Below are 113,857 nucleotides of genomic sequence, written 5' to 3'. Positions count from 1 at the left end.
GCGCCATTCGCCGCCGGGCGAATCCATACGTGTAAGCGCGCGCCAGCAGGGCCCGGAGGTAGTGCTGGAGGTGCGCGACCACGGCTCCGGCATTCCCCGCGACGAGCTGCCGCACGTCTTCGAGCGCTTCTGGCGCGGCACTGCGGGAGCGCGCGAGGGTACCGGTTTCGGCATCGGTCTCGCACTTGCGAAATGGATCGTGGACCGGCATGGCGGCACCATCGCCATCGAGAGCGCGACCGAAGACGGCCCGAGGCGGGGTACCTGCGTGACCATTCGACTTGCGGCACCGATGCCGGACATCACCCTGGAGGCGGCGCAATGACCATCCTGATCGTCGAGGACGACGTCGATATCGGCTCGCTGCTGCGGCGCGGCTTTGCCTCCGAGAGCTACCAGGTCGAGCTGGTGGGTGATGGCGACCAGGCGTTGCGCGCCGCCAATGGCAAGTCGCTGGAGGCGATCATCCTCGATGTGATGCTGCCCGGCCGCTCCGGCATCGAGGTGTGCAAGGCGCTGCGCGCCGCCGGCCAGACCGCGCCGATCATCATGCTGTCCGCCCGCTCCAGCGTGAACGAGCGCACCGAGGGGCTGCTGGCGGGCGCCGACGACTACATCGTGAAGCCGTTCGCCTTCGAGGAATTGCTGGCGCGGGTGAAGGTGCAGGCGCTGCGCCGCTCCAACAGCGAGGAGGAATCCCGCATCCTCACCGCCGGCCCGCTGAGCCTCGACCTCGACACGCGGCAGGCGCAGGTCGGCGAGACCCGGGTGCGCCTTACCGAGCGCGAGGTGGAATTGCTGGCGCTCTTGATGCGCCACGCCGGCGAGCCGCTGGCGCGCGCCGACATCTTCGCCGCGCTGTGGGCCGGCCATGGCGGCGCCTCGCTGAACGTGGTGGACGTCTATGTCGGCTATCTCCGGCACAAGCTGGCGGAAGCGCTGCCGGGCGGCGGGCACCTGATCGTTACGGTGCGCGGCCGCGGCTTCATGTTCGAGCCGGAGGCGGGGTAGCCGCTCGCCGTGAGCATCCTTCGAGGCCCGGCTGTGCCGGGCACCTCAGGATGAGGTTCATTTAAAGAGGGACCTCATCCTGAGGTGCCGGCCATGGGCCGGCCTCGAAGGATGCTCAAGCAGAGCGCCCTCCCACACCGCCCAGGGGTAACCGAATATTGCACCGCAACCATCCACAGCTGCCTCTGGCATATTGTCGACGCGCAAGGAGTTTAGAACATTTCCTTGACGCTTGGGCCGCGAATGACCAAGTTACTCTTGCGGTTTAGATCGCCGCGTTAGCAAAGCTGCTTCTTATAATCTTCTTATGAAGTTTATACTGAGCAACTACACTGGAGGAAGCAGAAATGGCCTGGAACACTCCGCGTATCGTCGAAGTCTGCGTCGGCATGGAAGTCAACGCCTATTTCCCGGCGGACTTCTGACACCCGTGAGGCGGGACAACGCTGATCCGGCATCGCGACTGAAGTGAACCATCGTGATGTCTGAGAGCGCGTCCCGCCTGCGTCTCGTGGTGCTCGGCTCGGCGGCCGGCGGGGGCTTCCCCCAATGGAACTGCCGATGTCCGGTGTGCACGCTCGCCTGGGAGGGTGATCCGCGCGTTCGCCGACGGACACAGACGTCCGTCGCGGTCAGTGCGGACGGCGAGCGCTGGGCACTGGTGAACTGCGCCCCCGAGATACTGTCGCAAATACAAGCCGTGCCGGCTTTGCATCCCAAGGGAGGCCGCCGGCACACACCGGTGGCCTCCGTGCTGCTGACAAATGCCGATATCGACCATGTCGCCGGGCTGCTGAGCCTGCGCGAGGCGCAGCCTTTTCGCCTGATGGCGACCCCCGCCATACAGGCGGTGCTGCGCGCCAACCCTGCCTTCGACGTGCTGGCCGAGGGCGTGGTGACGCGCGAAGCGGTGACGCTCGGCTCCTCGTTCGAACTGGTGGATGGCGTGAGCGCCGAGATCTTCCCCGTACCCGGCAAGATCGCGCTCTATCTTGAAAAAGGTGACGTCGAGACCAAGGTCGAGGGCGAGCAGACCATCGGCGTCGAATTGCGCGCGGGCGGTGCCCGCTTCGTGTTCGTGCCCGGCTGCGCCGCCATGACCGACGCGTTGCGCGATCGCCTGCACGGCGCCGACGCCGTGCTGTTCGACGGCACGGTGTGGCAGGACGACGAGATGATCACGTCCGGCGTCGGCACCAAGACCGGCGCCCGCATGGGTCACATGGCGATGTCGGGGGAGGGCGGCTCGATTGCTGCCTTTGACGGCATTGAAGTGGGCCGCAAGGTCTTTGTGCACATCAACAACACCAATCCGGTGCTCATCGAGGGCTCACCCGAGCGGATCGCCGCCGGGGCGGCCGGATGGGACATCGCCGAGGACGGGATGGAGATACGCCCATGACGCAGTTGCTGTCGCCCGAGGAGCTGGAGGCGCGGCTGCGCGATGTCGGCGCCCGGCGCTATCACAATCTCCACCCGTTCCATAGACTGCTGCACGGCGGCGAGCTCGACCTCGGCCAGGTGCAGGCGTGGGCGCTGAACCGCTATTACTACCAGGCGATGATCCCGGTGAAGGATTCCTCCGTGCTGGCCCGCATGGAGGAGGCGGAACTGCGGCGCATCTGGCGCCAGCGCATCATCGACCACGACGGCGACCATGAGGGCGAGGGCGGCATCGCCCGCTGGCTGGCGCTCACCGACGGGCTCGGCCTCGATCGCGATTATGTCACCTCGCTGCGCGGCCTGTTGCCGGCCACCCGTTTCGCGGTTGACGCCTATGTGCACTTCGTGCGCGACCGCTCGCTGCTCGAGGCGATTGCGTCGTCGCTCACGGAAATGTTCTCCCCCGGCATCATCGGCGAGCGTGTCGCCGGCATGCTGAAGAATTACGACTTCGTCTCGAAGGAGACGCTCGCCTATTTCGACAAGCGGCTGACGCAGGCTCCCCGCGACGCCGATTTCGCGCTCGAATACGTCAAGCAGCACGCCCGCACCCCGGAACAGCAGGAAGCGGTGATCCGCGCCCTGGAGTTCAAGTGCAACGTGCTGTGGGTGCAGCTCGACGCGCTCTATTTCGCCTATGTCGACCCGAAGATGCCCTATCCCGGCGCCTTCGTGGCGAAGTGACGACCTCATCCTGAGGTGCTCGCGCGAGCGAGCCTCGAAGGATGGTGAAGCAGATGGCGCTCGGAGGAGCATCCTTCGAGGCCCGGCTGCGCCGGGCACCTCAGGATGAGGTCGCTGGAGGAGTTGGAGACCCGCGTGACCGAAGCCTTCGCCGCCACCGCAATCCCCAGGCTCGCCCGCGGCGTGCGGCTGCGCCATGACGAGGCGCGCGGGCAATGGGTGCTGCTGGCGCCGGAGCGCGTGCTGCACCCCGACCCGGTGGCGGTGGAGATTCTCAAGCGGGTCGATGGCGAGCGTTCGATCGAGGCCATCGTCGACGACCTCATCACCACCTTTGCGGTGGAACGCGAGCGGGTCGATACCGATGTGCGCGACTTTCTCGGCGGGCTCGCCGAGAAGGGCATGGTGGAGGTGACGTCATGAACGTGATCACCAGCCTGGTTTCCGAGGCCAAGGCGCTGGTGCGCCCGCCGGTGCCGGCGCCCTATGGCATGCTGGCCGAGCTGACGCACCGCTGCCCGCTGCAATGCCCCTATTGCTCCAACCCGGTCGATCTCGACCGCCGCAATGCCGAGCTCGATCTGGAGACCTGGCTGCGGGTGTTCTCCGAGGCCGCCAAGCTCGGCGTGCTGCAGGTGCACCTGTCCGGCGGCGAGCCGACCGCGCGGCGCGATCTTGAGGACATGATCCGCCACTGCGTGAAGGTGGGCATCTACACCAACCTCATCACCGCCGGCGTCGGCGTCACCCCGGAGCGCCTGCAGGCGATCTCGGATGCCGGCATCGACCATGTGCAGCTCTCCTTCCAGGGCGCCGACAGCGCGGTGACCGAGAAGGTCTCGGGCATGAAGGGCGCGCACGAGAAGAAGCTCGCCTTCGCTGCCGAGGTGCGCAAGCTCGGCCTGCCGCTCACCATCAATTCCGTGGTGCACCGGGCGAACATCCACCAGATCCCGGACTTCATCGAACTGGCGCAGCGACTCGGCGCCAAGCGGGTCGAGATCGCCCATTCGCAATATTATGGCTGGGCGCTGCGCAACCGCGCCGCGCTGATGCCGACCCGCGACCAGGTGTTCTGGGCGCTCGACGTGGTGGAGAAGGCGCGCGAGCGGCTGAAGGGCGTGCTCACCATCGACGCCGTGGTGCCGGACTATTACGCGAAGTACCCCAAGCCCTGCATGAATGGCTGGGGCCGCCAGTCGCTTAACGTCACGCCCTCCGGCAAGGTGCTGCCCTGCCACGCCGCCGAGACCATTCCGAACCTCGATTTCTGGAATGTGCGCGAGCATTCGCTGAGCGAGATCTGGCAGGATTCGCCGGCCTTCAACGCCTTCCGCGGCACCGACTGGATGCCCCCGCTCTGCAAGAGCTGCGAGCGCAAGGAGATCGACTGGGGCGGCTGCCGCTGCCAGGCCATGGCGATCGCCGGCGATGCCGCCGAGACCGACCCGGCCTGCCACAAGTCGCCGCTCCACGGGCATCTGCTGGCGCTTGCGGAAGAGGATGCGGTGAAGGATGCCGACTATGTGTACCGGCGCTTCACGACGCCGGAAACGGCGCAATAGGGATCGGAGTCAGCGTTCAATGAAGCGTATCGCAATTGGCCTCGCGGCCCTCATGCTCGCCGGCACCGCCGCTTTGGCGGCGCCGAGCTCGACCGAGCTGTTCTTCGACAAGCCATATCTGTCGAGCGTCGCGCCCGGCTCGAAGATCATCTATGCCTACAAGCACGTCACTACCAAGCCCGAGCTTGGCGAGAGCTTCGACGAAAAGCTGGAGATGAGCGTCGACGCCGCGCCGGAGAATGCGGCGGGGCGCGTCGCCGATGTCGACATCTTGCGCGGCGACAAGCACTCCGAGGCCGGCCCGTTCCCCACCATGTCCGGCAATCCGATCGCGCTCGTGCTGCTGGAGCGCGACGTCAAGGAGATGGCGACGCTGTCCAAGGGTAGCCCCTTTTATATCCGCAACCGGGTGCGCGACGCGCTCGGCAATGGCGCGGTTGAGGAAGTGCGCTTCGACTATCAGGGCAAGACGGTCGACGGCTGGAAGATCACCCTGACGCCGTTCGCCAGCGATCCCAACAAGGACAAGCTCGCCGAACTCGTCGGCCGCCGCTACGTATTCATGTATTCCGACCAGGTCCCGGGCGGGCTTTACGAGGTCCGCGTGGTGACGCCGAAGCTGGACGGTTCCGCCAACATCATCGAGACCAGCCTGACCCTTTCCGGCGCCACCGTGCCGGCCGGGAAATAGGGAGCAACGCCAATGCGTATTCTCATCGGGGCCGCGCTTGGCCTGTTGATCGCCACCGGCGCCGCGTTCGCGCAGAATGTGACGCAAGGCGCGAACACGGCGGCGCAGCTGAACGATTATCCGACGGTGGCGCGGGCCGATTATGTGTTCGGCTGCATGGCGGCGAACGGCCAGACGCGGCAGTCGCTGGAGAAGTGCTCCTGCTCGATCGACACCATCGCCACCATCCTGCCCTACGACAAGTACGTCGAGGCGGAGACCATCATGAGCATGTTGCAGACCTCCGGGCAGCAAGCCGAAGTGTTCCGCAATACCGGCATGTTCCGCGACATGGTCGCCGACCTGCGGCGCGCGCAGGCCGAGGCCGAGGTGACGTGCTTTTATTGAGGGGTTGCTCGGCGTGAGCATCCTTCGAGGCCGCCTGTGGCGGCACCTCAGGATGACGTCGCTTAAAACAACGTCATCCTGAGGTGCGAGCGTCAGCGAGCCTCGAAGGATGCTGAAGCAAAGCGACTTCACCCTTCCGCCTCCTGCATCCGGGCCGGAATATCGCGCTCGGCGTGGAGCACGCGCCAGACCTCGATGTGATCGTCGCGCTCCATGTAGAAGACGAGGTAGCGATAACGCTTCAGCCCGCGGCTGCGCAGGCCTGGCACCGCGAGTTCATGCCCGTAGCGAGGAGATCCGGCCGCCGGACGGGCGGCGATGCCGCGATAGGTCGCCTCCAGCGCATCGATGAAGCCGAGCGCCACAGGTGCTCCGGCCTCGCGAAGATAATGGTCGATGGCGTTTTGGGCATCCGCGTGCGCCAGCGCGCGCAGGCGAACCGGCTTGCCGCTCACTCCGGCCTGGTGCGGCGGACGCGTTCCCGCAGGCCATCGAAATAGCTGTCATCGGCCGTCGCCACGACCGGCGCGGCGGCGCCGTCGAGCAGCAGCGCGCGCAGCCGCTGGCGATCCTGATCAGCGCGGATCAACTCGCGGACATATTCGCTGCTGGTGCCGTAACCCCGCCCGGCAACCTGCTCGTCGACGAAGGATTTCAGCGAATCCGGAAGTGAGATGTTCATCGTGCCCATGGCGGGGAGGATAGGGGCTTGGCAAAAATTGGCAAGATCGGCCGCTCGCAGGGTGCTCTGCTTGAGCATCCTTCGAGGCCGCCTGCGGCGGCACCTCAGGATGACGTAGGCTTTAATAAACGACGTCATCCTGAGGTGCGAGCGCCAGCGAGCCTCGAAGGATGTTGAAGCAGAGCGACGTTTTTTGCCTACCCCGCCGGCTTCAGTTCGCCCTCGAACTTGCGTCCGTCGGTGTCGCCGGCGTCGACATGGATCTCCTTGCCGGTCGGCTCGTAGGAGAACTGGATGGCCGGGTCCTCGCTGAGCGAGATGCCGCCTTCCATGGCGAACACCAGGTCGTCGCCCTGCTTGACCTCGATCTTGTCGACGAACTTGGCGGGGATGTAGAGCCGCGTGATCTGGTCCATCTGCAGGCCCGAATAGTTCGGGTGGCGGATCATCAGTTGCACGCGGGACAGCCGGTTGGCCTGGGTGGCGTCGCCCTGCTGGCCGTCATTGACGACGCGCAGCTTCATCTGGCCGATATTCTTCAGCGCCGCTTCCTCGTCCTTCATCGCCGGCGCCGAGCAGCCGCCCGACGCCTTGACGAAGCGGGCATTCATCGCGAGCGTGCCGTCGCTCAATTCGGCGATGGCGCGGATATAGCTGTACTGGTTCACCCGGAGCCGCGTGCCGAGCGTGACGTCCTGGCGCGCGCCGCCGAAGGTGAAGGTGGCGGCGACCGGTGCCGGGTTCTCGTCGACGATCAGCGTCAGCTTCTTCACCGTGCGGACGTCGCCCGCCGGCAGCGCCACCTCGACATCGATCGGCACCATGGCGGCGTCCTCGGCGCGCACCGGCGCCTTCAGCATCACCAGCGGGCTCGCCTCGACGATGGGGCGCTCGCCGAATACGTCGGGCTTCAGCGCCTGCCAGGTGGCGTCGGCGCCGGGCTCCTGCGCCGCGGCGGCGGTGACGGCCAGCGCGGCGAAGGCCGCGGCAACGAGGAGGGTCTTGAAGATGTGCATGACTTGGGTGTGCATGACCTGCATGACGGCTACTCCCGGGGTGCCGCCGGGTCTTGCTTGAGCTTCGTTAAGCGCCCGCGGTTCGAGCAGGATCATACGCCGAACGGTCGTGGATTGCAGGTCAAATGATGCAGAGCGATGCCGGCGGTGGTGGCGACGTTCAGCGAGTCGAATCCACCCTGCATCGGGATGCGGACCGTGTGTGCACGAGCCATGATGCGCGCCGACAGTCCCGGCCCCTCGGCGCCGAGTAATAACGCCGCGCGCCTCGGCCGCACGAGGTTTGAAAGCTCGGTCTCGCCCGCTGGGCTGAGCGCGATCAGCTCGAAGCCATGCGCCAGCAGCAGGTCGAGCAGCGCATCGGCTGAACCCTCCCGCGCGAACGGCACGATCAGGCTGCCGCCGACCGAAACCCGGATCGCCTTGCGATAGAGCGGATCGCAGGAGGCGAAATCGAGCAGGACGGCCTCGGTGCCGAACGCCGCGGCATTGCGGAAGATGCCGCCGACATTGTCGTGATTGGTGATGCCGAGCGGCACCACCACCAGCGCCTCGTCCGGCAGGCCGGCGAGCAGCGCCTCGGCAGTCGTCTCCTCGCCGCGCAGCCCGATGCCGAGCAGGCCGCGATGGATGTGGAAGCCGGTGATGCCGTCGAGGATCGGCTGGCTCGCGGTATAGACCGGCAATTCCACCGGCGCCTGCGCCAGCAATGGCGTCAGCGCCGCGACCCGGCTCTCCGCCAAAAGCAGCGATTCCAGCCGGAAGCGGTTGCGCGGCGAGAGCGCGACATCGAGCACGGTGCGCCCCTCGACGATGAAGCGCCGCTCGCGCCCGACGAGATCGCGCTCGCGCACGATGCGGTAGGGCTCGATGCGTGAGTCGTCGGGGGAGGCGAGGGGGATGAGGGGCATGGTGTTCTGCTTCAGCATCCTTCGAGGCCCGGCTGCGCCGGGCACCTCAGGATGACGTGGTTCTTTCAAAAGCAACGTCATCCTGAGGTGCGAGCACTAGCGAGCCTCGAAGGATGCCCGTCCCCTAGCCCCCCTCAGAAAAACGCCTGGTGCCCGGTGATCGCCCGGCCGAGGATCAGCGCGTGGATGTCGTGCGTGCCCTCATAGGTGTTCACGGTCTCCAGATTGATCATGTGCCGCATCACCGGGAACTCGGCGGATATGCCGTTGCCGCCGTGCATGTCGCGGGCCTGGCGGGCGATGTCGAGCGCCTTGCCGCAATTGTTGCGCTTGATCAGCGAGATCAGCTCCGGCGGCAGCCGGCCTTCCTCGAACAGCCGCCCGGCGCGCAGCGCCGCCTGCAGGCCGAGGCCGATCTCGGTCGCCATGTCGGCGAGCTTCTTCTGCACCATCTGGGTGGCGGCCAGCGGCTTGCCGAACTGGTGGCGGTCCAGCGTGTATTGCCGCGCCGAGGCGTAGCAGGCTTCCGCCGCGCCCATGGTGCCCCAGGCAATGCCGTAGCGGGCGCGGTTGAGGCAGCCGAACGGGCCCTTGAGGCCGGAGACGTTCGGCAGCAGCGCGTCTTCCGGCACCTCGACGCTGTCCATCACGATCTCGCCGGTTATGGAGGCGCGCAGGCTCAGCTTGTTCTCGATCTTCGGCGTGGAGAGCCCCTTGGCGCCGCGTTCCAGCACGAAGCCGCGAATGGCGTCGCCATGCGCCGCCGACTTCGCCCACACCACCATGATGTCGGCGATCGGGGCGTTGGTGATCCACATCTTGGAACCGGATAGCCGATAGCCGCCGTCGATCCTGGCCGCGCGGGTGCGCATGCCGGAAGGGTCGGAGCCGGCGTCCGGCTCGGTGAGGCCGAAGCAGCCGACGATCTCGCCCTTGGCGAGGCGCGGCAGGTACTTCTTGCGCTGCGCCTCGTCGCCATAGGCATGGATCGGGTGCATGACGAGGGAGGACTGCACGCTCATCGCCGAGCGATAGCCGGAATCCACCCGCTCAACCTCGCGCGCCACCAGCCCATAGGCGACATAGCCGAGCCCGGCGCCGCCATACTCCTCGGGGATGGTCGGGCCGAGCAGGCCGAGCGCGCCCATCTCGTCCATGATCTCGCGGTCGAAGCGCTCTTCCATATAGGCCGAGGCGACGCGCGGCTTGAGCTTCTCCTGCGCATAGTCGCGCGCCGTGTCGCGGACCATGCGCTCATCCTCGCTGAGCTGGCTTTCGAGCCCGAACGGATCGGCCCAGTCGAACTCGGCTTTCGTGGTGGGGGCGTGGGCGGCGTGCGGCTGCGCGGACATGGCGGATCTCCGATGGCGCGCCGTTACGGGAGGCGCGTCGTTGCTCCGTCATACAGCCGTTTCGGCCGTCGCGTCATCTGGGAGGAAGGGAGGGGTGTCCTGCTTCAACATCCTTCGAGGCTCGGGCTTTGCCCGAGCACCTCAGGATGAGGTTGTTCCTTTTAAAGCGACCTCATCCTGAGGTGCCGCCGCAGGCGGCCTCGAAGGATGCTGAAGCAGAGCAGCGCGCCCCTCAACGCACGTTGAACGCCACCGGCACCGTGAAGCTGAACGTGCCGCCCGCCATCTCCGGCGGCGGTGGCGGCACCGGGGAGGCGCGGCGCACCATCGCCACCGCCTCGGCATCGAGGCTGGCGCTGCCGGATGAACTCACCAGCCGCGCCGAGAGCACCGCCCCCGAGCGATTGATGGTGAAGGCGACGCGCGGCCGGCCCTGCTCGCCGCGGGCGCGGGCGTCCGCCGGGTAGCGCTTGTTGCGGTTGAGGTGCGCCATCAGCCGGCTGCGCCAATTCGCCGGCGACACGCTGCTCGACGAACTGGCGCCGGCCGAGGGCGCGGCCATGCGCGGCGCAGGGGCGGCGTTCAGCGCCGGAGCGGCGGAGGTCCGCGGCGCCGGCGGCTTCTCGTTGCGTTCCTTTTCCTTCGGCTTGGGCTTCGGTTTCGGCCGCTCCTTGGGCGGCTCGATCTTCTTCTCCGGCGGCGTCAGCTCGGCCGAGAGCGGCAGCGGCGGCGGCAGCGGCACCTCGATATTCTCGACCGGGGCGGCTTCCACCTGCGGCAGCGGCTCCGGCACCTCGGGCAGGGGCGGGGGCGGCACGTCCTCGGCCTTGGCCAGCGGATCGGGGGGAATCTCCTGCTCCACCCGCTCCGGCGCCTGCGTCATTTGCGGGCCGGGCGGCATTTCCACCGGCTCGGATGGCGGCGCCACCGGGAGTTCCGCCAGCTCGATCATGATCGCCGGCGGCTCCGGCGGCATGACGGCCGGCTGCGATGCCGGCCAGTTCAGCACGGCGAAATGCACGCCGAGCACCAGCGCCGCGCAGCCGAGCCAGCGCGAGGCCTCGACCGCGCGATGCTGCACGCCGCCATGCAGCAGCAGCACGCTCATGGCGCGGGAGTTCCGGCGGGGACCGGCGTCCCGGGCGCGGGCGCGGCGCCCGGCAGCGCCTCCAGCCCGACCAGGGCGATCTTGAGATAGCCGGCGGTGCGCAAGAGGTTCATCACCTCCATGAGGTCGCCATAGTCGACGCTTCTGTCGGCGCGCAGGAAAATGCGGGCATCCTTGTTGCCCTCGGTGGCCTTGGCCAGCGCGGCGGCGACGGCCTCGCGCGGCACGTCCTCATTGCCGAGCGACAGCGCCAGGTCGCTCTTCACGGTAAAATAGACCGGCTTGTCCGGGCGCGGCTGCGGCGTCGCGGTGGAGGCCGGCAGGTCCACCTTCACGTCCACCGTCGACAGCGGCGCCGCCACCATGAAGATGATGAGCAGCACCAGCATCACGTCGATGAAGGGCGTGACATTGATCTCGTGGTTCTCGACCAGTTCGTCGCTGTCGCCGGAGGGCAGTCGGGCCGCCATGTCCGCCTACTCCGCCGCCGCGCGCACGCGCTTGGTCGGCGGTTGCGCATAGTCGTGCTGGCCGGCGTCGCGGCGGTCGAGGTCGCGCGACAGCAGCCGCAGCATCTCGGCGGAGGCATCGCCCAGCAGCGCGCGATAGCCCAACACCTGCCGGGTGAAGTGGTTGTAGATCACCACGGCGGGAATGGCGGCGACGAGGCCGATGGCGGTGGCGAGCAGCGCCTCGGCGATGCCGGGCGCCACCACGGCGAGATTGGTGGTCTGCGCCTTCGAGATGCCGATGAACGAGTTCATGATGCCCCACACCGTGCCGAACAGGCCGACGAAGGGCGCGGTGGCGCCGATGGTGGCGAGCAGGCCGGTGCCGCGGGTGATGCGCCGCCCGGCCGCCGCCTCGATGCGGCTGAGCGAGATGGCGACGCGCTCCTTGATGCCCTCGGCGGGCAGCGCGCCGGAGCGGCCGAGCTCGAGATCGGTGGTGCGCACCATCGCCCCGGTGGCGCCGGAGACATCGCCGATGCCGGCGCGGGCGGCGTCCAGCGAGGCGCTGCCGAGCAGGATGCGCAGCTGGCGGCGCAGCTTGCCGGTGACTACCAGCAATTCCAGCGATTTCGCCAGCCACACCGTCCAGGTGACGACCGAGGCGAAGGCGAGGCCGATCATCACCCCCTTCACGATCCAGTCCGCCGCCATGAACATCCCCCAGGGGGAGAGGTCATGCGGCAGCGTGGCGTTGACGGCGGCGTCGTCGGTGGGGGTGACGTCGTGCGGCGCCTCGGGCGTCGGCGCGGCCGGCTGGGGAGCGGCTTGCGTCACCGGTGCCGGCGATTGCGCGGCCGGGGCCGGGGCGAACAGTTCCGGCGTCGGGGTCGCGGGCGTCGGCGTGGGCGCCGCGGTTGCGGCCGGCGGCGCCGTTTCCTGCGCGAGCGCGGGGGCCGGCAAGGCAAGGACGAGCGCGGCCAGTAGCGCCGGCAGGCGCGAGCGGAGCGAACGGCGGCGGAGCGTCGGCATGCGGCTACCCGGATTGCGGCGGCCGGCAGAGGGATCATGCGTCCCGCATGGGATCGGAGAGCCGGTCGACTATTTACTGTCGCGCTTCAATAGACCCGGGCTGACAGGCGCGACAACATGAAATTACGGATTCAGCGTAATGTAGAATGGTTCAAAGCAAGAGAATACTGGAGTCTATCTCAGTTTTACATTGTTCTAAGTTGGAGGAAGACTTGCTTCTCGGAGTCGTCATCCCGGCCGTAGCGCAGCGGAGAGCCGGGATCGCGGGAAGGTGCCGATCAACACCTTTCAGCGATCCCGGATCGGCCGTTGGCCGTCCGGGATGACAACGGGTGGGAAAGGGAAGGGGTCGTTCGGCTTCAGCATCCTTCGAGGCCCGGCTCCGCCGGGCACCTCAGGATGAGGTGGTTATAAAAGCGACCTCATCCTGAGGTGCCCACGCATCGCGTGGGCCTCGAAGGATGCCCACGCCGAGCAACCCCTTCGCTACCCTGCAATCACCTTCCCCGGATTCAGCGTGCCCTCAGGATCGAGCGCATGCTTCAGCCGGTGCATCAGCTCCAGCGCCACCGGGTCGGCGTAGTGCGCCAACTCACGGCGCTTGAGATCGCCGATGCCGTGCTCGGCGGCGATCGAGCCGTCCATGTCGGTCACCACATCATGGACGATGCGGTTGAAGCGTTCCCATTCCTTGATGAAATCCGCCTTCGCCATGCCCACCGGCTGGCTGAGATTGAAATGGATGTTGCCGTCGCCGACATGGCCGAACGGGCAGGGCCGCAATCCCGGCATCGCCGCTTCCACCAAGGCGAGCGCGCGCTCCAGGAATTCCGGCACCCGCGAGACTGGCACCGAGACGTCGTGCTTGATCGAGCCGCCTTCGTGCTTCTGCGCCTCCGACATGTCCTCGCGCAGCCGCCACAGCGCCGCCGCCTGCGCCTCGCTGGAGGCAATGGTGGCGTCCAGTACCAGGCCGTCCTCCATGCCGGCGCCGAGTCCGGCCTCCATCAGCGCGCCGAGATCGAAGGCACGGGTCGGCGCGGAGAGCTCGATCAGGACGTACCAGGGATATTTTTCCGCGAGCGGGCGCACCGTGCCGGGCATATGCGCCAGCACCGTCTCGAGGCCGAAGCTCACCATCAGCTCGAAGGTGGTGAGCGCGTCGCCGGCCTCGGCGCGGAACCGGCCGAGCAGAGCGAGCGCCGCCTTCGGGTCGGGCACGCCGGCGAAGGCGGTGACGCGCTGCGCCGGCTGCGGATAGAGCTTCAGCACCGCCGCGGTGATGATGCCGAGCGTGCCCTCGCTGCCGAGGAACAGCTGCCTGAGATCATAGCCCGCATTGTTCTTGCGCAGCCGCTTCAGCCCGTTCCAGACGGTGCCGTCGGCCAGCACCACTTCGAGGCCGAGTACCAGCTCCTTGGCATTGCCATAGCGCAGCACGGCGGTTCCTCCAGCATTGGTGGAGAGATTGCCGCCGATCTGGCAGGAGCCCTGGGAGGCGATGTGCAGCGGGAACAGGCAGCCGACCGCCTCCGCCGCATGGTGGACCACATCGAGGATGCAGCCGGCCTCTACCGTCATGGTCATGTCGACGGGATCGACATTGCGGATGCGGTCGAGCCGGGAGAGCGAAAGCACCAGCTCGCCCGCCGGCATCTGCCCGCCGACCAGCCCGGTATTGCCGCCCTGCGGCACGATGCGCACGCCGGCCTCGTGGCACGCAGCGACGACGAACGCGACCTCTTCCGTCGAGCCGGGGCGCACTACGGCCGGCGCGGTGCCATGATAGAGCCCGCGCTCCTCGACGAGGTACGGCGCCATGTCCTCCGGCGAAGTGAGGACGTAGTGCGCGCCGATGTGCTGGGCGATGCGGTCGATGAGGGCGGAGAGGTCGGGCATGCGGCAGGTCCTGATCTATTGCCCGGCATCGAGCACGGTGACATGGCCGGCGACACCATAATCGAGAATGGCGCGGTCCGCCGTCAGCAAGGCGACACCCTGGAAGCGCGCGGTGGCGATGATGATGCGGTCGGCCGGGTCGGCATGGATGTCGCCCGGCAGGCGGACGCTGTCTATGGCGATGGCCGGCTCCAGCGGCGCGAGCCGGATGCCGGGCACCGCCAGGGCGGCGTCGATCCACGCCGCGGTCTCGCGGCCGAGCACGAGCCGCCCCTTCTGCGCCAGCATGGCGATCTCCCACGGCGTGATCGCCGACACCAGCACACCGGCCTTCGCGACGGATTCCTCGATAGCGGCCCGCGCCTTCCGCCCGAGCCGCGCATCGTCCGCCAGTGCCCAGACCAGGACGTGGGTATCGAGCACGATCACTGCGTGGCGATCCAGTCGGCGGCGTCGGTCGCCGGGGCGAAGGGATCGTCATAGCGCGTGACCGTGCCGCGCAGCGCGCCGATGAGCGGGCGCGCGGACGCTTCGTCGGGCACCGGGGTCAGCACCGCCACCGGCTTGCCACGCCGGGTGATGGTGACCGGTTCATGGTCCCGGTTCATCTGCTCGATCAGCCGCAGGCATTCCGCCTTGAACTGCGCGGCGGCGATGGTCTTTGCGCTCATGGGCGTGGGTCCGAATGATGTGTACAGGTAAAATGTACATTACGGGGTCGGCGTGCAAGGGCTCGCGTTTGTTTTCCCGACAGTTGTCATCCCGGCCGCAGGCGTAGCCGGAGAGCCGGGATCGCGCGAGTCCCGCGCAACACCTTCCTACGATCCCGGATCGGCCTTCGGCCGTCCGGGATGACGGCTGGTGGGGAAAGGGAAGGGAGTGCTCGGCTTCAGCATCCTTCGAGGCCCGGCTCCGCCGGGCACCTCAGGATGAGGTGGTTCTTTAAAAGCGACCTCATCCTGAGGTGCGAGCGTAGCGAGCCTCGAAGGATGCTCACGCCGCGCCCGGCCCGCGTCACCGCCACCCCTTGCCCCGGGCGCCCTTTCCTCCTATCCCCCCGGGCATGGCGCCTCCTCTGCTTCTGCTTCAAGACACGCGGCTCACCTTCGGCGGCACGCCGCTGCTGGAGGGGGCGGAATTGTCCGTATCCACCGGCGAGCGGGTCGGTCTGGTCGGGCGTAACGGCTCGGGCAAGTCGACATTGCTCAAGATCGCCGCCGGCCTGGTGCAGGCCGATGGCGGGGCGCGCTTTGCCCAGCCGGGCGCCACCATCCGCTATCTGCCGCAGGAGCCGGACCTCAACGGCTTCGCCAACACCCTCGCTTATGTCGAGGCCGGCCTCGGGCCGGGCGATCCGGAGTATCGCGCGCAGTATCTGCTGGAACAGCTCGGCCTCAACGGCACCGAGGAGCCCTCCCGGCTTTCCGGCGGCGAGGCGCGGCGCGCGGCGCTGGCGCGCGTGCTGGCGCCGGAGCCGGATATCCTGCTGCTGGACGAGCCGACCAACCATCTCGACCTGCCGGCCATCGAATGGCTGGAGAGCGAGATCGCCTCCTCGCGCTCGGCGCTGGTGCTGATCAGCCATGACCGGCGCTTCCTCGAAGACCTCACCCGCGCCACCGTCTGGCTCGATCGCGGCCGGACCCGGCGCATGGAGCGTGGCTTCAAATTCTTCGAGGAATGGCGCGACCAGGTGCTGGAGGAAGAAGAGCGAGACCAGCACAAGCTCGACCGCCGGATCGCCGCCGAAGAGCACTGGATGCGCTACGGCGTCACCGCCCGGCGCAAGCGCAACATGCGCCGCGTCGGCGAACTCGCCGAGATGCGCAAGAATTTCCGCGAGCACCGCCGCGCCGTCGGCACCGTGACCGTCACCGCCACCGAGGCCGATGTCTCCGGCAAGCTGGTGATGGAGGCGGACAACATCGCCAAGTCGTTCGGCAACCGGGTGATCGTGCGCGACTTCTCGATCCGCATCCAGCGCGGCGACCGCATCGGCATTGTCGGCCCGAACGGCGCCGGCAAGACCACGCTGCTCAAGATGCTGATCGGCGAACTGAAGCCCGACAGCGGCAAGGCCAAGCTCGGCACCAATATCGAGATGGCGACGCTCGACCAGCGCCGCGCCGCGCTCGACCCCAACCGCTCGGTGCGCGAGACGCTGACCGACGGGCGTGGCGACCAAGTGTTCGTCGGCGGCAATCCGCGCCACGTCATCGGCTACATGAAGGACTTCCTGTTCCTGCCGGAACAGGCAGGCACCGCGGTTTCCAGGCTCTCCGGCGGCGAGCGCGGCCGGCTCTTGCTGGCGTGCGCGCTGGCGCAGGCCTCGAACCTGATGGTGCTCGACGAGCCGACCAACGACCTCGACCTAGAGACGCTCGACCTGCTCGAAGAGATGATCGACGACTATGCCGGCACCGTGCTGCTGGTGAGCCATGACCGCGACTTCCTCGACCGCACCGTGAATGCGGTGATCGCCTTCGAGGGTGATGGTCGCTGGACGGTCTATGCCGGCGGCTATTCCGACATGGTGGCGCAGCGCGGCCGCGGTGTGGAAGCCCGCCCCGGCGAGGACCTCGGGCGTCCGGCGCTGGTGGCGGCGATGCCGGCCCCGGCGAAGGCGACCGGCAAGCGCAAGCTGTCCTTCAAGGAGAAGCACGCGCTGGAGCAATTGCCCAAGCGCATCGCCACGCTGGAAGCCGAGATCGCCAAGCTGTCGGTGAAGATGCAGACGCCGAATTTCTACACCAGGGATCCGGCGGGATTCGAGAAGACCTCCGCGGCCTTGGCGAAGGCGCAGGGGGAACTGGCGGCGGCCGAGGAGGAATGGCTGGCGCTGGAGATGCTGCGCGAGGAGTTGGGGGTTTAGGGCGTTCGGGGGCGGGTATCCTTCGAGGCTCGCTGCGCTCGCACCTCAGGATGACGTCGCGCTTAAAAGAACCACGTCATCCTGAGGTGCCGCCGCAGGCGGCCTCGAAGGATACCCGCCCCCGAGCTACCCCTCCGCCCGCAGCCCCGCAATCACCATCTCCGCCGTTGCCGGGTTGAGCGCGATCGGGATGTCGTAGACCAGCGCCACCCGCATCAGCGCCTTCACGTCGACATCGTGCGGCTGGGCGGTGAGGGGATCGACGAAGAAGATCAGCGCCTTGATGCGACCCTCGGCGATCAGTGCGCCGATCTGCTGGTCGCCGCCGAGCGGGCCGCTCTTCAGGCGGGTGATGTTCAGTTCCGGGCAGGCCTCCAGCACCCGCCCGCCGGTGGTGCCCGTCGCCACGATGCCGAAGCGGGCGAGGGTTGAGCGGTGCATCACCGCCCAGTCGACCATCTCGTCCTTCTTCTCGTCATGGGCGACAAGACCGACCAAGCCGTCGCTCACATCAAGCGTGGCGCTCATATGTGGTACATCAGGTCCGGGTGCTTGGAGCGGCTGAACACCATCATCTCCTCCAGCGTCATGCGGTCGAGAATGTCCGACATGGCGTCGCGCACCCGGCTCATGGTGATGCGCACCGCGCAGGTGGCGAGATCCTCGCAATCCTCGCACGGCACATAGGCGCTCTTGCTGGCGCAATTGATCGGCGCCAGCGGGCCGTCGAGGGTGCGGATGATGAGGCCGACGCGAATGTCCTTCGGGGTGCGCGCCAGCGCATAGCCGCCGCCGGGACCCTTCTTCGAGCGCAGCATGCCGGCATTGCGCAGTTCGAGCAGGATGGCGTCGAGGAATTTCTTCGGGATGTTGTTGGCAGCGGCAATTTCCGCCCCCATGGCGGTGCCGCCGGGCTCGAGCGAGGCGAGATGCAGCATCGCCTTGAGCCCGTATTTGCCTTTGTTCGTCAGCATGTCCGTATCTGGGCGAGCAGCCGGCGCGGGAGTCGCGCGGCAATCCTCCCATAGATGATGGATAATGCCGTAAATTTCCAGTGGTGGGTTGTCCGTCCGTCATCCCCGGCCTTGTACCGGGGATCTCGGTCGCTGATGCGCTGTCCGGAATCGAGATCCTCGGGACAAGCCCGAGGATGACGGTATGTTGCTACTGGACGCCTGCCTGCACGTGTTGCGGGGCCTGCATATCCACTGCCTGCGCCGTCTCGAACGGGCGCGCGAACAGCACGGCGGCCGCGATCGCGCCATAGGCGAGGGCGAACATCAGGACGTGCCGGAGGCGGCGGGGCTGGCGGGCGGTGGATTCCACGTGGCGCTCTCGTATGAAAGACACCAATAATCTATCAGCAAACTGGACGATGTAAAGCGTCGGCTGTGGATATCGATTATATCACAACTACAATATGTATATCAGCCGCGCTCGAACTCCAGCACATAGCGCGCCACCCGGCGGTCGATGCGGATGTCGCCGGCGCGCAGCGGACGGGCCAGCGACAGCCCTTCCAGCGAGCGGGCGCGGGACAGCGCGACATAGGCCTGGCCGGCGGCGAAGGCGCCGCTGTCGAAATCGATGCGGGCGTCGTCCAACGTCAGGCCCTGCGCCTTGTGCACCGTCACCGCCCATGCGGGCACCAGGGGAAGCTGCGAATAGGTGCCGACCACCTTGGCGGCGATCTTGGCGCCGGCCTCGTCCCAATCATAGCGGATGCGCTCCCAGCTCACCCGCTCCACCTCGACGGTGTTGCCGGTGTCGAGCCGCACATAAGCACGGTCCGGGGCGAGGCCGATCACAGTGCCGACCGAGCCGTTCACCCATTGCTTCTCTGGATCGTTGCGCACCGCCATGACACGGGCGCCGGTCTTCAGCACCAGCGTCTCCGGCACCGGGAGGCGGTCATTGGCAAGGTCGAACTCGCCCTGGCTGACGCCGCCATAGATGCGCCCGGCCTCGGTGAGCCCTTCCATGCCATGGCGATTATAGGCGTCGACGCGGGCATTGGTCGGGGCCAGCACCACCGGGATGCGGCCCTGCCGGTGCGGGCGGTGGCTGGCGTCGTTGATCCCCGCCACCGCTTCCTCGACATGGCGGCCGGCGCGCAGATTGGCGAGCTGGGTGATGAAATAGTCGTCGGTCTGTCGCCACACCTGGGTGAAGGGCAGGCGGGTGATGTCGACCTCGCGCAGCACCTGCGCATCGAAGGCGAACGGGCCCTCATAGCCCATATGGCCGAGCATCTCGCGCTCGGCATTCGGCACCACCGGCGGCAATTGCAGGAAGTCGCCGACGAGGACGATCTGCACGCCGCCGAACGGCTCGGGATTGCCGCGGGCGAGGCGCAGGCAGCGGTCCACCGCATCGAGCACGTCGGCGCGCACCATGGAGATCTCGTCGATGACAAGCCGCTCCAGTTTCTTCAGGATTGCCTTGCGCTGCGCGCGCGGCTTCACTTCCGTTGGATCGAGCAGGCGCGGCGGCAGGCCGAAGAAAGAGTGGATGGTCTGCCCGCCGAGCTGCAAGGCGGCAACGCCGGTCGGCGCCAGGAATGCCTGCTTGGCCCCGCCGAGGCGGCGCAGCGCATGGAGGAAGGTGGTCTTCCCCGTGCCGGCGCCACCCAGCACCATGATCAGCGGCGCCCCTTCGCGCACGAAGGAGAGCGGGCCCGCGAAGGCGTCGTCCGGGACGGACGGCGGCGAGGGCAGGCGAATCGCGGGGCGGGCGGTCTGGTTCATGAGGGTGAGGGAAGCACAGGAGGAGGGGCGGGGCGAGTTTTGGGAGTGTTGCTCGGGGTGGGTATCCTTCGAGGCCGCCTCCGGCGGCACCTCAGGATGACGTGGTTCTATATAGGAGCGACGTCATCCTGAGGTGCGAGTGAAGCGAGCCTCGAAGGATGTTCAAGCAGAAGGCCCAACTGCTTCCTTGAGCGCCCCCGCCAGATCACCCTCGCCCCCGATCCGCACCTTCTCCAGCCCCAGCCACCCCGCCAGCAGCCGCAACTCGCTCGCCAGCGCCTCGGCCACCGGACCCGGCGCGATGCCGTCTTCCAGATGCGCCGCCGGCACCGACAGCGTGGAGGCGGCGCGTTCGGCCTTCATGTCGAGCCGCGCCACCAGGCGGTCGCCCATCAGGAACGGCATGACGTAATAGCCGTGCGAGCGCTTGTCCGCCGGGGTGTAGAAGGCGAGGCGGTAGTGGAACTCGAACAGCCGCTCGGTGCGCGCGCGCTCGAAGATCAGCGAGTCGAACGGCGAGAGCAGCGCATGCGCCTCGATGCGGCGGGGGATGCGCGCATTGGGGTCGAGATAGGCCGGATTGCGCCAGCCCTCGACGTTGACGGGGACGAGCGCGCCGGCTTCCACCAGCTCGGCGAGCCGGGCCTTGGTGTCGGCAACCTCGAGCCGGAAATAATCGCGCAGGTCGAATTCGGTGCCGACGCCGAGCGCGCGTGCCGAGATCAGCAGCAGCTGGCGCTGCGCTTCTTCCACTGTGGGCACCGGGGCCGCCAGCACCTCATGCGGCAGCACCCGCTCCGGCAGATCATAGACCCGCTCGAAGCCGCGGCGTTCGGCAGTGGTGACCTCGCCGGCCCAGAACAGATATTCCACCGCGCTCTTGCCGTCGCTCCAGCCCCACCAGCCGCCTTCGCCGCGCCCGCCATCCGTGAGCTCGCCGGCGCTGAGCGGGCCGCGTGCGCGGATCTCGGCCAGCACGGCATCGAGGAAGGGGCGCTGCTCGCGGGCAAAGCGCGCCAGCCCGCCATAGATGCCGACGCCCTGCTTGGCCCGCTCCATGCGCCAGCGCAGCAGCGGATAGGTGGCGACCGGGAGCAGCGAGGCCTCGTGGCCCCAATATTCGAACAGGTTGCGCTTGCGCCCGAGCGCGGCGGCGTCGAGCCGGGCAGTGGGGTAGGGGCCGAGCCGCGAATAGAGCGGCAGATAGTGCGAGCGGACCAGGACGTTGACGGAGTCGATCTGCAGGAGGCCGAGCCGCTCCACCATGCGCCGCATCTGCGCGAAGCCGCTGTGCTCCGCCACGCGCTCGCCGCCGAAACCCTGCGCGGCCAGCGCGATGCGGCGGGCGGCTTTCAGCGAGAGCTTGTCTCGTATGGGGCGGGGAGGGGTGGTGTCCGGGGCGTGCATGGGGTGGCTCTGCTTCAGCATCCTTCGAGGCCGGCCTTTGGCCGGCACCTCAGGATGACGTGGTTAGAACGCAACGTCATCCTGAGGTGCTCGCGAAGCGAGCCTCGAAGGATGTTTAAGCAGGGCAACCCCTTGTCCCACCCACCCATCATCGTCATCAAGTCAGTTTGGCTGAGGGATTTGAGCGTCTCGCAGGGTAGCGTTGGCGATGACGACGAGCTTTCGCGCGACAGCGGCGATGGCGAGGCGCTTTGGTTTTCCAGCGGCGGTGAGGCGCTGGTAGACGGCGCTCAAGGCTGGGTGGGCGCGTGCAGCGGAGAGCGCCGCCATGAAGAGCACGGGGCGCAGGGCTGCGCGGCCGCCGGTCATTCTTCGGTATTTTCGGGCGGATCCGGAATCTCTGGGATGGGGAGCGAGGCCGGCGAGGCTGGCGGCCTGTTTGGGGCCGAGCCGGCCGAGTTCGGGCAGCAGGGCGATGAGGGTGCGGGCGGCGACCGGGCCGATGCCCGGGATGGCGCGCAGGATCTGCTCGTGGCGCGCCAGGTCGGGGTCGGCGTCGAGTTGCTCGGCCATGAGGCGGTCGATCTCGGCGATCTGGCTGGTGAGGAAGTGGATCTGCCGATCCAGCAATTGATGGAGCGGCTCGGCGCCTGGAGCGCCGCGCCGGTTCTTGGCCTGGGTGCGCTGGGCCAGCAGATCCTGACGATGGCGCAGCCGTGCGGCGAAGGCTTCGCGTTCGCGGCTGGGCACTTGCCAGGGCGTCAGGGTGGCGGCGCGTTCGCGGCCGTACCGGCTCAACCAGGCGGCGTCGATCCGGTCGGTCTTGGCGCGTCCGCCATGGGAGGCGATGAAGGCCTTCGCCTGGGCGGCGTCCACGCGGGCGGCCGGCAAGCCCACCGCGGCCGCCGTCTCGAGCAGCGCGCGCTCGTAGCCGCCAGTGGTCTCGCAAATCAGCCAGTCATAGCCGGCGTAGGGCGCCAGCGCCGCGCCCAGGCTCTCGGGGGTGTTGGCCGCGCTCCAGCTGCGGCCGGTTTGGTCGTCATGGAAGACGATGCTGCCCTTGGCGACATCGGCGCCCAGGATGCGCAGGCCGGCATTGGCCGGCGGGATGGGTTGAGGCATGATCTCGCTCGGCTTCGGATTGTCTGCGGGCGCGCTCGCGCGGCCCAGTCAAGTCAACAAGCACACGAAGCCGGCCCGCCGCCGGACCTTGATGACGACGGGCGTATCGCCCGATCCCAGAACGGCCGCAGCGGCGGGCGCAGATCCGGGGCTGGCCGGCCCCGGATCTGCTTCCGGCCAACACCACAATGCATCATCTCCAACAGACAATCCCGGACGGCCGAAGGCCGATCCGGGATCGTAGGAAGGTGTTGCGCGGGACTTCGCGCGATCCCGGCTCTACGCCCTGCGGGCTTCGGCCGGGATGACGCCTGTTGGGACGCTCACAGCCCCGCGGTGGTGACGAACTTGGTGTTCACATAGGCTTCCATCGCCTCGGTGCCGCCTTCCGAGCCGTAGCCGGAATCCTTGATGCCGCCGAACGGCGTCTCGGGAAGAGCGAGGCCGTGATGGTTGATCGAGACCATGCCGCTCTCCACCCGGCGGCCGAACTCGGTCGCGTTGGCGGCCGAGCGCGTATAGGCATAGGCGGCGAGGCCGTACGGCAGGCGGTTGGCTTCGGCAATCACCGCGTCGCGGCTGGAGAAGGGCGAGATCGGCACCACCGGGCCGAACGGCTCCTCATTCATGATGCGCGCCGACAGCGGCACGCCGGTCAGCACGGTCGGCTGGAAGAAATAGCCCTTGTTGCCGATCCGCTCGCCGCCGGTGGTGAGCTTGGCGCCGTTCGCAAGCGCGTCGGCGGTCAGCGCTTCCATGGCCTCGACCCGGCGGTGATTGGCCAGCGGGCCCATGCGCACGCCATCCTCCAGGCCGTTGCCGACCTTGATCTGCTTCGTCGCCTCGGTGAAGCCGTCGACGAAACGGTCATAGAGCGTCTCGTGCACCAAGAGGCGGGTGGGGGAGACGCAGACCTGGCCGGCATTGCGGAACTTGGCGCCGGACAAGAGCTTCACCGCGAGATCGACATCGGCATCCTCGAACACCACCGCCGGGGCATGGCCGCCGAGCTCCATGGTGACGCGCTTCATGTGCGCGCCGGCCAGCGCCGCCAGCTTCTTGCCGACCACGGTCGAGCCGGTGAAGGAGATCTTGCGGATGATCGGGTGCGGGATGAGGTACTCGGAGATCTCGCCCGGCACGCCGAACACGAGGTTCAAGACGCCCGGCGGGAGCCCGGCCTCCTCATAGGCCTTCACCAGCGCGGCGCAGCTCGCCGGGGTCTCTTCCGGGCCCTTGAGGATGATCGAGCAGCCGGCGGCCAGCGCGGCCGAGACCTTGCGCACCGCCTGGTTGATCGGGAAATTCCAGGGCGTGAAGGCGGCGACCGGGCCGACCGGCTCGCGCACCACGAGCTGCTCGACATTGTCCGCGCGGGCGGGGATCAGCCGGCCATATTGCCGGCGGGCTTCCTCGGCGAACCAGTCGATGGTGTCGGCGGCGGCCTGGGTCTCCATCAGCGCTTCCGGCAGCGGCTTGCCCTGCTCCATGGTCATGATGCGGGCGACTTCATTGGCGCGTCCGCGCAGGATTTCGGCGGCCTTGCGCATCAGCTTGTAGCGCTCGTGGGCGGAGACCCGGCGCCACACCTGGAAGCCTTTTTCGGCAGCGGCCAGCGCGGCGTCGAGGTCCTCGCGGCTGGCATGGGCAACGGTGCCGATCTTCTCCTCGGTGGCCGGATTGAGGATCGGATCGCCCGCATGGGCACTGCCTCCGCGCCAGGTGCCGTCAATGTAAAGCTGGACGTCGGGGAAGCTGGCGGGGCTGCTCATGGGGCGGACCTTTGCAAGTGGATGGTGCGAACGAAGGTGTCGGCGCATACCTAATCGCCGCAGTGCGGAACGGGAAGGGGCCAGTTCGTTCCATGCCGCTGCGGAACCTGCGCGGTACAGGCCGGTTGAGCCCGGGGCGCCGCCGGTATCGCGCGATGGCAATGAGGACCGGAACATGTTTCTGAGCGACGCCGATATCGAAGCCGTGCTGCGCCTGCTGGCGGCGGCGGTGATCGGCATGGGCATCGGCATCAATCGCGACCTGCATGGCAAGCCGACCGGCATGCGCACGCTGGGGCTGGTGTGCATGGGCGCGACCCTGGTGTCGCTCACCGCGCTGCGCGTCGACGGCATCGCCCAGCATCCGGACGCCACCAGCCGCGTGGTGCAGGGCATTCTTCAGGGTGTACTGACCGGCATCGGCTTTGTCGGCGCCGGCGTGGTGCTGCGCGATCCCGCCGGGCGCAAGGTGCACGGCCTCACCACGGCGGCGACGGTGTGGGTGACGGCGGCGCTCGGCATCGCCTGCGCGCTCGCCGACTGGCATCTGATTTTCCTCGGCGCCTTCATGACGGTGCTGCTGCTCAGCCTGGTGAAGCCGCTGGAGCGGCTGGTGGAGAGCATTGCCGGCGAGCGGCGGGAGGAAGGGAACACCCGCGCGGGGGAAACGTTGCGGAAGAGGGAGAGCGCGCGCGAACCAGCGCCGGGAGGAGAGGACAATGCCGAGCGCTGACCGCCTGCGCCACGACATCGATTCCGGTCGCGGGGGCGACAAGGTTGCCTTCTCCGATCCCGCCGCCGCCCCGCTCGGCACCGACGACGAAGCCGCCGGCACGCCGCCCACGCGCGAGGAGCTGGAACTGGCAAGCCGCACCGAGCTCATTGGCGGCACGCTGGAGGCGCCGGTGGCCGACGAGCGGGGGCGGGATCATTCCGGCGAGCCGGATGCCGCGCGGCGCCGGCGGCACCGCGTGCAGGCGGTGTGGATGTTGGTGGCCGGCGGACTGATGCTGACCTTCGCGATGTGGATGGTGCACATGTGAGGGGACCACCACGACCGTCATCCCGGCCGAAGCGAAGCGCAGAGCCGGGATCGCGTGAAAGTCCCGCACTTCACCTTCTTGCGATCCCGGATCGGCCTGACGGCCGTCCGGGATGACGGCTGGTGGGGAGCGGCGAGGAGCGCGCCCCTCAATACCCGCCGCCGCGGCCGTCCATCAGGATGTCGCGCTTGCCGGCGTGGTTGGCGGGGCCGACGAGCCCCTCGTTTTCCATGCGCTCCATCAGCGAGGCGGCGCGGTTGTAGCCGATCTGCAGGCGGCGCTGGATGTAGGAGGTCGAGGCCTTGCGGTCGCGCATCACCACGGCGACCGCCTGGTCGTAGAGATCGCCGCCTTCCTCACCCATCGCGCTCTTGTCGAACACGGCACTGTCTTCGCCATCCTCGGCCGGCTTCTCTTCCTCGCCGGCGGTAACGGCGTCGACATAGTCCGGGCGCCCTTGAGCCTTCAGATGCTCGACCACGCGCTCGACCTCCTGGTCGGAGACGAACGGACCGTGGACGCGCGAAATGCGCCCGCCGCCGGCCATATGGAGCATGTCGCCCTGGCCGAGCAGCTGTTCCGCACCCTGCTCGCCGAGGATGGTGCGCGAGTCGATCTTGCTCGTGACCTGGAAGGAGATGCGGGTCGGGAAGTTCGCCTTGATGGTGCCGGTGATGACGTCGACCGAGGGGCGCTGCGTCGCCATGATCAAATGGATGCCGGCAGCGCGGGCCATCTGGGCGAGGCGCTGGATGGCGCCTTCAATGTCCTTGCCGGCGACCATCATCAGGTCGGCCATCTCGTCGACGATGACGACGATATAGGGCAGGGCCGAGAGGTCCATCACCTCCTCTTCCTCAGCCATGCGGCCGGTTTCCTTGTCGAAACCGGTCTGCACGACGCGGGTGATGGTCTCGCCGCGGGCGCGGGCCTCCGCGACGCGGGCATTGTAGCCGTCGATGTTGCGCACGCCGAGGCGCGACATCTTCTTGTAGCGCTCCTCCATCTCGCGCACCGCCCACTTCAGGGCGATCACCGCCTTCTTCGGATCGGTGACGACCGGGGTCAGAAGATGCGGGATGCCCTCATAGACCGAGAGTTCCAGCATCTTCGGGTCGATCATGATCAGCCGGCAGTCTTCCGGCCGGTGCCGGTAGAGCAGCGACAGGATCATCGTATTGATGGCGACCGACTTGCCGGAGCCGGTGGTGCCGGCCACCAGCAGATGCGGCATGCGGGCGAGATCGACGATCACCGGCTCGCCGCCGATGGTCTTGCCGAGCGCGATGCCGAGCTTGACCTTGGCGATCTCGAAATCATGGCTGGCGAGCAGTTCGCGCAGCCACACCATTTCGCGCTTCTGATTGGGCAGTTCGATGCCGATGACATTGCGCCCTTCCACCACCGCGACGCGGGCGGAGAGCGCGCTCATCGAGCGGGAAATGTCGGCGGAGAGGCCGATGACGCGGGAGGATTTGGTGCCGGGCGCCGGCTCCAGCTCATAGAGCGTGACCACCGGGCCGGGATTGGCGTCGATGATCTCGCCGCGCACGCCGAAATCGTGCAGCACCTGCTGGAGCTTCACCGAATTGCGGTCGAGCACGTCGGCGGAGAGCTCGTAATTTGGCTCGCTGCTGATCGGTTCGGCCAGCAGTTCGAGCGGCGGCAGTTCGTACTCGCCGGAATGGGCACGCACGATCGGCGCAGGAGCCGGCGGCGGTGGGGGCTCGGCGGCGCGGACCGGGGCGGGGGCGGGCGGCTCGCTTCGCACGGGTTCGGGTTGGCGCGCGGGTTCAGGTTGGCGCGCGGGCTCGGGCTGGCGCGCCGGCTCGGGCTGGCGTGCCAGCAACGGCTTGCGGGCCGGACGGGCGCTGGCGAGCGGAACCACGACCGCAGCCGGCTCGGCGACGACGGGGGCGACCGGAGCGGGTGCGGGCTGGACCGCGACGGGAGCCGGCGCGGGCGGCGTTACCGCCAGCGTCGCGGCGGCGTAGGCCGGCCAGGAAAACGAGGTTTCGAAGCTGGCGGTGAAGATGGGGGCCTCGGGCTCCGGCTCCGCTTCCAGTTCCGGCTCGGTGTCGAGATGGTCCTGCTCGACGGCCGGCGGCTGGTCCCAGTCGAGCCGCAGCATGCCCGCGATGCGGCGCACCGAGTGCGGCTGCGACGGCCCCATATCGGGCGCGGCGCCCTCGAAGCGACCGTCATCAGGCAGATCACCCTCATCCGCGGGCTCGTCCCGGGAATCCAGGTGCATGCTGGTCGGCTGGATCCCCGGATCACGTCCGGGGATGAGGGCCGAACTTGGGTTTTCGGTCTCGCTTTCCGCCACCCATTCCGGCGCGGTTTCCATCGCCACCGGGGGCTTCTCCTCGCGCGGGCGCAGGAGGTAATCCGGCGTGCGGGTGAAGCGGGTGCTGCGGTTGCTCGGCATGGTGAAGGGCTGCAGCCAGCTCGGCACCGGGTTCTGCAGCAGCGAGGGCTCGGGCAGCTCCGGCTGCTTGGCGCGCGGAGCTACCCGCGGCACCACGGTATTGCCCCGCGGCAGCCGCTTGTCGCTTGAATTCTCTGGGGTTTCGCCGCGCCGCGGGTCGGCGGCAGGAGCCGCTTCGCCGGGTGTGACGCTGCCGGTTCCGGGATAAGGACGCGCCGTGAATCGCATGAAGCAAGTACCCTTCGGGCGCGACTGGCGCCCCTACGCTGGAGTGCTCTAGTGGTAGCGACAACAGCGTTAACGAAGGGTGAGAATGCGGCCCGCGGAGCGTCCGATTCCGGGTCGATCAGATGCCGAGCGTGGCCCTGATGTCGGGCTGCAACAGGTCGGCGGTTTCCGGATGCTTCTGCATGTAGCGGGCGAACACGCCGCAGCGCGGAATCACCGAAAGCTTGCGCTGGCGGGCGCTGGCGAGACCGGCTTCGACCAGCTTGGTGGCGATGCCGCGCCCGCCCAGTTCATGCGGCACTTCGGTATGGGTGAAGATGATGCCGCCGGGGGTGAGCACATATTGGGCGACCGCGAGATGGCCTTCGACCTCGGTCTCGAAGCGATTCTCCGCCGGATTGTCGCGCACCAGGATCTCGCCGTTCATGCCCATGCTTTCCTCCTTGTGCTGCCCTGCGCAGCGTTGTGCAAAGAGATAAGCGTATAATGTCGACCCTGACAGTCCCAGCAGGTGATTTTGCGTTAGGCGCGATGATTGACCTCGGCGAGCGAGGCGCGCAGGAAGCGGCAATGTCTTTCCGGGAGTGTCCGATGTCCGATACCGAAGTCCTCAGCGATCGCGAGGCGGTGCTTGCCCTGATGGAGGCGCGGCGCTCGGTCGGCACCACTGCGCTCGCCGCGCCAGGCCCCTCACCGGAGGAACTGAGCCGCCTGCTGCGCCTCGCGCTGCGCGTGCCCGACCATGCCGGGCTGGAGCCGTGGCGGCTGATCCTGCTGGAGGGCGATGCGCGGCTTGAGGCCGGGGCGCGGCTCGGCGCGGTCTATGAGGAGGAGGGCCCGCAGCCCGACCCGGCGCAGCGGCTGAAATGGGCGGGCATCATCTCCCGGGTGTTCAACCACGCCCCGCTGGCGATCATCGTGGTCAGCCGGCCGGACCGCACCACCAAGATCCCGGTGTTCGAGCAGGAGCTCTCCGCCGGGGCGGTGTGCATGAACCTGCTGCATGCCGCGCACGCGCTCGGCTACGGCGCCACCTGGCTCACCGGCTGGGCGACGATGAACGAGCGGGCGCTGCGGGTGCTGGGGATCGAGGACGGCGAGCGCATTGCCGGCATCGTCCATGTCGGCACCGCGAAGGAAGTGCCCGGCGAGCGCAAGCGGCCGGATGTCGAGGCGCTGGTGACGCGCTGGGGGGAATGAGGGGGCGCTCTGCTTCGTCCTCTCCATTTGTCGTCATCCCGGACGGCCGTAAGGCCGATCCGGGATCGTAGGAAGGTGATGCACAACACCTTCACGCGATCCCGGCTCTCCGCTGCGCTACGGCCGGGATGACGGCATCGATGCCCCCAAAAGCGAACCGCCCCGTGCGGGGGCACGGGGCGGCGGTCGGGGGGCTTGTAGTAATCAGGTCACTTCACCTGCACCAGCGGCGCCGGCTGCCAGGTGCCCTTGCCGGGCGGCAGGATCGAGGGCGAATTCGCCTTGGGCCAGTACATGCGCATCATCGCGATGAACTCGCCCTTCGGCGCCGGCAGCCAGTTGGCCTGCTTCGCCTTGCCCGGGGACTCGTTCTGCAGATACAGCGTGAGCGAGCCGTCCGCGTTGAACTTCGGCTTGTCGCGCATGCTCACCGTGAACTTGTTCAGCGGGTTCGGGTAGAACCACCAGCCGCCATCGATGATGTACATGGTGATGGACCAGAAGCCGTCGACCGGCGGCGTCTCGCCCTTGGCGAAGGTCAGCGTGTACTTGTTGGTGCCCACCAGCTTCTGGCCGGCGCCGTCGGCCGCGGCATAGGGATAGACCGCGTCCTCAGGCAGGTTCGCCGGCCAGCCGAAGGCCGCCACCAGCGCGCGGCCGAGATAATCGGTGCCGTAAGTGCCCGCCGCACCCGGAATGCGCCAGCCATTCTGCAGCGTGCCGGAGGTGGACTGGGCAGCGAAGATCTTGGCCGAGGCTTCCTTGCCGACATCCTTGAGCGCCGCCTGGGCGTCCGGCGAGAGCTTGGTGATGTCGAACTTCTGGCCGGGCACGATGCCGATCTTTGCAAGGCGCGCGACGATCGGCGCGTCCTCGGCGGCCGGCGGGGCGATGTCGGAGCCCATCAGCCGCGTCATCATGTTGAAATAGGCCGAGGTGTCCATCGCATTGATGACGTCCTGCGGCTTGTCGGTCATGCTGAAGCCGGGATTGGGATCGACCGGCGGGACGACGTATTTGTAGTCCTTCTTGCCGTAGCCGCTGAGCGGCACCAGCTTGTACTGCGCCTGCAGCGCATTCACCGCCTTGTAATCCTTGGGGCTGCCGTCGGCATAGGTGCGGCCGAGGATGACCATGTAGCGGGTCGGCGACTTGATCTGCGTCATGCCGGTGGGCACGGTGCCGGACCAGCCGGGGCCGGTGATGAGATAGGTCGCCGCCTTGCCGCCAGCGGTGCGGGTGCCCGGCGATTCCACCACCGGCATCCACAGGCTGTACATCGGGAACAGGAAGAAGCGCTTGCCCATGTCGGGATGGGAGAACACGGTCGGCTCCTTGCCGACATCGATCCAGGCCAGCGAATAGAGCGTGTCGGCGTTCGGTGCCGAGACGCCGCGATAATTGCCGGGCGGATAGCGCTTCACATTGGTGAACTGGCCCATCGGCGAGCGCAACTCGTCGGCCTTGGCCACGTTCGACATCTGCACGCGGGTGACTTCGGTGGTGATCAGCGAATAGCCGTAGGTATAGGCGTCGATCGCGATCTCCTTGGCCTCCGCGGCCGGGATCGAGGACAGATCCTGCGCCGCCGCGGGCATGCCGCCGGCCAGGAGCAGCGACAGGGCCACGCCTGCCGCAAGGGAAATAGAATAGTGTCTCATGCGCCCTCACATGGATGCGAACAGCTCGCCTTGGGGGCGTAGGACGAAAGCACATTTACCGCTTGTCAGATGAGGACAAGGTTTCACCATTTTCTGACAATGGGAGGGAGAAGGGGAAGGAGGGTGCTCCGCAAAAAGCGACCTCATCCTGAGGTGCCCGGCAGCGCCGGGCCTCGAAAGATGCCCATCCCCGATGGCCGTCTTCTGCTTCATCATCCTTCGAGGCTCGCTGCGCTCGCGCCTCAGGATGAGGTTGCTTTGAAACTCACTCCTTGCCGGCGCCGTGCATTGCGCGCCATTCGCTGGGGGCGAGGCCGGCCCAGCCGCGGAAGGCCCTGGTGAAGGAGCTGGTCTCGGAATAGTGCAGCGCCAGGCTGACATCGGTGACCGACATGGCGGTGTTGGCGAGCAGATGCCGGGCGACGTCGAAATGCACCTCGTCCGATATCTTCTTGAAGCTGGTGCCCTCGGCATCGAGATGACGCGCCAGCGTGCGACGGTTCATCTGCAGTAATTCCGAGAGGTCGCCGAGCGAGGCGCCGCTGGTGAGCAGCGAGGTGCGCATGAGCCGGCGCACCTGCTCGGTGACATTGCCGGCCTCCTCGATCTCCAGGAGGTCGACCTGCTCCTGCAGCATCCGCCGCAGCATCGGGTCGGCGGTGTGGATCGGGGTGTCGAGCCATTCCTCGCGGAAGAACAGGGCACTGCGCTCGGCGCCGAATCGCACCGGCGCGCCATAGAAGCGCTCGTGGCGGGCGGGCGAGACCGGCCGCTTGCGCGACAGCGTGACCTCGAGCGGCGTCCAGTTCGGCCCGCAGAACGCCCGCATGATGTTGCGCCCGATCGCCAGCGCGCCGTCATAGACATGCTCGGCCGCCGGCATGTCCGGCTCGGAGATCTGGTAGCCGAGCGTGACCATGCCGCCGGCAATCGTCATGAACGGCACGGCGCCGCGATCATTGTGATGGAGATAACGCACCAGGTCGCCCAGCGCGGAGCGCACATCCGGGGCCTGCTGCAGCAGGAAGCCGACCAGGCCGAGATTGGAGGCGCCGGTCTTCTCGCAGATCAGGAGGCCGAAATCATCGCGCTTGATCGCCTCCACGCAGAGCGAAAGCAGCTGGCAGAAATCGCGGTAGGGCAGGGCATTGTCGGGGTCGGCGAACAGGTCGCCCGGCACGCCGACGCGCCGCAGCAGCGGCTCGATCGCGACATTGAAATCACGCAGCACGGCGGGAATGGCGATTCCGGGTCCGATACGGATATAGCCATAAGGTACCCGGCGGCCCAATCCCGCCCTGAATACCATCACCGGCGCGGCATCCACCACACCGTCATCCTGCATCGATATCGTCATGCCGCGCCCCCGAGGCTGGACGAGCCCCACCGCGAACTGCCGTGGAAGAGTTGCGGCGGAACGCGACGTGCCGGGACAGACGGTCAAAGGTGTGTCATTAAATGTCAAGCGCTCCATCTGAAATTGCGGCTTGGTGGGCGCGCAAAGTTCTGGAACGGCCCCTCTGAATGCGGATTCGGGGCCTCGAGAGCTTGGGGGCGGGAAGCGGATGAAATCTCTTGTTCTAGCCGGCAAAACAGTCTTCGCCGCCGGTTTTACCTCGCTGTTGATGGCGATTGTGCCCGTCAAAGCTGCGGACATGCCGGTGCCCGCCTATAAGGCCCCGCCCGTGGTGGTAGAACCGTCGTCGGGCTGGACCTATCAGGCCACCGCCTATGGCTGGGCGACGGCGATCAATGGCGAGACCGGCGTGCGCAACCTGCCGCCCGTCGATGTCGATGTCAGCGCCTGGGACGCGCTCAAGCATCTCGACGGCGCGCTGATGGGCTCGTTCATGGCCAAGAACGACAAATGGATGATCCTGACCGACCTGATCTATGCCAATCTCTCGGCCGGCGGCAGCTTCGGCCGCAATGACACGGGGGTCGATGTCAGCCTGACCCAGGTCATCGCCTCCGGCCTCGTCGGCTACCGGCTGCCGCTTGGCCTGCCGGAGAATGTCGAGCTCAGCGCCACGGTCGGCTTCCGCTACCAGCATCTGAAGGCCGACGTCGACATCAGCCCGACGCTGTTCCCGGTCGAGATCAGCCGCGAGGGCACCAAGCAGTGGATCGACCCGACGGTCGGGTTCAGCCTGCACTACGACATCAATGAGAAGTGGTTCCTCAACGTGATCGGTGACGTCGGCGGCTTCGGCGTGTCCTCGAAGTTGACCGCGCAGGGCTTCGCCGCGCTCGGCTACATGTGGACGCCCTCGATCTCGAGCGCGATCGGCTACCGCGCCATCTACACCGACTATGAGGATGACGGCTTTCTCTACAACGTCACCCAGCACGGCGTGTTCACCAGTATCGCCTACCATTTCTGAGACCTGGAGCCCTTATCGTTCGGATGAAAGCATCCGAACGAAAGATGAGTGCTCCAGATTCAATAGATTGGAGCAATTCCTCTTCGATCAGATGATTCCATCTGATCGGGAAATGCTCTGGACCCCGGCCTGCCGGGCGCCCTATCCACTCGGATGGCATCATCCGAGCGACAAGATAGTGCTCTAGATTCAATACGCTGGAGCATGTTGTCATCGCAAAGGTCTTCCAGCTTTTGCGGAACATGCTCGAGCGCCGGCCCGACAGCATCATCTGGAATTATTTGGAGCAGACCATGAGAATGGCCGTTGCGACAGCAGCCGCTTGCCTGACGCTGACCACGCTTGCCCCGGCCGGGGCCAGGGCCGAGCCCGGCCTGCTCGACCGCTACGACATCGCCAAGGAGGCCTATGTCTATGCCTTCCCGATGATCGCGGCCTACAAGGCGATCTACCAGTTCAATGTCGACAAGAAGAACTCACAATATAAGGGCCCGTTCAACACCATCGTCAGCGACGCCCAGGTGTTCACGCCCAAGGACACGGCCATCGTCACGCCGAACAGCGACACGCCCTATTCGGTGCTGACGGCGGATCTGCGGGCCGAGCCGGTGGTGCTGTGCGTTCCGGCGGTGGAGAAGAGCCGTTATTACTCGGTCCAGCTGGTCGATCTCTATACGTTCAATTACGGCTATATCGGCTCCCGCGCCACCGGCAGCGATGCCGGCTGCTACATGATCGCCGGCCCGGGCTGGAAGGGCGAGACCCCCGCGGGCATCGCCAAGGTGTTCAACAGCGAGACCGATTTCAGCGTCGTCATCTATCGCACCCAATTGTTGAATCCGGGCGATATCGACAACGTCAAGAAGATCCAGGCGCAATACACGATCCAGACGCTGCACGAATTCGCCAAGACCCCGGCGCCGAAGCCGGCGCCGGCGATCAAGTGGCCGGCCTTCAGCGCCAGCGCGTTCAAGGAAGACGCGTTCTCCTATCTCAACTTCCTGTGGACCCTGACCCCGCCGGTGTCGCAGGAGACCGCGCTGCGCGCCCGCTTCGGCGAGATCGGGATCAAGGCCGGCGCTCCCTACAAGCTCCCCGGGCTGTCAGACGGCAAGATCGTGACGCTGCTCGGCATCAAGAAGGGCTATGAGGAGATCGATGCCCGCCGCGACACCATCGGCAAGTCGGAGAATGGCTGGCAGGTCGGCAGCGCCTTCGGCAACCGCGCCTTCTATGATGGCGACTACACGCTGCGCGCGGCCGCCGCGCTCGCCGGCATCTTCGGCAACGACGCCGTCGAGGCGCTGTATCCGATGGCGAAGACGGACAACAAGGACGAAAAGCTCGACGGCTCCAAGCACAACTACACTATCACCTTCCCGGCCGACGCCTATCCCCCGGTGAACGCCTTCTGGTCGGTGACGATGTATGACGGCAAGACCCAGCTGCTGATCGAGAACCCGATCAACCGCTACCTGATCAACTCGCCGATGCTGTCGGACATGAAGAAGAACCCGGACGGCTCGCTGACCATCTATGTGCAGCATGACGATCCGGGTGCCGACAAGCAGTCCAACTGGCTGCCGGCGCCGGACGGCCCGATCTACATGGTGATGCGTCTCTACTGGCCGAAGCCGGAAGCCCTCGACGGCACCTGGAAGCCTGCCTCCATCGTCCAGGCGAACTGATACGCCGACCGACCGACGCCTAACGTTGCCCGGCACCACCCGACGCCGTCCCCCCGGACGGCGATCGGAGGGGTGCAACCGGACGGACCTTCTGGAAACTCTCGGAGAACAAGCAATGTCGCTACATCTTCTCAAGCCGGCGCTTGTTGCCGGCGCCGCGCTGCTCGGCCTCGCGCTGATCGGCACCCCCGCTTCCGCCCAGCAGGCGGCCGACGCCATCAGCGCGCCGGCGCTCAAGTCCATCGGCACGCCGAGTGCCGGTGCGCCCGCCAAGGCCAAGATGGAGCCGGCGCTGATCGTGCTCAACTCGAAGGGCGCCACCCTGAAGGACGGCAAGCTGGTGCTCACCGGCGTCGCCTCCAATTCGATCATCTTCGCCGATCGCCCGGTGCGTGCCGCCGGCCATGCCCTCACCGCCCATCTGCTCGAGGAATGGTCGGCGCAGGACAGCTTCGGCAAGGATCCGCCGAACGCCACCGTCTCGGTGTTCAACAAGGCCGGCGACAGCGTGCAGGATGCCGTGGTGACGCTGAAGTCGCCCAAGCTCGAGGGTGACACCCTGACCTTCGACGTCGCGGTACTGGAAGGCGCGCTCACTGGCGGCGACGGCCCGGCCTCGGTGTTCATCGACATCATCGGCATGCCGTTCACGCCGATGTCCTATGCCGGCGTCGCCCGCCGCACCGCCTATCGCGGCGCGTGGTACGGTGCGGCGGCCGGGGCGGCGGTTGCCACCGGCGTGGCGGTCGGCGCCGCGGCAGCGGCCGCGCCCTACTACCATCCCTATCCCTACTACCACCCGGCCTGCGGCTATTATCCCTATCCGCCCTGCTATTGAGGCGGCTTCCCTCTTGGGGTGAAGTAGACCATTCCCATCGTCATGGCCGGCCTTGTGCCGGCCATCTCGGCCTCTGATGCGCTGTCGGGAATCGAGATCCCCGGGACAAGCCCGGGGATGACGGCGATTTTTTGAACTACGGACTGCGCTCCGAGGCGGAGCGCGGTCCTCGGCCACCAGGGACACACGATGATCGCTTCTACGCCCACCGTCGAACAGCTCTCGCAGGTGATGATCCATGCCACGGCGCCGGCCTTCATCCTCGGGGCGCTGGCCAGCTTCATCTCGCTGATCATCGGGCGCATGAACGGTATCATCGAGCGCTCGCGCATGATCGGAGCCATCCCCGACACCGACACGCACCGCCGCCATCTGAAGGCGGACCTGCCGCGGCTCAGGCGGCGCAGCCACCTGCTGCATTGGGCGATTCACTTCGCGGTGGGGAGCGCCATCGTCACCACGCTCCTCATCTGCCTGGCATTCGCCACCGCCTTCTTCGGCTGGCGGCACGAGGTCGGGGGGGCGCTGCTGTTCGTCGTCGCGCTGGTGCTGTTCGGCACCTCGCTGGTCTATCTCGCCCGCGAGGTCTCGATCGGCCTGACCGAGTTCGACCATATCGGGTGACTGGGATCTACATGCGCGACCTCATCCTGAGGCGCCCGGCGCAAGCCGGGCCTCGAAGGATGCCCGTCCCCGATGAACGCCTTCTGCTTCAGCATCCTTCGAGGCTCGCTACGCTCGCACCTCAGGATGAGGTTGTACTTTCCGGTCCATCAATGTGGCGACGAAGCCACACGCGGCGGCTGCTTTCCGCATCGGTCGCGTAAAAGCGTGCGGCGGCCGGGTCCGTGTCATCAAATGTCAAGTAGGTTGCAGGAAACTGACGTCTATACCGCCGACGTAGGGCGGCGGGGGCTGCGGGTAGCATGGTAAACAAATTTCTGACGCGCCGCATTGCGCTGCCGCTGGTGGCGCTGTTGCTGTGCGCCGGCTGCGCCCAGCGCCCCGAGAACGTGTTCCTGGCGAGCGAGCCGCTCGCAACCCCGACCGCAAAGGTCGACATGCTGGTGGCGACCACGCGCCAGCCCTCCGCCGTGCCCGGCGAGATGTTCGGCGGGGCCCGCGGCACACCGGGCTTCGCCGAGATCGTCATCTCCATCCCGCCCGGCCACAAGACCGGCGCGGTGGAGTGGCCGGAGAAGATTCCCGCAGATCCCGCGGTTTCCTTCGCCACGGTCAGTGCCGAGACCATCAGCCGCGACGAAGCCAAGGCGCGCTTTGCCACCCGGCTCGCCCGCGGCCCCAGTCGCAGCGTGCTGGTGTTCGTGCACGGCTACAACAACCGCTTCGACGATGCGGTCTTCCGCTTCGCGCAGATCGTCCATGATTCAGGCACTGACGCCATTCCGGTGCTGTTCACCTGGCCCTCGCGCGGCAAGCTGCTGGCCTATGGCTATGACCGCGACAGCGCCACCTATTCGCGCGACGCGCTGGAGCGGCTGCTGCAGTATCTGATCGACGACAAGTCGGTCAGCGACATCTCGGTGCTGGCGCATTCGATGGGCAATTGGGTGACGCTGGAGACATTGCGGCAGATGGTGATCCGCGATGGCGGCATCTCCAACAAGGTCCGCAACGTGATGCTGGCCGACGCCGATGTCGACATCGACATCTTCCGCACCCAGGTCGCGGAAATGGGCAAGAAGCGGCCGGACTTCACGATCTTCGTCTCGCAGGACGACAAGGCGCTGGCGGCCTCGAAATTCCTCTGGGGCAGCACCGCGCGGGTCGGCGAGATCGACCCCAACGCGGCCGCCTACAAGGACTTCCTGGCGGAGAACCGCATCAGCGTCATCAACATGACGGACATCAAGACCGACGACAGGGTCAATCACGGCAAGTTCGCCGAGAGCCCGAAGATCATCCAGCTGATCGGCAAGCAGCTCGCCACCGGCCAGCCGGTCACCGACCAGACCGAGAAGGTGAATCCGGTGAGCACGGTGGGGATGGCCACCGCGGGCGCGATCACCGCGATCACCTCGGTCGGGCAGTAACGCCCCGAGGGAGCGTCCAAGGGAACGGCCCGAGGGAACGCCCAAAGGAACGGCATCGTGACCGCCGGCGTGGCTGACAGCACTCCACGCAAGGTGCAGAGCTTCGTGCGCGATTAGCCTTTTTCAAAGGGAGAGCGCCGATGACCAAATATGCCCTTTACGTGCCGCTGAAGGCGAAGCCCGGCAAGGAGCAGGAGGTCGCGGCCTTCCTGCGCTCCGCCGCTCCGCTGGTGAATGCCGAGCCCGGCACGGTGAGCTGGTACGCCATACAGGAGGGCCCATCCTCCTTCGCCATCTTCGACACCTTCGACGACGAGGACGGCCGCGAGGCGCACCTCTCCGGCAAGGTGGCGGAGGCGCTGATGGCGAAGGCCGGCGAATTGCTGGAGAAGGTACCGGACATCTACAAGCTGGAGATCCTGGCGGACAAGCTGGGGAGATAGGGGCGAGGGCGCTCGGGGCGGGCATCCTTCGAGGCTCGCTCCGCTCGCACCTCAGAGGCTGACCGAAAACTCCAATTTGTCCTCATTCCCGGGCTTGACCCGGGGATCCAGCCCCTCCGCATGCACCCGGTTGAAGTCTGGATCCCCGGGTCAAGCCCGGGGATGAGGGTGGAAAGGGGCTCCTCTCGACGGATACGTCGGATTTCGAGTCGGGCTCTCAGGATGACGTTGTTCGCAACGTCATCCTGAGGTGCCGCCGCAGGCGGCCTCGAAGGATGTCGCAGCAGAGCGCCTGCCTTCCCGACGCCGTCACCGCAGCGGGGCATAGCGGAGCGGGATCTCGGTGGTGGTCTTGAGCTCCTCCATCGCGAACATCGAGGTGACCTCCGTCAGCTCCACCTTGCTGATCATCTGCTTGTAGAGCGCGTCATAGGCCGCGATATCAGGCACGACCGCCTTGATCAGGTAATCGATGCCGCCCGCCAGCCGGTAGAACTCCAGCACCTCCGGAATATCGTTCAGCGCCTTGTGGAACTGCTCGAACCACTCCAGGCCGTGCCGGCTGGTCCGCACCGCGATGAAGACGGTGACCCCGACATTCAGCTTCTTCCGGTCGAGCAGGGCGACCCGCCGGCTGATGACGCCCTGTTCCTCGAGCCGCTGGATACGGCGCCAGCACGGCGTCGACGACAGGCCGACCCGATCGGCGATCTCGGCGGTGGACAGCGATGCGTCCTGCTGGAGCAGGGCGAGGATGCGTTTGTCATAGTCATCGATGACGGTCATGGGCGAGGAATGATTTTACAGGTTCGTCCGCAAGATTGGGATAATTTTGCTCGATGATCCGAAAAGCCCAGTGTGTTTGCAACAAAATTCCGGTCGTGTGGGGTATATTATGGTTGTCACGCTGATACGTGCGCCTATCCCTGCGAGGACACCATGACGACGTCCCAGACTGCCGGTGAGATTCTCCCGTTCCAGGAGCTGAGCCGCGTGACACGCACGCTCGCCGACTCCTATCTCGCCCATGCCCGCGCGACGCTCGATGCGATCATTGCCCGGCCGGAGCTGATCGAGCGGGTCCAGCTGGAGCGCAATGGCGAGGGCTATGCACGGACCCTCTTGTTCGGCGACAGCCGGATGAGCGCCTACGCGATCCTGTGGCCGCCGGGCGCGAGGACCTCGATACACGACCATCACTGCTCGTGCTGCTTCGGCGTCTTCAGCGGGGTGATCAGCGAGCTGAGGTTCCGGCCCATCGGATCCCGCCAGGTCGTTCTCGAAAGCATCGCCCGCCGCGAGCGGGGCTTCGTCGCGGCCATGCTGCCGTCCGGTCCCAATATCCACCAGATGGCCAATGAGGGAACCGAGGACGCCGTGTCGGTGCACATTTACGGCTTCGACCACACCATGCACGCATCCTCGATCCACCACGAATACGAGGTGGTCTCGCAGTAATCGGGCTTCACTCTAGGGCTGAGATGGCAGCGCCACCGCCACGGCCTCCAGCCGCGCCAGCACCTCGTCCGCCTCGGTGTCCGTCACGGTCAGCGGCAGCGACAGGCCGATGGCGTGGGCGCCCTTGGTCGTGGTCGACAGCCCCTCGGCGAAGCACGCCTCCACCAGGCGCTCGGCGTCGCAATGCGGGGCGAACTCCACCGCCAGCAGCAGCCCGAGCCCGCGCGCGCCGACCACCGCCGGCACCCGCGCCGCAATCTCCGCCACCCCGGCCACCAGCCGCGCGCCGACGTCCCGCGCGCGCTCCACCAGGCGATCGCGGGCGATGATCTCCAGCGTGGTCAGGGCGGCGCGGGTAGTGAGCGGGTTCTTCTCATGGGTGTAGTGGCCGAGCTCAAGCTCCGGCGCCACGTTCAGCTTCGCGTCGGCGATCACTGCGGCGATCGGCACCATGCCGCCGCCGAGCGACTTGCCGAGCACCACCGCGTCGGGCAGCGCGCCGAAATGCTCGAAGGCGAAGCAGCGGCCGGTCTTGCCGAGACCGGAGGGGATCTCGTCGAAGATCAGCTTGGCGCCATGCGCGTCGCAAAGGCGGCGCACTTCCGCCCACAGTCCATCCGGCGGCACATGGCAATTGGAGCGCATCGGCTCGGCGATCACCGCGGCGATGCCGGGCGAGGTGGCGAAGATGCGTGCCATGTCCGCCAGCATCCGCGCCGGGCCGTCCGCCACCCAATAGGGTGTCGCGTGCCAGCGCCCGTGCAGGAACCCGCCGAGGCGTGGGTCGAGTTCGGCGCGCGACAGGCCGAACGCGCCGAAGCCGTGGCCGTGATAGGAGCCCTCCAGCGAGATGGTGTCCTGCCGCCCGGTGGCGACGCGGGCGAGCTTCAGCGCGATCTCGATGGCATCCGAGCCGCCGGTGGCGAACAGCACCCTGGCAGGCCCGCCCGGCCAGCGCGCCAGCAGCGCCTCCGCCAAAAGCACCGCCGGCTCATTGGTGAAACGGCGCGGCGCGAAGGCGAGTTCGTCGAGCTGGCGCTTGAGCGCGGCGATCAATTCGGGATGGCCATGGCCGAGATGGTGCACGGTGTTGCCGTGCAGATCGATGAAGCGCCGGCCTTCGGTATCCTCCAGCCAGACGCCCTCGGCGGACCGCAGCGCGGCGAGGCAGGGGCTGGAACCGTGCTGGTGGAAGAAGGCCGCGGCATCGCGGGCGACAAGATCGTTCACGGGCGCACCATGGCGAGATCGGCCGACATCGCGTCGCGCCGGCGGAAACTGAGCTTGCGGTTCTCGACCAGCCACGCCAACCCCATCGCCAGCAGCGCGAAGCCGAGCAAAGCGAGGCTCTTGGCGGCGGCATAGCCGTAATCGCCGGAGACGGCGTGGTTGAAGATCGCCACCGAGGCGAGCTTGTGATTGCCGGAGACCAGGAAGATCACCGAGGAGAGGGTCGTCAGCCCATCGATGAACACATAGAGCATGCCGAGCAGCAAAGCCGGGCGCAGCATCGGCAGCGTCACCCGGGTGAAGCGCGAGATCAGCCCGGCGCCGAGACTCTCCGCCGCCTCGTCCACCGAGCGGTCGAGCCGCTGCAGCGCCGCCCGCGCGGCGAGCACGCCGACGAACAGGTTGGAGAACAGGATGTTGATGACGAGGATCACCGAGGTGCCGCCGAGCGAGAGCTGGGGCAGGCCGAACGGCACGTTGAAGGCGACGATATAGCCGATGCCGAAGATGATGCCGGGCAGGATCGCCGGCACCAGCGCCAGGAACATGATGAGGTTGGCGCCGGGTGGGCGCAGCCGCTCCACCACATAGGCGATGATGACGGCGAACAGTCCGCCGATCGGCCCGGCAATGCCGGCAAGCCGCACGCTGTCCCACACCAGCTCCAGCCCGCGCTCGGAGGAGCCGTAGCCGGAGCCGCCGAGCCCGACATCGACACCGGCGCTGGTGAAATAGCCGAACGTCAGGCTCCAGTCGACGCCCCACACCCGCGTCACCGCGCCGAGCGCCATGGTGCCGTAAACCGCGAAGATCAGTGCCGCGACAGCACCGGCGATGAAGGTGAGCCCGGCCCGCGCGGCGAGCGGCATCGGCAGCTCGGAGCGGGCGCCCGCGGTGGTCGCATAGGATTTGCGCCGGCCGATCAGCTCCAGCGCGAGGTACAGCAGCAGCGAGGGGATGATGAGCCAGACGCACAAGGCCGCCGCCAGCGGCGTGTTGCGATAGGCGGTGATCTCGTCATAGACCACGCCGGCCAGCACCGGGGTGTCGCGCCCGAGGATCATCGGGTTGCCGAAATCGGTCAGGCTCATGATGAAGACCAGCACGATGGCGCGCTTGATGCCCGGCCATGCCATGGGCAACGTCACCTGGCAGAAGGTGCGCAGCGGCCCGGCGCCGAGCCCGGCGGCGGCCTCGTCGATGCGGCCATCCTGCTTGCGCAGCACATTGTCGAACACGATCAGCGCGGCCGGCACGAACGAGAGCGTCTGTGCCAGCACCACACCGAACAGGCCGTAGAGATTGGTCTCGTCGGCATCGATCAGGCCGAGCCACTGGTCGAGCAGCGCATGCGTCACCAGCCCGCGCCGGCCGAACAGCATGATGGTGGCGGTGGCGATCAGCACCGGCGGCGCCACCAGCGGCATCAGCAGCACCGCGCGGGTAGCGGACGGGAACGGCACGCCGCCGCTGTTGATGCCATAGGCCAGCGCGAAGGCCAGCGCGACGGTGAACACCACCGAGAGCCCGGCGAGGCTCAGGCTGTTGATGGCGGCGTTGCGCAGATAGGGGTCCTGGAACACCTTGAGGTAATGGTCGAGGCCCCAGCGGTCGTCGGTGCCGTTGCGCAGCGCGTCGAAGCCTTGCTGGCCGAGCGCGTCCTTCACCTTGAAGGCCAGCGCCGTGCGCTTGTGCAGCATCACATGGGCGATGGCGAAATTGTCCTCCACCGCGGTGCGCGTCGCCTCGGGCAGCGCCTTCAGCGCGGCTGCCATCGCCACCGCCTGCGCGGAGAACGCCGCCTTGCGGTCCCAGGTGATCGGCGCGCCGGCCAGCGTGAAGGCGCTCGCGGTGGCCTCGACCTTCTCCGCCTCGGTTGCACTCGTCACCCAGCGCTGCACCAGCGCCGCGCGCTCGGCGGCGGGCACCGCGTCGAGCGCGGCTGAGGTGGTGGCCTTCAGCTGCGCCGGCGGCATCGGGCCGGAAATGACGAAGCTCTCCACCAGCACCGCGCCGATCGGGTAGGCGATGAAGATGGCGAGCAGCAGGGTGACGACGGCGCTGAGCACGATGCCAGGCAGATGGCGCAGCGACAGCGTCATCACGGGTGCTCGTCGGTGATGACGGCGGCGCGCAGCGGATCCGGCTTGAGGCTCACCGTGGTGCCGCGCGGCCAGAGCCCGCCGGCCTCATGCGAGGGTCGGTCGGCAATGATGAGCCGGCCGGAGCCGAGCCGGATCGTGAGCCGCACATTGGCGCCGAGGAAGGTCGCGCTTTCCACCGTGCCGGGGATCCCGGTGCCGTCGGTGGCCAGCGCGAAATGCTCGGGCCGGTAGACCGCGGTGAGGCGCGCGCCGGGGAGGGCGCTTGCCGGCAGCGCCAGCGGCCAGAACTCGTCGCCGGCATCGATGCCGCCCGCCACCGCGACGCCGTTGACGAGATTGGAGATGCCGATGAACTCGGCGACGAAGCGCGAGGCCGGGCGGTGATAGATGTCGGCCGGGCGGCCGATCTGCTCGATGCGCCCGCGCCGCATCACCGCGACCCGGTCGGAGAGCGCCAGCGCCTCCTCCTGGTCGTGGGTGACGTAGAGCGTGGTGATGCCGAGCCGGTCGACCAGCGCCCGCAATTCGCTGCGCAGCTTCACCCGGATGCGGGCGTCGAGCGCCGACATCGGCTCGTCCAGCAGCAGCACCTCGGGATCGGAGGCGAGCGCGCGGGCCAGCGCTACGCGCTGCTGCTGGCCGCCGGAAAGCTCGTGCGGAAATCGCCCGACGAGATGGTCGATCTCGACCAGGTGCGCCAGATCATGGATGCGGCGCTCGCGCGCGGTGCGGGAGCCGGTGAGCGAGAAGCCGATATTCTCCGCCACCGTCTTGGTCGGGAACAGCGCATAGGACTGGAACACGAAGCCCATGCGGCGCCGCGCCGGCGGCATGTCGGTGACATTCTCGCCGTCGCGCAGCACCTGCCCGCCATCGGGGCGGGCGAAGCCGGCGATGATGCGCAGCAGCGTGGTCTTGCCGCAGCCGGAATCGCCCAGCAGCGTGACGAACTCGCCCTTGGCGAGATCGAACGAGACGGAATCCACGGCGACGCTGCGCTCATACGCCTTGTGCACGCCGCGCACGGCCAGATGCGGCCGGCCCGTATTCTGGGCCGGCCGCGTATCGTTGCGGGTGAAGGTGGCGTCGTTCACTGCTTGAGGATGCGGCTGGCGAATTCGCGGCGGAAGGCGGCGATATCCACCGGGCGGCGCATCTGCCACAGCGTGATCTGCGAGAGATCGACCAGCCCATGGCCGGGCACCGCGGTGGCGCCCACCACCTTGCCCAGCACCTCGGCGGCCTCGTCGCTCGCCATGAAATCGAGGAAGATCTTGCCTTCAGCGGGGTTCGGCCCGCCGGCCACCAGACCGCCGCCCTCGGCGACGTTCGGGGTGATGCGGCCATAGACGATCTCCACCGGCTTGCCGGAAGACTTCGTCTCGTAGCAGGTGGTATCGAAGGTGAGGCCAATGGCGACCTCGCCGGCACCCGCCAGCGCCGCGCCGCCCGAGCCGCCGTCGGAATACTGGTAGACGTTCTCGTTGAGGTTCTCGACGAACGGCCAGCCGAAGGCATCGACGAAAGTGGTGAGGATGGCGCCGCCGGTGCCGGACTTCAGCGGCGAGGGCAGCGAGATCTCCTTGGCATAGGCCGGCTTGATCAGGTCTTCCCAGGTGGTCGGCATCGGCAGCTTCTTCTGCGCCAGCCGGTCCTTGTTCACCACCATGCACATGGTGGTAGCGAAGTACTTGTTGTAGAAATCGTCGGGGTCGCGGAACGCCGGGGCGATCTTGGAGCCCTTGGGCTGGTAGGGCTCGAACACGCCAGCCTGCTTCAGCTGGTCCAGCGCCACATGATTGACGAGGTAGACCACGTCGGCCTGCGGCTTGCCCTTCTCGGCAATGGCGCGCTCGGCGATCGGGCCGGTGGAGCCCGAGACGAACTTCACCTCGATGTCCGGGTACTTCTTCTTGAAGGCGGTAACCAGCGCGGTGTTGACGCTGTCCGAGGCGTTGTAGAGCACGACTTCCTTGGCGAGCGACGGCGCGGCGCCCAGCGCGAGCAGGGCGGCGGCAAGGAGGAGTACGCGGCCTGGGGCTTTCAACGAAATGACGGGCATTGGGTGTCTCCGACGTCGTGGAGGGGCAAGGTCGTGATATAAGTGTCGTTAAAGTGTGTGACGCCTGAATGAAGCTGCACTTATGTCGCGAGACCGATCCGGATGAACTTCGCCCAGCTCCGTGCCTTCCAGGCCATCGCCACCCACCGCACCTTTTCCGAAGCCGCGCAGGCGCTGGGGGTGAGCCAGCCGGCCATCACCCAGCATGTGAAATCGCTGGAGGAGGCGGTGGGCGCGCGGCTGTTCGTGCGCACCGGCGCCGGCATCGAGCTGACGCCGGACGCGCGCGATTTGCTGCCGCGGATACGGCAGGTGATGCTGATGCTGGACGACATCGGCGCGCGCATGGATGAGGGCCGCGCGCTCAGCGCCGGCTATCTCGCGCTGGGCCTGTGCGCGCCCTATGTGGCGATGCCGATCCTGGAGCGCTTCACCGCGCTCTATCCCGGGGTGCGGCTCGATGTGCGGCTGGAGAATTCCTCGACGCTGCTCGACATGGTGGCGCAACATCGCGTCGATGTGGCGATCGCGACGCTGGAAGCGCCGGACCCGGATTTCGCCTGCGACCGGCTGCTCGACCAGGAAGTGCTGGTGCTGGTGCACGACGCCCATCCCTGGTGGGGGCGCGCGGCGGTCGGCGTGCGGGAACTGGTGGGGCAGCGCTTCGTGCAGCGCGAGGCCGGCTCGATGACGCGCCATCTGTTCGAGGCGGCGCTGGCCCGCCACGGCATCGAGATCGCCCCGCATCTGGTGCTCGGCAGCCGCGAGGCGGTGAAGGAGGCGGTGGCAGCAAAGATCGGCCTCGGCATCGTGCTGAACCGCGAACTGGGGTTTGATCCCAGGCTGCACGCGGTGGCGATCGCCGACGCGCCGGCGCGGGCCGACGAGTACCTGGTGACGCGGAAGGAGAACCGTCAGCTGGGCGCGGTGGCTGCGTTCGCGGCGGTGGCGCGGGAAGTGTTCGGGGCCTGACCCCAAAGATTGTCATAGTCAAACGCCGTCATCCCGGCCGAAGGCGCAGCCGTAGAGCCGGGATCGCAGGAAGGTGTTGCGCAACGCCTTCGCGCGATCCCGGCTCGGCCGTTGGCCGTCCGGGATGACGGCCGGTGGGGAAGGGGACAAGGGGCGCTCGCATTCAGCCTCCTTCGAGGCCCGGTTTTGCCGGGCACCTCAGGATGACGTGGTTATAAAAGGCAACGTCATCCTGAGGTGCGAGCGTAGCGAGCCTCGAAGGATGCTCAGTCGGTGCGCCTGCTAGCTCCACGACAACTGGTTCTTCGGCAGTTTCCCGGTGGGATCATACACCGCCACCTTGTGCGGGAGGTCAGGGCCCCAGCGCCAGAGCACGAGGTTCTGGTCGTCCACTGTCGCGCCGTGGGCGAAGCTCGGGACGAGGATCCCGGCATGGCCGTCGGCGATCAGGCGCCGGACGACGCCCCAGGAAGCCGGCTCGCGCCGCGCAATCAGGGCGTCGCCCCAGGCGCAGGCGAGGTCGTCCAGCGCGACCCCGAGGCTGGCGCGATCCGCGTCGGTGCGCAGATCGGCGATGTCCTCGCAGTCCACGTCGTAGCTGCACAGCACATAGGGCGTCAGCCGGTGGGCGAAGCCGGCGGAGACTTCGCGGAACACGGTGTTGAAGCTGAGCGACAGATAGAGCGCCTCCAGTCCCGGCCAGTTGAACCGTCGGCCCTTGAGCGCGGCGCCGGCACCCGACAGCGGACTCCAGGCCCAGTTGGGATCATGGGCGCGGAAGCATTCTGCCGAGAATCTCACCTGCGACCTATCTCACGCGTAGCCGCCGGTGGCGAGGTGATCGACATAGTCCCGCACCGCGGTGGCGTCGCCGGACTTGACCAGCGCCTCGGCGGTGCGCCCGCCAAAGGCCGGGATCGGCTCGGCCCGATACCAGGCCATCGCCTGCGCCGCGCCGCCGGCCCAGCCTTGCACCAGATTGATGATCTCCAGCATCTCGCGCACCCGACTCTGCGCCTTGGGCCCGTCGCGGCGGCTGGCCTTCTGGAACACCTCGCGCGCGAGGCCGGCGGTGTCGGCGAGTTGCGCCTTGGACATGCTGAAGGCCTCGGCGACGTCGTCGACCTTCACCGCGCCGCGCTCATCCATCAGACTGGTGATCGAGAAGCGGACTGTAGTGACCGGGCGGGTGGTGCGCTTGCGCGGTGGCCTGACGGGCGCGGTCGCCGTTTTCGCTGCTTGCGTCATGTGCCGCTCCATTGACCGATATTACGGTCAATATGTAGGCAGATGAGGCGGCGTGCAAGGGGCGCGCTCGGCTTCAGCATCCTTCGAGGCCCGGCTTTGCCAGGCACCTCAGGATGACGTTGTTCTTATAAACACCACGTCATCCTGAGGTGCGAGCGTAGCGAGCCTCGAAGGATGCTGAAGCCGAGCACCCTCAAATCACGCTGTCACCGGACGCCGCTGCCCGACACTCCGTCCGGCGCCTTCCGGCCCTTCCAATCCGGCATGCGCCTGCGCGATCGGGCGCAGCCGGGCCAGGATCGCCTCGGGCGCGGGAGCCGCGCGGCCGGCCTCGCTGTCGACATGCAGCAGCATCTGTTCCGCCGTGGCGATCTCGCGCTCTCCATTGAGGATGCGGTGGAACACGTGCAGCCGCTTCTCGTCCGCGGACAGGATCTGGCAGGTGGTGCGCAATGCCTCGCCCACCTTCGCCTCGCCGAGATGGCGCAGATGGGTTTCCACCGTGTAGTAGCTGTGGCCGCCCGCGACATAATCCATGTCGACGCCGATCAGCCGCAGCAGCGCATCCGTGGTCTCGCCGAACAGCTGGAGATAGCGGTGCTCGGTCATGTGACCGTTGTAGTCGATCCACGCCGTGGGAACGCGGGTCTCGACCAGCGCCAGCGGCCCCGAACGATCGGCCACCGCCGGCGTGCCGGCATGGGCTTTCAGCCTCCACTCGAAATCGGCGAGCAGCTTGCCGGCGCCCCAGCCTTCGCCATTCTGGCTGGCCTTCAGCGACTGCACGATGCCGACGAGATTCTCGTCGCGGATGCGCTCCAGCGCGCGGATCGACAGCCCCTTGGCCTGGTCGTCGGACTGCGTGCCTATCTTCTCCACCAGCGCGTCGTCGAGGTCGACCACGTCGGTCAGCTTGGTCCAGGGCCATTGCAGGCATGGACCGAACTGGGCGAGGAAATGGCGCATGCCAGCCTCGCCGCCGGCGATGCGATAGGTCTGGAACAGCCCCATCTGTGCCCAGCGCAGGCCGAACGAATAGCGGATCACGTCGTCGAGCGTCTCGACATCGCAAATGTCGTCCTTGATCAGCCACAGCGCCTCGCGCCACAGCGCCTCCAGCAGCCGGTCGCCGACGAACGCCTCGATCTCCCGGGCGATGACCACGCCCTTCATGCCGATGGCGTCGAGCACCGCCGAGGCGCGCCTCAGCGTTTCGGGCGCGGTGGCCTTGCCGCCGACCAGTTCGACCAGCGGCAGCAGATAGACCGGGTTGTAGGGGTGGGCGACGAACAGCCGCTCCGGATGCGCCATGCCGCTTTGCAGCTCGGAGGGCAGCAGGCCGGAGGTGGAGGAGCCGATCAGCGCCTCCGGCGGCGCCGCGGCGTCGATCTGGTTGAGGATGCGCTGCTTGAGCTCGAGCCGCTCCGGCACGCTCTCCTGCACCCATTCGGCATCCTCGACCGCCTGCTTCAGGCTGGCGCAGAAGATGAGCCCGCCGCGCGGCGGCAAGGGCGCGTCGGTCAGCAGCCCATAGGCCCGCTCGGCATTGGCGATCACCTCGCCGACGATGCGCTCGGACTCGGGGTGCGGATCGAACACCCGCACATCGATGCCGGCGAGCAGGAAGCGGGCGATCCAGCCGCCGCCTATGACGCCGCCGCCGATGCAGGCCACCCGCGACAGCGGGGCGAAGCGCCCGGGATTGGTGGGATTCACGTTCATGAGATTCATGATCGCCCCCTCAGCGCTTCAGCAGCTTGAGCTTGGCGCGGACCTCGTCGGGCCCGATGATGCGGGCGCCCATATTGGTCACCACGGTGGCGGCCTTCTCGACCAGCTGCGCATTGGTGGCGAACTCGCCCTTGCCGATATAGAGATTGTCCTCCAGCCCGACGCGGACATTGCCGCCCGCCAGCACTGCCGCGGCGGGGTAGGCCAGCGCATTGCGGCCGATGGAGAAGGCGGAGAACGTCCAACTCGCCGGCACGTTGTTGACCATCGCCATGTAGGTGTTGAGGTCATCGGGCGCGCCCCATGGAATGCCCATGCAGAGCTGGATCAGCACCGGGTCCTCGATCAGGCCCTCCTCGACCAGCTGCTTGGCGAACCAGAGATGGCCGGTGTCGAACGCCTCGATCTCCGGGCGCACGCCGAGCGCCGTCATCTGCCGCGCCATCTCGCGCAGCATGGAAGGCGTGTTGGTCATGACATAGTCGCCGAGGCTGAAATTCATCGTGCCGCAATCGAGCGTGCAGATCTCCGGCAGGCACTCGGCGACATGGGCGACGCGCTCGGTGGCGCCCGCCATGTCGGTGCCCTTCTCGTTCACCGGGAACGGCGCCTCGACGCCGCCGAACACGAGATCACCGCCCATGCCGGCGGTGAGGTTCAGCACCACGTCGATATCCGCCGCGCGGATGCGGTCCGTCACTTCGCGGAACAGGTCGCGGCGGCGCGAGGCGGCCCCGGTATCGGGATCGCGCACATGGCAATGCACGATGGCGGCGCCGGCCTTGGCGGCGTCGATGGCGGAGGCGGCGATTTCCTTCGGCGTCACCGGCACATGGCGCGAGCGCCCGACCGTATCGCCGGCACCGGTGACGGCGCAGGTGATGAAGACATCGCGGTTCATCGACAGGGGCATCTCGGTCCTCCCATTGTTGGCGCGAGCTTGACGCGGAATGCAAAGCGTGACGCAACTTAATGCGTAACCGGTTTGCCATTCTGCGAAGCACGTTCCCGGCAAGCCAAGCTGCTGTGTGAAGTGATGATCTTCACCCATTCCGACGAGCCGCTGAGCGTCACGCTGCTGCTGTTCCCCGGTCTGTCGCTGATGTCGCTGGCGGCGACGCTCGATCCGCTGCGCGGCGCCAACCGCGTGCTCGGCCGCCCGGCCTATCGCTGGAAGCTGGTCTCGATCGACGGCGCCATGCCGGTGGCGAGCTGCGGCCTGCCGATCCCGGTCGATGGCGCGTTCGATCCCGCCGAGCAGCAGGACGCGCTGGTGGTGGTCGCGGCCTTCAACGCGATCCGCCACGCGACGCCGCAGATCCTGCGGGCGCTGCGTGCCGGGGCCAAGCGCTCGTCCATTGTCGGCGGCATCGAATCCGGCTCCTGGCTCATGGGCTTTGCCGGCCTGCTCGATGGTCGGCGGGCGACGACGCATTGGGAGGACCTGGAGGATTTCGCTGCGCGCTTTCCCAATGTCGATGTGCAGCCGGATCGCTGGGTGGTGGACGAGCCGGTTTTCACCACCGGCGGCGCGACGCCGGCGCTGGATTGCATGCTGGCGCTGATTCGCGCCCGCAGCGGCTATTCCGCGGCGCTCGATGTCGCCAGCCTCTACATCTATGAGGAGGTGCGGATCGGCTCGGACGTGCAGCCCATCGTCTCCACCGGCCGCATCCGCCAGCATGAGCCGCGCGTCGCCGAGGCCATCCGCATCATGGAGACGCACATCGATGGGCCGCTGACGATTGCGACCATCGCCCATCGCGTCGGCCTGTCGACGCGCGGGCTGGAGACGCTGTTCCTGCGCATCGTCGATGTCTCGCCCGGCGCCTATTATCTGACGCTCCGGCTGAACGCGGCGCGGCGGCTGGTGGTGGACACCAACCTGCCGATCGCGGATATCGCCGAGCGCACCGGCTTCTCCGCCATCGCCTCGCTGTCCCGCGCCTTCCGCCGCCAGTTCGGCCAGCCCCCCTCGGTGGTGCGGCGGGCGCAGATGTAGGGCGTGAACCCATGAGCGGCTGGTCCGATATCGACCCTTGGCGGACTTTGGGAAGGGCTGCTTCCCGGGTGGCCTCGGTCTCGTTCGAGTGGCCGATTAGTGGTGCGATAGGCCTGCGCTATTGACGCCGTGTTGCATATACACCATGTAAATCCCATGGCTACCTGGACACTGTCCCCCGACCAACAAGCGCAGCTGCGAGAGGTAGAGGACTGCTGCCTGATCGCACGAGCACGACTGATTTCGCGGGTGGTGACGAATATCTTCGATGAAGAGCTGCGGGCGCTCGGTCTTGTTTCCTCGCAGCACACCCTGCTGGGTTCGATCATGCGGCTGGGCATGGCCACGCGTGCGGAAATTGGCCGCGCCAATCACATTGATCGCTCCACCTTGACGCGAAACCTCAAGGTAATGATGGACGCTGGATGGATTGAAGAGGTCGCCGATCAGGCTCACGGTCGTCAGAGGCCCTTGCGCTTGAGCAAGGCCGGCGAGGATCTGCTGTTCGCGTCGATCCCGGCTTGGCGGGCGGGGCAGCATCGTGCAGCCAAGGCGCTAGGAGAGGCCGGAGTGAAGGCTATCAAGGAGGTCGCGAACGATATCCTGCGAGGCTGACCTGAGCAGCGTCCCTTATGTTGCATATACAGCATTGCGAGTTATATGCTGCATATGCAACACGGCACCCTCGCAGGCGCCGGGAGGTGCAGTCAAAGACGGAGAATGGAAATGACGACCATACTGATAACCGGTGCGACGGGCGACACGGGAAGCCCGGCAGTGAAGGCGCTGCTGCGGAAGGGTCTCAAGGTCCGAGCCTTGGCCCGCCGCGAGGACGGTCGCTCAAAAGCGCTCACCGACCTCGGCGCCGAGGTCGTCTATGGTGACATCACGAGCCTGCGCGACGTCCGTAGGGCCCTCGAAGGCGTCAACCGCGCCTACTTTTGCTACCCTGTCGCCGACGGTCTCGTGGAAGCGGCTGTGATCTTCGCCCAAGCGGCCAGGGAGCAGAAGATCGAGCTTATCGTGAACATGTCGCACAAGCAGTCCCGGCCGCACGCCCGCAGCAAGGTCACGCAGAACCACTGGCTTTCGGAACAGGTGTTTGACTGGTCGGGCATCCCGACGACGCATTTGCGCGTCACCTTCTTCGCCGAATGGCTGCTCTACATTTCCCCGTTGATCCAACGCGGCCGTTACGTCATGCCATTCGGCAAGGATGGCCGCTTCGCGCCGCTGGCAGCGGCGGACACCTCGAAGATCATCGCCAACATCCTGGAGAAGCCGGATGGACATGGCGGCCAAGCCTATCAACTCCACGGCCCGAAGGAATTCAGCCATGAGGAACTGGCGGCAGAGGTAAGCCGGGTGCTCGGTGTGGACCTTCCGTTCGAGCAGGTCACGGCATCCGAGTTCATGGATATCCTGGGCATGCCCGAGAACACGACGCTGAGACGTCATTTCGAGTCGGTAGCAATTGACCAGCACGAAGGCCGCCTCGCCGGCCTGGACGACATCGGCACAACAATCATTGGCGGCCCGCTGACCACTGTCGAGCAGTTTATCAACGCCAATCGGCCGCGCTTCGCCCGCGCGGCTTGACCTTCCCCGACGTGGCTTCGATGTGAAGCGATGGCGACCAGCCGTACTGGACACGAACGCGAATGCGCGCGTGCCCAGGCAGCGCCAGTCGCCTGCAGCGAGACCGCAAATCCCGAAACTGCCTTGCCGATGGCCGGATATGTTACAATCCTGGGTCGCCGCACTGGGTATCGAGGAACAACCAGACAAGAACGCAAGAGCGACGGGAGGATCAGATGAAGCGCGCAAAGTGTTTCGAGCTTGTCGCCGCAGCCGGGCTGCTGGCGCTTGCCGCGGGTGCCGCTGAAGCTCAGACGGCCGAGATGACTTTCTTCGTTACAAGCGTCGGTTCCGGCAGGGGGGCTGATCTGGGGGGAATCGACGGTGCAGATGCGATCTGCCAGCGCCTCGCCCAGGCGAGCGGCGCCGGCGGCAAGACCTGGCGAGCCTATCTGTCGACGCAGGCAGCCGGTGGGGCCGCGGCCGTCAATGCGCGTGACCGCATCGGCGCCGGTCCGTGGCGCAATGCCAAGGGCGCGGTGATCGCCAGCAGCGTCGCTGATCTGCATGGCGGCGCAGCGAACCTCACCAAGCAGACTGCGCTCAATGAGAAAGGCGAGCCCGTCAACGGCCGCGGCGACACGCCCAACCAGCACGACATGCTGACCGGATCGCAGCCCGACGGCACGGCGTTTGGCCCGGGCGAGGACCGTACCTGCGGCAACTATACCAAGAGCGGCACCGAGGGCGCGGTGATGGTCGGCCACCATGACCGCACCGGGCTCGACGAGTCACCGCCCGCGAAATCCTGGAACACCTCGCACCCCTCGCGCGGCGGCTGCAGCCAGGACGCTCTGCGAAGCACCGGGGGCGCCGGCCTGTTCTACTGCTTCGCCAGCAATTGACACGATCCGCCCGGTGGCGGCCAGAGGCCGCCTCCGACCCTGAGCCGAGGTCAACTCTCCAATCCGTGGCGGACCGGCTCAGAGCAGGTTGATCGAAATCTCGACGTTGCCGCGGGTGGCTTTCGAGTAGGGGCAAATATCGTGCGCCTGTTCGATCAGGGCGCGCGCCGCTTCGTGCTCCACACCGGGCAGCGCGACATTGAGCCGGGTGCTGAGCGAGTAGCCGTCGTCCCCGAGATTGAGATCGACCTCGGCACTGATGCTCACTCCGGCCGGCAGCGTGAGCTTCCTTTCGTGGGCCGCCGACACGATCGCGCTGGCGAAGCTGGCCGACCACCCGGCCGCAAGCAATTGCTCCGGGTTGGTCCCAATTCGCATGGATCCGGGTGTCGAAAGCCTGATGTCGAGCAGGCCGTCGGAGCTGCGCGAGGCGCCGTTCTCGCGGCCGCCCGTGGTTGCGATCCTGGCCGTATAGATAATCCTTGCGATCCGGCTCATGGCATTCTTCTTGTGATTGCGGCGCCTGCAGCAAAGGCGGCGCCGCGAACGCGTTCACGCGGCGACCTCGATAATGGCATCGGCAAAGGCCTGTGGCGCTTCCTGGGGCAGGTTGTGCCCGATGCCGCCGGTGATCGTCCGGTGGCTGTATCTGTCCGAGAACATCTTCGCGTAGGCGCTGGGGTCCGGGTGCGGTGCGCCATTGGCGTCGCCCTCCAGCGTGATCGTCGGCACGCTGATGACCGGCGCCTTGGCGAGCCGCGCCTCGAGCTCGTCAAACTTCGGCTCGCCCTGAGCGAGACCGAGCCGCCAACGGTAATTGTGGATGACGATGGCGACGTGATCCGGATTGTCGAAAGCCGCAGCGCTGCGCAGGAAGGTGGCATCGTCGAACTTCCACTGCGGCGATGCCAGCTCCCAGATCAGCCTGGCGAAATCATTGGTGTATTTCTCATAGCCGGCGCGACCGCGATCCGTGGCGAAGTAAAACTGGTACCACCACTGCAGTTCGGCCTTCGGCGGCAACGGCGCCTTGCCGGCCTGCTGGTTGCCGATGAGATAGCCGCTGACCGAGACCATCGCCTTGCAGCGCTCCGGCCACAGCGCGGCGATGATGTTCGCGGTCCGCGCGCCCCAGTCGCAGCCGCCGACGATCGCCTTCTGGATGGCCAGCGCATCCATCAGGGCGATGATGTCGGTTGCGATCGCCGCCTGCTGGCCGTTGCGCACCGTCCCGTCCGACAGAAAGCGCGTGGTGCCATAGCCGCGCAGATGCGGCACGATCACGCGGTACCCCTTGGACGCCAGGATCGCAGCCACATCGACATAGGTGTGGATGTCGTAGGGCCAGCCATGCAGCAGGATCACCGGTGGACCGTCCGCCGGTCCCTGCTCGGCATAGCCGACCTTCAGCACACCGGCATCGACCTGCTTGAGTGGGCCGAATTGCGTCAGCGGCGCGTTCCCGGATGGCGTAGCCGCCTGGTCCGCTCCAGGGGAGGCAGCGCTCGCCGGCGCGACGAGGCCGAGCTCGGCAATCGCGAAGCCCATTGCCGCGGCGCCGATCATGTGACGACGGCGCTCATCGATCGTCTCCGGAAAACTGGTGGTGTTCATGGTGATGCCTCTCAAGGTGCGGCGATGCGTTTTGGATTGCGGACGCTTCCAAGCGTCACGAGACGAACTGCGGGCCGCCGTCCCGGACGCTCGGCCGCTAGCGTGCCTCCCGTGAAGCGCGTTCTACTTCGGCAGTTCCCGGCCGAGCTGCTCGGCCACCATGTATTGCGCGTACCAGTCCGGCCAGGTCTCGTCGTGCCGGCCGCCGGTGCGCTTTTCGTGCTCGCCATGCGCGGTCGCCGCGCGCCGCAGCGCTGCCGCGAGGTCGGCTCCGGAGCCGAAGCTGGTCGCCTTCGAGTCGATCCGGCCCGGAAACCGGGTGGTGATCTCCTGGAGCAGCCAGCCATTGCCGTCGGGATCGTTGAACGTCGCAAAGGACACGTAGCTGCGTCCCTCCGGATCCCGGCCATTGATGGCCGGCTGTCCCGGTCCGGCACGGTGGAACACGTCGCTCACATCGGCGCCGTGGGCGACGAGGTCGGCGCGCGCCGCCACGATGTCCGCCACGATGAGATAGAGCCCCTGAGCCGAGCCCGGCGCGGCCGCGGTGAGCCCCTTGCCGAAGTGGATCGAGCCCGGCGAGCCGGGAGGCGTGAACTGCACCACCCGGAACGTGTCGCCGACCGGGAAGTCGGCATCGAGCCGCCAGCCGAGGCCCGCGTAGAACTGCTTGGAGCGGTCGACGTCCGCGACCGGGATGACGACGACCTCGAGCTTCAGGTCGACGGGACGCGCACTTGCGGTGTCTGACATGGTCGTTTCCTTTTCCATGCGGGTGGCCCTGAGCCTGACCTGAGCCTCGGCCGCCCCGTCCGGTTCAGATTTGCTGGCGCAGCGGACGGAATGACGTCCTGAGCTCGGCGGTGAAGGCCGCGGGCTGTTCCCAGGCGGCGAAGTGGCCGCCCTTGGGCAGCCGGTTGTAATGGATCAGCTTCGGATACGCCTTCTGCGCCCAGCTCTGCGGCGCCTGGTAGATCTCGTCCGGGAAGGCGCTCACGGCGACCGGGATCTTGATGCCGCGGGGGTCGAAGAAGCCTCCCGTCGGAAAGTGCGCATTGTCCCAATAGAGGCGCGCCGAGGAGATCGGGGTGTTGGTCAGCCAGTACAGGGTGACATTGTCGAGGATGTCGTCGCGCGTCAGGCCCTCGGACTTGCCGTCGAACACGCCGGCGATCAGCTCGTAGCTGCGAATGTCGTGGTCGAGCATCCAGGCCGCCAGTCCGACCGGCGAGTCCACGATGCCGTAGAGCGTCTGCGGGCGGTTGTTCATCTCGATCGCATAGCCCAGCCCGTTCTTGTAGAAATCGTCGAGCTGATCCCAGGCGCGCTTTTCGTCCGGCGACAGGCCGGCAGGCGGCGGGCCGCCGGCGGCGAGCGCCTTCGAGATGTCGGCAGGGACGGTGGCCGCCATGTTGGTGTGGATGCCGAGCAATCCCGGCGGTTCCTGCACCGCCATCAGCTCGGTTACGGCGTTGCCCCAGTCGCCGCCCTGCGCGACGTACTTGGTGTAGCCGAGGCGCTGCATCAGCGTCGCCCAGGCCTTGGCGATGCGGACCGGCGTCCAGCCGGGCGCCGTCGGCTTGCCGGAGAAGCCGTAGCCGGGCAGCGAGGGGATCACCACGTCGAACGCGTCCGCTGCGCTGCCGCCATGCGCCGTGGGATCGGTGAGCGGCGCGATGATCTTGATCTGCTCGATGATCGAGCCGGGCCAGCCGTGGGTGATGATCACCGGCAGCGCCTTGTCGTGCTTCGAGCGGACATGGATGAAGTGAATGTCGAGCCCGTCGATCTCGGTGACGAAGTTCGGCAGCGCCTTCAACTGCGCCTCGCATTTGCTCCAGTCATAGTCGCTCGCCCAATACTGCGCGAGCTTGCGGGCGGTCGCGAGTTGCACGCCCTGCGTGGTGTCCGTGACCGTCTCCTTGTCCGGCCAGCGGGTTGCGGCCACGCGCCGGCGCAGATCGGCGACGTCCTCCGGCGGGAAGCTGATGGTGAACGGGCGAATCTGGTCGCCCGCCGCGGCGGCGAGCGAGGGCGACGGGAACAGGCTTGCAGCACCTGCGGCGGCAATGCCCATTGCGGTCGTGCTCAAGAGCAGGCGACGGTCCTGGTCGATATGTTCGGGAGTCCTGATCGTAACCATGGGTCTCTCCTGGGAGCGTGGGATGCTCGGTGCTGCCCAACACCTATGCCCTCGGGACGGAGATCTCCCGTTATGTGTTGTGAGTCCGCTGTTAGTCGCCGTCAGTGCCGGTGCCCGTCGTGCAACCGTTCGCCCGGAACATACTCCAGCGTGTTGAATCGAGAGCACTATCCTGTCGCTCGGATGATTCCATCCGAGCGGATAGGGCTCTATGGTGCCGGTGCAGTACTTGACTTAGGCTATCAGCTTGGTGGCAGGCGGCTCCGAAAGAAGACGCCATGACGACAGCGGCAGTTCAGACCAAGGACGGAGTGTCGTTTGGTCCTTTCCATCTGGTTGCGAACGAACGGCTGCTCACCAAGGCGGGGGCGCCCGTGGAGTTGGGCGCGCGCGCCCTCGACCTTCTCGTCGTCCTGATTTCCGCGCCGAACGAAGTCGTCAGCAAGAAGGATCTGCTGTCGCGGGTCTGGCCCGATGTCGTGGTCGAAGAAGGCAGCCTGAGATTTCACATCGCCAGCCTCCGCAAGGCGCTGGGCGATGGCCAGGACGGCGCGCGCTACATCACGACCCTGCCAGGGCGGGGCTATTGCTTCGTCGCATCGGTCTCGCGAACGGGCGGCGGCAGTGACGATGCGCCCGTCGCCGCCCATTTTCCGCACGCAAATCTTCCCACTCGCCTGGGCAGGATGGTCGGACGCGATGACGATGTCCTCAAGCTGTCGGCTCGGCTGAACGCGTCACGCTTCGTCACCGTCGTCGGCGCCGGCGGGGTCGGCAAGACCACCGTCGCCATAGCCGTCGGACATCATCTGGTCGACGCCTTCTCGGGAGCCGTGCTGTTCGTCGATCTCGGCATGCTCGGCGATCCCGGCCTGGTGACGACCGCCATGGCCTCGATGCTCGGGCTGTCGGTTCAATCGAATGACGCGACGCCCAATCTGATCGCCTATCTGCGCGACAAGCGCATCCTGCTGATCCTCGATACATGCGAGCATGTCGTCGACGTGGTGGCGAGCCTGGCTGCGAGCATCATCGACGCGGCACCACAGGTGCACATATTGGCGACCAGCCGCGAGGCGCTTCGGGTCGAGAGCGAGCAGATCTATCGGCTGGATGCGCTCGCCTATCCGCCGGACGAGCCTGGGCTCACCGCGGCGATGGTCCAGGCGTTCCCGGCCACGCAATTGTTCGTGGAGCGCGCGGTCGCAAGCGGCGCGCGTCTGGACATCAGCGATGCCGAGGCGCTGCTGGTCGCCAGCATCTGCCGAAAGCTCGACGGCGTGGCGCTGGCGATCGAACTGGCGGCCAGGCGCGTCGAATCCCACGGCCTGCAACAGACGGCCGCGCTGCTCGATCAGCGCCTGACGCTGCTTTGGCTGGGGTCGCGAACCGCGCCGCCGCGCCAGAAGACCTTGCAGGCCACGCTGGACTGGAGCTTCGGGCTCCTCACCGAACTCGAACGCGTGGTGCTGCGCCGGCTCGCCGTATTCGTCGGCCATTTCACGCTCGATGCGGTGCTGGAAGTGGTCACCAGCGCCACCCTCGACCGGGCGACCGTCCTTGGCGCCATGGACAGTCTCGTCGCCAAATCGATCGTGGCGACGCGTCCGATCGGGGCGATGGTGCGCTATCGCCTGCTCGACACCACGCGCGCCTATGTCCTCGATATCAGGATCGATGAGGCCGAGGCTGCCGACGTGGCCGTGCGCCACGCCGCCTATTATCGACGCTGGCTGGAGCAGACCGGGATCGAATGGCCGAACCTTGCGACCGGCGAGGAGCGCACCCCGCATTTCGCCGCCATCAACAATGTCCGCGCCGCCCTGGATTGGTGCTTCGGCACGAACGGGAACACCGACATCGGCATCGGCCTCGCCGTCGCTGCCGCGCCGGTGTTCCTGGCGATGTCCCTGCTGCCGGAATGCCATCGCTGGTCCGAGCGCGCGATCTTCGCTCTTGACGATGCCGCCCTCGGCGGGCTCGACGAGATGCATCTTCAGGCGGCCCTCGGCGTGTCCCTGATGTTCACGCGGGGAGGGCGCGGTGCGGCACGTATAGCCCTGGAAAGAAGCTTCGCAATCGCCGGGGAACGCGGCGATGCGCTCGATCAGGTGCATCTGCTGGGTCCGCTCAACATGTTCCATCTGCGGACCGGAAACTTCACGGCGGCTCTCCAATTCGCCAGAAGCTGTTCCGCCATCGCCGCGACGCTGGAGGATCCGGTCGCGATTGCCCTGGCACACGCCATTCTGGGGATTTCGCTTCACCTTCGCGGTGACCTTGCCGAAGCGCGCACCGAGCTCGAGGCGGCGCTGGATCGTGGGCCGCGCTCCCAGCGAACCACCACGATCTATCTCGGCTTCGAAGGCAAGATCCTGGCGCGGGCTATTCTGGCGAGAAACCTCTGGCTGCAAGGCCACCCGGATCAGGCCATGGCATGCGCCCGGCAAGCCGTCGAGGAAGCGGCCGCCATGGATCATTCCCTGACGCTGGCGATCGCGCTGGTCTGGGCGATATCGGTGTTCCTGTGGACCGGCGACGTGAGGAGTGCCGAGGCCTATATCGACAGGCTCATCGCCCGCGCCGAGACCCACTCCATGGCGCCTTATCTGCTGGTCGGTCGCGGCTTCCGGAGCGAAGTCGCGATCCGTCGCGGCGACGCTGCAGCCGGGGTCGAGGGCCTGCGGAGCTCGCTTCAGAAGCTGCACGCGGCGCCCTACGAATTGCTCTCGACCGAGCTCAACCTCTCGCTGGCCGGCGGACTGGCCGCGATCGGGCAGGTCGATGAAGCCATTGCGCTGATCGACGAGTCGCTCGGCCAGGTCGAGACGAACGGCAACCGATTGTACCTTCCCGAGTTGCTGCGGAAGAAGGCAAGCCTTCTCCTCCAGCTGCCGGAATCCAATCGCAATGAGGCCCGCGCCTGCCTCATGCAGGCACTGGAGCTGAGCCGGAGCCAGGGCGCGCGGGCCTGGGAGCTGCGAAGCGCAATCGACATGGCGGCGCTGATGACCGGCACAGGAGAAATCGACAGCGCCCGCGCGCTGTTGCAGCCGGTATTCGCGCAATTCGTGGAAGGCGTGGGCACTGCGGATTTGAAGGCCGCCGAGCAGCTGCTGGCCACGCCGCGCTAGGTCGGGCAGCTTCTACAGCCACTTGGGCACATCGACGCGCGCATAGTTGCGCAGCTTGTCGATCAGGGTATTCGCGTCTGCATCCACCGATATCGAATGACGATGTGCCGCGGGCAGGAATTTGGTCTCGACCATATGGTCGATGAACTCCAGGAACGCTGTGAAGAACCCGGCGGTGTTCAGGAGACCTACCGGTTTGTCGATCTCCGACAGCTGGTTCATGGTCCAGACTTCCATGAGTTCTTCCATGGTCCCGATGCCTCCGGGCATCGCGATGAAGGCATCGGCCAGCTCGGCCATGCGCTCTTTCCGGCTGCGCAGGGTCGGCACGATTTCGTGCCGGGTCAGGCCGGCATGCGAGTGCCCGCGCTGGTGCAGGCTCTGCGTGATGACGCCATGCACGCCGCCGCCGGAAGCCAGCGCGGCCTCTGCGACGACGCCCATCAGACCCTTGGTCGTTCCGCCATAGACCATGGTGATCCCGGCTTCGCCCAAAGCCCGGCCGAGCGCGCGCGCTCCCTCGGCAAAGTCGTCGGAAGCACCGAAGTTCGATCCGCAGAATACGGCGATGGTCTTGATGGAACGCGTTGTCATCTGGACGGCTCTCTATCCGTTGTCGGCTTCCTGAAGCCCTCGATCTTATGCACCGGCTGCGGTCTCAGGCGGACAGCACCCGGGCGGGTTCACGCACCTATCCGGGTTCGCCGAACCATCGCGACGCGGCTCGGGCAATTTCCTCGTCGTCAGGCGCGTCCTCGCTGGCGAAGGCAACGAAACCATCGGGGCGCACCAGCACAGCGCTCAACCCCAACCGATCCCTGGCGTCGCCTGCGACGTAGGTGATCCGCCCACTCCACCGGCTGGCGAGTGCCCGCAACGGTGCACGCGAGTCAAAGTCCAGCAACAGACCTCTCCCCTCGCTCATCAGATCGCCGATTTTCGTACCGTCGACCAGTTCGAAGTCGGGAACGCCGCGGCCCATGAGCGGGTGGCTGCCGCCAAGATCGTAGCGGAGGGAAACTCCCCACACGCGCTCGGCGAAGTAGGTCGCGCCGTCGCGCGTGTCGATGAGATCGCGGATGATGGCTTCGAGCGCGCGCGAACTCCGGTTCGGCCGCATGAGCGCGACTTGGGCGCGCGACCAGTCGAGAACCTGCGCCCCCACCGGATGGCGTTCGCTCGCATAGCTGTCGAGCAGACCGGCCGGCGCGTTGCCGCGGATGGTCGCGGCCAGCTTCCAGCCGAGGTTCATCGCGTCGCCGAGCCCGAGATTGAGCCCTTGGCCACCCAAAGGAGAATGGATGTGCGCGGCGTCGCCGGCGAGCAGCACCCGTCCGTTGCGGTAGGCTGTCGCCTGGCAGGCACGGTCCGTCCAGGTGGTGGCAAGCCGGAGGGCCCTCAGGGTGACGTCCGTGCCGGAAACCCGGCGCAAGACCCCCTGCACATGCTCGCGCGTGATCGGCTGGTTGCGGTGGAACGCGCCGCCGTCGAAGTCGACCATCGCGATGGTCCCGGGCGCCGAGTACGTATACATGCCCGTCGGCGTGTAGTGACGGCCTGGGCGGAGCTTGTCCGGATCGGCCATCTCGACGTCGACGGAATAGCCGGTGAACTCGGGATCGGTGCCGGCGAACTCGAAGCCGGCAGCCTTGCGCACCGTGCTGCGGCCGCCGTCACAACCGACCAGCCAGCGCGCGCGAAAGCTCTCGCCGCCGGCGCGAATGGTCACGTCTTCGTCCGACTGGCTGAGGTCCTCGACGCCGAGGCCGCGCCTGATCTCGACGCCCATCGCGCTTGCGCGAGCGGCCAGGGCGGATTCGAGGGATTCCATGTCGACCGCCATGCTGGTGCCGGCTGGACTTGGCAGGCGGTACTGCCACTTCGAGGTGTCGATATTGTCCAGGTAGAACTGGATGCCGGCGAAATGGCCGCCCGGGCGGCGCGCCTGTTGCATCCAATGTGCGGCGCCCGAAGTGCTGCCGTTACTTGGGTCATCTTTCGCGCGTTGCGGCGCCGCGATGTCGTCGAGCCAGCCGCGACGGTAGAAGGCTTCGATGGTGGGCGCCGAGAGGCCGCGCATTCCGAACGGAAGCCGCTTCAGGGGCGAGCGCGGGTCTTCGGCCCGCTCCAGCACCAGAACCGAGAGCTCAGCGAGCCGCAGCTCGCAGGCGAGAAACAGGCCGACGGGGCCGGCACCGGCAATCACGACATCATGGCGAGCCGGGTGATGGCTGTGCATGAACAACTCCTTTGTCGATGTTCGACCGGAGCGTTCCTCGAGTTCGGGACCACACGGACGAACGATGGGGCGCCTGGGCAGCGTCCGATGTTCGTCGTGGGGATCTCGTGCACGAAGCCAAAGACCAGAGCTTCCGTTACCGAAAGGACTTGGGCTTACCAGACCAAGTCTGCCTTTTCCGACGCCGGTTATATAGCGTCGTGGCAATTGCTCTGCAACGCACATGGCTGCGACGCCCCGGGATCGCCAGGCTGTTTGCACAACCTGTCCTCATCACAAGGTCAGCAGCGCCGAATAGAAATGCGCTTGAAGTTGCTGATCGGTAATGGCTCTGGACTGGGCGATGGCATCCGGTCCCGATCCCGTTCCCTGGACCGAGAAGAACGTCAAATCGTGCAGGCCGATGGTGCCCAGGATGGTCGTCAGATAGGGCGTGAGAAAATCCGGCTGACGCGCACGCTCGCCGGAAAATCTTCCGCCGGATGCGATGGCGACATAAACCGGACGGTCTTGCAGCGTGCCGACTTTTCCAGCGCTGGTCACGTTGAAGGTCCGGCGCGCGCGAACGATGTGATCGATCCACGCCTTCAGCGCGGCGGGCACGGTGAGATTATGCATCGGGGTGCTGATGACCACGAAGTCCGCGCTCTCCAGTTCCCGGATGAGCTGTTCGGAATAGATCATCGAGCCGTCTTTGGAGACATCCGCCGATGACTGCTGGGAGATCGCGTAATTCTCGTCGACATTCGGTATGACGGCGCCGCCGATCGCCCGCTTTACGACGATCGCCTCCGGCTCTCTCTCCATCAAATGGTCGATTATCTTTTGCGACAGCCGGTAGCTCTCGGAGGCATTGCCGCGAGGGCTGCAGCTGACATGCAGGATCTCTTTCATCTGCTCGTCTCCAGTCTGCTTTGAGTGACGGTGCTCACGCCCGATTTTCGGTAGACCGGATCGCCCGGCAGGCGATGTCCGGCCCGGAGCGCGAGACAGGAAACAACCTAGAAACTCCTTGGCTCATGCCCAAGGTCCATGAATTGGCTAAGCAACTGGTCCATGTTGCTCACCCGCATAGATCAATGCACTGCGAGGCCAGTGCAGGCGGATGAATGGTTTCCGCAGAACGACGCGCCGTGCCGGCAGCGCCGAAGCGATCATGGACTAGCAGGCAATGTGGTTCTTGGAGCTACCAGGCTGAGCCAAGGCGCGACACGATCGGGTCCTTACTTCCCAGATGTAAGGAGACGTCATGAGCACGCACATCGAATACGCCGACAGCGCGCCTGAATGGAGCCTTCACGAGAAGCCGATCAAGCACGGCAGGCAGCGAAAGCGCACCCGCTCCGATCGCATGGAAGCGCGCCTTCCGGAAAGACGTTCAATCAAATCCCGCTTCGCCAGGACGGTGCCTTTGGCCGTTCTGTTGCTTGCCGGGAGTTGGACCATGGCATTGGCCGATACCAGCGACGTCAAGGGTCCGGCCCCGGTGATCATCGCCAAGTCGGGCGAGCACTGCAAAGACGATCCGAACTGCTTCAACCGTATTCACTACGCGATCAAGCCGGTCGCCCATGTGATGCCCGGGCAGCAATTCGTGCTCGAGACCCGCGACGGGCTCGATTCCGATCTGGACTTCAATTCGACGCCCGCGGATGTGGCGGCCGTCAATCTCAACCGCTGCCATCCGCTGACCGGACCCGTCCATATCGAGGGGGCAAAGCGCGGGGACGCGATTGCGGTTACCGTGGTGGACATAGCTCCCGATGAATTCGGCACCACCACGATCGTGCCGGGCTTCGGCTTCCTGCGCGATGTGTTTCCCGATCCGTACATCGTCCATTGGGAGCTCAACGGCCTCGAAGCGCGCTCGAAGGACATGCCGGGTATCGCGGTTCCCAAGAATGCGTTCATGGGCACGGTCGGCGTACTGCCGGACAAGCCGGAACTCGACAAGTGGCTGAAGCGGGAGAAGGCGCTGGCCGAGGCGGGTGGTGCGGTGCTGCTGCCCCAGCCGGTCGACGCGCTGCCGACGGATATTTGCGGCGTCGATGGGACGGCGAAGGACGAATGCGTGCGGACCGTTCCGCCGCGCGAGAACGGCGGCAATGTCGACGCCAAGGAGACCGTGGTCGGCACCACGCTGCTGTTCCCTTGCTTCATCGACGGCTGCGGGCTGTTCGCCGGCGATGTCCACTTCGCCATGGGCGGCGGCGAGGTGGCCGGCACGGCCATCGAGATGGGCGCCAGGGTGACGCTGCAGGCCAAGGTCCTTCCGGGCGGTGCGTCGCGGCTTTCGACCATGCACTTCGAGGGCGGCGCCCAGCTCAAGTCACTCGCGCCGTCGAGTTTCTACGCGATCACTGGGCTTCCGCTGAAGTCCGTGGGCGAATTGCCGGTGTTCTCCACCTACCTTGGTGGCCAGAAGATCGCTCCGCTTGAAAACCTCTCGGAGGACCTCACGCTGGCAGCGCGAAACGCCACGCTCAGCATGATCGACTTCCTGGTCAAGACCAGGGGGCTGACCCGCGAGCAGGCCTACGTTCTGGTCAGCGTGGCCGTCGACCTCAACATCTCGCAGGTCGTCGATGTGCCGAATGTGGGCGTCACGGCGATCCTCAATCGCGACGTGTTCAAGGAGGAATGAGACATGGACCGGCGCGAGTTGCTGACATTGGGCGTGGGCGCGGCGGCCTTCGTCCTCGCCGGCCACGGTCCGGCTGTCGCCGATCTGGAACCGGACGCCATGTGGTCGATCTATCGGCGCTACCGCCTGCTGATCGTCGGCCAGCGCGATGACGAGACGTCCGGCGCGCTGGCCGGCGCGGCGGTCGATGTGCTGGCGCGCTTTCTCCCCGCTTCGCGCGCCCGGATGGCGCGCGCGGCGGACGCCCGGCGTGTCGGTGTCCTCATTGGCACGGGACAACAGGACGTCGCGATCATGGCGACGGAGAACGCGGAGGCGCTGTTTCTTGCGAGGCCGCCCTTCGACGATATCCGCAACGTGCCGTTGAGGGGGCTTGTCTCGTTCGGGAGCCACGCTCTGGTGTGCCGGCAGGATTTCACGGACCGCCACGGCTACCTGCTGGCGCAGACGCTGACTGCGCACAATGACGCGCTGCCCGCATTTGCCGGCTCGCCGCAAGGACGTGTCCCGGCACACCGGGGATCGCACGCCTTCTTCGCCGGCGAGGCGATGCCCGATGGCTGACAGCGCGGATGCAGGACGCGCATCCGGCCACTTCAATCCGCCTGCGCCGTCGATCCGGACCATCGTGGTATAGTCAGTTCCGCGCCATCCGCGGAGCTGACTAGACCATGGCCATCACCAAGCCCGGTAGTATCGCGCCGCTGGATCCGACGGCGGCCACGCCGTTCTATCGGCAGATCTATGATCGGGTTCGCGGCGCCATTGCCAGCGGGGTGCTGAAGCCGGGCGACCGGATACCTTCGGCGCGGGCGCTGACCCAGGAACTGGGTCTGGCGCGGGGCACCATCGAGGCCGCCTATTCCTTGCTGGCGGCCGAGGGCTACATCCAGTCCCGCGGCCAGGCCGGGACCATCGTGACGCCGGACCTCAAGCCGCAAGCGCCGGCTCCGGACCCGGCGCCGCGATCCGCGCGCGCCATCGCCCCGGTCAGTTTTCGCCCGGATTCGATCCTGCCATTCCAGATGGGGCTGCCCGCGCTTGATGCGTTTCCGCGCAAGATCTGGGCGCGGCTCGGCGCGCGGTGCGTGCGCGCCATGCAGCCGGCCGACATGGTGCATCCCAGCGTGTATGGCCTGCCGCCGCTGCGTTCCGAGATCGCCGCCTATCTCCAGGTTTCGCGGGGCATCAACTGCTCGCCATCACAGATATTCGTGACCTCCGGATACCGGACCACCATCGAATTGATTGCCCATGCCCTGCTGCAGGCCGGGGATCGGGTCTGGCTTGAAACTCCCGGCTACCCGCCGACGCGGGAGATATTCGGGCATATGCGTATTGCGACCGTCCCGGTGCCGGTCGATCGCCATGGCATGGTGGTTTCCGAGGGGATCAAGCTGGCGCCGCGGGCGAGCGCGGCGGTGGTGACCCCGGCGCACCAGAGCCCCTTGTGCGTCTCGCTGTCCTTGCCCCGACGCATGACGCTGCTGGACTGGGCCGCGCGCAACAATGCGTGGATCATCGAGGACGATTATGACGGCGAGTACCGCTATGTCAGCCGTCCCCTGCCTGCGTTGAAGAGCCTCGATCGCGAGGGCCGTGTGCTCTATGCGGGCACCTTCAGCAAGGTGCTGTTTCCAGGCCTGCGGCTTGCTTATCTCGTCGTCCCGGAAGCGCAGGTCGAGCGGTTCGAAGAGGTCGGCGATACCTTTGCCGGCGGCAGCCCCGAGCTTACGCAGGCCATTGTCACCGCCTTCATAAGGGAGGGGCACTTTGCGCGTCATATCCAGCGGATGCGCAAGCTCTATGGCGAGCGTCGGGACGCGACGGCAGCGGGCCTGGAGAGCGTGCTGAAGCAGCATGTGCGCATCGATGCCCAGCCGGGCGGGATGCATCTGATCCTGCGGCTGCAGGGCAAACAGTCGGATCGCCGGCTGGTGGCGCGCATGCGCGAAGCGGGCCTTTACGCGGAAGCGTTGACGGACTGGACCACGGAAGGCGAGGGGGCTTCCGCCTTGCTGGTCAATTTCACCAATGTCGATTCCCAAGGCACCGCCGAGAAGCTCGGCAAGCGCATGCTGAAGCTGATGTGACGGCGGCCGCGCGTCCCGGGTCATCATGGCCTAGCACGGATGGTGCATCTTGGACCTTCCGAGGTGAGCCATGATACGACACGATCGGGTCCTCAGATGGAAACATTAGGACTCGTCATGACCAGTCGTATCGACTACGCGAAGGCATCTCCTGAAGGCTACAAGGCATTCGGCGGCGTGTATGTCGCCGTTCAGAGAAGTGGCCTGCCGAAGGAGCTTGTCGATCTCGTGTATCTGCGGGTGTCGCAGATCAATGGCTGTGCGTTCTGCATCGACATGCATTCGCGCGACCTGCTCAAATCCGGTCTGACGGCAGAAAAGCTCGTGCTTGTGCCGGTGTGGCGCGATGCGGGTGCCATGTTCAGCGCTCGCGAACGCGTCGCCCTCGCCTGGGCGGAGACCGTGACACGGGTATCCGAAACAGGCGTTCCCGATGCCGATTATGAGGCCGCCGCGGCCGAGTTCTGCGACAAGGAACTCGCCGATCTCACCTATGCGATCAGCCTGATGAACGCCTTCAATCGCTTCGGCGTTTCGTTCCGCTCGACCCCGGCCGCGATTGCCAAGGCCTAGCAATCCGCTGGGCGCGTGCTCCGCGCACTCTCGTCAATCCACGCCCGGCCGTAGCGCCGGGCAATCAACGAACGGATCCGTGGTCATGGCATGGGCACTGCTCGGCATTGCCGGCATTCTCGAAATCGCATTCGCCTACAGCATGAAGTCGTCGGAAGGTTTCACGCGGTTGACTCCTGCGTTGTTTACTGTGGCCACCGGAGTATCGAGTGTCGTTCTTCTCTCGCTGTCGCTCCGCACGCTCCCGGTTGGGACCGGCTATGCGGTGTGGACCGGCATCGGCGCGGCCGGCACCGCGATCCTGGGAGTGGCGATGCTCGGCGACCCGGCTTCGCCGATGAGGCTGCTCTGCATCGCTCTCATCCTGGCCGGCGTCATCGGGCTCAAGCTGGTCTCGGCAAGCTGAGCAAATGCGAGACCATGGATCAGCTCCTACCGACCTGCGCACGCTGGCGGCGATGCTGAATGCCAGGGAGGAGGATTTCGAGTCGACGGAATGAGCGGGGTGGGGGCGCACGCACGCGGCTTGTTCCGCATCGAAGGCATCGGAGCGGAGCGAGTGACAGAAGCTGACATCGGTCCGCTGTCCTGCTGGTCACGTCGCTTCGTCGTGGGCCTTTTCGACTTTACCCAATGTCGGCGCGGGCTCGTGCGTCGTCGCTACCCGTGACGCCTGCTCCGACGGCGCCCGGCTTGGTGCCGAAACGCAGGCGGAATCTGCGCGCAAAATACGTGTAGTCACGAAAGCCGCAGGCATAGGCAATATCGCTGAGAGGCTGACCTGTCTTCATCGACGCGCGGCGTTCGATCAGATGCGCCGCGTGATCCAGACGGAGCGAGGATATATAGTCACCACATGTCGAGCCGCGGATAGTGAACAGCTTCTGCAAATAGCGCAGTGAAATTCCCATCTCCGTGGCCACCTCGCACGGAGACATATCCGGATCGGCAAAGCGTTCCTTGATGACGCCGCAGACACGCGCGAACAGCTTGTCGGTGTGGTGTGAGCCAAGCGGGACGGGCAGTGCAAACAGCGCGCCGACGAGATCATAGACCGCCAGGCGCATGAATTCATCGGCCGATGCGAGCGCGGGTTCCGCATTGCTGACGGGGTCGAGAGCGAGTTGACTGAGCAGACGTGCCGCTTGCGCCTGCCGACGACCGCACGCGCCACCTTGCGGCTCGAAGCCGAGATGCGACACCAGGTTCTGGCGCGGCAATTGCAAACTGAGCCATTGCGCGTGCCGGTGTTGGGCCGCCGGGACGAATGTCACGGGTCTTGTGGAATCGAGCAGGACGAAATCGCCAGCGGCCGTGTTTATGACCTGGCGGTTGTGAATGATTGTCGATTCACCCGTAGCCTGAACCGTGACGTAATAGTACTCCATGTCATCGCGGCGAATGTCCAGTTCCGTCCGCTCAACGCGGGCAGTGTTGCAGGTGAGATCCGTTGCAACGAATCCGCAGACGCGCCGCGTGCGCACCTTGCCGGTGGCTTCGCGAGTTGGGCTAAACCATCCCCAATCCCCGCGCAGAGCAGCCCGGAAAGCGTCGTAATCCAATTCTGGAGCGCTGAGAAAATCGTCGTTCGGGTCCACCATCGAATCCACCGGGCAATGATCGTGCAAGCCTGATCGTATGGTTTGTAACGGCCTGCGCCGAAGCCACGGGCAGACGCCGATGAATCTAGGGCGGCCCGAGATGGGTCCCGCTCAACTCCGCGTCACGGCAAATCACATCGCCGAGATCGTGTCGGCGCCGCGGCGCGCCCGGCGGTGCGCGTTAGTCCGGAAGTCTGGGCGCGATTGTCTCACGACACCTCGGGTCCCAGCCGCCTAGAGTCCGATCCTGGCAGTCACGCTTTGCACGATCGGAGACGAAGAACGGAGGTTTCCAGGCACTGTCGATCCGGGGGGCTGGATAATCACTGCAACCCACAGGAGATCGCTATGTTGATCCGCAGCATGGTTGTTGCCGCAGTATTTGCCCTGGTCTCTCCAGAGGCCGCCCACGCCGATGGCCCGCGTCCGATTGATGCCATGAGCATCGACCTCGGCGACGTGTCCGGTATCGCCTACTACACCGTCGAGCGCGACGGATTCCACGTCGTCGCGACCTTTGCGCAGGGCGTCGCGGCAACGCCGATCCGTATCGTGTCTGTTCTTGCACCGGGTCAGAGTGTGGCTTTCTCGGCGGCGAACCAGGCAGGTGCGTTCGAAATCAGCCGGAACGGCGACAGCGTGCTCGTCCGCAAGGTGAAATCGGTCTCGAACTAATATCCGGCCAATAGGCGCCTTCTCACCGATGAGGCGGCGATGACTGCCATGCGCGGAACTCCCCAGGATTTGACAGGGGTTGCGACGCTTGCGGTCTTGCCGCTTGAAACCTGAAACGCCGCAAGAGATGCGCAGCGAGCCACCGATGCCGGCTTTTGACCCGAAGCAGGTCGCCCGGAGATCCTCAATTCAGGCTCAAGCAGACGTCCTTCAGGCCGCCGTCACTTGCAGCCCGCGCTGCACCTGCGGACGTGCGAGACCGCGATCGAGCCACGCCTGCACATGAAGAAAGCGGTCGAAACCGACGAGCTCGCGCGCTTCGTAAAAGCCGATCAGGTTGCGCACCCAGCCGAGCAGCGAAATATCGGCGACGCTGTAGTCAGCGCCCATCACCCAGTCGCGGCCCGCGAGCCGCCCGTCGAGGACACCGAGCAGCCGCGCTGACTCGGTTGCGTAGCGGTCGCGCGGGCGCTTGTCCTCATAGGCCTTGCCGGCGAATTTGTTGAAGAAGCCGACCTGACCGAACATCGGGCCGACACCGCCCATCTGCCACATCACCCACTGGATCGTTTCGTAGCGGGTGTTCGGATCGGTCGAGATAAACTGGCCCGTCTTGTCGGCAAGATAGAGGAGGATCGCGCCCGACTCGAACAGCGCGAGCGGCGTGCCGCTCGGCCCGTCGGGGTCGTAGATTGCGGGAATCTTGCCGTTGGGGTTGAGCGCGAGAAACGCCGGGTCGTGGCTTTCGTTCGCCATGATGTCGATCCGGTGCGGCTCGTAGGCGAGGCCCGTTTCCTCAAGCATGATGCCGACCTTCACGCCATTGGGCGTCGGGGCGGAAAAGAGTTGCAGCCGATCGGGGTACTGCGCCGGCCAGCGCGTGAATATCGGATGATCGACCGTCACTGTTCTTCCTCTTGAACTTGTCGGCAGATACGAAAGCCCAGACGCGTTCCCAAGTGTCCTTCCTGGGTGCGTCCGGGCTTCGGTGGTACGTTCGCATCACATCAAACCTCCCACTCGGAGAGGGTTGATGCGACCGGGCAGAGTTCAGATCGAGCCAGCCGGCGTAACGGCGGGGAAGTCATTCTCGGGATCGAATACGTTATTGAAAAAGTTCGTCAAGGAATACATCGCCACCAGAGTGACGATCTCCATGATGTTCGCATCCGTGTAGCCGGCGTCGCGAACGGCTTTCAGATCGGCGTCACTGACCTTGCCGCGGGTCTCGATGACTTCGCGCGCAAACTGGACGGCGGCATTGCGCTTCGGGTCGCTGGCATGGCCCTTCCGGGCGAGAATGATTTCATCAGCCCGCAGCCTGGCCATATGCTCGGCCGTAAAGCTGTGCACCATCAGACAGTAATTGCATTCATTCACTTCGGAGACAGCGAGGCCGATGCTGTCACGCGTCTTCGCGTCGAGCGCCTTGCTCATGGAGCCGCGCAGTGTGGCCCACGAGTTGAATGCGATCGGGCTTAGCGCGAAGGTCGCCAGCATATTGGGGGTGAACCCGATATTCCTGGTGAACGTATCGAGAGTCGGTTTCGACTCGGCCGGCACCTGTTCCGGCTTCAGAGCTGCACTTCTTGGCACCATGGTCTCCGCAATTTACCGGCTTTACTGAAAATCACACCAGTTCCAGCACATCGGCCACGGGCAGGCGTGGCTTCTGCGCCCAGTTTCCCGGACGCTCCGGCCCCACGGACAACAGCATGACCGGCACTTCGTCCTCGGCCAGTGCGAACTCGCGGTGCACCGCTTCGGCATCGAAACCGATCATCGGCGTCGAACCCAGGCCTAGCGAGCGGGCCGCATAGATCATCGCCGCCGCGCCGAAGGTGCCGGTGCGTACGGCCTCGTCCCGCTGGCGCTGCGGGTACTCCATATACAGATCGCGTGCGGGGATTTCCCATTCCGGCACCATCCTGGCCGGCATGATGCCCGCTTCCACCAGCGGTGCCAGGCGCCCCGGTATGACGCTGGTATCGACCAACTGGCCGCAGACGATAAAGGTAACCGCCGCTTCGGTGATCGCGGGCTGATTCCAGGCGATCGGACGTAGCCGAGCCTTGGCTTCAGGCGTGCGTACGGCGATGAAGCGCCAGTTCTGCAAGTGGAAGGATGTCGGCGCTGTGGTGCCAATTCGCACCAGCTCGCGGATCTGGTCGTCGCTCAAGGTCGCGGCAGGGTCATAGTATTTGGCGGCACTGCGGCTCAGGATACATTCGATGACGGCGTTGGTCATGGTCATTCCATTGGTCATGGCTAGTTCTACGGATGAATGGACAGGTTGAGCTACGAGAGTGCTTTCGCTCTCGTTGCTGGAAATGCTGCAGGGATGGAGCCCGTCCGACATCTCATGCCGGGGCCATGGGCAGTTTCCGGGGTTGCCTCCGGCGCGCCCGACAGCACGCGGCCGGCCGCGCGCATCGACAGGCGCGTGGCGGTCACGGATGGACGCGGATGATCGTCTTCCCCGAGCGTCGCTCGGTCGGGTTGAAGGCGGAGACGGCATCGTCGAGTGTCGCGATGTTGCCGATATTCGTGCGCAACCGCCCGTCCCGCACGCGCTGGACGATCTCGCTCAGTTGGGCACGATTGGACTCGACAACGAAGTCGACCGCCAGGCCGTCGGCGGGCCGCACCTCGCTCGGCCCGACGACGGACACCAGTGTTCCTCCGGCTCGAACCAGGTGCGCGGACCGCTTCCCGATGTCGCCGCCGATGACATCGAACACCAGATCGATTGCGCCGACGTCTTCGAGGATGTCGTTGTCGAGGTCGACAAACTCCTGCGCACCGAAGTCGAGCGCCTTCTGGCGGTCAGCGGCGCGTCCGGTGCCGATGACGTGGGCGCCGGCCAATCGTGCGAGTTGCGTCACCATCGACCCGACCGCGCCGGCCGCGCCGTGCGCGAGGACGCTCTGTCCTGCCTGGAGGCGAGCGTGCTCGAACAATCCCTGCCACGCCGTCAGGCCCGAGATCGGCAGGCTCGCGCCCACCGTGAAATCGACATCGCCCGGCAGCGGCGCGAGGTTGCGCGCCTCCACGGCCGCGTACTCCGCCAGGGTACCGTCGCGAGTCCAGTCCGTGAGGCCGAACACCCGCTGTCCCACTGACAGCCCCGTCGTGCCATAGCCGAGGACGGTGACCACTCCGGCCAGCTCATGCCCGGGGATCGACGGTGTCCGGTTACGGTCGAGGCGATCGGTCCAGGTCGAGGGCCACGTCAACTCAGTCCCGACGAATCCCGATGCATAGACCCGAACGACGACGTCGTTTATTGCCGCCTGCGGCTCGGGCCGCTCCACCAGCTTCATCCCGGCCATTCCCGCGGCCTGGTCCGTCACAACGATTGCCTTCATCGTCCATCTGCCTGTGTGTGGTAGGTCGTCATCTTCCGATTTCCTTTGCGGACGAGCGAAAATGGGAAGATGGAACTCGACGGGTCCGAACTATTCCTGTCACTACTGAGCACGCGTGATGGCGATGCGGCATCAGCGGCGCCCAGAGGGGCTATACCCAAAGCCATGTTGCCACTGGTGCCGGCGCGATGAAACCCGCGTTGGGCGTCGCTGGACGAGCGGACACGCATTCCGGAATTCAGAGCCGGGCAGGGTCAAGCGCCCTTGTCAGCCTCAGCGTTCTTCAAGCTCTGCCGGTACTCGCTAGGATCAATGTCGTAGGCTTTGCGGAATGCCCGCACGAAGCTTGAGCGGCTCTCATATCCCGCGTTATGAGCTACAACATCGACGGGCGTCGTCGTCGTCGTTAGCTCAAGCGCGGCCTGCCGCATCCTGAGGTCGCGAAGGACGGCCATGGGAGACCGGCCAAAGATTTCGGAAAAGCGGGCCATGAAGGCCGAACGGCTCAAGCTTGCGCTGCAGGCCAGACTCTGGATCGTGTGTGCAGCGCCGGGGCGGGCGACCATGTCGGCGAACGCGCGCGTGATCTGGCGGTCGGCAAGGATGGAGAAGCGGTCGGTCCAGCTCTGCGAAGATTTCAGCGAGCGCCGCGCCAATGCAATGATGACCTGTTTCAGAAGTGAGGCCGTCATCGCTCCCACGCCGACCTCTTGAGACAGGAGCTCATTCATGACCTCGCGGAGCTTGCCATCAATCTTGTCCGACGGTTCGAATTGCTCGATGACCGGTTCGCGCAGGTCGCGAAACAGACCAACCGACTGACCGAAGGACGCGTTGAAGAAGCCGCAAATCTGTACGACCTCGGGCATTTCGTTCGGAACGGCGATACGCAAGAGACCTTCTTCGTTGCGCTTCCAACAATCGCGGCTGATCAGGCGGGTAGCGCCGTCGGCGCCGTCGACCTCGATCGAAAAGGGCGTATTCGGGGGAACGATGATGAGCAGGTGAGGCGTCAACTGCATGTTCGGGCCGCGATTGATCGATATCCGCCCGGAACCCTTGAGGTTGTAGTGGATCGCGGGCGCATCGATCGTTCCCATCTCGACCCGGTGGCCGTGCGGAACGAGGATTTCCGTCAACGCCACGACGTCGATCTCAAGTGCCTGCATGAGGGTGTTGAGGTCGGTAGTGGAGAGCTTCGAGGCAGAGGCGGAGATCATCGAACCGGTCCACTCCCCCTGTCCGCCGCCCGCGATATGGCTGTGTTTTGCATGGCAACCTGCGTACAGGATCAAGTTGTGAATCCGCTAGGCGCGGAAAGTCCTTTGAGCGTGCCCTGAAGTCCGGTTCAAGGATAAAGGCACGAGGCAATGCAGGCCACCCTGAGCACGTTGGGTCGGTCATGCTGCCATCGACGAGCCGTCGATACAGGCACCACGCGCAACGCTCATCACCGTGCGAATCCGACGAATGCGTCCCTCCGAGAAAAACGCGACGACTTTCCTAGGGTAATCGGTGCGCTCGCAAACATTGTTCACCGCGAGGCACCATGGCCGGGCTTGTTCAGGACCGCACCGTCTTTGCCGGACTGCCCACCGCGTCGTGGGCGTTCGCGGTAAGGATCTGGCTTGCGCTTGTCGCGGCGCTGTACATCAGCTTCTGGCTCGAGCTGGAGGCGCCCACCAGTGCCGCCCTGACGGTCGCCATACTGGCGCTGCCCACGCGCGGCCAGGGTCTCGAAAAGGCGGGTGTTCGGGTTGCCGCGACCGTCATCGGCGTGACGGCTTCGATCGCGATCTTCGGAGCCTTCAGCCAGACGGATGGACTGCTGCTCGCGGTGCTTGCGGCATGGATCGGCCTCTGCGTCTTCGCGGCCGGGCTGCTCGACGGCAATCGCGCCTACGCGGCGGCGCTGGGTGTCATCACCATTTCGCTGATCGCGATTCAAAAGATCGACAGCCCGCAGGACATATTCGAGGCCGGCCTTGCCCGCGGTGCCGCCATTGCCGTCGGTATCCTTGCAGTAACGCTCGTCAATGATCTGTTGGCGGCGCCCGATTATCATCCGAAAATAGCGAGCGATCTCGCGGGCCTGCATCGGCGTGCCATCGCCTATGCGCAAAGTGTGCTTCGCGGCGAGACGGTGCCGCCCGCGACATCGGCCGGGCTCCTGCGCGCGATCACCAGCCTGCGGTCCGAAGTAAGCGCCCTGAGCGCGGAATCGAGCAGCGGCCCCGCCCGAAGTGCGGCTGCGCGAAACGCATTGGTGGACCTGGTTGGCGTCGTTTCCGTCGCCCGCGAGCTGGAAGCGCTGCCGGTCGCAGCAACTGCGCCGCTCGCCGGGCAGATCGCCTCCAGCCTCGATGGCGAGAGCGCCGCCGCCTTGCCGCCGGTCTCGCGAGGCGATGACCCCGACAGCGGCTTGATCGCGCTGAGCTTCGCCTGGTTGGCCGGAACGCTGGTCGAGCGCAGCAGGCAGGTGCGCGACGATCTCGGGCGACTGCGTGATGGCAGATTCCCCTCGAGGCCATGGAAGGCTCCGCTTTACCGGTCCTATCGCGTCGCGGTCGAGAACGGCGTGCGGGCCGGTCTCTGCTTCGCCCTTGCGGCGGTATTCTTCATGGTTACAGGCTGGCCGACGACGGAGATCTCGCTCTCGCTTGTGGCGATACTCATCGGCCTCGGCGCGACGGCCCCCGATGCGCGCGCCTTCACGACGCTGGCCGTCATCGCCGTACCGTTCGCCTGCCTGATCGCCGGCGTCCTGGAGTTTGTCATCCTCGACGGCGCCGATGCCTTCCCGCTGCTGGCCATCGCCCTGGCGCCGGCCGTGATCGGCCCGGCGCTGCTCATGACGGCAACCAAGCCGGCCGTTGCCGGGATGGGGCGGCTCTTCCTCATCTTCGGCGTGGCGATCCTCGCGCCGACCAACCCGCAGAGCTACAATCCGCAAACATTTGTCTTCACGGTGCTTTTTCTCTGCCTCGCGACCCTGCTGCTGTTCGCGATCCAGATCCTGGTGCCCCCACTGTCCGGTGAAGACCGGCTGCGGCGGCTGCTGGCGGGCGCACGACACCAGGCAACAGCGCCCGAGCCTTTTACCCAGCGCACCCTTGCGCCCGAAGAGGCGACGTTCCGCGACGCCGGCCGGATCGGCCAGATCGTGGCGGCCGGAGCTGCGGTCCCGGCAAAGATGCAGTGTCTCGACGAGGCCATGGCCTGCTTCGACCATACGGTGGCAGTGCGTGCCTGTGCCGCGGCGCTGGACGGGCCGTCCGCGTACGCTGCTGCAGCAGTCGGCGATGCCGGGCGCAAGGCGCTCACGCGCCGGGACGCCACCGGCCTGCTGGACGTAGCCCGGAGCCTCTATCCGGCCGCGCTCGCCGGCGATCCCAAGGCGACCGAGCTATGCGCGCGCCTGACCTTGGCAAGCCGCGCCATCGCTGCCTCGCCGTCTGCAATCTTCAATCGGGAGATGACGTGATGCCGATGTTCCACGAGCTGGTGATCGGCGGCGTTCTTGTCGCTCCGATCGTTTCCTACGCAGTCGCCGCGCTTCTGATCATTTTTCTGCTTCGACCTCTGCTTCATGCGGCGGGCATATCGCGGATGTTCAGCCATCCGACAGTCGCTGAGCTTGGCCTGTACGTGACGATCTTCGGCTTGATCACCCTCTATTCCTAGGGAGTTGGAAATGACCGCCTCGCAATCCGTCGACCAGGCCCAGCCGCTCCCCGATCGGCCGGAGCTTCTGCTGGTCCCCAAGACCGGTGTGCCGGAAGGCCCTAAAGGGGATGTTCCGCATGAGGACGCCAACGCACCAGCAGGGCCTTCCCGCGCCGGGCGCGGGGGAGGGTTCAGGCGGCTGGCCGGCGCAGTCGGCAAGCGGCTCGCTACCCTTGCCGTCGCGCTCATCGCAATCGTCAGCGCGCTCCTCACCTGGCAGTATTATGTGATGTCGCCCTGGACCCGGAACGGCAGCGTGCGCGTCCAGGTCGCGAACGTCGCGCCGCAGATCTCGGGGCAGATCGTCGACCTGAAGGTCTCGGACAACCAGTTCGTCCATAAGGGCGATGTGCTCTATGTCATCGATCCCTTCGACTTCCAGGTCGCCGTGCAAACCGCGAAGGCCAATCTCGACCTGAGGGCCGCGGACCTCCAGGTGAAACAGGCCCAGTCACAGCGGCGCCAGAACCTGTCCTCGATCGCCACGACGCCGGAGGAGCAGCAGATCTATGCCGGCAATGCGGAGCAGGCCAAGGCGGCGTTCGAGGCCGCGCAGCAAGCCCTTGCCCAGGCCCAGCTCAATCTTCAGCGGACCAGGGTGCTCAGCCCGGTCAATGGCTACGTCACCAATTTCCTGCTGCGTCCCGGCGACTATGCGCCGGCGGGCAACCCCAACATCTCGGTGATCGATGCCGACAGCTTCTGGATCGACGGTTATTTTGAAGAGACCAAGATGGCGAATATCTGCGTCGGCGACCGGGCGGAAGCGACGCTGATGGGTTTCGCGCAGCCGATCGAGGGCCATGTCGAGACCATCACCCGCGGCATCAGCGTCGCAAATGCAACCCCGAGCACGCAGGGGCTTCCCAATGTCGACCCGATCTACACCTGGGTCCGCCTGGCGCAGCGCGTGCCGGTCCGCATCGCCATCGATCACGTCCCGGCAGGCCTGCCGCTCGTATCGGGGCTGACGGCGACCGTGTCGATTGCCCAGCCGACGACGGCTGACGACCGGAACTGGCTGGTTCGCTCGGTCTCGAAATCCGCTTCCCTGCTGTCCAAACTCTATTACGGGCCGCAGGCACGTCCGGGTTGTGTCCCGGCGATGACGGGCCCGTCTTCCGGAAAGCAGACGATCCCGGCATCCGAGGTGCCGTTGTCGCCACCCGCGGACAAGCTCGTTCCCGGCATCGTGCCCGGCATCGATGTGGCGCCGCGCGCATACTGACGGCTGGCCGACTACGGCAGCCCGCGGCGGAGGTTCCGAAAGGCACCTTCGCCGCGTGCGGGCTTCCGCCCGCGAAACCTGCGTCCTCTATGACACCTGTTTCACACCGGGGGGCTGCCATGTTCCTTCGCCCGCCGGCAGGATCGAGGGCGCCGCCATGCCATCGCCTCCAAACGGGTTGCCCTCGGCGCTTTCTGCACTGAAGCCGCCGCCGTCGAGCATTCCAGCCGATCTCGCATGTCCGCAATCCACCCGCAGGTTTCACGGGTGCTGTCGGAGCCTGCAGAAAATCAGAGACGGTGGTGTCGGCTTGGCCGAGCCTCGTCCGTCCTTGGTGCATAGCTCTCTGGGCCGCACGCTTCGGCGCGTTCGATAGGGGTGTCGAGGAATTGAAACGCAAGGAGAAAATCGATGAATGATCGCACGACGGTCGAACGGAAGTCCGAGCGCGAGCTCGTCGTTACGCGGACCTTCAACGGTCCGGTGCGCATTGTGTTCGAGGCGTGGACCAGGCCCGAATTGATGAAGCTGTGGTGGGCACCCAAATCGATGGGCGTGCCCCTGCGTTCCTGCGAGATGGATGTTCGCGTCGGCGGCACGTACCGTCTCGAGTTCGGACACGATGCCGCGACGTCCTTCGCGTTCTTCGGCAAGTACATGGAAGTGATACCGCCCTCGCGTCTCGTCTGGACCAATGACGAAAGTGAGGACGCCGCCCTGACCACTTTGACCTTCGAGGAAAAAGACGGCAAGACGCTGCTGATCCTGCACGAACTCTATCCCTCGAAGGAAGCGCGCGACGAGGCCTGCGCCGGGATGGAAGGTGGGATGCCCGAGCAGTTCGAGCAGTTGGACGAACTTCTCGCCACCCTGGGCGCGAGCGCGTGACGGCCCTGTAACCGGATCGGCCATCCCCTGGACTGGCGCGAGACGGAAATCGCGAAGCGTGACTGTTTGTGAGGTCGGCTATCGGGAGCCAGTTTGCTTTCCGCAACCCCCCGAAGCTGAAATCCTCCGTTTGCAAGTCCGCGACCTGAAGCCCCGTCCGCCCGGGCGGGCAGGGCTCCTGATCGGTCCGCCTACATGCCGAGGCCGCTCTTCACCGCGGCGATGCCGGGCTTGCCGTCGAGCGTGGTCACGCCGTCGAGCCAGCGCTCGAGCACGGCGGGGTTCTGCTTGATCCAGGCCTTGGCCGCGGCGTCGGGCTGCATGTTCTTGTCGAGGATGTCGCTCATCAGGCGATCTTCCATGGCGACGTCGAACACCAGGTTGGAAAGGAAGCGCCCGACATTCGGGCATTCCTTGACATAGCCGGCCCGCGTGAGCGTGAGCACGCTCGCCCCGCCGTCATTGGGGCCGAACACGTCATTGCCGTTGGCGAGATAGGCCATCGGGATGTTGATGTTCATCGGGTGCGGGCGCCAGCCGAAGAACACCACCGGCTCCTTCTGCTTGATCTTGTGCGAGACCTGCGAGAGCATCGCCTGCTCGCTGGATTCCACCAGGGTGAAGCCGGCGAGCCCGAAGGTGTTGTCGGCGATCATCTTGGAGATGGTCTGGTTGGCGCTGCTGCCGGCTTCGATGCTGTAGATCTTGCCGCCGAGCTGGTCCTTGAACTTGGCGATGTCGGCATAGGTCTTGAGGCCCGCATCATAGGCGGTCTTCGGCACGGCGAAGCCGATGCGCGCATCCTTGAGGTTGGTACCGGCGACTTCGATCTTGCCGGCCTTCACCAGCGGAACCTGGGTCGGCTCCTGCAGCGGCATCCAGTTGCCGAGGAACACGTCCACGTCGCTGTTCTCCAGCGACTTGAAGGTGACGGCGACGGAGAGGATGACGACGTTCGGCTTGTAGCCGAGATTCTGCAGCAGCTGGTTCGCGATCGCGGTGGTGGCGGAGATGTCCGTCCAGCCGACATCGGAGAAGCGAGGCTTGGCGCAGGATGCCGGGTCCCCGGCGAAGGCGGGGGCCGACATCAGCGTGGCGGATAGGCTGAGGCAGGCAACGAGCCGTTTGATAATCATTGCTGTTCCCTCGTTTTGGCGATCATGCCGCTGATCACGGCGCCGCAGAGGAAGCCTAATCCGCACATTACGCCGTGCTTGCCGATTCTCGAAGCGCGGATGACGAAATGCGCAATCGCCAGCCGCCTCGCGGCAGAGCCTGCCGCGACGATGGCCGGTCAAGCGGGCCATTTTCCGCGTCATGGCCGGCCTTGTGCCGGCCATCTCGGCCTCTGATGCGCTGTTCGGAATCGAGATCCCCGGCACAAGGCCGGGGATGACGATCCATTCTGGATTATCGGTCAGGCTATCGGGACAGCGGCCTTCGCGAGTCAAGCCGGGCCGGTGGCGGCAAAGTGACCACGGAACTTCCCCGGCGCCTCGCGCTTAGCCCGTTGGCATTGGCCAGGTTCGAACGACGGGGGAAGAATGCATCGACGTGATCTGCTGCTTGGCGCCGCGCTGGTGCCCGGGATGCTCGCCGCCGGATGGCCGGTGGCCTCGTTCATGTCGGGCGTGGCAAACGCCCAGGACGCTCCCGGCTTCGACGCCCAGTTCGTCCGGCAGATGGCGAAGGATCTTGCCGCCAAGCCGTTCAAGCAGGGCGACCAGTCGCTGCCGGCGGTGATCGACAAGCTGAGCTATGACGACTACCGCAACATCCGCTTCAACACCGATCGTGCGCTCTGGCGCGGGCAGAAGCTGCCCTTCGAAGTGCAACTGCTGCATCGCGGCTTCCTGTTCCGCGACCGCGTCGACATCTTCGTCGTCGAGGACGGCAAGGCGCAGAGGGTGGCCTATTCGCCGGATCTGTTCCGTTTCGATCACGGGCTGGCGCGTCCCGATCCGAAGCTTGATCTCGGCTTTTCCGGCTTCCGCCTGCACGGCCCCATCAACCGCACCGACTATCTCGACGAGATCGCGGTGTTCCAGGGCGCGAGCTATTTCCGCGCCGTGGCCAAGGGACAGGTCTATGGCTCCTCGGCGCGCGGCCTCTCCATCAAGACCGGCGACGCCGGCGGCGAGGAGTTCCCGGTCTTCAAGGCCTACTGGATCGAGCGTCCGCGCCAGGGCGTGAATTCCATCGTCGTCCATGCCCTGCTCGACAGTGCGAGTGCCAGCGCGGTCCACCGCTTCACCATCAGCCCGGGCGAGGCGACGGTGATGACGGTGGAGATGAGCGTCTATCCCCGTGCCGATATCGACCAGGCCGGCCTCGCCTCGCTGACCAGCATGTTCCTGTTCGGCCCCAACGACCGCGACGGCATCGATGATTTCCGGCCCGCGGTCGGCGACGCGCAAGGGCTCGCGGTATTCAACGGCAATGGCGAACGGGTCTGGCGCCCGCTGACCAATCCGCGCCGGCTGCAGATCAGCTCCTTCGTCACCTCCAATGTCCGCGGCTTCGGGCTGATGCAGCGCCAGCGTTCCTTCTTCGACTATCAGGACCTGGAGGCGCGCTACGAGAAGCGGCCGAGCGTCTGGGTCGAGCCGATCGGCGACTGGGGCGAGGGCGCGGTGCAACTGCTCGAGATCCCGACGCCGGAGGAGATCCACGACAACATCGTCGCCTTCTGGCGGCCGAAGGATCCGCTGCGCAAGGGGGGCGAGTACAACTACACCTACCGCCTGCACTGGACCTGGGAAGCGCCGGACCGCGAGCCGATCGGCCGCTTCGGCGCCACCCGCGTCGGCGGCACGGCGGAGCGCCGGCTGTTCGTGCTCGACCTTGTCGGCGAGACCATGAAGGGCCTCGCGCCGGAGGGCATCGAAGCCAAGGTGACGGCCGATAAAGGCGGCGTCTCCAATGTCGTGCTGCAGCCCAATCCGGACATTCAGGGTCAGCGGCTGTCCTTCGCCTTCGAGCCGAAGGGCACCGATGTCGCGGAACTGCGCGCCGAACTGGTGCGCGGCGATCAGCGGCTCACCGAGGCCTGGATCTATCGATGGACGCCGTAGCCAGGGACGCCGTGGTGATGCACGCGCCGCAACTGCGGTCCGCCGCGCCGGTGCCCGCTCTCCCGCCGGCCCTGCCGCCGGAGGCGCCGCTCGACATGCCGACCCGCTCGCTACGCGATCCGGCGGCGCCAAGGCGCTTCAAGGCGCCGGGCGGCCTGTTCGCGCGCCGCGCCTTCGTCATCGGCGGCGCCGGCCTGATGACCATCGGCGCCGCCTATGAGATGTACAAGGTGCTCGAGGTCGGCGGGCTGACCGCGCTCGAAGGCATCGTGCTCGGCCTGTTCGTCATCCTGTTCGCGTGGATCGGCTTTTCCTTCACCAATGCGCTTGGCGGGCTGATGGCCGCGATGCGGCGGCACTCCGTGCTCGGCGTACCGCTTGACGGCCCACCGCCGCGCCTTGCGACGCGCACCGCGCTGCTGATGCCGACCTATAATGAGGAGCCGGCGCGCGTGCTCGCCGGGCTGCAGGCCATCCACGAGTCGCTGCAGGAGGCCGGCGCGCTCGACAGCTTCGATTTCTTCATCCTCAGCGACACCACCGATGCCGACATCTGGATCGCCGAGGAGGCCGGCTTCCTGGCGCTGCGCGCGCGCACCAATGGGGAAGGGCGCATCTTCTATCGGCGCCGGCCGCGCAACATCGATCGCAAGGCGGGCAACATCGCCGAATGGGTGACGCGCTTTGGCGGGCGCTATGAAACCATGCTGGTGCTCGACGCCGACAGCGTGATGACCGCCGACTGCATCGTGCGCATCGCCGCCGCGATGGAGCGCAACCCGCAGGTCGGGGTGATCCAGACTCTGCCGGTGATCATCGGCGCCCGCACTTTGTTCGCCCGGCTGCAGCAATTCGCCGGGCGGCTCTATGGCCCGCTCATCGCCCATGGCCTTGCCTGGTGGCACGGACCGGACAGCAATTACTGGGGCCACAACGCGATTCTCCGCACCCGCGCCTTTGCCGAATGCGCCGGCCTGCCGCATCTCACCGGCCGCAAGCCGTTCGGCGGGCACATAATGAGCCATGATTTCATCGAGGCCGCTTTGGTGCGGCGCGGCGGCTGGGCGGTGCACATGGTGCCGTGGCTCGAGGGCAGCTACGAGGAGGGGCCGCCCTCGCTGACCGACCTTGCAATACGCGACCGGCGCTGGTGCCAGGGCAATCTCCAGCACGCCGCCGTGCTGCCGGCGCGCGGGCTGCATTATGTCAGCCGCCTGCATCTCTTGACCGGCATCGGCTCCTACATCACCGCGCCGCTGTGGCTCATCATGCTGCTGGCCGGCCTGCTCACCGCACTGCAGGCGCGCTTCGTGCCGCCGGATTACTTCCCGTCGGAATTCTCGCTGTTCCCGGCCTGGCCGGCGCAGGACCCGATCCGCGCCGCCTGGGTGTTCGTCGGCACCATGGCGGTGCTGCTGCTGCCGAAGATCTTCGCCTATCTGGTGATGCTGTTCGACGGCGAGCAGCGCCGCGGCTTCGGCGGCGGGGTGCGCACGCTGTTCGGCCTGCTGGCGGAGACGCTGATCGCGGGGCTGGCGGCGCCGGTGATGATGGTGGCGCAGTCGGCAGCGGTGGCGACCATCCTCGCCGGCCGGGACGGTGGCTGGCAGCCGCAACGCCGCGGCGACGGCAGTGTGCCGCTGCGCCAGACGCTGAAGCATTTCGCCCCGCATACATTGTTCGGCGTGGCGATGGGCGCTGCGGCGCTGCTGATCTCGCTGCCACTGTTCTTCTGGATGACGCCGGTGATCCTCGGCCTGCTGCTCGCCGTGCCGCTTGTGGTCTGGACCGGCGGGCGTGCGGCGGGCGAGGCCTTCCGGCGCATCGGGCTGCTGGCGATACCGGAGGAGCGCGCACCGCCGCGGGTGCTGCAACGGGCAAGCGAGATCGCCAGCGAACTGGAAGCTGCGCTCGCCTCCGGCGAGGCGGTCCGGCGGCTTCGCGACGACCCTGACCTGCTCGCCGCGCACCGCGCCATGCTGCCGGACGGCGGGCAGCGTGCGCGCGGCGATCATGGCGCCGAACGCCTCGTGGCGCGCGCCAAGGTCGAGGACGCCGGCACACTGGCTGAGGCGCTGGCCGCCCTGACACCGCGCGAGAAGAGCGCCGCGCTCGGCGACGCCGAGACGCTGTCGCGCTTGCTCGCGCTGGGCTAGGACGCGGAGGAAGGCTCGCACTTCTTCCAGGTTCCGGTTCCCGGTTGCTTCTGGCACTCTTCCGGCTCTATTGAGCGCGGACTCAAGAATGAGGGGCTGGACATGACCGTGAACGTCGCGATTGCCGGGCTGGGCCGGATGGGTTCGGCCATCGCCGAGCGCCTGCTGGCGCAGGGCCACCATGTCACGGTGTGGAACCGCTCGCCCGAGCGCGCCGCCCCGCTGGTCGCGCTTGGGGCCGTCGCGGCGCCGACGCCGCGCGCGCTCGCCACTGCGGCGGACGTCATCCTCACCTCGCTCACCGACGAGACGGCGGTGGGGAGCGTCTATGCGGGAGGGGAGGGGCTGCTGGCCGGCGCGGTTGCCGGCAAGCTGTTCATCGATCTCAGCACGGTGCGCCCGCATGTGGAGATCGAACTCGCCGCCAAGGTGCGCGGCGCCGGCGCGGATTTCCTCGAATGCCCGGTGGGCGGCAGCGTGGTGCCGGCGCGCAATGGGCAATTGCTGGGCTTTGCCGGCGGCCGGGCGGAGGATCTGGACCGCGCCCGCCCGGTGCTCGACGCGCTGTGCCGCCGTGTCACCCATGCCGGCGATGTCGGCGCCGGATCGAGCCTCAAGCTGGCGGTGAACCTGCCGCTGCTGGTGTACTGGCAGGCGCTGGGCGAAGCGGTGACGCTGTGCCGCAATGTTGGGCTGTCACCCGCCGAACTGATCGATGTGCTGTCGGAGACCAGCGGCGCGCCGCCGGCGCTGAAGGGCCGCGCGGCCGGCGTGGCGGCGGCGCTGGGCGGGGCGCGCGTGCCGGCCACCAGCTTCGATGTGGATTCCGTGCGCAAGGACCTGCGCACCATGAACGAGGAGGCGGCGAGCCTCGGTGTCGAGCTGCCGCTCGCCGGGCAGGCGCTCGGCATCTTCGACGAGGCGAGCGCGGCAGGCTGGGGCGACCAGGATGTCGCCAGCCTGCCGGCCTATTGGCGCAGCCGGACCGTGGGGTGAGGCCCCGCAACACGCTACTTGATCGACTGCAGCGCCGATTTGAGGATCGGCTTCAGGCTGGCGCTGGAGGCCATGATGCGGGCGATGCGAGCCTGCTCGGTGGCGCCGTCCGAGGGCGACAGCGTGAACTGGTGCTTCTTCGCCTCGGCAATCAGGTCGGGATCGGCCAGCGCCTGCGAGATCGCCTTGCGCATCGCCTCGGTCGCCGCCGGGTCCATGTCCGGCGGGCCGAAGAAGCCGCGATGCGCGGTCTGGATCTCGATGATGGCGCGCAGCGGCTCGGCCGACTTCGGATCCGTCACCACCTGGAGCGCGGCCGGCACCGCCGGCAATTCGGCGGACGGCTTGTCCGACATGGTCAGGATCACCCGCTTCTCGCCGTTGGAGATCGCGGTGATGCCGCTGCTGTAGGAGGCCATGTGGCCGTCGCCGTCGCCCTTGATCACGGCGAGGCTGGTATCGGCGTCGCCGTCATAGCCGGTGACGATCTTCAGCGGCACGCCGAGCGCGCTGAACAGCACCGACATGGCGTAGAAGTCCTCGTCCGTGCCCTGCGTCGGGAAGATGAAGGGGCGGTTCAGCTTCTTGACGTCGTCGATGGTCTTCAGGGGTGAGTTGGCGCCGACCATGAGGATGCGCGGCTCGGTCACGGCGCGGCCGAGATAGGTGAACTTGGCGGCGTCGAACTGCGCGCCGGGGCTCTCGGCAAGTTGCGCCATGAGCAGGCTTGAGACGCTGGTGAAGGCGATGGTCAGCCCGTCCGGCTTGGCGCGCCACAGCAAATTGGTGCCGCGCAGGCCGCCGGCGCCGGGCTGGTTGTCGACCCGCACATCCTTGGCGCCGGAATATTTGGCGATATAGGGCGCGATCATCCGGGCATATTGCGACATCGCGCCGGCCGGCGTGTTCGGCACGATCAGCGTGACGTTCTTGCCGTCATAATAGCCGCCGCCGGCCGCCATGGCCGGAGTGCCGGCCGCAAGGCCGAGGAATGTACCGGCAATGAGCGCGATGCAGCTGCGCCGCTCCAGTTTCAGCATGTCTTTCCTCCCGAAGGTTTTTTCATTGCGGCCGCCGGTTCCCGGCGGCCGTCGTGACGTCAGGGCATTTTCCGCAAAAGTTGACCGACTTTTGCGGTGAGGAAATGCTCCAGGTTCTAGAAGCCGATCATCGGCGCGAGCGGGGGCAGCAGCAGGCTGCGGTCGAGCTGCACCTGCAGGATGTAGCCGAACATCACCGCGAGGATCAGCGTCAGCACCGCGGAATAGAGCACCGAGCGGGCGAAGCCGTGCTTGCCGGTCAGCAGCAGATAGCCGGTGGTGAAGACGAAGGTCGCCGGGATCGGCCCGATGAGGAAGGACAGCGCGAGGAGCAGCAGCACCACGCCGGCGGCCATGAATTCGCGCGCCGCGGTGCGCTTGGGCGCATCGGGCGAGGGACCGGGCTGCTGCTCGATCACCGCCTGCACCGCCGCCGGCTCCTCGTCGGTGGTCCGGCCGGTGATGAACTCGAACATGTCGAGCTGGAGTTCGTCGGCGGGGCGCAGGTTCTGCCAGACCAACTGGGCCACGGCGAGGATGCAGCCCAGCACCGCCATCGGCAGCGGCACCATGCGGGCGCGGAAGCTGTAGTCCATGCTGACGACGATCACCGCGATGAACATGCCCAGCAAGGCAAGGACGATGAGGTTTTCCTGGGCGCGACGGCTCATCATGCGCCCCCCTTGATGGCGAGCGCCTGCTGGCGCTTGCGGCGCCAGTTGCGCACGAACGGCCACGCGGTCGTCAGCACGATGAAGACGAACATCGCGAAGGTGACCGGCCGGGTGAAGATGAAGAAGTCGCCATAGAGCGAGAGCGACAGATGCAGGCTGCGCTCGATCATGTCCGCCAGCACCATGCCGATGACGAGGTTGGCGCGGGAGAATTTGTAGCGGTCCATCACATAGCCGAGCAGGCCGAACAGCACCGCCACCACCACGTCGCCCTCGACGCCGCGGGTGGCATAGGCGGCGATGAAGCACACCGTGAGCACGATCGGGATCATGATGGTGTGGTCGAGGTTCGGCATGCGCGCCAGGTAGGGCGAGATGGCGATGCCGATCACCGTGGTGAGGATGCTCGCCAGCACGATGATCCAGACCAGGCTGAAGACGATGTCGAGATGGTCCGTGAGCATGGCCGGGCCGGGCACGATGCCGAGGCCGACAAAGGCGATCAGCAGGATCGCCATGCTCTCGCCGCCGGGAATGCCGAAGGCGAGCGTCGGCAAGAGGCCACCGCCTTCATTGGCGCCGAGCGTGGCGTCGGGCGCGATGACGCCTTCCACATTGCCCTTGCCGAAGCGCTCCGGATGCTTGGAGGTGTTCACCGCCATGGCATAGGCGGCGATGCCGCCGACCGTGGCGCCGACGCCGGGCAGCACGCCGATCCACAGCCCGAGCAGGCTGGAGCGGAACACCAGCCCCCAGTGCCGGAAGGCATCGCGCACCCCATCGAGCACCGAGGAGGTCTCGGCCTGCAGCGTGCGGCTGACGATGGAATCGCCCTTCACCCACAGCTTCATCATCTCGGCGATGGCGAACAGGCCGATCATCGCGACCGGGAAGGAGATGCCGTCGAGCAGGAACACCAGCCCGAAGGTGTAGCGCGGCGTCGCCGTGATCGGGTCCATGCCGATGAAGGCGATGATGACGCCGGCGCAGGCCGCGATCATGCCCTTGAGCAGCGACCCCTCGCTGAAGGTGGCGATGACGGTGAGGCCCCACAGCGCCATCATCAGGTATTCGCTCGGCCCCAGCGCCAGGATCAGCGGGCGCACCAGGGGTATGCTGAGCGCCAGGAACACCGCGCCGATGATGCCGCCGAGCAGCGCCGCGCCTGCGGAGGCGCCGAGCGCGCGCTTCGCCTGGCCCTTCTGCGTCATCGGATAGCCGTCGAACACCAGCGACAGGCTCTTGGCCGCGCCGGGCACGTTGAACAGGATGCTGGTGACGGAATCGCCCCAGATGGTGGCGATGTGCGCGCCGAGCAGCAATGCCAGGGTCGCCGCCGGCTCGTAGCCATAGGTGAAGGGTAGAAGCAGGGCCATCGCGACGATGCCGCCGAGGCCAGGAAGTATTCCGATGATCAGGCCGTAGACGACCCCGATCAGCAGGAAGATTATGGCTTGTGCAGTCATCAGGGCATGCAGCCCCGTGACTATGGCATCCAGCATGGGCAGTCCTCGGCGTTTCTCCCGCGCTGCCCGTCCCGCGCCGTTCCGGCGTCACGATCTCGCGATTCTATTGGCCCGGCAGCGACTTCACGAGTATGCGAGCCGATCTCCCGCCGCAGCAAGCCTGCGCGCATTATGATTTCTGATCGGGGCCATAAGCGCAGCGGCATGACGGGGCAAAGTGCGCCGGGCATGCGCCGGGCAGGACGTGCCCGCTCCGTCCCCTTTCACGTGCCCCGGCAGAAGATAGTTTTGCTTGGGCCTGAAGCAATCCGATCCATAGTTTCGTTTCGGCGCGGGCCTTTTATCCTCGACAAAAGCAGGACGCGACGCCGCCCTCGCGGCATGTCCGCAGCCCCCATTGGATGTCGATGATGATCAAGCACGATTTCGAGACGCACTGCAGCCAGGCGGCGGCGATCCTGCGCTCCTGGGGCATGACGCCGGAGAACGCTGCGCAGACCGCACGCGTGCTCGGCTGGGCGGACCTGCGCGGCATTGAAAGCCACGGCATCGCGATGCTGGTGGAATACAATGAGCGGCGCCATACGCGGCCGATCAACATGAAGTCTCAGCCGTGGATCGTGCGCGAGACGCCGGTCAGCGCGCTGATGGATGGTGATGGCGGGCTCGGCCATGTCCCGGCCAGCAAGGCGATGGCGCTCGCAGTCGAGAAGGCCAGGGCCTGCGGCGTCGGCATGGTCAGCGTGCGCAATTCCGGGCATTTCGGCGCGCTGGGCTGCTTCACCAGCATGGCGCTGGAAGCCGACCTGATCGGCATCGCCACCACCTCGGTGTTCGGCATCCGCGTGCCGCCGACCGGGGGCAAGGCGGCGCGGTTCGGCACCGATCCCTGGTCGTTCGCCGCGCCCGGCGAAGATGGCAAGCCGTTCCTGCTGGACATGGCGACCACCACCGTCGCCTCGGGCCGGGTGCGCAACAAGGTCATCGAAGGGCAGCAGATGCCGCCGGGCTGGGGCTTCGACAAGGCCGGCGTGCCGACGCTCGACCCGCTCGAGGTGATGCAGGGCGGCTTCCTTTCCCCGCTCGGCGGCACGCCGGAGGGCGCCAGCCACAAGGGCTACGGCCTCGCCATGATGGTCAACATCCTGTCGTCCTGCCTGTCCGGCTCGACGCTGATCACCGATCCCATGCATTCGAAGCAGCCGACCGGGCTCGATGTCGGCCATTTCTTCATGGCGTTCGACCCCGGCCTGTTCCGCGACATCGGCGATTTCCGTGCCGACGTGAAGCGGTTCTGCGACGACATGCGGGCGACGCCGCCGATCGATGCGGGCAGGCCCGTCATGGTCGCCGGCGACCCCGAGCGCGCCGTCATGGCGCAGCGAGAGGCCGGCATCCCGATCGGCCCGGGACTGCTGCGCCGCCTGTACGCACTTGCCAGGGCGGACGGCGCGGAATGGCTGTTCCAGATTCCAGATGACGCCGAAAATGTTCAATCGAATCATGCTTATATAACTGAAAATACTAATTTTTCTGGTTAGCTGTTGACAGTTTTCTGGCTTACAGTCATCTATTGCACATGGCGCAACCCGCAGCTGACCGCATGAACACACGACGCATCGAACGGGCAGCGGGGCTCTCGACCCGCGTGTACCAGGAGATCGAGAAGATGATTCTGGCCGGGGATCTGGAGCCGGGGCAGCGGCTGAACGAGGTCAATCTGGCGGAGCAGTTTGCCGTCAGCCGTGGCCCGGTGCGCGAGGCCACCCGCGCTCTGGTGAAGGCCGGGCTGCTGGTTTCGATCCCATCGCGCGGCGTGTTCGTGCGCGAGATGTCGGAGACCGAGATCGGCGAGACCTATGACGTGCGCGCGCTGCTCACCGGGCTGATGTGCAGCCGCGCCGCCGAGCTGCGCAGCGACAAGCAGGTCGCCCGGCTCGAGGCGCTGGTGCGCGGCATGGGCGAGGCGATCACCGAGGGCCAGATCCCGCGCTACTACCGCATCAACCTCGAATTCCACGACCAGATCGGGCGCATCGCCAACCATGGCTGCGCGCACCGCATCTATGACGACCTGATCCGGGAGACGCACTCGCTGCGTCGCGCGCTGGCTTCGCCCGGGCAGACCAATGACGAGCACCGCACGATCGTCGAAGCCATTCGCGACGGCGACAAGGAGAAGGCGCGCGCGCTGGGTGAAGCGCACGTGCTGCACGGCAAGCAGCGCTGGCTGGCAACGCTGGGAGCGAGCTCCCGCAAGGCCGGATAGCCGGCAAAAGACCAACACACTGGGAGGAAGAACGCGGTGAAGATCGCAAAGATAAAGGCAAGCCTGCACAAGCACGAGATCGACCTGCCGGGCATCGGGGAATCCATCGAGACCCGCATGTTCGTCTTCGTCGAGATCGAGACGGAAGACGGCCGCAAGGGCATGGGCGTCACCGGCTCATTCCTGCCGTGGGCGGTGATGCCCTGCATCGAACAGCACATCTTCCCGCTCATCAGGGGCAAGGACGTTCGCCACACCGAAGCGATCCATCATGCGGTGTGGAAGCAGCTCAACAACCGCGCCTATACCGGCGTGATCTCCAACGCGCTCTCGGCGATCGACATCGCCTGCTGGGATCTGCGCGGCAAGGCGGAGAACCAGTCGATCGCGCAGCTGCTCGGCGGCTTCAACAACGAGGCCTACACCTACGCGACCTTCGGCTACCCGTTCTTCGACGAACAGCAGATCGCCGAGTACGCCCAGAAGTTCCTGGCGGACGGCCACACCATGCTGAAGATGGTCGTCGGCGGCGAGCCGACCCGGACCTGGAAGGACGATGTGCGCCGGGTGAAGGCCGCGCGCGAGGCCATCGGTCCGGATGTCGACCTGATGATCGACGCCAATTGCTGGTTCAACCCGCACGACGCCTTCATGCTCGCCAAGGGCGTCGAGGACTGCAACCTCAAATGGTTCGAGGAGCCGATCGAGCAGAACGACGCGCGCGCGCTCGCCGATCTTCGCAGCCGCGTCTCGGTGCCGATCGCCGCCGGCCAGATGGAGGGCCATCGCTGGCGCTTCCGCGAGCTCGTCACCCATCATGCGGTCGACGTGCTGCAGCCCAACGTCCTCTATAATGGCGGGTACACCGAGGCGCTCAAGGTCGCCCACCTGGCGCAGGCCTTCAACCTGCCCATGGCCAATGGCGGCGGCTGGCCGATCTTCAACATGCACATCCTCGCCGGCGTCATGAATGGCGGCCCGGTCGAGTTCCACTACGGCATGTGGATGACCGGCAAGCACTTCTTCGAAGGCACCCCCGATCCGGTGAACGGCAAGATGACGATCCCGGATCGTCCGGGCCTCGGCTTCACGCCGCGCTACGATGCGCTCGAGGAATCCCGCGTCCGCGACCCCGAAGCCAGCCGTCTCAAGGGCCGTGATGCCCATGGCTATCTGCTGCGCGAGGCAATTCCCTCGCTTGCCTGAAGACATCCGCAAATAAAAACGCCAGGCGGATGAAGAGAATGGTCCAACAGCGCCCCGGGTTCAAAGCTCCCGGGGCATCAACACCATAAAACAAACAATACCGGGAGGAATAACGATGTCCTATTCGATGCTTGATGCCCTTGTTACCCGTGGGCGCATGGTCGCCGCGGGAGCGATGTGCGCCGCGACGCTGGTGACGGCAGCCCCGGCGCTCGCCGTCTATCCCGACCGCGACATCACCATGATCATTCCGTTCGGCGTCGGCGGCGGCAGCGACACGCTTGCCCGCACCATCGGCAACGTGATCGGCGAACTCAAGGCGCTGCCCGTCTCCATCCTGCCGGAGAACCGGCCGGGCGGCAGCGGCGCCGTCGGCTACAGCTATGTCGGCAAGGAGAAGGGCAATCCTTACGTCATCGCCACAGTCAGCGTGAGCTTCTTCACCACCCCGCTCCAGGGCGGCTCGCCGGTCAGCTACCGCGACTTCACCCCGCTGGCGGCGATCGCCCAGTCGCCCTACGTGCTGGTCGTCCCGGCGACCTCCGAATACAAGACGCTCGACGATCTCAAGCGCGCCAAGCGCCTGACCACCGGCACCGTCGGCGTCGTCTCCGACGCGGCGCTGCTGGCGAAGATGACCTCCAATTCGCTCGGCGTTCAGATCGACTCGATCCCGTTCGACGGCGAAGGCGAAGTCATGGCGGCCATCCTCGGCGGCCACGTCAACATCGCCTATTTCAACCCTTCCGAGGTGCTGCCGCAGATCAAGGCCGGCACGCTGCGCCCGCTCGCCGTCAGCTCGGCCCAGCGCGCGGATGCCTTCCCCGACGTGCCGACCTTCACCGAGCTCGGCTACAAGATCGTGCACACCCAGATCCGCGGCCTGGTCATGCCCAAGGGCGTGGCACCTGAAGTCGTGAGCTTCTGGGAGGGCGTGCTGAAGAAGGTCGCCGAGAGCAAGCAGTGGAAGGCGCAGTATATCGACCGCTTCCACGATGTTCCGAACTTCATGAACAGCGCCGAATTCGGCAAGGCGATCGTCGAGACCAGCGACCGCTACGAGCATCTGATGAAAGAGCTCAAAGTCATCAAGTGACGCCGGACGCGCCCCGGGACCCTTGAGGGGTCCCGGGGTGTGTTCTTCATCGCAATCTTGGTGGAGTTCTCATCATGACGGTTCATCGTCTCGACCAGTTCGTGGCGTTCTTCCTGATGCTGTTCGGCGTCTATCTCGTATGGACGGGCAACGATTTCGGCTTCATGCAGGGCACCACGCCCGGGCCGGGCTATTTTCCGGTCATCGCCGGCGCGCTCCTCGCCGTGCTCAGCACCGTCAATCTGGTGCGCAGCCTCGCCGGCCTGGAGGATCTCAAGGCCGCCATGGAGCGCAGCGAGCTGGTGAAGTTCATCATCATCAGCGTGGCAATGCTCATATTCGTGGTCGTCACGCCGTACGCCGGCATCACCATCTCGACCATGTTCCTGATGTTCGCCATCGGCTTCATCATCCAGCCCTCGTTCGAGCGCGCCTTCCTCATCCGCCTCGGGCTGACGTCGATCCTGTGCTCGCTCGCCTGCTACCTCGTGTTCGGAACGCTCCTGCGCGTCCCGTTGCCTCGCAGCGTCTTCGGCTTCTGACCGCCAACCGCTGACGCCACCACAACCCGCGAGATCGTCATGGACATTCTGGGCCTTCTGTTCCACGGCATCGGCCAGGCGATGCAGCTCGACATTCTCGCCGCAACCATGCTGGGCGCGATCCTTGGCCTGCTGATCGGCGCGCTGCCCGGCCTCGGGCCGTCGGCGGGGGTTGCCATCATGCTGCCGATCGCGGTCAGCTTCGGCGGCACCGCGGCCATCGCTTGCGTTGCCGGCATCTATTACGGCGCCATGTTCGGCGGCGCGATCACCTCGATCCTGCTCGGCATTCCCGGCGATGCGCCCTCGGTGATGACCGTGCTCGACGGCTACCCGATGGCACAGAAGGGCGAAGCCGGCCGGGCGCTCGGCATGAGCGTGTTCGCCTCCTTCATCGGCGGCCTGTTCGGTCTCGCCGGCATGGTCGCGCTGTCGATCCCGATCTCCAAGGCTGCGCTCGCCTTCGGCCCCACCGAGATGACGGCGATGATGGCCTTCTCGCTGTCGCTGGTCAGCGTGCTCGGCGGGCGAAACTCCATAAAGGGCTTTGTCGCTCTGCTGCTCGGCATGTGGGTGGGCATGATCGGGCTCGACCCGATCGCCGGCCCGGCGCGCTACACCTTCGGCCAGATGGATCTGTTCGACGGGCTCGACTTCTCGGTCGTCGCCGTCGGCCTGTTCGGCCTGACGGCGATGTTCACCAGCATCAACAGCAATATCGACCGCCCCGCCGCGAGCTTCAGCTTCCGCTCGCTGCTGCCGCGCCTGGGGGATGCCGTGGCCTCGCGCTGGGAGCTGTTCAGCGGCTCGATCATTGGCTTCATCGTCGGCGTGCTGCCGGGCGTCGGCGCCACCGCCGCCACCATGCTGTCCTACGCCGTCGCCAAGCGCTTCTCGCGCCGGCCGGAGCTGTTCGGCACCGGCATCGTCGAAGGCGTCGCGGCGCCCGAGGCCGCCAACAACTCGGCCTCCTATGGCAACATGATCCCGCTGTTCACGCTCGGCATTCCCGGCTCCGCGACCACGGCGGTGATGATGGGCGGCCTGCTGATGATCGGCCTCCAGCCCGGCCCGCTGCTGTTCGTCAACAATGCCGACTTCATCTGGACGCTGTTCGGCAGCTTCTGGGTCGGCAATCTGGCGCTGGTGTTCCTCACGCTGCTGCTGACACCGCTGCTCGCCAGCATCCTCTTCGTCTCGACCGCCATTCTCTATCCGATCATCATCGCCATCGTGATGTTCGGCGTGTACGCGATCGAATTCTCGATGGTGAACATCGTCATCGCGATCATCGCCGGCGGCATCGGGCTGATCCTGCTGCAGCTCGACTACCCGCCGGTGCCGCTGGTGCTCGGCCTGGTGCTCGGCCCGATGCTGGAGCGCAATATCCGCCGGACCATGATCCAGTCGCAGGGCGACCTCAGCGTCTTCATCGAGCACCCGATCGCCCTGGTGCTTTTCATCGGCACCGTGATCGTCATCCTGTTGCCGCTGATCATGCGGCTTGCCAATATCCGCAAGATCCCGGCCGACGATGCCGAGGCCGATGCGATGCCGAGCGATACCGGGAAGGCCGTGTGATGGAGTATCAATATTGCGTCGTCGGCGGCGGGATCGTCGGCCTCGCAACCGCGCTCGAGATCCTGTCGCGGGACCCGCAAGCCCGCATCGTGCTGATCGAGAAGGAAGACGGCTTTGCCCGGCACCAGACCGGCCATAATAGCGGCGTCATCCATGCCGGCATCTATTATCAGCCCGGCTCGCTGAAGGCGCAGCTCTGCCGCGAGGGCGCCATCGCCACCAAGCAGTTCTGCACGGAGAACGGCATACCCTTCGAGAGCTGCGGCAAGCTCATCGTCGCCACCAGCCCGATGGAGATGGAGCGGATGGCGGCGCTGGAAGGGCGCGCCCAGCGCAACGACATCGTCGTCGAGCCGATCTCCGCCGGCCGCCTCAGCGAGATCGAGCCCAATGTCCGCGGGCTCGGCGCGCTGCTGGTTCCGGCCACCGGCATCGTCGACTATCGGCGCATCTGCCTTGCCATGAGCGAGCGCCTGAAGGGCCTCGGCGCCAGCCTGCGGCTCGGCACCCGGGTGACCGGCATCGCCGAGGACGGCACCGGCGTCACGGTGCGGACCGATGGCGGCGACACGTTGCGCGCCGAGCGGCTGGTGGCCTGCGCCGGCCTGCAGTCCGACCGCATCGCCCGCCTGGCCGGCCTCGATGCCACCCATCAGGTCGTGCCGTTCCGCGGCGAATACTACACCCTGCCGGCGAGCAAGGCCGGCGTCGTTCGCCATCTCATCTACCCGGTCCCCGATCCGGAGCTGCCGTTCCTCGGCATCCACCTCACCCGGATGATCGACGGGCGCGTCACGGTCGGCCCCAATGCGGTGCTGGGCTTCTCGCGCGAGGGCTATGGCAAGGGCAGCGTCCAGCTCTCCGACGTGGCGTCCATGCTGGCCTTCCCCGGCTTCTGGAAGATGGCGCGCACCAATCTGCGCTCGGGTCTCGACGAATTCAGGAACTCGATCTCCCGCGCCCGCTATCTCGAGCAGTGCCGCAAATATTGCCCGGGCCTGACGCTGGAGGATCTCGGCACGCCGGGCGCCGGCATCCGGGCCCAGGCGATCCTGAAGGACGGGACCATGGTGCAGGATTTCCTGTTCCTGAACTCGCCCCGCATGCTGCACGTCTGCAATGCGCCGTCGCCGGCGGCGACCTCGGCCATGCCGATCGCCCGCATGATCGTCGACAAGCTCACGGCGCACTGAGTAGCGTCGCCGGCTTTCCGGGCGTCGCGGCGGGCGCGGAGCGCGGCATCAGCGGGTATCCATGGAAACGCGATTCCTTGAGACTTTTCTGCTCATTGCCGAGCACGGATCGCTGGCCGAGGCCTCGCGCCGGCTTGCCATCACGCCCGCCGCCGTCGCGCAGCGCATGCAGGCGATGGAGGAAGAGATCGGCGTGCCGCTGCTGATCCGCTCGGGCCGCCACGTGCGCCCGACCGATGCCGGCCACGCCATACTCGACCAGGCCCGCCGCATCCTCACCGATGTGCGCCACCTCCGCATCCTGGCGGCGAAGGACCTGCCGTCCGGCGAACTCCGGCTCGGCGCCATTTCCACCGCGCTGATGGGGCTGCTGCCGTCGGCGCTGCAGCGGCTGCGCGCCAGCGTGCCGGAGGTCGAGGTGTTCATTCTGCCCGGCACGTCGTCGGTGCTTTATCAGCAGCTGGCTGACGGCAAGATCGACGCCGCCCTCATTGTCCAGCCGCCTTTCCCGATCCTGAAATCCTTCGACTGGCAGCTGCTGCGCTCCGAGCGCCTCGTGCTGCTTTGCCCGACCGCGTGGGCGCACGAGGACATCGCGACGCTGCTCGCGACCCGGCCGTTCCTGCGCTACGACCGCAACAACTGGGGCGGCAGGCTCGCCGACCAGTATCTGCAGGATTTCGCCATCACGCCGCGCGAATGGCTGGAGCTTGATTCGCTGGAAGCCATCGCCGTCATGGTCGGCAACGGGCTGGGCATCGCGCTGGTGCCGGACTGGTCCCGTCCCTGGCCGGATACCGGGACGTTCGTGCGGCTCGAACTGCCGCCGCCGGCGCGGGCGCGGCACATCGGCATGCTGTGGCCGCGCGGCTCGCCAGCCACCCGGCTGGTCCATGTCCTCTTGCAGGCGCTGGATGCCGGCAACCAATAGCCGCAAGTGCGGGTCAGGTGCTCACGGCACATCCCCCGCCAGGAACGCCGCAGCGATCAGTTCGCGGGTGTAGGCGGCGCCGGGCTCGCGGAACACTTCTTCGGTCGGGCCGGCTTCCACCATCCGCCCGGCGCGCATCACCATGATCCAGTCCGACAGCGCGCGGACCACCGCGAGGTCGTGGCTGATGAACAGGTAGGACAGGCCGTGCTCGGCCTGCAGGCGCCGCAGCAATTCGACGATGCCCTTCTGCACCGAGCGGTCGAGCGCCGAGGTCGGCTCGTCCAGCACCAATATGCGCGGCTTGAGGATGATGGCGCGGGCGATGGCGATGCGCTGGCGCTGGCCGCCGGAGAATTCGTGCGGATAGCGGTTGCGCGTGGTGGGATCGAGCTGCACCTCCTGCAGCGCGGCGATCGCCCTGCGGTCGCGGGTCGCCTTGTCGAGCGCCGGCTCATGGACCCGCAGCCCCTCGGTGATGATCTCGCCGACCGTCATGCGCGGCGACAGCGAGCCGAACGGATCCTGGAACACGATCTGCACCTGCCGGCGCAGCAGCCGCAGCGCGGCGGGATCGATGCCGGCGATCGGCTGGCCCAGCACCTTGAGCGTGCCTTCGCTGCCGATCAGCCGGATCAGCGCCCGCCCGAGCGTCGACTTGCCGGAGCCGGACTCGCCGACAATGCCGATGGTCTGGCCCTGCTTCAGCCGGAGGTCGATGCCGTCGACCGCGCGGATCACCAGAGGCGGCCCGTCGAGAAGGCCGCCGCCGAGCCGGAAGGTGACCCGGATGTCGGAGGCCTCCAGCACGGTCGGCGCGCTCTCCACCGGGGGCGCCTTGGTGCCGGTCGGCTCGGAGGCGAGCAGCATGCGGGTATAGGCGTGGCGCGGGGTGGTGAGCACTTCTTCCGCCACGCCCTCCTCGACGACGACGCCGGCGCGCATCACCGCGACCCGGTCGGCGAAGCGGCGCACCAGTCCGAGATCATGGGTGATGAAGACGATGGCCATGCCGAAGCGATCCTGCAGCGAGGCCAGCAGCTCGATGATCTGCGCCTGAACGGTGACGTCGAGCGCGGTGGTCGGCTCGTCGGCGATCAGCACGTCCGGCTCGTTGGCGATCGCCATCGCGATCATCACGCGCTGGCGCTGGCCGCCGGAAAGCTCGTGCGGATAGGCGCGCAGCCGCCGCTTCGGATCGGGGATGCCGACCAGCGCGAGCAACTCCGCCGCCCGCTCCCGTGCCGCCCGCGCGCTCATGCGGCGATGGCGGATCAAGGGTTCGGCGAGCTGGTTGCCGACCGTGTAGAGCGGGTCGAGCGAGGTCATCGGCTCCTGGAAGATCATGGTGACGTGGGCGCCGCGGATCTCGTTGAGGTCGCGCGCCGGCAGGCCGAGGATCTCCCGCCCGCGATAGCGCACGCTGCCCGTGGTGCGGCCATTCTTGGCCAGCAGGCCCATCGCCGCCATCATCGCCTGGCTCTTGCCGGAGCCGGATTCGCCGACCACGGCGAGCGTCTCGCCCTCATGCACCGCCAGCGAGATGCCGCGCACCGCATGCACCTCGCCATCCGGCGTATCGAAGCGCACGTCGAGCCCGGAGAGCTCCAGCAGCGGCGCGCCCAATTCGGTTTCGGCTGCCATGCTCAGCGGTCCCTGGGATCGAGCGCGTCGCGCAGGCCGTCGCCGAGGAAGTTCAGCGCGAACAGCGTCGAGGTGAGGAAGAGGGAAGGGAACAGCAGCAGCCAGTTGGCGGACGGGATGTTCTTGGCGCCCTGCGCGATCAGCACCCCCCAGCTGGTCAGCGGTTCCTGCACGCCGAGCCCGAGATAGGACAGGAAGCTCTCCAGCAGGATCACCTGCGGCACCAGAAGCGTCATGTAGACCGCCACCGGGCCCAGCGTGTTGGGCACCACGTGGCGCCACAATATGCCGCCGGGCGAGACCCCGAGCGCCACCGCCGCCTGCACGAATTCCTGCCGGCGGATGGAGAGCGCCTGGCCGCGCACGATGCGCGCCATGTCGAGCCATTGCACCGCGCCCACCGCGATGAACATCAGCACGAAGTTCCGGCCGAAGAACACCACCAGCATGATGACGAGGAAGATGAAGGGCAGCGAATACAGGATATCGACGATGCGCATCATCAGGTCGTCGATGCGCCCGCCGAGATAGCCGGCGGCGGCGCCATAGGTGACGCCGATCACCACCGCGACGAAGCCGGCGAGCAGCCCGATGGCGAGCGAGACCCGCCCGGCGATCAGCGTGCGGGTGAGCAAATCGCGCCCGGTATTGTCGGTGCCGAACAGGAAATAGTGCCGGGCGACCGCGGCGGAGATCGTCATCTCCAGCCCGCCGGCGCTCGTCGCCTCGACGCGGGTATCCTCGAAGCTCGAGGAGCGGTCGAGATAGCGCAGCACGCGCGGATCGATCGGGCGGGTCGAGCGGATGCTCGCCACGATGCGGCTGTCGCCGCTCTCGTTGCTCACCTCGTGCCAGGTGACGAGATCGACCCGCATCCGCTTCATCGACTCGTCGAGCGCGGCGGCGATCTCGCTGGCCCTGGGATAGGGCGACAGGCTCGGCGGCACCCGGACATAGTCCTGGTAGATGGTGGTGTAGGCGTGCCCGGTGAACAGCGGCCCGATCAGGCAGGCGAGCGCCATCACCACGAGATAGACGGCGCTGACGACCGCGGCGCGGTTGGCGCGCAGCCGCCGCCACGCGTCGGCCCACAGCGAGCGTCCTTCCATGGTGCGGGACAGCGCAAGCTCGGTCGCGGCCTCAGTCATAGCGCACACGGGGGTCGACGAGGGCGTAGACGAGATCGACCAGCAGGTTGAACACGATGACGAACACCGCGATCACCACCACCGTGCCCATCACCAGCGTGTAGTCGCGGTTCAGCGCGGCATCGACGAAATAGCGCCCGACGCCGGGGATGGCGAACACCGTCTCCACCACCACCGAGCCGGTGAGCAGTGCCGCCGCGGCCGGGCCGGCATAGGAGACGATGGGCAGCGCGGCGCCGCGCAGCGCGTGCTTCACCACGACGGAGAAGTTCGACAGGCCGAGCGCGCGGGCGGTGCGGATGTGGTTGGCCCTGAGCGCCTCGATCATCGAGCCGCGCATCAGCCGGGCGACGATGGCGATCTGCGGCAGCGCAAGCGTGACCACCGGGCCGATCTTGTTGACGAGCGCGCCGCCGCCCCAGCCGGCGACTGGCACCCAGGCGAGGGTGAGGGCGAACACCAGCTGGTAGAGCGGGGCGATGACGAAGGTGGGTATGGTGCTGCCGGCGCTGGCGAGCGCCACCACCGCATAATCGACGCCGCGATTCTGCCGCAGCGCGGCGATGGTGCCGAGCACCGTGCCGACGATGAGCGCCAGCAGCAGCGCCGAGGCGCCGAGCTGCATCGACACCGGCAGGCCGACGCGGAACAGGTCCGCCACGCTGAAGTCCGGCAGGTTGTAGCTCGGGCCGAAATTGCCGTGCAGCAGGTCACTGAGATAGGAGAGGTATTGCCGCCAGAGCGGATCGTCGAGGTGATAGATCCGGTCGAGATTGGCCTTCACCTCGGGACTGAGCCCGCGCTCCTGGCTGAACGGGCCGCCCGGCGCCGTGCGCAGCAGGAAGAAGGAAATGGTGACGATCAGGAATAGCGTCGGGATGGCGGTCAACAGCCGCCGCAGGACATAGCGTGCCACGTAAGTCTCGTCCTCTGGGGATCGCCGGCGAGCCTTAGCCCGCCGGCGGCGCCGACTATTTGCTGATGAAGCGCGAGGGGTGCACGTCCATCACGTTCGGCTGCCAGCCCTTGAGCTTGGGCGAGACGATATTGTGGGAGCTGTAATAGAGCAGCGGCATGTTCGGCAGGTCATTGACCAGCGTGGCCTCGGCCTCGTTGAGCTCCTTCATGCGCTTTTCCGGATTGCCGCCCGCGGCGGCGGCCTCGTTCATGCGCTTCTCGAATTCCGGGCTGTCATAATTGGCGTAGTTGTTGCCGCTCGACTTGCGCGAAATGCCGAGGAAGGATTCCGGATCCTTGTAGTCGGCGATCCAGGCGGCGCGGGCGAGGTCGTAATTGCCCTTCTGCTCCAGCAGGCCGTAATGGGTCTTGGTATCGCTATTGACCAGCGAGGCCTCGATGCCGAACGGCTTGAGCTGCTCCTGGATCGCCACCGCGGTGTTCTTGTGGTTCTCCGAGGTGTTGTAGCGGATCTCCAGCTTCAACGGCTTGTCCGGGCCGTAGCCGAGCTCGGTGAGGATCTTCTTGGCCTCGTCCTCGCGGTCGAGCTGGGACATGTTGGCATAGTCGGCCATGGCCGGGCTGTAGCCCTCGATGCCCGGCGGCACCATCGAATAGGCCGGCAGCATGCTGTTCTGCCAGACCTTTTCGGCGAGGAAGTCGCGATCGATGATCAGCGAGAGGGCGCGGCGCAGCTTCGGATTGGTCCACGGCGCCTTGTCGGTCTTGATGGCGTAATAGTAGGTGCCGAGATACGCGCCGAGCTTCACCTGGTCGCCGAACTTCTTCTTGAGATCGGCGAGCTGCTCGGTCGGCAAATCGTCATTGGAATCAAGTTCGCCGGCTTCATAGCGCTTGATCGCGGTCGAGCGGTCCTCGGTCGGGATGTAGTTGACGACGTCGAGCTTGACCTCGTTGGCGGCGTGGAACTTGGGGTTCTTGACCAGCTTGATGTGGTCATTGGGCACGAACTCCTTCAGCGTGAAGGCGCCGTTGGAGACCAGGTTGCCGGGCTTGATCCAGTCCGCGCCGAGCTTCTCGATCGAGGCGCGGTGTACCGGATAGGTCGACTGGTGCGTCAGCATTTCGAGGAAATAGGGGGTGGGCGCCTTGAGCGTCACTTCCAGCGTCTTGGGATCGACGGCGCGCACGCCGAGCGTCTCGGGCTTGGCCTTGCCGGTGTTCACCTCTTCGCCGTTCTTCAGCACATAGAGCATGGACGCGTATTCGGCCGCGGTCGCCGGATCCTGCAGGCGGCGGAACGAATAGACGAAGTCGTCCGCGGTCACCGGATCGCCGTTCGACCACACCGCGTCCGGCCGCAGCTTGAACGTGTAGACCGTGCCGTCGGGCGAGAGGGTCCAGCTCTCCGCGGCGCCGGGAATGACGCCGGCGGTGGCGTCCTGCATGACGAGGCCCTCGAACAGGTCGCGCAGCAGGGCGGCTTCATAGATGGTGGAGGTCTTGTGCGGATCGAGCGATTCCGGATCGGCGGAATTGCCTCGATTATAAACCATTTCGGCGGCAGCGGGCAGGCTGGCGACCATCAGCATGAGCGCGGCAAACAGGGCTGGCAGGAAGCGGAATCGGTTCATTTGGGCTCTCCCTCTGGCAAAAGGCGGCGACCGAATTGCCTGAAGCTAGAGCATGACGCCGAATTGTGCGAAAGGGGTTTTTGATGGTGCGCAGCGGTTGTGCCGTGCGGCAGCGCGGCAAAGGTGACAGTCAAAACGTCGTGAGATCAGGGCATTCGGCGGGGTCTGCGGCAAAATGGGACGATGCGAAAGTATGAGGGTGCCGCCTCGCAATTGCGCCGGCCGCCAGATCCAGTTACCGCGCGTATTGTCGAAGAATTGTCGAAGAATTATTCAGGTTGGGCGCAGCTTGCAGATAGCGCAACCATGAAAGTGGTAGGCCAGGGCCGGGTCAGTTGTTCAGCAGTCGCCGATAAAGCGTGCTGCGGTTTATGCCGAGCTCGCGGGCGGCGCGCGAGACATTGCCGCCGCAGGCGTCCAGGGTGCGCTGCATGGCGTCGCGGGTGATGGCGTCCAGCTGCGCTCCATCCGCCTGCGACCTCCGGGCCGGCGTCGCAATGTCGGCCGGCAGCATGTCGAGCGGCACCGGCTCGAAGGGCTCGGCAAGCGCCGCGAGGACGCGCAGGGTGCCGACCAGCTGGCGGAAATTGCCTGGCCATTCGAGGCCGGCGAGATGGTGTTCGCAGTCGGGCGAGAGCGACAGCCGCTCGTCGCCGGCGAGCCTGCGCCAAAGCGCCCGGACAATCGCGAGCCGGTCCGGCAGGTCGCGCAGCGCCGGCAGGCCGATCGTGTAGTGGGCGATGCGGAAATAGAGGTCGGAGCGGAAAGCGCCGGCATCGGTAGCCGCGTTGAGATCGCGATGGGTGGCGCAGACCAAGGCGAAATCGACCTTCACCGACCGACCGCCGCCGAGCGGCGACACTTCCCGCTCCTGCAGCACGCGCAGCAGCCGGGCCTGCAGGGCGAGCGGCATGTCGCCGATCTCGTCGAGGAACAGCACGCCGCCCTGCGCCTCGCGCAGCAGGCCCTTGCGGCCCTGCCGGCGGGCGCCGGTGAAGGCGCCTTCCTCATAGCCGAACAATTCCGCCTCGATCAGCGTCTCCGGGATCGCCGCGCAATTGACTGCGACGAACGGCCCGCTCGCCCGCGAACTGCGGCGATGGATATCCCGCGCAACCATCTCCTTGCCGGTCCCGGTCTCGCCGCGGATCAGCACCGGCACGTCCGCTTCCAGCAGCCGGACGGCGCGCAGCACGGCGACATGGGTGGGACCGTCGAGCACCGGGACGAGCGCGCCTTCGCCACGCCGCGGATGCGCGATGCGGGGCGGCGCCGTGACGGTGGCGCCTGTCGATCCATCGACGCTCCCGAACAGTTCGCGGCCGGCGGCATCGATGAGCCGACCGGTCCGGCCACCGTCATGCGGGACCTCGCCGAACAATTCCCCGATGCCCCGCGCGCCGAGCGCCGACCAGTCGATGTCCAGCAGGCCGAGGCCGCTGCGGTTCGCCGCCACCAGCCGGTCGTCCTCGAACACCAGGATGCCCTCGCGCGCGGTACCGAGCAGCGCCGGATCGGACTGGAAGCGCAGCACGCGCCTGCCGCGGAAATCCTCGTCGAAGAAGCGATGCTCGATCTGCGCGACGGCCATCCGCACCAGGCCGAGCGCATGGCGGTGGTCGACGCTGGCCGGACCCGAAAGGTCGAGCGCCCCGACGATACGGCCATAAGGATCGAAGATGGGCGCGGCCGAGCAGCTCAATATGCCGTGCGGCTCGAAATAATGCTCGCCGCCGTGGACGGCGATGGGACGGCCCTCGACCAGGGCGGTGCCGACGGCATTGGTGCCGGTCGCGGTCTCGCACCACGGCACGCCGGGGCGCAGCGCGACCTGCGCGGCCCGTGCGGCGAAGCCGGCACTGCCGAGCGTTTCCAGAATGAGCCCGTTGTCGTCGGTCAGGATGACGACGCAGCCGGTCGCCATGGCGTCGGAATAGAGGCTTTCGACCTCCGGCCGGCACAGCCGGCGCAGCCGCTCGTGCGGTCCGGTGGCCTCGCGCAGTTCACGGGCGGTCAGGGGCTCGATGTGCGGCAGGCGGGCGTTGTCGAGGCCGCGTTCGGCGCAGCGCTGCCACGACCGCAGGATCGGCGCGGAAACCAGCGCGTCCGCCAGCTTGCCTTGCTGGAAGAACTGCCGGCGCGCGGCAAGCACCGTCCGCGAAGAGGCCTCCATCCGCATGCGCTACCTCCCGGGGTGTTGCAAAAAGCCACACATGTTGCAGGTCATGTCGTTATATCCGGCAGTCTATAACTAGTTTTCCGCAAGCGTCCATCGCCTCCTGACGAAGTTGATTCGGTCCTGAAAACTTAAGCATTGGATTTCAATACGCTCCCGCATCGCAGTAGCGATTTTGTGCGCTGCCGCATCATGGTGGCACGAGCGCTGCAGTTGCATGGTCTTCCGTCTTGGGAGGTAACCATGAACAAGCCAGAACTCAGCATCACCCGACAGTCGCCGTTCAAGGCGCGCTATGGCAATTATATCGGCGGCGCGTTCGTCGAGCCGGTGAATGGCCGCTATTTCGACAACACCTCGCCGGTCACCGGCGGCAAGATCTGCGAGATCGCCCGCTCCGACAAGGACGACATCGAGAAGGCGCTCGATGCAGCGCATGCCGCCAAGGATGCCTGGGGCAAGAGCAGCGCGGCAGAGCGCGCCCTCATCCTCAACAGGATCGCCGATCGCATGGAGGAGAATCTCGACCTCCTCGCGCTCGCCGAGACCTGGGACAATGGCAAGCCGATCCGCGAGACCACGGCGGCCGACATGCCGCTCGCCATCGATCATTTCCGCTATTTCGCCGGCGCGGTGCGCGCGCAGGAAGGCCATCTCAGCGAGATCGACCACGACACCGTCGCCTATCATTTCCACGAGCCGCTCGGCGTGGTCGGCCAGATCATCCCGTGGAACTTCCCGATCCTGATGGCGGTGTGGAAGCTGGCGCCCGCTTTGGCGGCCGGAAACTGCGTGGTGCTGAAGCCGGCCGAGCAGACCCCCGCCAGCATCCTCGTGCTGGCCGAGCTGATCGGCGACCTGCTGCCGGCCGGCGTGCTCAACATCGTCAACGGCTTCGGCCTGGAGGCCGGCAAGCCGCTGGCCTCTTCGCCGCGCATCGCCAAGATCGCCTTCACCGGCGAGACCACGACGGGCCGGCTGATCATGCAGTACGCCAGCCAGAACCTCATCCCGGTGACGCTGGAGCTGGGCGGCAAGTCGCCGAACATCTTCTTCAACGACGTGGTGGCGGAAGACGACGACTTCTTCGACAAGGCGGTCGAGGGCTTCGTGATGTTCGCGCTGAACCAGGGCGAGGTCTGCACCTGTCCGAGCCGCGCGCTGATCCAGGAAAGCGTCTATGACCGCTTCATGGAGAAGGCGCTGAAGCGCGTCGAGGCCATCGTACAGGGCTCGCCGCTCGATCCGGCAACCATGATCGGCGCGCAGGCCTCTTCCGAGCAGCTCGAGAAGATCCTGTCCTATATCGACATCGGCAAGCAGGAAGGCGCCAAGGTGCTCACCGGTGGCGAGCGCAACAATCTCGGCGGCGACCTTGCCGGCGGCTACTACGTCAAGCCGACCGTGTTCAAGGGCCACAACAAGATGCGCATCTTCCAGGAGGAGATTTTCGGGCCGGTCGTCTCGGTCGCGACCTTCAAGGACGAGGACGAGGCGCTCTCCATCGCCAACGACACGCTCTATGGCCTGGGCGCCGGCGTGTGGACCCGCGACGGCAACCGGGCCTATCGCTTCGGCCGCGCCATCCAGGCGGGCCGGGTGTGGACGAACTGCTACCACGCCTATCCCGCGCACGCGGCGTTCGGCGGCTACAAGCAGTCCGGCATCGGGCGCGAGAACCACAAGATGATGCTCGACCATTATCAGCAGACCAAGAACCTGCTGGTCAGCTACAGCCCGAAGAAGCTCGGCTTCTTCTGAGCGAACGACACAAGCACGCCCCCGGCACGGGCCGGGGGCGAGGCTCCAGGGAGAGTGTTCATGCCCGCGCCGATCCTGCGCGTCACCGCGACCCCGGCGGCGCTCGACCTCATCGAGACGCTGCGCGCCGAGCACGGGCCGCTGCTGTTCCACCAGTCCGGCGGCTGCTGCGACGGCTCCTCGCCAATGTGCTACGGGCAGGGCGATTTCATCGTCGGCGATCGCGACGTCCGCATGGGCGAGATCGGCGGTGCGCCGTTCTATATGAGCCCGTCGCAGTTCGAATACTGGAAGCATACCCAGCTCATCATCGACGTGGTGCCGGGGCGCGGCGGCATGTTCTCGCTGGAGAATGGCCGCGACGTGCGTTTCCTGACGCGCTCGCGGCTGTTCACCGACGATGAGGTCGACAACCTGGCACCGGTCGGGAATCTGGAATCGCAAACCTGAGAGCGCGCCCGGCATGGTGATCAGGCGGGCCAGCGTGCGCGCGATCGATGCTCACGACACCATGAAATGCAGGCGTGACTGATCGGTGCGGTAGAAGGCCGTGTAATATTCCATCGGCAACCCGCCATCCATGAAGCCGACCGATTCGATCGCGATCAGCGGGGCGCCGTCGGCGACGCCGAGCAGCCGCGCCTGATCCGCCGTCGCCGCCACCGCCTCCAGCCAGCGCTCCGCGCGGCGCATGGTGATGCCGTACTGACGCGACAGCGTGTCGTAGAGCGAGCGATTGTGCATCGGCACCTGCTCCATGCCGGGTACGTGCCGGGCGACCAGCGAGGTGTGGACCAGGATACGCGGAACGCCGTCGACGCTGAGAACGCGGTCGAGCCGGAGAACCAGCTTCTCGTCCGGTTGCAATTGCAGCATGCGCCTCGCGCGCTCGGACGGCGCCTCGAGCTCCTGGCGCAGGATGTGCCGGGTCACGGCGCGGTTCTTGTCGTGAAGCTCGCCGGAAAAGCCGATGTTCGAGCCCAGGAAGTCCTGTTCGTCGCGGCGGGCCGAGACGAAGGCGCCCTTGCCCTGCAGCTTGTAGATCACCCGCTCGAATACGAGCTGGTTCAGGGCCTCGCGTACCACGGTGCGCGACACGCCGAAATGCTCGCAAAGCTCGGCTTCCGAGGGCAGCCGGGCGTGCTCGGATAGCTTCTCGGTCGTGATCAGCGTCATCAGCGCGGTCTTGACCTGCGACCAGAGCGGCGTGCCGGTGCCGGTCTGCAGCCCGGACAGGCCGGAGCCGAGCTTCGGGCGGGCGTCGGGTGGTTCCGTCGTCTTTTGTCGTGCATTCGCCATCAGGTGCGGCCCGGAACCCCATGTCGCGTGGCGAGCAGTCGTGAAGTTCGACTGATCTCGTCGTCGATGCGGGCGGCCGACCAGCCGAGGGCGGCGCCCACCACGGCCGCGAGTTCGGCAATCGCCGCGGGAGTGGCGAGCCCGAGCAGACCGATCTGCGTTCGCCGCAGAACGACGTCGGACAAGGTCGCGACGCGTTCGTTTTTTGCTATAGCCGCTAATTCCGCAGACGAATAGCCGGGCACGTTCGCCAGCATCCCCAGGCCCCCGACCGGCAACGGCTCGACCCGGTCGAGCGCCCGCATGCCATAGCGATCGAGCAGAACCTCGATGCGGCCGGCCGGCAGCCGGTTCCGGCGGGCGAGGTCGGCGACCAGCCGGTTGCGCTCGTCCTCGCTGCGCGGAAATCCCTCGCCGCCGCCGATGCCGATGCCTGCGGTGGAGACTTTCCGCTCATGGCCAAGCCGTGCCAGCACCATGTCGACGATCTGCTCGGCGCAGGGGCGGAAGGTCGTCCATTTGCCCCCGACGAGGGTGAGGACCGGAAAGCGCCGGCCGCCATCCGGCTCGAACACCCGCACCGAATGGTCGCGGCTGATGGCGCCGGCGACCTGGTCGCTGGCCGGCAGCGGACGGATGCCGGCATAGGTGAAGACGATCTGCCCCTTGTCGAGCACCAGGTCCGGCATCACCGCGCGCATGACCTCGAACAGGTAGTCGACCTCCTGCGCGCTGCACACCGTGTCCTCGGGATCGTCGGTGCGGATATCGGTGGTGCCGAGCAGGACGCGGCGCTCGTCGAGCGGGTAGGCGAGGCAGATGCGGTGGTCCTCGGTCTCGAAATAGAGCATGCGGCCATCGAGCCGGGCAGCGAAGTCGGGGTGGTCGAGCACCAGGTGCGAGCCCTTGGTGCCCCCGATCAGCCGCTCCTCGATGCCGAGCGGGGGATCGGTGCGGTCGACCCAGGCGCCGGAGCAGTTCACCACCAGCTTCGGCGACACCTCGAACCGTTCGCCCGTCAGCGTATCTTCCAGCACCACCGCGTCGCCGTCGCCGCCGACCAGGCTCACATAGGTCGCCGCCAGCGAGGCGGGGCAGGCCTTCTCGGCGTCGGCGACCAGTTCGAGCCCGAGCCGCTCCGGCGCCGTCAGCCGGGCATCGTAGAATTCCGCCATGTAGCGGGTGGATGGCGAGAGGTCGGGCAAGGCGCGGCAGAATTCCGCTGAGGCGACCATGCGATGATCCGGCATGGTGCGGTCGCGCCGCCCGAACAGGTCGTAGACCATGAGGCCGAGCTTCACCACCATCGCCCCCTTGCGGCCGGGCTTGCGCACCAGCTTCAGGAAGCGTCCGACCGACGCCAGGGCGCCGCCGAGCAGGCTGTCGATCGGCACCCAGACGGGGATCGGGCGGACATAATGCGGCGCGTCCCGCAGCAGGCGATTGCGCTCCGCGACGGATTCGCGGACGAGGGCGAACTCGCCGATCTCCAGATAGCGCACGCCGCCATGAATCAGTCGCGAGGAGGCCGAGCTCGTCCCCGAGCAGACGTCGCCGCGATCGACCAGCAGCGCCGGCACACCCTGAAGGGCGAGATCCCAATAGACCCCGACGCCGTTTATGCCGGCGCCGACAATGAGAATCTCGGGGTGAGGGCCGGTGCGCAGGCTTTCGAGAACGGAATCGCGAGACCGCATCAGGGGCTCCGACATCAGGCACTCCGACATCAGGCACTCCGACATCAGGGATGGGGCGCGGGCACGCGCGCGGCTGGGTTGAAACGAGCCGTCCTGCCCGCGGGATGCCGCGAGATGCGGTCCTAACTTGTTATTATAAGATAGCCGAACGTCGATCAACCGACGTCGAGCGATCTCCTGGCAAATATTGATTATTGCAGCGCAATATTGAATTTCCGCAGTCGATTGCCTTTACCGATTGACGGTTGGAGGGATCAGGATAAGCTAACATGTAATTACGTGTTGAGCCCTGAAGAAACGGGGCCGCCGCGGCCTTGACCGCACTGGGGAGGAAATATGCGCGAATGCCTGATCGGCATTGACGCCGGTGGAACCATGACCAAGGCCGCCCTCTTCGACATGGAGGGGCGCGAGCTGGCCTGCGAGCGTCGCCCCAACCAGATGCTGTTTCCAGCGCCAGGGCACACCGAGCGCGATCCGGAGCGGATGTGGCGGGCGACCTGCGAATCCGTGCAGGCGCTGATCGAGACGACGGGGATCGACCCCGCCGATGTCCAGGCCGTCTCAGCCTCCGGCTATGGCAGCGGCATCTATCTGGTCGACAAGGATGGCGACCCGGTGCGTCCGGGCGTGGTGTCCACCGACAGCCGCTCGGCGGCGATGATCGCGGAATGGGAGGCCTCGGGCCTCGCCGCCTCCGTCGCCGCGCGGGTCCAGCAGCGCATCTGGCCGGGCCAGTCGACCGCGCTGATGGCGTGGTTTTCCAGGTACGAGCCCGAGACCCTCCCGCGGACCGCCAATGTCCTCTATTGCAAGGATTTCCTGCGCGCCAAGCTGACCGGCGACCGGTCCACAGATCCGACCGATGGCGGCATTGGCGGGGTGATCGACGTCGAGAAGGGGGCCTATGTCCCCGGCGTGTTCGAGGATCTCGGCATTGCCGGATGGCTCGATCGCATGCCGCCGATCGGCCCCTCCGCGGAGGTCGCAGCTGGGGTGACCGATGAGGCCGCGCGGCTGACGGGGCTGCTGCCCGGCACCCCGGTGGTGCGCGGACTGGTGGACGTGACCGCCGCGGCCATCGCCTCGGGCGTCACCGGCTCCGAACAGCTCAGCATGATCGCCGGTACCTTCAGCATCAATTCGACGCTGCACCAGACGCCGCGCACCAGCGTGATGCCGTTCCTGCAGATGCCCTATCCAATCGCCGGGCAGATGCTCGCCACCGAGGGCGCGGCGACGTCGGCCAGCAATTTCGAGTGGTTCTGTCGCGAGATCCTCGACGGCGAGGCGGCGCGCGCGGTCGCGGCCGGGCAATCCTTCTACGACGTCTGCAGCGACATGATCACCTCGGCGCTCGACCGCGAGAACAACATCCTGTTCTTCCCCTATCTGTTCGGCGGTCCCGGCGGCGCACCGGCCGGCCTGCTCGGCGTCAAGCGCTCGGACGTGCTGGGCGACGTGCTCCGGGCCATTTTCGAGGGCGTCGCCTTCGCCCACAAGATGGACATCGACGTGCTGCTCTCCGGTCCGGATGCGGCCCGTCCGAAGGTGATCCGTCTGGCTGGTGGCGCCTCCCGCAGCGCGATCTGGGGGCAGATCTTCGCCGATGTGCTCGGCCTGCCGGTCGAGGTCACGGATGGAACCGAGCTCGGTGCCCAAGGGGTGGCGATCGCCTCGGCCGTCGCCATCGGCGCCTATCCCGATTTCGAGACGGCGGTGTCGCGCATGGTCCGCGTGCGCCGGCGCTACGAGCCCTCGGCTGATCGCCGCGGCTTCTACGAGCGCAAATACGCCACCTTCCGCGATGTGACCCGCACGCTCGCCGCCCATTGGCCGCACGCCTGACGACGTGCGCGCGGGCGCCTCTTCATTCGATCTGACGGAGTTTCTCGACAATGGCGCATATCGGCGACCTCGTGGCGGAAATGCTGCTGCAATATCAGGTGGATACCGTCTTCGGCATGCCGGGCGGCCAGACCACGGCACTGCATGACGGCATCGCCCGCCGCTCGCCCGCCATCCGGCATGTGCTGGTCCGCGACGAGCGCTCCTCAGCCTATGCTGCCGATGCCTATGCCCGTCTCACCGGCAAGGTCGGCGTGTGCGACGTGACCGTGGGACCGGGCACCACCAAGCTGCCGGACGGGCTGGTCGAGGCGCTCAACGCCTCGATCCCGATGGTGGCGATCGTCGGCGAACTGCCGCTCGACTGGCTGTCGCTGCGCGCCAAGGGCGTCGCCTCGCAAGGCATGGACCAGGTCGCGTTCCTGCAGCCGATCACCAAGGCGACCTATCTGGTGCCGAGCATCACCGCGCTGCCGGACCTGATCCGCAGCGCCTTCCGCGTCGCCACCGCGCCGCGGCCGGGTCCGGTCGCGCTGATCATCCCGCACGACATCATGGACGCGGAGTGGGACGAGGAGAAGATCCGGCCGGTGGTCGACGCCCGCAACATCCGTGCCCCGTCGCTGCGCTATGCTCCGCCCGCTGCTGACATCGAGGCGGCGGCGGAGTTGATCAACCGCGCGCAGCGGCCGGCGATCATCGCCGGTGGTGGCGTGCATGGGGCGTCGGCGACCGAGCTTCTCACCCGCATCGCCGACCGGGTGAAGCCGCTGGTGGTGACCAGCCTGTCCGGCAAGGGTGCGGTGCCGGAGACACGCGATTACGCGGCCGGCATCCTCAATCCGCTCGGCTCTGGCGCGGCCATCGAGCTGATCAAGCACGCCGACCTCCTGGTCTGGTGCGGGTCCAAGGCGAGCCAGAATACTGCGATGAACTGGACCCTGCCGACGGCGGGGCAGGCGACGATCACCATCGATGCCGACCCGCTCGAACATGGCCGCACCTTCCGCCCCACGGTCGCGCTGTGCGGCGATGTCGCCGAGACGCTTGAGGCGCTCGATCCGCTGCTGAAAGCGCCCGCGCGCACCGCCTGGGCGGGCAAGATCGCCGAGGTGAAGGCTACCCATGCCGCACGGATCGCCTCGGAGGTATCGAGTTCGAGCGTGCCGATCCAGCCGCCCCGCGTCATGCAGGCGCTCGCCGAGCGGCTGACGCCCGATGATGTGGTGATCTCCGACGCCAGCTGGTCGGCGGGCTGGATCGGCGCCTATATCCCGGCCACCGAGCCGGGGCGGCGGTTCCTCTATGCACGCGGGCAGGGCGGCCTCGGCTATGCGATACCCGCGGCGATCGGCGCCGGCGCGGTGCAGCAGACCCGCGGGCGCGGCGGGCGGGTGATCACCGTCTCCGGCGACGGCGGCCATTCCTACGCCATCGGCGAGATCGCGACGCTGGCGCAGAACGGCATGCGTGTCGTCAATATCGTGCTCAACAACGGCACGCTCGGCTGGCTGCAGATGTGGCAGGAATTCTTCTTCTCCAACCTGCGCCAGTCTGTGGATCTCGGCTTCGGCGGCAAGCCGGACTACGCCGCGGCCGCGGAGGCGATGGGGCTGAAGGGCATCCAGGTGCGCTCGCCCGACGACATCGAGGCGGCGCTCGACGAGGCGTTGGCGTTCGACGGCGCCTCGGTGGTGGAGGTGCTCATCGATCCGCGCGCCACCCCGATCCACAGCTTCCGCCGTCGTCTCGCCGAACCCGGCAAGGTCTCGCCGCGTCCCGGCACGGTCTACGAACTGCGCGCCTGGACGATATCGCCGGGGCTGGCGGACGAGACCGTCGACTAGCTCGCCGACGCGGCACGGGGCTCCGTTCGCCGAGCCCCGTGTCCTTGCGACATGACAAGCCAGCAACGAACGAGACGGGTCGATGTCGCTGCACCTTGAACGGATATCGCTGACGGTCGGCGGTTCACACCATATCGACGACGTCAGCCTCACGCTCGAGCGCGGCACGATCAATGTGCTGCTCGGGCCGACCTTGGCGGGAAAGACCTCGCTGATGCGGCTGATGGCCGGCCTCGACCGGCCGACCTCCGGCCGCGTCATCGCCGACGGCCTGGATGTCACCGGCTGCAAGGTCGAGGCGCGCAATGTCGCGATGGTCTACCA

The 113,857-nt window shown here is 66.6% G+C and carries 107 protein-coding genes (2 of these 107 only partly in view); 52 read left to right on the top strand and 55 right to left on the bottom strand.

Annotation, left to right across the window (positions count from 1 at the left end; all coding sequences use genetic code 11):
• The 9 genes from G3545_RS09600 to G3545_RS09560 form a co-directional block, all read left to right on the top strand.
• Positions 1-325 carry the 3' end of an ATP-binding protein gene (locus G3545_RS09600; protein WP_246702754.1) on the top strand. It extends 1,262 nt beyond the left edge of the window, so the window shows 325 of its 1,587 coding nt (coding positions 1,263-1,587); the start codon falls outside the window, past its left edge; the stop codon is at positions 323-325.
• A complete protein-coding gene (locus tag G3545_RS09595; protein WP_170011972.1) occupies positions 322-1,011 on the top strand; it encodes a response regulator transcription factor in 690 nt (229 codons plus the stop codon). The genes G3545_RS09600 and G3545_RS09595 overlap by 4 nt, the downstream gene beginning before the upstream one ends.
• A 347-nt stretch (positions 1,012-1,358) precedes the next feature.
• Positions 1,359-1,436: a pyrroloquinoline quinone precursor peptide PqqA gene (gene pqqA, locus G3545_RS29985; RefSeq protein ID WP_170017992.1), complete on the top strand. Its 78-nt coding sequence runs from the start codon at positions 1,359-1,361 to the stop codon at positions 1,434-1,436.
• 77 nt (positions 1,437-1,513) lie between these two features.
• Positions 1,514-2,413: a pyrroloquinoline quinone biosynthesis protein PqqB gene (pqqB, locus tag G3545_RS09585; protein WP_170017991.1), complete on the top strand. Its 900-nt coding sequence runs from the start codon at positions 1,514-1,516 to the stop codon at positions 2,411-2,413.
• On the top strand, positions 2,410-3,138 hold the full coding sequence (pqqC, locus tag G3545_RS29675) for a pyrroloquinoline-quinone synthase PqqC (RefSeq protein WP_170011970.1): 729 nt from the start codon (positions 2,410-2,412) through the stop codon (positions 3,136-3,138). Before pqqB ends, pqqC begins: the two co-directional genes overlap by 4 nt.
• 135 nt (positions 3,139-3,273) lie before the next feature.
• Positions 3,274-3,561 carry a pyrroloquinoline quinone biosynthesis peptide chaperone PqqD gene (gene pqqD, locus G3545_RS29670; protein ID WP_170011968.1) on the top strand — a complete coding sequence of 96 codons (288 nt, stop codon included), beginning with the start codon at positions 3,274-3,276 and terminating at the stop codon, positions 3,559-3,561.
• Positions 3,558-4,703, top strand: a complete 1,146-nt coding sequence (gene pqqE / locus G3545_RS09570; RefSeq protein WP_170011966.1) for a pyrroloquinoline quinone biosynthesis protein PqqE — start codon at positions 3,558-3,560, stop codon at positions 4,701-4,703. Before pqqD ends, pqqE begins: the two co-directional genes overlap by 4 nt.
• 19 nt (positions 4,704-4,722) lie before the next feature.
• Positions 4,723-5,394, top strand: coding sequence for a hypothetical protein (locus G3545_RS09565; protein WP_170011964.1), 672 nt, complete (start codon positions 4,723-4,725; stop codon positions 5,392-5,394).
• Positions 5,395-5,406: 12 nt separating this feature from the next.
• Positions 5,407-5,781, top strand: a complete 375-nt coding sequence (locus G3545_RS09560; RefSeq protein WP_170011962.1) for a hypothetical protein — start codon at positions 5,407-5,409, stop codon at positions 5,779-5,781.
• 128 nt (positions 5,782-5,909) lie between these two features.
• Here the strand turns inward: G3545_RS09560 and G3545_RS09555 are convergent, their stop codons facing one another.
• The 11 genes from G3545_RS09555 to G3545_RS09505 all read right to left on the bottom strand — a co-directional run bounded on the left by G3545_RS09555 (position 5,910) and on the right by G3545_RS09505 (position 14,901).
• Complete coding sequence (locus G3545_RS09555; RefSeq protein WP_170011960.1) at positions 5,910-6,236, bottom strand: type II toxin-antitoxin system RelE/ParE family toxin; 327 nt, start codon at positions 6,234-6,236, stop codon at positions 5,910-5,912.
• A complete protein-coding gene (locus G3545_RS09550; protein WP_170017990.1) occupies positions 6,233-6,472 on the bottom strand; it encodes a type II toxin-antitoxin system ParD family antitoxin in 240 nt (79 codons plus the stop codon). The genes G3545_RS09555 and G3545_RS09550 overlap by 4 nt, the downstream gene beginning before the upstream one ends.
• Positions 6,473-6,660: 188 nt before the next feature.
• Entirely contained in the window at positions 6,661-7,503 is an 843-nt protein-coding gene (locus G3545_RS09545) for a quinoprotein dehydrogenase-associated SoxYZ-like carrier (protein WP_246702753.1), read from the bottom strand.
• Between the two features lie 68 nt (positions 7,504-7,571).
• Entirely contained in the window at positions 7,572-8,390 is an 819-nt protein-coding gene (locus tag G3545_RS09540; protein ID WP_170011958.1) for an RNA methyltransferase, read from the bottom strand.
• Positions 8,391-8,524: 134 nt separating this feature from the next.
• Positions 8,525-9,742: an acyl-CoA dehydrogenase gene (locus G3545_RS09535; RefSeq protein WP_170011956.1), complete on the bottom strand. Its 1,218-nt coding sequence runs from the start codon at positions 9,740-9,742 to the stop codon at positions 8,525-8,527.
• Between the two features lie 232 nt (positions 9,743-9,974).
• Positions 9,975-10,850 carry an energy transducer TonB gene (locus G3545_RS09530; protein WP_170011954.1) on the bottom strand — a complete coding sequence of 292 codons (876 nt, stop codon included), beginning with the start codon at positions 10,848-10,850 and terminating at the stop codon, positions 9,975-9,977.
• Positions 10,847-11,320, bottom strand: a complete 474-nt coding sequence (gene exbD / locus G3545_RS09525) for a TonB system transport protein ExbD (RefSeq protein ID WP_170011952.1) — start codon at positions 11,318-11,320, stop codon at positions 10,847-10,849. Before exbD ends, G3545_RS09530 begins: the two co-directional genes overlap by 4 nt.
• Positions 11,321-11,326: 6 nt before the next feature.
• Positions 11,327-12,331, bottom strand: a complete 1,005-nt coding sequence (exbB, locus tag G3545_RS09520) for a tonB-system energizer ExbB (RefSeq protein WP_170011950.1) — start codon at positions 12,329-12,331, stop codon at positions 11,327-11,329.
• Positions 12,332-12,817: 486 nt separating this feature from the next.
• Positions 12,818-14,230, bottom strand: coding sequence for an FAD-binding oxidoreductase (locus G3545_RS09515; protein WP_170011948.1), 1,413 nt, complete (start codon positions 14,228-14,230; stop codon positions 12,818-12,820).
• A 15-nt stretch (positions 14,231-14,245) separates the two neighbouring features.
• A complete protein-coding gene (locus G3545_RS09510) occupies positions 14,246-14,659 on the bottom strand; it encodes a type II toxin-antitoxin system VapC family toxin (protein WP_170011946.1) in 414 nt (137 codons plus the stop codon).
• Positions 14,656-14,901, bottom strand: coding sequence for a type II toxin-antitoxin system Phd/YefM family antitoxin (locus G3545_RS09505; protein WP_170011944.1), 246 nt, complete (start codon positions 14,899-14,901; stop codon positions 14,656-14,658). Before G3545_RS09505 ends, G3545_RS09510 begins: the two co-directional genes overlap by 4 nt.
• A gap of 392 nt (positions 14,902-15,293) precedes the next feature.
• Between G3545_RS09505 and G3545_RS09500 the strand changes: the two genes are divergently transcribed.
• Positions 15,294-17,102 (top strand): ATP-binding cassette domain-containing protein, encoded by a 1,809-nt coding sequence (locus G3545_RS09500; RefSeq protein ID WP_170011942.1) that lies wholly within the window; start codon positions 15,294-15,296, stop codon positions 17,100-17,102.
• Positions 17,103-17,228: 126 nt separating this feature from the next.
• Here G3545_RS09500 and G3545_RS09495 read toward each other — a convergent pair whose 3' ends face one another.
• From G3545_RS09495 to G3545_RS09465, 7 genes are all read right to left on the bottom strand, one after another.
• Complete coding sequence (locus tag G3545_RS09495; protein WP_170017988.1) at positions 17,229-17,612, bottom strand: methylglyoxal synthase; 384 nt, start codon at positions 17,610-17,612, stop codon at positions 17,229-17,231.
• 14 nt (positions 17,613-17,626) lie between these two features.
• Entirely contained in the window at positions 17,627-18,076 is a 450-nt protein-coding gene (locus G3545_RS09490; protein ID WP_170011940.1) for an Rrf2 family transcriptional regulator, read from the bottom strand.
• A gap of 190 nt (positions 18,077-18,266) precedes the next feature.
• Positions 18,267-18,428, bottom strand: a complete 162-nt coding sequence (locus G3545_RS09485; RefSeq protein ID WP_170011938.1) for a hypothetical protein — start codon at positions 18,426-18,428, stop codon at positions 18,267-18,269.
• Between the two features lie 101 nt (positions 18,429-18,529).
• Positions 18,530-19,849, bottom strand: coding sequence for a DEAD/DEAH box helicase (locus G3545_RS09480; protein ID WP_170011936.1), 1,320 nt, complete (start codon positions 19,847-19,849; stop codon positions 18,530-18,532).
• A 162-nt stretch (positions 19,850-20,011) separates the two neighbouring features.
• The gene (locus G3545_RS09475; protein ID WP_170017987.1) at positions 20,012-21,223 is read right to left on the bottom strand and encodes a crosslink repair DNA glycosylase YcaQ family protein; all 1,212 of its coding nucleotides are present in this window, start codon (positions 21,221-21,223) and stop codon (positions 20,012-20,014) included.
• A 195-nt stretch (positions 21,224-21,418) separates the two neighbouring features.
• Entirely contained in the window at positions 21,419-22,378 is a 960-nt protein-coding gene (locus G3545_RS09470) for a transposase (protein WP_170010893.1), read from the bottom strand.
• Positions 22,379-22,701: 323 nt separating this feature from the next.
• Positions 22,702-24,150: an NAD-dependent succinate-semialdehyde dehydrogenase gene (locus G3545_RS09465; protein WP_170011934.1), complete on the bottom strand. Its 1,449-nt coding sequence runs from the start codon at positions 24,148-24,150 to the stop codon at positions 22,702-22,704.
• 175 nt (positions 24,151-24,325) lie between these two features.
• Between G3545_RS09465 and G3545_RS09460 the strand changes: the two genes are divergently transcribed.
• Both G3545_RS09460 and G3545_RS09455 read left to right on the top strand, forming a co-directional pair.
• A complete protein-coding gene (locus tag G3545_RS09460) occupies positions 24,326-24,883 on the top strand; it encodes an MgtC/SapB family protein (RefSeq protein ID WP_170011932.1) in 558 nt (185 codons plus the stop codon).
• Positions 24,870-25,193, top strand: a complete 324-nt coding sequence (locus tag G3545_RS09455) for a hypothetical protein (RefSeq protein WP_170008852.1) — start codon at positions 24,870-24,872, stop codon at positions 25,191-25,193. The genes G3545_RS09460 and G3545_RS09455 overlap by 14 nt, the downstream gene beginning before the upstream one ends.
• A gap of 148 nt (positions 25,194-25,341) precedes the next feature.
• Here the strand turns inward: G3545_RS09455 and G3545_RS09450 are convergent, their stop codons facing one another.
• Positions 25,342-27,852 carry a DNA translocase FtsK gene (locus G3545_RS09450; RefSeq protein ID WP_246702752.1) on the bottom strand — a complete coding sequence of 837 codons (2,511 nt, stop codon included), beginning with the start codon at positions 27,850-27,852 and terminating at the stop codon, positions 25,342-25,344.
• Positions 27,853-27,970: 118 nt separating this feature from the next.
• Positions 27,971-28,279: a GNAT family N-acetyltransferase gene (locus G3545_RS09445; RefSeq protein ID WP_246702751.1), complete on the bottom strand. Its 309-nt coding sequence runs from the start codon at positions 28,277-28,279 to the stop codon at positions 27,971-27,973.
• A 164-nt stretch (positions 28,280-28,443) separates the two neighbouring features.
• Between G3545_RS09445 and G3545_RS09440 the strand changes: the two genes are divergently transcribed.
• The gene (locus G3545_RS09440) at positions 28,444-29,052 is read left to right on the top strand and encodes a nitroreductase (protein WP_170011928.1); all 609 of its coding nucleotides are present in this window, start codon (positions 28,444-28,446) and stop codon (positions 29,050-29,052) included.
• Positions 29,053-29,261: 209 nt separating this feature from the next.
• Here the strand turns inward: G3545_RS09440 and G3545_RS09435 are convergent, their stop codons facing one another.
• Together G3545_RS09435 and G3545_RS09430 are read right to left on the bottom strand one after the other, a co-directional pair.
• Positions 29,262-30,713, bottom strand: a complete 1,452-nt coding sequence (locus G3545_RS09435; RefSeq protein WP_170011926.1) for a DUF1254 domain-containing protein — start codon at positions 30,711-30,713, stop codon at positions 29,262-29,264.
• 265 nt (positions 30,714-30,978) lie between these two features.
• Positions 30,979-32,070, bottom strand: coding sequence for an AraC family transcriptional regulator (locus G3545_RS09430; RefSeq protein WP_170011924.1), 1,092 nt, complete (start codon positions 32,068-32,070; stop codon positions 30,979-30,981).
• 304 nt (positions 32,071-32,374) lie between these two features.
• Between G3545_RS09430 and G3545_RS09425 the strand changes: the two genes are divergently transcribed.
• From G3545_RS09425 to G3545_RS09400, 6 genes are all read left to right on the top strand, one after another.
• A complete protein-coding gene (locus G3545_RS09425) occupies positions 32,375-33,097 on the top strand; it encodes a hypothetical protein (RefSeq protein ID WP_246702750.1) in 723 nt (240 codons plus the stop codon).
• A gap of 293 nt (positions 33,098-33,390) precedes the next feature.
• Positions 33,391-34,785 (top strand): DUF1254 domain-containing protein, encoded by a 1,395-nt coding sequence (locus G3545_RS09420; protein WP_170011922.1) that lies wholly within the window; start codon positions 33,391-33,393, stop codon positions 34,783-34,785.
• A 115-nt stretch (positions 34,786-34,900) separates the two neighbouring features.
• Positions 34,901-35,623 (top strand): hypothetical protein, encoded by a 723-nt coding sequence (locus G3545_RS09415; RefSeq protein WP_170011920.1) that lies wholly within the window; start codon positions 34,901-34,903, stop codon positions 35,621-35,623.
• A gap of 189 nt (positions 35,624-35,812) precedes the next feature.
• Entirely contained in the window at positions 35,813-36,247 is a 435-nt protein-coding gene (locus tag G3545_RS09410) for a DUF2721 domain-containing protein (RefSeq protein WP_170011918.1), read from the top strand.
• A 302-nt stretch (positions 36,248-36,549) separates the two neighbouring features.
• Entirely contained in the window at positions 36,550-37,677 is a 1,128-nt protein-coding gene (locus G3545_RS09405) for an alpha/beta hydrolase (RefSeq protein WP_170011916.1), read from the top strand.
• 140 nt (positions 37,678-37,817) lie between these two features.
• Positions 37,818-38,120: an antibiotic biosynthesis monooxygenase gene (locus G3545_RS09400; RefSeq protein ID WP_170011914.1), complete on the top strand. Its 303-nt coding sequence runs from the start codon at positions 37,818-37,820 to the stop codon at positions 38,118-38,120.
• 309 nt (positions 38,121-38,429) lie between these two features.
• Here G3545_RS09400 and G3545_RS09395 read toward each other — a convergent pair whose 3' ends face one another.
• Positions 38,430-38,897, bottom strand: a complete 468-nt coding sequence (locus tag G3545_RS09395) for an Lrp/AsnC family transcriptional regulator (protein ID WP_170017984.1) — start codon at positions 38,895-38,897, stop codon at positions 38,430-38,432.
• A gap of 162 nt (positions 38,898-39,059) precedes the next feature.
• On the opposite strand from G3545_RS09395, the gene G3545_RS09390 reads away from it, so the two are divergent.
• A complete protein-coding gene (locus G3545_RS09390; protein ID WP_170011912.1) occupies positions 39,060-39,578 on the top strand; it encodes a cysteine dioxygenase family protein in 519 nt (172 codons plus the stop codon).
• 12 nt (positions 39,579-39,590) lie between these two features.
• Here the strand turns inward: G3545_RS09390 and G3545_RS09385 are convergent, their stop codons facing one another.
• From G3545_RS09385 to G3545_RS09370, 4 genes are read right to left on the bottom strand one after another with little or no spacing between them, the layout of a single operon-like run.
• On the bottom strand, positions 39,591-40,808 hold the full coding sequence (locus G3545_RS09385; protein ID WP_170011910.1) for an aminotransferase class III-fold pyridoxal phosphate-dependent enzyme: 1,218 nt from the start codon (positions 40,806-40,808) through the stop codon (positions 39,591-39,593).
• Positions 40,805-42,910, bottom strand: a complete 2,106-nt coding sequence (locus G3545_RS09380; RefSeq protein WP_170011908.1) for an ABC transporter permease subunit — start codon at positions 42,908-42,910, stop codon at positions 40,805-40,807. Before G3545_RS09380 ends, G3545_RS09385 begins: the two co-directional genes overlap by 4 nt.
• The gene (locus G3545_RS09375) at positions 42,910-44,007 is read right to left on the bottom strand and encodes an ABC transporter ATP-binding protein (protein WP_170011906.1); all 1,098 of its coding nucleotides are present in this window, start codon (positions 44,005-44,007) and stop codon (positions 42,910-42,912) included. The genes G3545_RS09380 and G3545_RS09375 overlap by 1 nt, the downstream gene beginning before the upstream one ends.
• Positions 44,004-44,975 carry an extracellular solute-binding protein gene (locus tag G3545_RS09370; protein ID WP_170011904.1) on the bottom strand — a complete coding sequence of 324 codons (972 nt, stop codon included), beginning with the start codon at positions 44,973-44,975 and terminating at the stop codon, positions 44,004-44,006. The genes G3545_RS09375 and G3545_RS09370 overlap by 4 nt, the downstream gene beginning before the upstream one ends.
• Positions 44,976-45,077: 102 nt before the next feature.
• Between G3545_RS09370 and G3545_RS09365 the strand changes: the two genes are divergently transcribed.
• Positions 45,078-45,947 carry a LysR family transcriptional regulator gene (locus G3545_RS09365; protein ID WP_170011902.1) on the top strand — a complete coding sequence of 290 codons (870 nt, stop codon included), beginning with the start codon at positions 45,078-45,080 and terminating at the stop codon, positions 45,945-45,947.
• Between the two features lie 282 nt (positions 45,948-46,229).
• Here G3545_RS09365 and G3545_RS09360 read toward each other — a convergent pair whose 3' ends face one another.
• The 4 genes from G3545_RS09360 to G3545_RS09345 form a co-directional block, all read right to left on the bottom strand.
• Positions 46,230-46,748, bottom strand: a complete 519-nt coding sequence (locus G3545_RS09360; RefSeq protein ID WP_170011900.1) for an RES domain-containing protein — start codon at positions 46,746-46,748, stop codon at positions 46,230-46,232.
• Between the two features lie 12 nt (positions 46,749-46,760).
• Positions 46,761-47,096: an antitoxin Xre/MbcA/ParS toxin-binding domain-containing protein gene (locus G3545_RS09355; RefSeq protein WP_170017983.1), complete on the bottom strand. Its 336-nt coding sequence runs from the start codon at positions 47,094-47,096 to the stop codon at positions 46,761-46,763.
• Positions 47,097-47,393: 297 nt separating this feature from the next.
• Positions 47,394-48,917, bottom strand: a complete 1,524-nt coding sequence (locus G3545_RS09350) for a carnitine 3-dehydrogenase (protein WP_170017982.1) — start codon at positions 48,915-48,917, stop codon at positions 47,394-47,396.
• A gap of 19 nt (positions 48,918-48,936) precedes the next feature.
• A complete protein-coding gene (locus G3545_RS09345) occupies positions 48,937-49,839 on the bottom strand; it encodes a 3-keto-5-aminohexanoate cleavage protein (protein WP_170011898.1) in 903 nt (300 codons plus the stop codon).
• 123 nt (positions 49,840-49,962) lie between these two features.
• On the opposite strand from G3545_RS09345, the gene G3545_RS09340 reads away from it, so the two are divergent.
• The 4 genes from G3545_RS09340 (at position 49,963) to G3545_RS09325 (ending at position 53,411) form a co-directional block, all read left to right on the top strand.
• Complete coding sequence (locus tag G3545_RS09340; protein WP_170011896.1) at positions 49,963-50,928, top strand: GlxA family transcriptional regulator; 966 nt, start codon at positions 49,963-49,965, stop codon at positions 50,926-50,928.
• Between the two features lie 156 nt (positions 50,929-51,084).
• Positions 51,085-51,543 (top strand): MarR family winged helix-turn-helix transcriptional regulator, encoded by a 459-nt coding sequence (locus tag G3545_RS09335; protein ID WP_170011894.1) that lies wholly within the window; start codon positions 51,085-51,087, stop codon positions 51,541-51,543.
• A 111-nt stretch (positions 51,544-51,654) separates the two neighbouring features.
• Positions 51,655-52,527 carry an SDR family NAD(P)-dependent oxidoreductase gene (locus G3545_RS09330; RefSeq protein WP_170011892.1) on the top strand — a complete coding sequence of 291 codons (873 nt, stop codon included), beginning with the start codon at positions 51,655-51,657 and terminating at the stop codon, positions 52,525-52,527.
• A 215-nt stretch (positions 52,528-52,742) separates the two neighbouring features.
• Complete coding sequence (locus tag G3545_RS09325) at positions 52,743-53,411, top strand: hypothetical protein (RefSeq protein WP_170011890.1); 669 nt, start codon at positions 52,743-52,745, stop codon at positions 53,409-53,411.
• A gap of 78 nt (positions 53,412-53,489) precedes the next feature.
• Here G3545_RS09325 and G3545_RS09320 read toward each other — a convergent pair whose 3' ends face one another.
• The 4 genes from G3545_RS09320 to G3545_RS09305 all read right to left on the bottom strand — a co-directional run bounded on the left by G3545_RS09320 (position 53,490) and on the right by G3545_RS09305 (position 57,102).
• A complete protein-coding gene (locus tag G3545_RS09320) occupies positions 53,490-53,909 on the bottom strand; it encodes an organic hydroperoxide resistance protein (protein WP_170011887.1) in 420 nt (139 codons plus the stop codon).
• A gap of 54 nt (positions 53,910-53,963) precedes the next feature.
• On the bottom strand, positions 53,964-55,025 hold the full coding sequence (locus G3545_RS09315; RefSeq protein WP_170011885.1) for an alpha/beta hydrolase: 1,062 nt from the start codon (positions 55,023-55,025) through the stop codon (positions 53,964-53,966).
• Between the two features lie 123 nt (positions 55,026-55,148).
• Positions 55,149-55,796, bottom strand: a complete 648-nt coding sequence (locus G3545_RS09310; RefSeq protein WP_170011883.1) for a VOC family protein — start codon at positions 55,794-55,796, stop codon at positions 55,149-55,151.
• Positions 55,797-55,842: 46 nt separating this feature from the next.
• Positions 55,843-57,102, bottom strand: a complete 1,260-nt coding sequence (locus G3545_RS09305; RefSeq protein WP_170017981.1) for an epoxide hydrolase family protein — start codon at positions 57,100-57,102, stop codon at positions 55,843-55,845.
• A gap of 344 nt (positions 57,103-57,446) precedes the next feature.
• Between G3545_RS09305 and G3545_RS09300 the strand changes: the two genes are divergently transcribed.
• Entirely contained in the window at positions 57,447-60,302 is a 2,856-nt protein-coding gene (locus G3545_RS09300) for a winged helix-turn-helix domain-containing protein (protein WP_170011881.1), read from the top strand.
• A 12-nt stretch (positions 60,303-60,314) separates the two neighbouring features.
• Here the strand turns inward: G3545_RS09300 and G3545_RS09295 are convergent, their stop codons facing one another.
• The 3 genes from G3545_RS09295 to G3545_RS09285 all read right to left on the bottom strand — a co-directional run bounded on the left by G3545_RS09295 (position 60,315) and on the right by G3545_RS09285 (position 63,435).
• Positions 60,315-60,896, bottom strand: coding sequence for a TIGR00730 family Rossman fold protein (locus G3545_RS09295; RefSeq protein WP_170011879.1), 582 nt, complete (start codon positions 60,894-60,896; stop codon positions 60,315-60,317).
• A 97-nt stretch (positions 60,897-60,993) separates the two neighbouring features.
• Positions 60,994-62,541 (bottom strand): FAD-dependent monooxygenase, encoded by a 1,548-nt coding sequence (locus G3545_RS09290; RefSeq protein ID WP_170011877.1) that lies wholly within the window; start codon positions 62,539-62,541, stop codon positions 60,994-60,996.
• 273 nt (positions 62,542-62,814) lie between these two features.
• Complete coding sequence (locus G3545_RS09285; protein ID WP_170011875.1) at positions 62,815-63,435, bottom strand: NAD(P)H-dependent oxidoreductase; 621 nt, start codon at positions 63,433-63,435, stop codon at positions 62,815-62,817.
• A gap of 550 nt (positions 63,436-63,985) precedes the next feature.
• On the opposite strand from G3545_RS09285, the gene G3545_RS09280 reads away from it, so the two are divergent.
• The 5 genes from G3545_RS09280 (at position 63,986) to G3545_RS09260 (ending at position 68,257) form a co-directional block, all read left to right on the top strand.
• Positions 63,986-65,185 carry an acetamidase/formamidase family protein gene (locus tag G3545_RS09280; RefSeq protein ID WP_246702748.1) on the top strand — a complete coding sequence of 400 codons (1,200 nt, stop codon included), beginning with the start codon at positions 63,986-63,988 and terminating at the stop codon, positions 65,183-65,185.
• Positions 65,186-65,188: 3 nt separating this feature from the next.
• Complete coding sequence (locus G3545_RS09275) at positions 65,189-65,749, top strand: hypothetical protein (RefSeq protein ID WP_170011873.1); 561 nt, start codon at positions 65,189-65,191, stop codon at positions 65,747-65,749.
• A gap of 107 nt (positions 65,750-65,856) precedes the next feature.
• Positions 65,857-67,278, top strand: coding sequence for a PLP-dependent aminotransferase family protein (locus G3545_RS09270; RefSeq protein WP_170011871.1), 1,422 nt, complete (start codon positions 65,857-65,859; stop codon positions 67,276-67,278).
• Between the two features lie 117 nt (positions 67,279-67,395).
• Entirely contained in the window at positions 67,396-67,851 is a 456-nt protein-coding gene (locus tag G3545_RS09265) for a carboxymuconolactone decarboxylase family protein (protein WP_170017979.1), read from the top strand.
• A gap of 85 nt (positions 67,852-67,936) precedes the next feature.
• Positions 67,937-68,257 (top strand): multidrug efflux SMR transporter, encoded by a 321-nt coding sequence (locus G3545_RS09260; RefSeq protein ID WP_170011869.1) that lies wholly within the window; start codon positions 67,937-67,939, stop codon positions 68,255-68,257.
• 220 nt (positions 68,258-68,477) lie between these two features.
• Here G3545_RS09260 and G3545_RS09255 read toward each other — a convergent pair whose 3' ends face one another.
• Positions 68,478-69,452, bottom strand: a complete 975-nt coding sequence (locus G3545_RS09255; protein ID WP_170011867.1) for a helix-turn-helix domain-containing protein — start codon at positions 69,450-69,452, stop codon at positions 68,478-68,480.
• A gap of 348 nt (positions 69,453-69,800) precedes the next feature.
• Here G3545_RS09255 and G3545_RS09250 point away from each other — a divergent pair, with 348 nt between their 5' ends.
• Positions 69,801-70,127: a hypothetical protein gene (locus G3545_RS09250; protein WP_170011865.1), complete on the top strand. Its 327-nt coding sequence runs from the start codon at positions 69,801-69,803 to the stop codon at positions 70,125-70,127.
• Between the two features lie 210 nt (positions 70,128-70,337).
• Here the strand turns inward: G3545_RS09250 and G3545_RS09245 are convergent, their stop codons facing one another.
• From G3545_RS09245 to G3545_RS09225, 5 genes are all read right to left on the bottom strand, one after another.
• The gene (locus G3545_RS09245; protein ID WP_170011863.1) at positions 70,338-71,033 is read right to left on the bottom strand and encodes a glutathione S-transferase N-terminal domain-containing protein; all 696 of its coding nucleotides are present in this window, start codon (positions 71,031-71,033) and stop codon (positions 70,338-70,340) included.
• Positions 71,034-71,177: 144 nt separating this feature from the next.
• On the bottom strand, positions 71,178-71,723 hold the full coding sequence (locus tag G3545_RS09240) for a carboxymuconolactone decarboxylase family protein (RefSeq protein ID WP_170011861.1): 546 nt from the start codon (positions 71,721-71,723) through the stop codon (positions 71,178-71,180).
• A 34-nt stretch (positions 71,724-71,757) separates the two neighbouring features.
• The gene (locus tag G3545_RS09235) at positions 71,758-72,375 is read right to left on the bottom strand and encodes a nitroreductase family protein (RefSeq protein WP_170011859.1); all 618 of its coding nucleotides are present in this window, start codon (positions 72,373-72,375) and stop codon (positions 71,758-71,760) included.
• A 202-nt stretch (positions 72,376-72,577) separates the two neighbouring features.
• Positions 72,578-73,495, bottom strand: a complete 918-nt coding sequence (locus tag G3545_RS09230) for an NADP-dependent oxidoreductase (protein WP_170011857.1) — start codon at positions 73,493-73,495, stop codon at positions 72,578-72,580.
• 254 nt (positions 73,496-73,749) lie between these two features.
• On the bottom strand, positions 73,750-74,790 hold the full coding sequence (locus G3545_RS09225) for a helix-turn-helix transcriptional regulator (RefSeq protein WP_246702747.1): 1,041 nt from the start codon (positions 74,788-74,790) through the stop codon (positions 73,750-73,752).
• Between the two features lie 254 nt (positions 74,791-75,044).
• Here G3545_RS09225 and G3545_RS09220 point away from each other — a divergent pair, with 254 nt between their 5' ends.
• The 4 genes from G3545_RS09220 to G3545_RS09205 all read left to right on the top strand — a co-directional run bounded on the left by G3545_RS09220 (position 75,045) and on the right by G3545_RS09205 (position 79,337).
• Positions 75,045-76,979: an FUSC family protein gene (locus G3545_RS09220; protein WP_170011855.1), complete on the top strand. Its 1,935-nt coding sequence runs from the start codon at positions 75,045-75,047 to the stop codon at positions 76,977-76,979.
• Positions 76,979-77,179, top strand: a complete 201-nt coding sequence (locus tag G3545_RS09215; RefSeq protein WP_348644643.1) for a DUF1656 domain-containing protein — start codon at positions 76,979-76,981, stop codon at positions 77,177-77,179. Before G3545_RS09220 ends, G3545_RS09215 begins: the two co-directional genes overlap by 1 nt.
• Positions 77,180-77,189: 10 nt before the next feature.
• Positions 77,190-78,449, top strand: a complete 1,260-nt coding sequence (locus G3545_RS09210; RefSeq protein WP_170011851.1) for an HlyD family secretion protein — start codon at positions 77,190-77,192, stop codon at positions 78,447-78,449.
• A 411-nt stretch (positions 78,450-78,860) separates the two neighbouring features.
• Positions 78,861-79,337: an SRPBCC family protein gene (locus tag G3545_RS09205; RefSeq protein ID WP_170011849.1), complete on the top strand. Its 477-nt coding sequence runs from the start codon at positions 78,861-78,863 to the stop codon at positions 79,335-79,337.
• A gap of 191 nt (positions 79,338-79,528) precedes the next feature.
• On the opposite strand, the gene choX is transcribed toward G3545_RS09205, so the two are convergent.
• The gene (gene choX / locus G3545_RS09200) at positions 79,529-80,473 is read right to left on the bottom strand and encodes a choline ABC transporter substrate-binding protein (protein ID WP_170011847.1); all 945 of its coding nucleotides are present in this window, start codon (positions 80,471-80,473) and stop codon (positions 79,529-79,531) included.
• A 408-nt stretch (positions 80,474-80,881) separates the two neighbouring features.
• On the opposite strand from choX, the gene G3545_RS09195 reads away from it, so the two are divergent.
• From G3545_RS09195 to G3545_RS09185, 3 genes are all read left to right on the top strand, one after another.
• A complete protein-coding gene (locus G3545_RS09195) occupies positions 80,882-82,411 on the top strand; it encodes a glucan biosynthesis protein G (protein WP_170011845.1) in 1,530 nt (509 codons plus the stop codon).
• A complete protein-coding gene (gene mdoH, locus G3545_RS09190; RefSeq protein ID WP_246702746.1) occupies positions 82,399-84,567 on the top strand; it encodes a glucans biosynthesis glucosyltransferase MdoH in 2,169 nt (722 codons plus the stop codon). The genes G3545_RS09195 and mdoH overlap by 13 nt, the downstream gene beginning before the upstream one ends.
• 102 nt (positions 84,568-84,669) lie before the next feature.
• Positions 84,670-85,563 carry an NAD(P)-dependent oxidoreductase gene (locus tag G3545_RS09185; RefSeq protein WP_170011843.1) on the top strand — a complete coding sequence of 298 codons (894 nt, stop codon included), beginning with the start codon at positions 84,670-84,672 and terminating at the stop codon, positions 85,561-85,563.
• Between the two features lie 14 nt (positions 85,564-85,577).
• Here the strand turns inward: G3545_RS09185 and G3545_RS09180 are convergent, their stop codons facing one another.
• From G3545_RS09180 to G3545_RS09170, 3 genes are all read right to left on the bottom strand, one after another.
• Complete coding sequence (locus G3545_RS09180; RefSeq protein WP_170011841.1) at positions 85,578-86,603, bottom strand: tripartite tricarboxylate transporter substrate-binding protein; 1,026 nt, start codon at positions 86,601-86,603, stop codon at positions 85,578-85,580.
• A 116-nt stretch (positions 86,604-86,719) separates the two neighbouring features.
• Entirely contained in the window at positions 86,720-87,274 is a 555-nt protein-coding gene (locus G3545_RS09175) for a tripartite tricarboxylate transporter TctB family protein (protein WP_170011839.1), read from the bottom strand.
• The gene (locus G3545_RS09170) at positions 87,274-88,779 is read right to left on the bottom strand and encodes a tripartite tricarboxylate transporter permease (protein ID WP_170011837.1); all 1,506 of its coding nucleotides are present in this window, start codon (positions 88,777-88,779) and stop codon (positions 87,274-87,276) included. Before G3545_RS09170 ends, G3545_RS09175 begins: the two co-directional genes overlap by 1 nt.
• Positions 88,780-89,153: 374 nt before the next feature.
• Here G3545_RS09170 and G3545_RS09165 point away from each other — a divergent pair, with 374 nt between their 5' ends.
• From G3545_RS09165 to G3545_RS09130, 8 genes are all read left to right on the top strand, one after another.
• Positions 89,154-90,284, top strand: coding sequence for an Ldh family oxidoreductase (locus G3545_RS09165; RefSeq protein WP_246702745.1), 1,131 nt, complete (start codon positions 89,154-89,156; stop codon positions 90,282-90,284).
• A gap of 62 nt (positions 90,285-90,346) precedes the next feature.
• Complete coding sequence (locus G3545_RS09160) at positions 90,347-91,012, top strand: GntR family transcriptional regulator (protein WP_170011835.1); 666 nt, start codon at positions 90,347-90,349, stop codon at positions 91,010-91,012.
• Positions 91,013-91,048: 36 nt separating this feature from the next.
• Positions 91,049-92,218, top strand: a complete 1,170-nt coding sequence (locus G3545_RS09155; RefSeq protein ID WP_170011833.1) for a mandelate racemase/muconate lactonizing enzyme family protein — start codon at positions 91,049-91,051, stop codon at positions 92,216-92,218.
• A gap of 115 nt (positions 92,219-92,333) precedes the next feature.
• A complete protein-coding gene (locus tag G3545_RS09150; RefSeq protein WP_170011831.1) occupies positions 92,334-93,314 on the top strand; it encodes a tripartite tricarboxylate transporter substrate binding protein in 981 nt (326 codons plus the stop codon).
• 74 nt (positions 93,315-93,388) lie between these two features.
• Positions 93,389-93,856 carry a tripartite tricarboxylate transporter TctB family protein gene (locus G3545_RS09145; RefSeq protein ID WP_170011829.1) on the top strand — a complete coding sequence of 156 codons (468 nt, stop codon included), beginning with the start codon at positions 93,389-93,391 and terminating at the stop codon, positions 93,854-93,856.
• Positions 93,857-93,895: 39 nt separating this feature from the next.
• Positions 93,896-95,437, top strand: coding sequence for a tripartite tricarboxylate transporter permease (locus tag G3545_RS09140; RefSeq protein WP_170011827.1), 1,542 nt, complete (start codon positions 93,896-93,898; stop codon positions 95,435-95,437).
• Complete coding sequence (gene lhgO, locus G3545_RS09135) at positions 95,434-96,630, top strand: L-2-hydroxyglutarate oxidase (RefSeq protein WP_170011825.1); 1,197 nt, start codon at positions 95,434-95,436, stop codon at positions 96,628-96,630. The genes G3545_RS09140 and lhgO overlap by 4 nt, the downstream gene beginning before the upstream one ends.
• 61 nt (positions 96,631-96,691) lie before the next feature.
• Positions 96,692-97,561, top strand: a complete 870-nt coding sequence (locus G3545_RS09130; RefSeq protein WP_170011823.1) for a LysR family transcriptional regulator — start codon at positions 96,692-96,694, stop codon at positions 97,559-97,561.
• Positions 97,562-97,582: 21 nt separating this feature from the next.
• Here the strand turns inward: G3545_RS09130 and G3545_RS09125 are convergent, their stop codons facing one another.
• The 5 genes from G3545_RS09125 to G3545_RS09105 all read right to left on the bottom strand — a co-directional run bounded on the left by G3545_RS09125 (position 97,583) and on the right by G3545_RS09105 (position 105,084).
• Positions 97,583-99,205 carry an ABC transporter ATP-binding protein gene (locus G3545_RS09125; RefSeq protein ID WP_170011821.1) on the bottom strand — a complete coding sequence of 541 codons (1,623 nt, stop codon included), beginning with the start codon at positions 99,203-99,205 and terminating at the stop codon, positions 97,583-97,585.
• A gap of 2 nt (positions 99,206-99,207) precedes the next feature.
• The gene (locus tag G3545_RS09120) at positions 99,208-100,353 is read right to left on the bottom strand and encodes an ABC transporter permease subunit (RefSeq protein WP_170011819.1); all 1,146 of its coding nucleotides are present in this window, start codon (positions 100,351-100,353) and stop codon (positions 99,208-99,210) included.
• Complete coding sequence (locus tag G3545_RS09115; protein WP_170011817.1) at positions 100,346-101,269, bottom strand: ABC transporter permease subunit; 924 nt, start codon at positions 101,267-101,269, stop codon at positions 100,346-100,348. Before G3545_RS09115 ends, G3545_RS09120 begins: the two co-directional genes overlap by 8 nt.
• Positions 101,270-101,324: 55 nt before the next feature.
• Complete coding sequence (locus G3545_RS09110) at positions 101,325-102,863, bottom strand: peptide ABC transporter substrate-binding protein (RefSeq protein ID WP_246702876.1); 1,539 nt, start codon at positions 102,861-102,863, stop codon at positions 101,325-101,327.
• Positions 102,864-103,236: 373 nt separating this feature from the next.
• A complete protein-coding gene (locus G3545_RS09105; protein ID WP_170011813.1) occupies positions 103,237-105,084 on the bottom strand; it encodes a sigma-54-dependent Fis family transcriptional regulator in 1,848 nt (615 codons plus the stop codon).
• Between the two features lie 240 nt (positions 105,085-105,324).
• Between G3545_RS09105 and adh the strand changes: the two genes are divergently transcribed.
• Together adh and G3545_RS09095 are read left to right on the top strand one after the other, a co-directional pair.
• A complete protein-coding gene (gene adh / locus G3545_RS09100; protein ID WP_170011811.1) occupies positions 105,325-106,842 on the top strand; it encodes an aldehyde dehydrogenase in 1,518 nt (505 codons plus the stop codon).
• A 60-nt stretch (positions 106,843-106,902) separates the two neighbouring features.
• Positions 106,903-107,292 carry a DUF779 domain-containing protein gene (locus G3545_RS09095; RefSeq protein WP_170011810.1) on the top strand — a complete coding sequence of 130 codons (390 nt, stop codon included), beginning with the start codon at positions 106,903-106,905 and terminating at the stop codon, positions 107,290-107,292.
• A gap of 51 nt (positions 107,293-107,343) precedes the next feature.
• Here the strand turns inward: G3545_RS09095 and G3545_RS09090 are convergent, their stop codons facing one another.
• Positions 107,344-108,141, bottom strand: coding sequence for a GntR family transcriptional regulator (locus G3545_RS09090; RefSeq protein WP_170011808.1), 798 nt, complete (start codon positions 108,139-108,141; stop codon positions 107,344-107,346).
• Positions 108,141-109,838: a glycerol-3-phosphate dehydrogenase/oxidase gene (locus tag G3545_RS09085; RefSeq protein ID WP_170011806.1), complete on the bottom strand. Its 1,698-nt coding sequence runs from the start codon at positions 109,836-109,838 to the stop codon at positions 108,141-108,143. The genes G3545_RS09090 and G3545_RS09085 overlap by 1 nt, the downstream gene beginning before the upstream one ends.
• A 336-nt stretch (positions 109,839-110,174) precedes the next feature.
• On the opposite strand from G3545_RS09085, the gene G3545_RS09080 reads away from it, so the two are divergent.
• The 3 genes from G3545_RS09080 to G3545_RS09070 all read left to right on the top strand — a co-directional run.
• Positions 110,175-111,686: an FGGY-family carbohydrate kinase gene (locus tag G3545_RS09080; protein ID WP_170011804.1), complete on the top strand. Its 1,512-nt coding sequence runs from the start codon at positions 110,175-110,177 to the stop codon at positions 111,684-111,686.
• A gap of 50 nt (positions 111,687-111,736) precedes the next feature.
• The gene (locus G3545_RS09075; protein ID WP_170011802.1) at positions 111,737-113,533 is read left to right on the top strand and encodes a thiamine pyrophosphate-binding protein; all 1,797 of its coding nucleotides are present in this window, start codon (positions 111,737-111,739) and stop codon (positions 113,531-113,533) included.
• Positions 113,534-113,615: 82 nt separating this feature from the next.
• A protein-coding gene (locus G3545_RS09070) for an ABC transporter ATP-binding protein (RefSeq protein WP_170011800.1) crosses the window boundary here: on the top strand, positions 113,616-113,857 show its 5' end (the start). 856 nt of this gene lie beyond the right edge of the window; the window shows 242 of its 1,098 coding nt (coding positions 1-242); its start codon is at positions 113,616-113,618; its stop codon lies off the right edge, out of view.

This window comes from Starkeya sp. ORNL1 (genome assembly GCF_012971745.1).
GTDB lineage: Bacteria > Pseudomonadota > Alphaproteobacteria > Rhizobiales > Xanthobacteraceae > Ancylobacter.
The sequence above is the reverse complement of the archived record's forward strand: the minus strand, read 5'-3'. Positions and strand labels throughout refer to the sequence as shown.

Bases quoted from the DNA above. Each gene is read 5' to 3' on its own strand.
- G3545_RS09075 (WP_170011802.1), top strand. From the start codon at position 111,737: ATGGCGCATATCGGCGACCTCGTGGCGGAAATGCTGCTGCAATATCAG.
- G3545_RS09565 (WP_170011964.1), top strand. From the start codon at position 4,723: ATGAAGCGTATCGCAATTGGCCTCGCGGCCCTCATGCTCGCCGGCACC.
- G3545_RS09125 (WP_170011821.1), bottom strand. From the start codon at position 99,205: ATGGCAGCCGAAACCGAATTGGGCGCGCCGCTGCTGGAGCTCTCCGGG.
- G3545_RS09460 (WP_170011932.1), top strand. From the start codon at position 24,326: ATGTTTCTGAGCGACGCCGATATCGAAGCCGTGCTGCGCCTGCTGGCG.
- G3545_RS09335 (WP_170011894.1), top strand. From the start codon at position 51,085: ATGGCTACCTGGACACTGTCCCCCGACCAACAAGCGCAGCTGCGAGAG.
- G3545_RS09180 (WP_170011841.1), bottom strand. From the start codon at position 86,603: ATGCTGAAACTGGAGCGGCGCAGCTGCATCGCGCTCATTGCCGGTACA.
- G3545_RS09085 (WP_170011806.1), bottom strand. From the start codon at position 109,838: ATGCGGTCTCGCGATTCCGTTCTCGAAAGCCTGCGCACCGGCCCTCAC.
- G3545_RS09325 (WP_170011890.1), top strand. From the start codon at position 52,743: ATGAAGCGCGCAAAGTGTTTCGAGCTTGTCGCCGCAGCCGGGCTGCTG.
- G3545_RS09280 (WP_246702748.1), top strand. From the start codon at position 63,986: ATGGCATTGGCCGATACCAGCGACGTCAAGGGTCCGGCCCCGGTGATC.
- G3545_RS09350 (WP_170017982.1), bottom strand. From the start codon at position 48,917: ATGAACGTGAATCCCACCAATCCCGGGCGCTTCGCCCCGCTGTCGCGG.
- G3545_RS09415 (WP_170011920.1), top strand. From the start codon at position 34,901: ATGTCGCTACATCTTCTCAAGCCGGCGCTTGTTGCCGGCGCCGCGCTG.
- G3545_RS09465 (WP_170011934.1), bottom strand. From the start codon at position 24,150: ATGAGCAGCCCCGCCAGCTTCCCCGACGTCCAGCTTTACATTGACGGC.
- G3545_RS09355 (WP_170017983.1), bottom strand. From the start codon at position 47,096: ATGGATGAGCGCGGCGCGGTGAAGGTCGACGACGTCGCCGAGGCCTTC.
- G3545_RS09110 (WP_246702876.1), bottom strand. From the start codon at position 102,863: ATGCTGATGGTCGCCAGCCTGCCCGCTGCCGCCGAAATGGTTTATAAT.
- G3545_RS09595 (WP_170011972.1), top strand. From the start codon at position 322: ATGACCATCCTGATCGTCGAGGACGACGTCGATATCGGCTCGCTGCTG.
- G3545_RS09330 (WP_170011892.1), top strand. From the start codon at position 51,655: ATGACGACCATACTGATAACCGGTGCGACGGGCGACACGGGAAGCCCG.
- G3545_RS09500 (WP_170011942.1), top strand. From the start codon at position 15,294: ATGGCGCCTCCTCTGCTTCTGCTTCAAGACACGCGGCTCACCTTCGGC.
- G3545_RS09255 (WP_170011867.1), bottom strand. From the start codon at position 69,452: ATGGTGGACCCGAACGACGATTTTCTCAGCGCTCCAGAATTGGATTAC.
- G3545_RS09130 (WP_170011823.1), top strand. From the start codon at position 96,692: ATGGAAACGCGATTCCTTGAGACTTTTCTGCTCATTGCCGAGCACGGA.
- G3545_RS09505 (WP_170011944.1), bottom strand. From the start codon at position 14,901: ATGAGCGCAAAGACCATCGCCGCCGCGCAGTTCAAGGCGGAATGCCTG.
- G3545_RS09450 (WP_246702752.1), bottom strand. From the start codon at position 27,852: ATGCGATTCACGGCGCGTCCTTATCCCGGAACCGGCAGCGTCACACCC.
- G3545_RS09445 (WP_246702751.1), bottom strand. From the start codon at position 28,279: ATGAACGGCGAGATCCTGGTGCGCGACAATCCGGCGGAGAATCGCTTC.
- G3545_RS09305 (WP_170017981.1), bottom strand. From the start codon at position 57,102: ATGGGCATTGCCGCCGCAGGTGCTGCAAGCCTGTTCCCGTCGCCCTCG.
- mdoH (WP_246702746.1), top strand. From the start codon at position 82,399: ATGGACGCCGTAGCCAGGGACGCCGTGGTGATGCACGCGCCGCAACTG.
- G3545_RS09455 (WP_170008852.1), top strand. From the start codon at position 24,870: ATGCCGAGCGCTGACCGCCTGCGCCACGACATCGATTCCGGTCGCGGG.
- G3545_RS09210 (WP_170011851.1), top strand. From the start codon at position 77,190: ATGACCGCCTCGCAATCCGTCGACCAGGCCCAGCCGCTCCCCGATCGG.
- G3545_RS09165 (WP_246702745.1), top strand. From the start codon at position 89,154: ATGATCAAGCACGATTTCGAGACGCACTGCAGCCAGGCGGCGGCGATC.
- G3545_RS09405 (WP_170011916.1), top strand. From the start codon at position 36,550: ATGGTAAACAAATTTCTGACGCGCCGCATTGCGCTGCCGCTGGTGGCG.
- G3545_RS09080 (WP_170011804.1), top strand. From the start codon at position 110,175: ATGCGCGAATGCCTGATCGGCATTGACGCCGGTGGAACCATGACCAAG.
- G3545_RS09140 (WP_170011827.1), top strand. From the start codon at position 93,896: ATGGACATTCTGGGCCTTCTGTTCCACGGCATCGGCCAGGCGATGCAG.
- G3545_RS09215 (WP_348644643.1), top strand. From the start codon at position 76,979: ATGCCGATGTTCCACGAGCTGGTGATCGGCGGCGTTCTTGTCGCTCCG.
- exbD (WP_170011952.1), bottom strand. From the start codon at position 11,320: ATGGCGGCCCGACTGCCCTCCGGCGACAGCGACGAACTGGTCGAGAAC.
- G3545_RS09410 (WP_170011918.1), top strand. From the start codon at position 35,813: ATGATCGCTTCTACGCCCACCGTCGAACAGCTCTCGCAGGTGATGATC.
- G3545_RS09095 (WP_170011810.1), top strand. From the start codon at position 106,903: ATGCCCGCGCCGATCCTGCGCGTCACCGCGACCCCGGCGGCGCTCGAC.
- G3545_RS09365 (WP_170011902.1), top strand. From the start codon at position 45,078: ATGAACTTCGCCCAGCTCCGTGCCTTCCAGGCCATCGCCACCCACCGC.
- pqqA (WP_170017992.1), top strand. From the start codon at position 1,359: ATGGCCTGGAACACTCCGCGTATCGTCGAAGTCTGCGTCGGCATGGAA.
- G3545_RS09290 (WP_170011877.1), bottom strand. From the start codon at position 62,541: ATGCACAGCCATCACCCGGCTCGCCATGATGTCGTGATTGCCGGTGCC.
- G3545_RS09320 (WP_170011887.1), bottom strand. From the start codon at position 53,909: ATGAGCCGGATCGCAAGGATTATCTATACGGCCAGGATCGCAACCACG.
- G3545_RS09150 (WP_170011831.1), top strand. From the start codon at position 92,334: ATGTCCTATTCGATGCTTGATGCCCTTGTTACCCGTGGGCGCATGGTC.
- G3545_RS09315 (WP_170011885.1), bottom strand. From the start codon at position 55,025: ATGAACACCACCAGTTTTCCGGAGACGATCGATGAGCGCCGTCGTCAC.
- choX (WP_170011847.1), bottom strand. From the start codon at position 80,473: ATGATTATCAAACGGCTCGTTGCCTGCCTCAGCCTATCCGCCACGCTG.
- G3545_RS09275 (WP_170011873.1), top strand. From the start codon at position 65,189: ATGGACCGGCGCGAGTTGCTGACATTGGGCGTGGGCGCGGCGGCCTTC.
- adh (WP_170011811.1), top strand. From the start codon at position 105,325: ATGAACAAGCCAGAACTCAGCATCACCCGACAGTCGCCGTTCAAGGCG.
- G3545_RS09380 (WP_170011908.1), bottom strand. From the start codon at position 42,910: ATGACGCTGTCGCTGCGCCATCTGCCTGGCATCGTGCTCAGCGCCGTC.
- G3545_RS09340 (WP_170011896.1), top strand. From the start codon at position 49,963: ATGATCTTCACCCATTCCGACGAGCCGCTGAGCGTCACGCTGCTGCTG.
- G3545_RS09390 (WP_170011912.1), top strand. From the start codon at position 39,060: ATGACGACGTCCCAGACTGCCGGTGAGATTCTCCCGTTCCAGGAGCTG.
- G3545_RS09270 (WP_170011871.1), top strand. From the start codon at position 65,857: ATGGCCATCACCAAGCCCGGTAGTATCGCGCCGCTGGATCCGACGGCG.
- G3545_RS09300 (WP_170011881.1), top strand. From the start codon at position 57,447: ATGACGACAGCGGCAGTTCAGACCAAGGACGGAGTGTCGTTTGGTCCT.
- G3545_RS09160 (WP_170011835.1), top strand. From the start codon at position 90,347: ATGAACACACGACGCATCGAACGGGCAGCGGGGCTCTCGACCCGCGTG.
- G3545_RS09535 (WP_170011956.1), bottom strand. From the start codon at position 9,742: ATGTCCGCGCAGCCGCACGCCGCCCACGCCCCCACCACGAAAGCCGAG.
- G3545_RS09265 (WP_170017979.1), top strand. From the start codon at position 67,396: ATGACCAGTCGTATCGACTACGCGAAGGCATCTCCTGAAGGCTACAAG.
- exbB (WP_170011950.1), bottom strand. From the start codon at position 12,331: ATGCCGACGCTCCGCCGCCGTTCGCTCCGCTCGCGCCTGCCGGCGCTA.
- G3545_RS09195 (WP_170011845.1), top strand. From the start codon at position 80,882: ATGCATCGACGTGATCTGCTGCTTGGCGCCGCGCTGGTGCCCGGGATG.
- G3545_RS09295 (WP_170011879.1), bottom strand. From the start codon at position 60,896: ATGACAACGCGTTCCATCAAGACCATCGCCGTATTCTGCGGATCGAAC.
- G3545_RS09470 (WP_170010893.1), bottom strand. From the start codon at position 22,378: ATGCCTCAACCCATCCCGCCGGCCAATGCCGGCCTGCGCATCCTGGGC.
- G3545_RS09430 (WP_170011924.1), bottom strand. From the start codon at position 32,070: ATGACGATATCGATGCAGGATGACGGTGTGGTGGATGCCGCGCCGGTG.
- G3545_RS09220 (WP_170011855.1), top strand. From the start codon at position 75,045: ATGGCCGGGCTTGTTCAGGACCGCACCGTCTTTGCCGGACTGCCCACC.
- G3545_RS09420 (WP_170011922.1), top strand. From the start codon at position 33,391: ATGAGAATGGCCGTTGCGACAGCAGCCGCTTGCCTGACGCTGACCACG.
- G3545_RS09400 (WP_170011914.1), top strand. From the start codon at position 37,818: ATGACCAAATATGCCCTTTACGTGCCGCTGAAGGCGAAGCCCGGCAAG.
- G3545_RS09345 (WP_170011898.1), bottom strand. From the start codon at position 49,839: ATGCCCCTGTCGATGAACCGCGATGTCTTCATCACCTGCGCCGTCACC.
- G3545_RS09260 (WP_170011869.1), top strand. From the start codon at position 67,937: ATGGCATGGGCACTGCTCGGCATTGCCGGCATTCTCGAAATCGCATTC.
- G3545_RS09175 (WP_170011839.1), bottom strand. From the start codon at position 87,274: ATGAGCCGTCGCGCCCAGGAAAACCTCATCGTCCTTGCCTTGCTGGGC.
- G3545_RS09250 (WP_170011865.1), top strand. From the start codon at position 69,801: ATGTTGATCCGCAGCATGGTTGTTGCCGCAGTATTTGCCCTGGTCTCT.
- G3545_RS09235 (WP_170011859.1), bottom strand. From the start codon at position 72,375: ATGACCAACGCCGTCATCGAATGTATCCTGAGCCGCAGTGCCGCCAAA.
- G3545_RS09515 (WP_170011948.1), bottom strand. From the start codon at position 14,230: ATGCCCGACCTCTCCGCCCTCATCGACCGCATCGCCCAGCACATCGGC.
- G3545_RS09145 (WP_170011829.1), top strand. From the start codon at position 93,389: ATGACGGTTCATCGTCTCGACCAGTTCGTGGCGTTCTTCCTGATGCTG.
- G3545_RS09440 (WP_170011928.1), top strand. From the start codon at position 28,444: ATGTCCGATACCGAAGTCCTCAGCGATCGCGAGGCGGTGCTTGCCCTG.
- G3545_RS09560 (WP_170011962.1), top strand. From the start codon at position 5,407: ATGCGTATTCTCATCGGGGCCGCGCTTGGCCTGTTGATCGCCACCGGC.
- G3545_RS09205 (WP_170011849.1), top strand. From the start codon at position 78,861: ATGAATGATCGCACGACGGTCGAACGGAAGTCCGAGCGCGAGCTCGTC.
- G3545_RS09370 (WP_170011904.1), bottom strand. From the start codon at position 44,975: ATGCCCGTCATTTCGTTGAAAGCCCCAGGCCGCGTACTCCTCCTTGCC.
- G3545_RS09480 (WP_170011936.1), bottom strand. From the start codon at position 19,849: ATGAACCAGACCGCCCGCCCCGCGATTCGCCTGCCCTCGCCGCCGTCC.
- G3545_RS09435 (WP_170011926.1), bottom strand. From the start codon at position 30,713: ATGAGACACTATTCTATTTCCCTTGCGGCAGGCGTGGCCCTGTCGCTG.
- G3545_RS09310 (WP_170011883.1), bottom strand. From the start codon at position 55,796: ATGGAAAAGGAAACGACCATGTCAGACACCGCAAGTGCGCGTCCCGTC.
- pqqE (WP_170011966.1), top strand. From the start codon at position 3,558: ATGAACGTGATCACCAGCCTGGTTTCCGAGGCCAAGGCGCTGGTGCGC.
- G3545_RS09285 (WP_170011875.1), bottom strand. From the start codon at position 63,435: ATGAAAGAGATCCTGCATGTCAGCTGCAGCCCTCGCGGCAATGCCTCC.
- pqqC (WP_170011970.1), top strand. From the start codon at position 2,410: ATGACGCAGTTGCTGTCGCCCGAGGAGCTGGAGGCGCGGCTGCGCGAT.
- G3545_RS09545 (WP_246702753.1), bottom strand. From the start codon at position 7,503: ATGCAGGTCATGCACACCCAAGTCATGCACATCTTCAAGACCCTCCTC.
- G3545_RS09550 (WP_170017990.1), bottom strand. From the start codon at position 6,472: ATGGGCACGATGAACATCTCACTTCCGGATTCGCTGAAATCCTTCGTC.
- G3545_RS09540 (WP_170011958.1), bottom strand. From the start codon at position 8,390: ATGCCCCTCATCCCCCTCGCCTCCCCCGACGACTCACGCATCGAGCCC.
- G3545_RS09230 (WP_170011857.1), bottom strand. From the start codon at position 73,495: ATGAAGGCAATCGTTGTGACGGACCAGGCCGCGGGAATGGCCGGGATG.
- G3545_RS09120 (WP_170011819.1), bottom strand. From the start codon at position 100,353: ATGACTGAGGCCGCGACCGAGCTTGCGCTGTCCCGCACCATGGAAGGA.
- G3545_RS09090 (WP_170011808.1), bottom strand. From the start codon at position 108,141: ATGGCGAATGCACGACAAAAGACGACGGAACCACCCGACGCCCGCCCG.
- G3545_RS09170 (WP_170011837.1), bottom strand. From the start codon at position 88,779: ATGCTGGATGCCATAGTCACGGGGCTGCATGCCCTGATGACTGCACAA.
- G3545_RS09530 (WP_170011954.1), bottom strand. From the start codon at position 10,850: ATGAGCGTGCTGCTGCTGCATGGCGGCGTGCAGCATCGCGCGGTCGAG.
- G3545_RS09490 (WP_170011940.1), bottom strand. From the start codon at position 18,076: ATGCTGACGAACAAAGGCAAATACGGGCTCAAGGCGATGCTGCATCTC.
- G3545_RS09105 (WP_170011813.1), bottom strand. From the start codon at position 105,084: ATGCGGATGGAGGCCTCTTCGCGGACGGTGCTTGCCGCGCGCCGGCAG.
- G3545_RS09185 (WP_170011843.1), top strand. From the start codon at position 84,670: ATGACCGTGAACGTCGCGATTGCCGGGCTGGGCCGGATGGGTTCGGCC.